Raw genomic sequence first — 112,621 nt, 5'->3', positions numbered from 1 at the left:
GGTGGCTCTGTTCGACCGGAACGGTGGCTCCGCATTTTCCGGAAGGGTGGCTCTCTAGCACCGGACTCGTGGCTCAAAGTACGCCGGAATAATCATACTTGGCTCTTACAAAACAAACCGGGTTTGAACAATATTGAAAAAGTTGAATCTATAGATTCAATACATAATGTAAAGTTAATCTCACCTTGTTATATTGGCAAGAATGTAATAATTGCAAATAGCGTTATTGGCCCTAATGTTACCATAGGTGATAATTGTACAGTATGGAATTCCGTGTTAAAGGATTGTATTGTATGGAATGACGAATCAGTTTGTGACGCGAATATTGAAAAACGGATTGTCGCGAAGTGCTGATTGTTTTACATTTCGTCAATAAACGCTCTGTATTTTTTAGCGACATTCATCCACGAATACTTGGCCTCAAGGCTTTCTATCGCGTCTAGTTGTTTGTTTTCATCAACCAAGTTGTCTGCATACTTTACAATCAACTTTGACAGGCTTGCTGCGTTCCCATTTTCAAAGAAAGTGTTTTCGCCCAAACCCATAAGAGTTTCCTTGAAACTGGGAATGTCCGAAGTTATAATCAATCGTTTCGTGCTCAGCGCAAGTAAAAGGACTCCGCTTTGCGAAATTTCGCGATAGGGTAAGACGATTATATCAGAATGGGCTATGTATTTGTATAGATCCTCGTCGGATACATACTCGGGAATGAATTCGATATTCTCGTTATTTTTCTTTTCTTCCAGTTTGTTCAAGTAGTCAGAATACATTTTCCCGACAATCAGGGCGTGAACCTTTTTTTTGTATCCCTGTGGGAGCATGGTCAGTGCGTCAACAAAGACATCGGTTCCCTTATAAGTACTTTGGTTGCCGAACATAATAAGTTTTAGTACTTTGCTTCGTTGGCGTCGTATCGTATCGTGCCCCTTGGGTGCTAAAACTCCGTGATGGAGAACCTTGACTCGCTCTGCCGAAATCCCGAAAGCGGAACAGAACTCCTTCTTTGTCGTTTCTAGGTGAACTATAAACTTGTCAAAGTATGGCTCGACCTTGGAAAAACGTTCTCTGTAAATTTGCCTACTTGTTTCGCTGCTATTGTGTGGGTAGACATTGTGGATTGTCAATAACAGTTGGGTTTTTGGTACGATGAATCGTAGAATTTTAAGAAAATACTTTTCGATGGTGGAGACCTCGATAAGCGGCAACCACTGCAAATGTAAAATGTCCGGCTTTCTTAAGGCAACATGTGTTATAAGGCCGATATAGTTCACGATGATCATTAGGGCCTTTATTGCTCGGAATGGAATTCTATTGCTGTTTTGTAGTCTGTGGGGGATTATGTTGAGTAGTCTACCACAATCAAAATCAACATCTTTTGGATCGATGTTTGGTGCTAGCAGTTTTAGATGGTGCTCCGGAGACAATACCTTATGTAATGCCTCGCACAAGGGAATATCGTAAACTGGACTTCGTCCAGAAATGTCAACCATCAAGTAGAGCATGATGTGCAATTTTCATTTCTTTGTGCTCAAAGGTAGCATTTTTGATGACTTATGATTTCAGACGAAATAGTTGTTTCTTGGGTATTTCCCTTTGTGTTATGCGTTAGGGATCGAAGCCCGGAGGGCCGGGAGGGCCGCTAGTATTCTGCGCTCGGCCCTTTAGGCGGAAAAATTGCGGAGTGATGCCGCAATTTTATGCCGCGAGAGCCCGGCCCTGCGTAGCAGGGAACGCCCGTAAAGATTCCCGCGTGGGAATTTGCATTTTGACACTTTGTGCTAAAAAGTTTTTTATTTTTGTCGTGAATAAGTGAGAAATTTTTAAAGAAATTGAAGGAGAGAATATGAATATTGCCATTGTTGGTACGGGTTATGTAGGCCTTGTGAGCGGCACATGCTTTGCCGAGATGGGCGTCAACGTCACTTGCGTCGATGTGAACCAGGCCAAGATTGAATCCCTCCAGAAGGGCGAAATCCCTATATACGAACCGGGCCTCGACGAGATGGTGCTCCGCAACCAGCGCGAAGGCCGCCTGAAGTTCACGACGGATTTGGCGAGCGTCCTTGACGATGTCGAGATGGTCTTTAGTGCCGTGGGCACGCCCCCTGACGAAGACGGCTCCGCCGACTTGCAGCACGTTCTCGCTGTCGCGCGCACCTTCGGCCAGAACATTAAGAAATACACGGTTCTCGTGACAAAATCGACTGTTCCGGTCGGCACTGCCAAGAAGGTCAAGGCCGCCATCCAACAAGAACTCGACAAGCGCGGCGTCAAGATCCCGTTTGACGTGGCCAGCAATCCGGAATTTCTTAAGGAAGGAAGCGCCATCACGGACTTCATGAAACCCGACCGCGTCGTGGTTGGCGTCGAAAGTGAACAGGCCAAGGAACTCATGATCCGCCTCTACCGTCCGATGATGCTCAACAACTTCCGCGTGATTTTCACCGACATCCCGAGCGCCGAGATGATCAAGTATGCCGCGAACTCCATGCTCGCGACCCGCATCAGCTTCATGAACGACATCGCGAACCTCTGCGAACTCGTGGGCGCCGACGTGAACATGGTCCGTAAGGGCATCGGCAGCGATACCCGTATTGGCTCCAAGTTCCTTTACCCCGGCTGCGGTTACGGCGGAAGCTGCTTCCCGAAGGATGTGAAGGCCCTCATCAAGACCGCCGAGAAGAACGGCTACAAGATGGGCGTTCTCAAGGCTGTTGAAGAGGTGAATGAATACCAGAAAACAGTGCTTTTCAAAAAATTGGCGGCCCGTTTCGGTGGGGTGGAAAATTTGAAGGGCAAGACCATCGCCATGTGGGGCCTCGCTTTCAAGCCCGAGACCGACGACATGCGCGAAGCCACTGCACTCGTGTTGATTGATTTGCTGGTAAAGGCCGGCGCAGTCGTGCGCGTGTATGACCCGGTCGCCATGAACGAATGCAAGCGCAGAATGGCTGGGCGCCCCGATGCCGCGGCAATCGTAAAGCAGATCGTTTATTGCAACGACATGTACGAAGCCTTGCTCGACGCAGACGCTTTGCTGCTCGTCACCGAATGGAAACAGTTCCGCATGCCGAGCTTCGGCGTGATGAAAAAGTCCATGAAGAACGCCCTCATCATCGACGGCCGCAATATCTACGACCCCAAGGAACTCGCCGAAGCTGGATTCGAGTATAGCGCCATTGGGTGCTAAAAAGAGTTTAATCTCTTTTTAGCATTTTGCTATGACTTGATCGCTAATTTGCGAGGAATGAACTTCCTCGTTTTTTGGACTATGCAGGAGTTTAATAAGAGGGTAGCATAAGCTACTATATTCATTGCGCAACCCCAAAAAGGTAAAACAATGGCAAAAGTCAACTACAACTCCGAGACAAGGGAACAAGTCATCAAACTGGTCCTGAAAGGCGAAAAGTCCGCAAATCAGATAGCCAAGGAACTCGGAATAGGGCCAAATACGGTCGGTAGGTGGGTAAACGAGTACCGCAAGGAACACAACCTGCCGAGCTATCGCGAGGAACGGCGCATCCGCAAGGTGTCCGTCGAGGAACTCGCCACCAAGAATAGGGAACTGGAGAAGCTCCTGAAGAAACGCGAAAAGGAACTCGCGGACGAGAAGGAGACGGTAGAGATCCTAAAAAAATCCCTGCACATCTTTATGCGACCACACGACTGAAATGCGAGGCGATACACGTGAACCGCAAGAAATACTCAGTCAGGAAGATGTGCAGAGCCCTAGGAATACCGCAGTGTTCCTACTACCAGTGGTCAAAACAGGAAACGGCAAGGTCCGAACGCAAGGCCCGCGAAGAACGGCTTGTCCAGAAGGTCCGCGACACCTTCGAAGAAAACCACCGCGTGTACGGTTGCCCGAAGATGCTGGCGGCACTCCAAGACAAGGGTGTCGAGGTAAAGGTGTGGAAACTGCGCCGCATCATGCGCGAGAACGGGCTCTATCCAGTCACACTCAGGAAGTGGAAACCCTACCGCAAGGGCAAATGCGACGCCATGTACAGCGAGAACCTGGTGCAGCGTAAGTTCGATCCCGACAGCCTGAACGCCGTCTGGGCCGGCGACATCACCTACGTCAAGACTACGCTTGGCTGGGTGTACCTTGCCGTGGTGTTGGACCTGTGTAACAAGGAGGCGGTGGGCTACGCCGTAAGCAAGAACATCGACACGGAACTTGTCAAGCGCGCGTTGTCCAATGCCATCATGCAACGCGGCCATCACGACGGGCTCATCTTCCATTCCGACCGCGGCGTGCAGTACAGTAGCATGGGTTACCGCACGATGCTCTCGGAGAACGGGATAACGCCCTCGATGAGCGCACCGGGCTGCCCCTACGACAACGCCTGCATGGAAAGCTTCTTCGCAAGCTTCAAGAAGGAGATGGCCTACAGGCGTGACTTCAAGGACATCGAAGACGTGCGGGAGGCCGCTTTCAGGTATATCGAGCTGTTCTACAACCGGAAACGGCTCCATAGTTCGCTGGGATACGTGACTCCGGTTGAATATAGGCTGTCAAAACAGGCTGCCTAGACCACAAGGGTATACCACTTAACAAGAAAAAAGGATATATTTAACTTAACCGGTAATGAATATGGTCGTTCATGAACCCACTATTAAAAAACCTACAAATCCAATTCCGGAGCATTTTTTCTCGGATAATATTGAAGATATAAAGCTCTATTTAGGAAAAAATGGTGCTGGTAAGACGACCTTACTAAAAGATTTACTTTATCGTATAGTTGGAAACGGATTGAATATTGAGAATGAATTAGATTTTGTTCTTATTTTTGCTGATGATTTTTGTGGTAAAAATGAAAAAAGTGTGAAAAAATTATATTGCTACAAATCATCTGCCTTTGATGAGGACGGCTTTACTGTTCTTGAAAGTCGAGATTATCAAATTCTTAACGATGTAACTGATAATAGCGTGTTTAAGTCTGAACAAACAGTATTCTACACAAGTGCATTGAAAAATGAGCCTGTAAAAGAATCTAGATATAGCGGTTGCTTGGATTTGTCCACAAATGGGCTCCTGTATTCTGATGACATTGAATTGAATAATTTGTCGTTGTCAATTCGTAGTAAGATGCATTTAAAACCGGATTATTTTTCATCTCACATAACTATGGAATATATCCGTAATGTGTCTTTTGGCGTTGACTTATATGAGGAAATAAATCGCCGTCCTAATCTAAAATTTCGATTACCCAATGCTGTTTGGATTTCTCCTAGTAACATTGATATTGAGAATGCTATTGCGGAAATTACTGAATGGACTATGCAGGAGTTTAATAAGAGGGTAGCATAAGCTACTATATTCATTGCGCAACCCCAAAAAGGTAAAACAATGGCAAAAGTCAACTACAACTCCGAGACAAGGGAACAAGTCATCAAACTGGTCCTGAAAGGCGAAAAGTCCGCAAATCAGATAGCCAAGGAACTCGGAATAGGGCCAAATACGGTCGGTAGGTGGGTAAACGAGTACCGCAAGGAACACAACCTGCCGAGCTATCGCGAGGAACGGCGCATCCGCAAGGTGTCCGTCGAGGAACTCGCCACCAAGAATAGGGAACTGGAGAAGCTCCTGAAGAAACGCGAAAAGGAACTCGCGGACGAGAAGGAGACGGTAGAGATCCTAAAAAAATCCCTGCACATCTTTATGCGACCACACGACTGAAATGCGAGGCGATACACGTGAACCGCAAGAAATACTCAGTCAGGAAGATGTGCAGAGCCCTAGGAATACCGCAGTGTTCCTACTACCAGTGGTCAAAACAGGAAACGGCAAGGTCCGAACGCAAGGCCCGCGAAGAACGGCTTGTCCAGAAGGTCCGCGACACCTTCGAAGAAAACCACCGCGTGTACGGTTGCCCGAAGATGCTGGCGGCACTCCAAGACAAGGGTGTCGAGGTAAAGGTGTGGAAACTGCGCCGCATCATGCGCGAGAACGGGCTCTATCCAGTCACACTCAGGAAGTGGAAACCCTACCGCAAGGGCAAATGCGACGCCATGTACAGCGAGAACCTGGTGCAGCGTAAGTTCGATCCCGACAGCCTGAACGCCGTCTGGGCCGGCGACATCACCTACGTCAAGACTACGCTTGGCTGGGTGTACCTTGCCGTGGTGTTGGACCTGTGTAACAAGGAGGCGGTGGGCTACGCCGTAAGCAAGAACATCGACACGGAACTTGTCAAGCGCGCGTTGTCCAATGCCATCATGCAACGCGGCCATCACGACGGGCTCATCTTCCATTCCGACCGCGGCGTGCAGTACAGTAGCATGGGTTACCGCACGATGCTCTCGGAGAACGGGATAACGCCCTCGATGAGCGCACCGGGCTGCCCCTACGACAACGCCTGCATGGAAAGCTTCTTCGCAAGCTTCAAGAAGGAGATGGCCTACAGGCGTGACTTCAAGGACATCGAAGACGTGCGGGAGGCCGCTTTCAGGTATATCGAGCTGTTCTACAACCGGAAACGGCTCCATAGTTCGCTGGGATACGTGACTCCGGTTGAATATAGGCTGTCAAAACAGGCTGCCTAGACCACAAGGGTATACCACTTAACAAGAAAAAAGGATATATTTAACTTAACCGGTAATGAATATGGTCGTTCATGAACCCACTATTAAAAAACCTACAAATCCAGAAGGAAATGAAAGTGAAAGAAATAAATGGAATAAAATCATTCCGACGGATTTTTTTAATAAATTTAAACTTTCTGTATTGCTGAATCATGTAAGAGCAATTTATTCAAATGCTTCCATGCGTTCTAATCTTTTAAGTAGATTATCTTTTCTATATGATGTTGATGAATTGCAGAAAATGGGGTGGGATGAAGCTTTAAAAAGATATAGCGCTAATAATCAAGATTTTCCGGTGGAGAACGATTTGTATCGTAAGGTGATTGAATCTTTATTGTTGCTTGATGACCTTCAAGATTTTCAAAAGTTTCTATTGGATAAATATCCAAATATGAATAGAGATGTATTCTATTTTGACTTGTCTTTGGAAATGCATAGGAAAATATTGGAAGAGTTTGTTGATAAATGTGTTGCTATGAGCGTGTTGACTCCGTTCTTTACATTGCTATGGCGTCCGCAAAGCAGTGGTGAAGAAAATTTTATTAAGTTGTTTTCGCGTATATATTATTCGCTAAGATCAGAAAAAAGGCGAAATGCGGCTGGAAAGAATAAGAATATTCACTTATTTATAGATGAAGCAGATTTGTATCTTCATCCAGAATGGCAACGGTGCTGGCTTGATGAGTTTGTGAATATAATGGATGTTGTTTTGAAAAGAATCTATGGATCATCTGTCCCTAAAATTCAGTTGTTCATGTCAACACATTCTCCCTATATTATTAGTGATTTTCCGAAGGAAAACATCACTCTTTTAAAGCAGTCAATAGAAACGAAACAGGTCGAAATAGAAAATTCTCATTCGCTATCACCATTTGGTGGAAATTTGTACGATTTGCTGTCGGCTAATTTTTTTGTTGATAATTCTATTGGCTCCTTTTCTGAAGAATTAATTGGAAAGGCTGTTGAATATAGTTATAATCCTAATTCAATGACGGATATAGAAAAACAAAAAATGGAGTATGTGATAAAATCTATCGGTGATCCTATTATAGGGAGTATGATTGAAGAAGTAAAATAGTTTTTTGGGAAAAGGTTTTTATTTATGATCCAAATTGAGTTGAAACAACAACTAAAAGATGATATGATAAAAGTTCATTGGTCGTGGTTTTGGAAGCGAATGAATCGAAAAATTATTCATCTTAAAAACAAAGATGTTTCAGTGTACCAATTTTTTCACGATGAACTTGGATGGGATGAAAATACGTGCCGACAAATTGTATTGGGCGATTATTCTTTTTTAAGAAAATCAATTGAACCAACTGATTCTATATTCAAAGCCTATAATCAGAAAAAAAATTGTAAATATGAACTAAAGAAATATGATTCAAAAAAGGGTGCTTGGGTATGCCCTAAAAGAGGTAAGATAAGAATTAATTTAAAAGATTTGATGCTGAAATATTGGGGATATGGCGATTTTACGAATGGCTTTAATGATTTTGATGATAAAACTGAAAAAGAAGAAAAAGAATGGAATGCTTACACTTTTGTAAAGAAATTGGCAGTAGATGTTTGCCCGTATTGCAATAGAGAATATGTCTTTGTTATAGGCGATATCAACAATCGTAAAATACGTCCAGAAATAGACCATTTTTTCCCAAAAGCTGATTATCCGTTTTTGTCTTGTTCATTATTTAATTTTATTCCTTCCTGTTCTATATGTAATGGACGAAAAAGTTCTGTCTATAACAAATTTAAAGACGCTTCAGATATAGATTTGCTTTTATATCCTTACAATGAAGGATTTGAATTAAGAGCTGCAAATGGTAAAATGGAGTCTCATGGCTGGTTTCGAGCCGTTGTTGGACGCGGAGGCATTTATAAATCAGATTGTGTTGAGCTCAGACTTGATGGGTCAAATCCTTTTTTATATAATAAAATGAATATGTCTAAAGAGGCTTTTCTTTTGGAGGAATTTTATAATTGTCATAAAATTGAATTAAAAGATTTATTGGCAAGATATAAAAAATATTCTACGTGTAAAGTTTGTGACATTCTAAAAACGGTTAACCCCAATGTTAAAAAGAAAATGACTTTGATAAATGCTCATTTGGGAAAATCTAAATTACTAAATGAATTTCTAGAAGAATGTTTTCAAGGATATACCAAATCGTTAAGAAACTATATTCTTGGAATCCCTATGAAAATTAATGGAGATGAACAAAAAAAGAATTACCCATTACTGAAGTTTAAACGAGATATTGTTCAGCAATTAGATGATTATGCGAAACGAAAAAAATAATCTTGTGAATTGTCAAAGCGATTTTGAATAAAGAGATGATAGATGAAAAATGAATTGCATGGTGAACAAGGGCGTTTTTTTAGTGAATGCATTTTTTGAGCGGGATGAGCGGACTTAGAACTGTTTTCCTACAGAACCATGGCATTTTTCAATTTCTTCATGGATTCTGTAAATAGAAGATTGTCCTTAAATATCAGAATTTCTTTGCCAATTCGATTGGATGCACTTTGCTGCAGAGAATAAAGGATACTATTCCTGTCAGAATATAGATTCTGAATGAAAGCATGGTTGTCGTAAGATACAATCCAATTTTTTTTCATTGTTTGGACGTATTTTGCAAGATTGGCGTGATCGTTGCCTCGATAAAAGTTCATATACAAGTTAGGAGCTTTTTGGTAGTATGGAGGATCGAGGTATAAAAAAATGTCGCTTTGCATCCGTTCGCGTTTTTTTATGAATGTTAGCGCATCCTCGTTTGAAAGAACAATACTATCTTTATAATCGTTTAGCCGCTGAATTTTTTTTATTAGCGACTTTCGATTAAATCTTGCGTCTATTTTATATGCCCCAGTCTGGTCTAATCCTCCAATTACTCCGCCCTTTATGACCCCAGAAACATTTGTCCTGTTTAAAAAGAAAGTTGCTTTAGCGAGATCTTCTGTTGATAGTTTGGTTGAGTTCAAATAGGCGTTGTGGAATTTTTTCCATGACGAAACCGTTAATGGTACTTTTGCGATCCATTTGCACATTTCGTCAGAATGTTCTAATGCGTATTTCCAGAAGGAATAGATTGCCTTGTCAAGATCGTTGATGTAAATTTTCTTTACAAGCCCTTTGTACAATAGCGCAAGAGCCAGGCCGGCTCCACCAGCAAATGGTTCGGCATATGTTGCTCCAATCATTCCGTTCTCTTCTAGGAATGATTCCAAAAAGGGGTAAATGAGGGATTTCCCTCCAGGATATCGGAGTGGCGAAACGGCTCGTTCCATTATGCGTCTCCTAATCCGTGTGAAATTTTCAGCATTTTTGCAACCAATATGGAAAGAATCATTGTTTGCTCCATGTTGCATGCTGCTTGATAGTTGTGCGCCCCTGTATGTAACAACTGGATGATTTTTTGCGTTTCTCCTGGTATAAGATTAGATAGAGTCGTCTTTTGATCCTTTGACAAAGATTTTTTCGCCTGTTCGAAGTAAGCGCTAATATAATCGCCTATTTCCCATTTTAAATCAACATCCTTTGCTGCCGTTTCTGCCAGCAGCCTTAATGACATTCGAATTAGTGCAGGGAACGAGTTTGATAGGCGAGTTTGGCTCTCTTGCCGACCCTTCCAAAATAAAAATAATTCAACAATATCCCGGTATAGGTCGTTTACGGGGCCCGTTTTTAGAGATAGTTTCTGCCCAAAAATTATTTCATCATTTTTTGGGGATGTTCTTTTAGTGAACCGAGGAATTGATTTACTTGGTAAGACAGGCTTGGACGTCTCGGCTGGTTCAATCAGGTGCGGTTGTTTGTTTTTATCGTCTTCAATTAACTGTTTGATGCTTGGATCAAGGACATCAAATACTTGTCCGCGACTATTTCTGGTAGATAGATCTTTGTTTCTGATCTTTTCTGCAATATTATTGAATATCTTTAGATTGTCTTCATTGGAGTGCTTTGAATGCAACATCCCGTTATCAACTGAAAAACCGAGGGCTTTCAGATTTGTTTCCGTGAAGATTTCTTTTTTGACAAAATTTTGGTTGAGTTCATCATTAGCGGATATTACGCCAAGTGCATCTTCTACAAGCAGGAATGGTGACTTGGGCGTCTGAGGGAAATACTTGCGTTCGAATTTTTCTCGCTCTAGTTCATCCCAAGAGCCTGCTAAACTGTGCTTTCTTAATATCCTCTGTATTGCTGTTTCTTCGGAGCAGACTGCGCAAGGCATGGTTTCCGGGAAATCAGGGATATCCAAATCCATTGTTTGGAGGTGGTTCACATATCCGAGTTTTATCTTGGCCAAAGCAATACGTCTATTGCCATCATACACAACAGGTTTCCCGTTCTTGTATACGACGGTCGGTAATTCGCTGTAATCGTAGAAATCTCCCATAGTCGATACGAACTTATGCAGATTCCATTTCCCACGGGGGTCTGCATATGCTCGCTCCACAACTTCTTGGTCAGTTGCAGATTCGTCAATAGGATCACGAGGGTTCTCGGTCCAGAGGACCAAGTCCTTTACCGGAATATCAACGATTGTTTGGGTATGGAATTCGTCCACTTGCTATTTTTCCCATTTTTTTATTAACGCTTCAAATTTAACAATAAAATCTTCTTTGGCTCCTGGATTTGCTTCACACCATGCAGTAATGGCCCTTGTTGCGTTTTTCCCCCAATGATGCAACTGAGAATTGAACCATTCTTTTGCTTTTTCACGATTCTCCATTATTTCATCGTATTGGTAATCTCTAAACACAACCTGCTTGGTATAGTTGTTTCCGCATTTTTCCCAGAATGGATTGTCGTCCGGTAAATCCTTCAAATATTTTGCAAGAAGTCGTTCTGGCGAAATGTCCCCAGGCAATACCAAATAGTTTTTTAAGGTCTTTGATTGTTTCTCAACATCGTGTTTAGCATCTCCATCCAAAATTATGATAGAGTTTGGGAATACGAAAGGAGGTATTTTTTGTTTCGTAAGTTGAATTAGGGATGCGCAACCTATGTTACAGTCTACGATTTTTAATTTCTTTGTTCTTGTTTGTCCCAATAGAACTTTTAACCAGCATCTTCCTTCGCCATCTTCAGAAAAGGTCATTATACGGGATTCCGTTTTCTTCGTTGACATAGCAAATAATTTGTCCATAATATTCTCGTAAGAAATATTTTCTATACATTTTATGGTTTGGTTTATTTTTTCAAGGTAAACAAGCTTAATGTCTTTTGCTACTTTATTTTCTTCAATTGTAGAGCATATATGCTTCAGCATTGAAAGAGAATGTGTGGTGAAAAAAATTTGAATGTCATATTTGCTGGCGTATGTACGCAACACTTCGATTAACTTTTCCTGTGAAGCGGGATACAAAGTTGCGTCTAATTCGTCAACAGCAAGTATTCCTCCGGTATATGCCGTCCCATATTTTTCTTTTAATCTTTTAAAAGAAATAAGTGCCAAAATTATTTTTCCAATGTCGTCTTGACCTGCAGAATTCATCTTCCAGTCATAGAATTCTGTGTTTGCACTTAAAGTATTTTTATTTTGACTTTCTAGATGTGATATCTTTGTTATGGGCACATCAGGAATTATGAGAATTTTGTTGTGCAATTTTTGATATAGTTTTTCTTCGCTTTCGGTTAGCTTTACCGAGTTGGACGAATCGGAAATTGATTCGTCTTCACCTATTGGTAACAAGCGGGAGAGACTTAAATATATAACTGGCTTCGGAATGTATCCAGATCCTTTTTTTCGAGAGCTTTTCTCTTTTTTCCAAAAACGGATGTGGTTTTTTCTGTCATCATTCGATTTTATGCTCTCTACGGTGAATGTCTTCCCTCCGTCATATGTTAAAGTCCATTCATGTTCTTTGGGCTTGTCAAATTTCTCAGAAAGTTTGAATTTTTCCGAGAACGAGGATTTGTAGTTCCCACCACATAAGGGTTTTTCGTTAGATAAAGGATTTTTCTTGTCTGTTATGGCGAATGGTTGGGTGAGCATACCCAAAAGAGTCGTTTTTTGAGTTCCATTTTGGCCTGCGATGACTGTCAAATTTTCACCCAGTTCAAAACCGACTTGATGAAATCCACGAAATTTTGCTATATCAATCCTCTCAATGGACATGCTGTACTCCTATTTTTATTCTGAAACTAACTAAATTGTCTTTATTTTGCAATAGCTAGAAATGTCCGAAGATAAATTAATAATTCTTGAATGTCAAAAGGTGACATTTTTGAAAAAAAAGTTGATTTTGCAAACAATAGTTACCTGCTTTAGTCATTCAACCACTTACGAACATATAGCTTACTTCCCGCTTTCTGCGTTAGTGGACCGAAGCCCGAAGGGCCGGGAGGGCCGCTCGTATCCCGCGCTCGGCCCTCTAGGTGGAAAAATTGCGGCGTGAGGCCGCAATTTTATGCCACGAGAGCCCGCCCCTGCGCAGCAGGGAACGCCCGTAAGTTCAGTCTACCGCCCGATGATGCTCAACAACTTCCGCGTGATTTTCACCGACATCCCGAGCGCCGAGATGATCAAGTATGCCGCGAACTCCATGCTCGCGACCCGCATCAGTCTAAAAGGCCCGAGGATGTGAAAGCCCTCATCAAGACCGCCGAGAAGAACGGCTACAAGATGGGGTTGTTTTTGCAAGCCGTCACCGAATGGAAACAGTTCCGCATGCCGAGCTTCGGCGTGATGAAAAGGTCCATGAAGAACGCCCTCATCATCGACGGCCGCAACATCTACGACCCCAAGAACTCGCTGAAGCTGGATTCGAGTACAGCGCTATCGGGTGCTAGTGGGAAAAGGTGTTTTTTATTACAAAATCGGAGCCTGACGGCCCCGATTTTTGTATAACGCGCCATTACCCCTTCATTGCCTCGCTCAAATCGAAACCGTCGCTGACCTCCGGCAGGGCTCCGTATTTCTTGTCGAAGTAGTCTTTTTCGAAAATCCTGTCCCTGCGGACCTTGCGGAATTCGCCCTCGTCGCTCATCTCGATTTCGCTAAGCCGCTTTGGCACCGTCGCTTCGTGGTGCTTGCCTTTCTCGGCGAACCAAATTTGGTCACGCGATTGGACGTTTTTTTTTGTAAAATTATTCTTACAAGGTTGATGACTTTAATTGGTGAAATTCGCTCAAAAAAGCAAAAAGTCGGCTCTTTTGTAAACTTTTTCGCGCCGGCGGAGTAGTGCTTTTTGCGGTAATTTGATATTTCCCTGCTATATACATAATAGGAGCTTTTCTCCAATGCAGGAGGGAGGTCTAAACCTCGCTAAGGTTTGTGTAATCCTGGCGGGAAACCGTAAACATTTAACCAAGGATGGTATGTCATGGGGTAGGCGAGAATTCCCTGCCGCTTGAAAACGGGATAAATAACGCTGGATTTATAAGAATTTCATAAAAATGACTTTTTTGATGAAAAAAAGGTTGTTTATTCATGTAAAAAATGCTCGACAATGGTGTCGGCATAACAAAGGAGTCAATATGGCAAGAAATCTACCATATGGCGATAATCACAGAATCGGGGCGGTGCGTTCGCGTTCGCAAACGTTAAACCCTAAGACCAATCTGTTTACAAAGCGTAATGCCGAAACGGGCCGCTTTATGGATGTCAAGCAAAATGGTGCGCCATTTAAGGGGGTAAGAAAAGAAAAATAGATAATCTAGACGCTATCATCCTAATTTCGTGCGAGGTGACTCTGTCGCCTCTCACGGATGGGGATGATTTTCTTGAAAAAGGGTCTATTTTGTCATTTTTTGACAAAATGGGAATGTATATTTAGGATGTGGCAAAATTTAATAGAATTTGGTGGCAGGGGGTTGACTTTAATGTCTGATTTGTATATATTGATGGTGAAAATATGTGCAAGGCACAAATGAGTAAATCCATGAACCGGCTCCCGAAAGGAAAAAATTGAATCTGTAAAAAAGGAATATGACGGTGGAAAAGCTTGATACATACTATGATCACTACAAAGAAAGCATTTCTCTTTGTCAGACAACGCAGTCGCATCGGAATAAGTCCTTCGTCTATTTGTGTGTTCTTGAGGCAATTTCTTTTTTACTTGCCAAGAATCCAGATTTTATCTGTGTTCTCTTCAATGATGTGGTAAAAAAACAACTAGAGACAAAGATTCTATTTAGCAATTGCGTTCTTCAAACACTAGTTTGGGTTTTAATCGCTTATGTTTTGGTGCGGTATGTGCAGGATGTTCTCTATGTTGAAAGGCAATATAAATATTTGAACACATTGGAAAAGAAAATCTCGCTGCTTCTTGAAGAAACTGATGATAAGAATATCTTTACTCGTGAGGGGGACAATTATCTAAATAACTATCCCATGGTTCTGAATTTTATAGACCTATTCTATAAAATTCTGGCTCCAATTCTTTTCTCTGCAATTAATGGTGTTCATATTGTGCAAGAATGGAATTGCGGTATAACTCGTGCATTGTTGATTTTCGATACAGTTGTATGCTTGGCAATTTTTGTTATAACATGGTTCTATTTCTTCGAAGTTCACGGCAATATGGCGGAATGGTTTAAGAAATGTAAGCCCATCGGATGGATGGCAAAAAAGTTAAGAAATTTACTCAAGGAGGTATGATAATATGGCTAGCAAAAAAACGGTATGCTCATTCGATTACGAGAATGACCGCATATACTATAATTTATTGGAGGCTTGGAATAAGAATCCAAACATTGATTTTCACATTAGTGATTGTACTCCAGATGAAATCCAGACTGCGTCTGTAGCGATAATCAAAAATGTTCTTAGCCGTAAAATAGGTGAAGCGAATTATATGATAGCCATCATTGGGAAACATTCCAATGATTTGCATAAAAATCATGAAGAAATAGGTTATAGAAATTGGCAGTCATATGAAATTGAAAAGAACTATGAAAAGAGAAACGGATTGGTTGTGGTAACGCTGGATTCTTCATGCAGTATTCCTCTTGCTTGTTACGGTAAAGGGGCTAAATGGGTTCATGGTTTTGATGGAAGTGAAATAAAAAAAGCTTTAGATGAATTGGCTTATTGATTCGAAAGATCCTTTGGACCGTGACTAACTCGGCGGACATCTTGTCTCCCGCATCCTGCGTTAGGGATCGAAGCCCGAAGGGCCGGGAGGGCCGCTGGTGTCCCGCGCTCGGCCCTCTAGGCGGAAAAATTGCGGAGTAATGCCGCAATTTTATGCCGCGAGAGCCCGACCCTGCGCAGCAGGGAACGCCCGTAAGTTCAGTCTACCGCCCGATGATGCTCAACAACTTCCGCGTGATTTTCACCGACATCCCGAGCGCCGAGATGATCAAGTATGCCGCGAACTCCATGCTCGCGACCCGCATCAGTCTAAATGGCCCGAGAATGTGAAGGCCCTCATCATCGACGGTCGCAACATCTACGACCCCCAAGAACTCGCCGAAGCTGGATTTGAATATAGTGCGATTGGGTGCTAGTGGGCGGTTTTTGCCCCGAGAGCGGGGGAGGAGGGGCAAAAAGTTCAAAAGAGGGGCGAAGACCCTGTTTTTGTGGTTTTTAGGTGAAGATCGACTGTAAGTTTCCCCATAATTAGGATTGTTCATAACTAGACAAAAGGACCACCTTTCGGTGGTCCTTTCGTTGGTTTGAAGTTGCTTGGTTATTTGCGTCTTGGCTCTCTTTGCGAAAGGGCACTACCAGCTATGCTTTTCGTAGTTTTGCTGGTTCGGCCATCTTGAAGTGCAGGTCTAGTGGACCGAAAAAGGTGTGTTAAAGAGACTAGAATGGATTGTCTCTGGACAAATTGGAGGATTTCGGCTATATTTGGGTTCCTAATACTCAAATGGAGCCGAACCATTCGGTCCTTTGAATCGGGCTTCGCCTTGCCGGGCGGAGCCCTTTTCTCTTACAAAGATAGTAAAAAAATGTAGAAATTCTACGATTTGTTGTAAAATATTTTTGTTTTAGGTGGATTTTTTGTATATTTTTGTAGCATAACTACAAATTTTATACAGAAAGGTTCGTCCATGATAAGAAATTTTTGGGTAAAGAATTACCTTTCCATTCGCGACAAGCAAGAATTAAGTTTCTTAGCTAAGGGGCCCTCGTCGGAGCTTGTTACAGAAGTTGTCGATGGTGTTTTCTTGTATAAATTGGGTATCCTTTATGGTTCGAATGCTTCTGGAAAATCGAATATGCTTGTTGCATTGAATGAAGTGTTTCGCATATTGGTTTTGCCGAAATCAGATGCAAGCAAGAATATTTACGGAAGCATTCCATTTGCTCTCACAAAAAATGAACCCATAGAGATGCATGTGTCATTCTATGCTAATGGTATTAGATATGATTATGATGTAAAGTTCAATGAGAAATACATTTTGACTGAGGCTTTATATTATTACCCCAACAAGTCAAAATCATTATTCTATGAACGTTCATTTGTTGGCGAAAACATTCAGGCGGATGTAAAGTTTGGCACAAGCCTTAAACTACAGATTAAGACCCAAGAAAGTATTCGCGAGAACACGTTGAACAACCATAGTGTCTTATCTGTTTGTAGAAAAGCGGCGCTGAAAGAGGATATAGCCCCCTTCAATGCGCTCCATCGTTGGATTATGGACAACTATCATGATGTCGATGGTGATGGTGAAAAGGGTGTTGTTGAAATCCTAACCGAGGCTTATAATAATCCAAGGAAACGTAAGTTCTATAACACTATGCTACAAAAGGCAGATTTAAACATAGTGGAGTATCGGCCTGTTGTGGAAGATAATTTAATGCCTGCAGAATATCGAGAATACTTTCAAAGGGAAAACTTTCCCCAAAAAATGAAGGATGAATTGCTTAAGCCAACAGTCGATTCTGTGGCATTTGTCAATCATTCTGACGATGGCGATTTTGATATTTCTCTCGATAGGCAGTCAAAAGGAACCCAAAAATACATACGCATTCTAGATGCTCTATATGATATGATTACCGCTTCTCATGTGTACTACCTTGATGAATTAGGAGAGGATCTACACAATGACTTGTTGTATTATTATCTTAATGTTTTCATTTTTAATTCGGATAAATCGCAATTGATTATCACGAGTCAGGAAACGACGCTCTTGTCTCAAGATTTGATTAATGAAAACAGAGGCGTTGTCTGGTTTGTTGATAAAAACAAAGAGACAGCCTCGTCGGTGTATTCTCGCGGAGATTCTTTTGGATTGCATAAGAACCTATCCCTTTACAATTCATATCGCATTGGTCGATTGGGAGCGAAGCCCGAACTTGGTAGTATCTTTATAAATCTGGATGATTGATATGGGCAAACTGCGTCAAACGGCACTTGTTTTGGGCGAAGGGCCTACTGAATTCTATTACTTCAAATCCTTGTGCGATGTGTTCAAACGTTTGACCATCAAACCCGACTCTCCCAAGCATACGAACTTGACGGAACTTGACTCGAAGATAAAAGAGGGCGTTGATTCAGGCTACAATCGTATCTTCTGCATTATTGACATGGATACGAAGGACAAAGAACCGGAACTTTCTCAATATCAAAAGTTAAAGAAAAAATATGCCGAACCAATCAGCAAACCGAAGAAAGGTATTTATTGTAAGGTCGAGTTTTTCGAAACACATCGCTGTACAGAGTTGTTCTTCCTTTACTATTTCCGATACACATCGCGTCCTTATGATAATCAAGAACAACTTTTAAATGATTTGAATCAGTGTGTGGTTTACAAGAAGGCAAATGAGTTCTTCAGAAAGGGTTTGCACAGCTACTTTGAACGGAACAAAGGAAGTCTTGATAATGCAGTAGCCAATGCTGAAAGATCAATGGCGGAAAAGCAGAAGGATGGAAGAGAATATACTTACTCAGAGTTGGGTCGATTGATGACTTTATTGAAGGAATTATAATGGTAAGAGGGGCTTATGGGGAAGCTTACATGCGCATGTCAAAGAAACTGGCCGATGCCCTAGGAACATCTTATTTGATGTTTTATTGTGAAAATAAAAAACGGTAGGAATTCCCCTTTCTGCACCTTTTTCGTACCCTCCCCGTAAGTTTTAAATAATTTTACTATATTTTGTCCCAAATTTCGATTTTGCTAAAATTTTGGAGACTTACATGGCCGATAGCGAACAGCAGACGATTGTGGTTGGTGCACAGGCCCAAACGCCAAACAACACCATTACCTTGCTCGAGGCTTTGTTTATCCTTTGGAAAAGGCGTTACCTTTTGTGCCTGTTCCTTTTGGTGGGGGCTGCTATTGGTGTGGTGGTGGGGCAGTGGATTCGTCCGCAGTACACCAGCGATGCCCTGTTCCAGATAGACATTAAGGGTAACAAGTCGGCCCGCGCCTTGGGCGAGATGGGCTCTTTGCTAGAGGTGGCGAGCCCGGCCGATGCCGAAATCGAACTCATCAAGAGTCGCCTGGTTTTGAACTATGTGGTAGATCAAGAACACCTGATGTATTCGGCGACCCCCCAGGGGGCGCTTAACCGTTTGCTCCACCGCGAAGGCCGTATGGATATCGACTTCTTGAATATCCCTGAACTGGCCCGTGCCGACCGCTGGGAGGCGGTGGTAACAGGGGATAACTCTTACGCCATTTACACTCCCGAAGAGACTAAGTTGGTAGAAGGCATGGTGGGCGATTTGCTCTCGGCCCCTTATGCGGGCGATACTTTGCGCATACGAGTCAAGTTGATGCGTGCTACTTTGGGCGAAAAATTTGTGATAAAGCAGGGGAATCCTCTACTGGCGGTCCGGGGTCTTGCGGGGTCGTTGAAGGTTGCCGAGAAGGGCAAGCAGACCGGCGTAATCGGTATCTCTTACTCGCACCGTTATGCAGACCGTGCCGCCTCGATCCTCAATACCATTGCGAACACTTACGTGCGCCAGAATGTAGAGATGCGTAGCGCCGAGGCCGAAAAGACCTTGGAATTTTTGGAAACCCAGTTGCCGGGCATTAAGGCTAAACTCGACAGTTCCGAGAAGGTCCTGTCGGACTATCGTCACAGTGTTGGCTCGGTCGACATGACGGGTGAAACTCGCGCCCATCTCGATAAAGAGGTAGACTTGCAACGTCAGTTGCTGCAGTTGGAACAGCAGCGCCAGCAGGCGACGCGCCTGTTTAAAGAAGAGCACCCCTCGGTGCAGACCATTGTAAAGCAGCAAGACAGGTTGCGCGGGGAACTGGCCCGCCTCAAGAAGAGTGCAGAATCTATGCCGGTTACGCAGCAAGAAATGATCCGCTTGCAAGAAGATGTGGCGCTCAATAATGCCCAGTACACGGCCATGCTCAACAATATCCAGCAGCTGCGCGTGGTGCGCGCGGGCGAGGTGGGTAACGTGCGCGTGGTGGACTTTGCGCAGATTGAACCTATCCAGAGCAAGCCGAAAAAGCTGAACATTCTTGTATGCTGCATGGCCGCAAGCTTTATGGTGGGCGTGCTGCTGGTGTTTATGCTGCGCATGATGCGTAACGGTATCCGCAGTTCCCAGGAACTGGAGCATGCGACCAACGTGAGCGTGTTTGCCAAAATTCCGGAATCCAAGAACCGCCTTGTCAAGGACAAGCGCCGTAAACTCACTCTGGTGGAATCTTCGCCCAACGACCAGGCGAGCGAGGCGTTCCATACGCTGCAGACCGCTTTGGATTTCTCTTTGGAGGCTGGCCAGAAGGTGGTCATGACTTGCGGCTTGGTGCCGGGCGTGGGTAAGTCTTTTGTGGCCAAGAACCTGGCCGCCGTGTATGCCATGAACGGCAAGCGCGTATTGCTGATTGATGCCGATATGCGCAAGGGCGTTATCCGCAGTTCCAAGTACATAGGACTCACCGAGGTGCTTTCGGGCAAGGTGGAGTGGCGCGAGGCCGTGGCCGATGCCCGTTGCCAGAACCTGTTCGTGATGGGGTGCGGCAAGCGCCTGATGTCGCCCAGCGAACTGCTACGCCACGATAAGTTCAAGGCCTTGCTCGAAGATTTGAAGCAGGAATACGACATGATTATCGTAGATACCCCGCCGGTAAGCATGGTGACCGATGCCGAACTAATTTACCCCTTGGTAGACTTTACCCTGATGGTGGTGCATTACGGGGTCGATTCTTTGGAACAAATCAAGGAAAATTTGGCCAATTTGCGCCGTTATGCCGATAAACCTTGCGCCTTTGTGTTGAACCATTGCGAATATGAACCGGGCCACTATTATGGCTATGGTTACTACGGCAAGGGATATTATGGTAAGGGTTATTTCAGTAAATCGTAACATTTAAATAATTTATACTATATTTGTGTTTATAATCACAGTTACCGAAGAAGGAAACAAAACATGAAAAAAATACTTGGGACAGCACTACTGGCGGCTGGAATCAGCTTTGCCCAGATAGGCATGGAGGGCGGCACTGACGGTCTCCATCAGACTAACGCCAAGACCCTTGGCCAATGGAACTTTGCCGTTGGTACCGGTGGTAACATTGCCATTGACGGCTGGGCCCTTGCCCGAGGTGGTAAGTACAGCCAGGGTGGCAAGGACTATACCTTTAACTGGTGGGACTACACCCAGGCCGGTAACTTCTTCGTGAACGCCGGTTTGACCAACTGGATGGACGTGGGCGTGAGCCTCCCGGTTTACTACGAACACGCTAACTCCAATGGCCCTTCTGGTTCCAACAACATGTGGGGCACCAGCCGCGGCGACTTGAACGTGTGGTCCAAGATCCGCCTCCCGCTCGACACCAACAAGTGGTACGGCTTTGCCGCCATGCTCAACATGTACATTCCGACGGGTGAAGCCCAGGCCGGTGTGCGCCCCCGCCACGCCTGGTACCTGAACAGTAACGGCTACACCCAGCCTTACACCGCCGACGATTGGGTCTTTGGTCTTGGCCTAGTGGGTACCGCTGACCTCACCAAGCTGAACAACCCCAAGCCCTGGCGCTTTAACTTGTTTGCCCAGTACGTTTACCCGCTCGACCTGGACGAAACCCAGGTGCTCGTTTACAGCGCTGGCGTGAACTGGCTCCCCAAGAGCTGGATGGACGTGTTCTTGGAATACTCCGGCGAAGCTCGCCTGCAGACCAAGGGCATGTATAAGTTTGAACCCAGCGAAGATCCTATGATTATCACCCCGGGTCTCCGCTTCCACTTGCCGTACAACATCGACTTTGCGATGGGTCTCGAAGTGGCTGTCCGCGCCTTCAAGAATCCGTTCTACCATGGCTCGGAAGAAATGGAAGGCTGCAACGATCGCGTCATCAAGTACCAGGGCGAAGATGGCAAGAGCTACGAATACTGCTATGCTCCGACCCCGCTCGTTGCCGGTGCCGCACTCCTCACTTGGTACTTCGGTGCCGACATGTGGCGTGATACCGATGGCGATGGCGTGAAGAACAATGCAGACAAGTGCCCGCACACCAAGAAGGGTATTAAGGTCGATGCCGAAGGCTGCCCGATGGATAGCGACAAGGACGGCGTCGTAGATTCTTACGACAAGTGCCCGAACACTCCGGAAGGTGTCGCTGTGAATACCGACGGCTGCGCCGACAAGGATTCCGTGATTATGAACGGTGACAACGACCAGGTTGATTCTGCTGCTTTGAACGCTGCTGAACGCGCTCGTCTTGATTCCTTGAACCGTGTCGATACCGACAAGGACGGCATTGCCGATATTAACGACAAGTGCCCGAACACTCCGGATGGCATTGTGGTTGACTCTGTGGGTTGCATGCTCGACTTCGACGTCGACGGCGTGCCCGACAACAAGGACAAGTGCCCGAATACTCCGGAAGGCATCAGTGTCGATAGCACCGGTTGCCCGATGGACTTCGACCACGACGGCGTACCTGACAACAAGGACAAGTGCCCGAATACTGCCATGGGCGTGACGGTTGATTCTACCGGTTGCGCTGCCGATAGCGACCAGGATGGCGTTGCCGACGGTCAGGACAAGTGCCCGGGTACCGTTGCCGGCATGCCGGTTGATTCTGTGGGTTGCGTGCTCGATGGCGACAAGGACGGCGTTCCTGACCCCAAGGACAAGTGCCCGAACACCCTCGAAGGCATTGCTGTTGACACTGTGGGTTGCGCCGTGAACAAGAAGGAAAACCTGGACGAACTCAAGAAGGGTATCCAGTTCCAGACCGGTTCTGCCAAACTCACCAAGAAGAGCTACACCACCTTGAACGACATCGCTAACCTGATGCGCAAGGTGAAGTCTGCCAACCTCGAAGTGCAGGGTCACACCGACAATACCGGTTCCGAAGCCACCAACCAGAAGCTCTCTGAAAAGCGAGCCAAGGCTGTGGTGGACCACTTGAAGAAGAAGGGTATCGAAGCTGACCGCCTGCGTGCTATCGGTTACGGTTCTGAAATGCCGATCGCCGATAACGAAACGAAGGAAGGCCGCGAACAGAACCGCCGTGTGGAACTCGTTCCGTTCGAAAAGTAATTCGTTGAATTATACAGGGGTCGGCTCCGCCGACCCCTTTTTTTTACTACTAACGTCACCCTGAACTTGTTCCCTTACGTCACCCTGACGTAGGTCAGGGTCAGCTTCCTGAACTTATGTAATGAAAAAAATATTCGTCATCCTTCTGATTTTTGCAACGGTCGCTTCCGCCCAGTCCGTCCTCGGCACAGAGCATAACCGCAACCTCCGCACGCTCGACTACCTCCCGATGCTCATGGACTACCACCGCCAGACGGTGGGCGAATCACGTCAGTTCTTTACTTACCCTCGCCGCAATTACAACTTTGTTAAAGATTTTGCAGATAAAGAAAGTAATGCGCTTGTGTACTATGCCGATTCTATAGGCGCAGGTGAAAGCGCACACCGCTTTGCGATTGCAGCCTCGCCTGTGCTAGGGATCGATTACCGCGGGGGAGAATCGCTAGGCGATACCATTTGGCCGGGCATTGATGGCGGCCTTTACTTGCGAGGCTACGCCGATTCGCTGGACTTTGATTTGGATGCCCGCATTTATTCCGAAAAGCATGCGGCCAAAAAGCCCAAGAGCTTTGACGGCGAAGTGTTTGATGTACAAACGGAAGACGGTAACGCCGGTGCCGATTACGTGAGCTATGCCCGTTACCGTGCGCACCTGGGGCTAAACTACGCCTGGGCGCGAATCTCCTTGGCTCGCGATGTTTTGCACTGGGGCCCTGGCTATTACAACAACCTGGCCTTTAACCAGTTCGCGCTTCCGTACAATATGCTCAATCTGGACTTTACCTTTGGGCCGTTGCGTGTGTTTAGCGTGTATGCCGACTTGCGCGTGAACAGCTGGAGCTACAGCAAGGACAATTTGAACGATCGTAATTTGTATGCACATCGCTATGAACTTGCCTTGGGGAACTTGACCGTGGGCATGAGCGAACTGCAGGTGCTGTACAACGAAAACAAGCCTTGGTTGTTTGTGCCGGTGGTTCCGCTGTTTATCGAAAAGGGTAATTATACCGAACGCGTGAATAACGGGGCACTCGCTTTTGATATAAATTACCGATTGTTTAATGCGGTGCGCGTGTACGGTGAATTCTTCTTGGACGACATGGAATCGCCTATGGCCGTGTACGAAAACAAGTACAGCAACAACCGCTGGGCGGGTATGCTCGGTATGCAGGCGGGGTACGATATGGTTGTGAGGGGTAAACCCCTGCAGTTGGGAACCATTGCCGAAATCGCTCGCGTGGAACCTTACACCTATTGCCATTACGACACAGCCATGGCGCAGATGGCGCACCTGGGCAAGCCTCTCGGCAACCCCAATGGCCCGAACAGCTTGGCCATTGACTGGACTTTGTACGGCGATTTGGGCTTGGGCGGATTTTCTAACTTGTTCGTAGGCGTCCACCACAAGTGGTTGTGGAAGGGTGTTGACGCCGGTAGCGATATCGATGACCCCTACAAGACTCGCCGTAAGCGCTTTATTCATAGCGCCCCCCTGCATTATTCGCTCGCCCCCGCCTTGAGCTACCGCGGGGCTCATGTGGCCTTTATGGGGGAATACGGATTTTTTGATGATAAATTCGTAAACTTGCGATTGGTGTTTATGCTGTAAGGTAAGATTATTTTATATTTGGCGTATCAGAAGGGGCATTAAATGTTTAACGAGAAAGTCAAGAATTTGTTCAATAGCTTTAGACTGCGTAAGCGTGTGCTGGCGGCGGTCGACGCCTTTATCGTGGTGGCGGCTGCGCTTTTTGCCAACTGGCCGTTGCCCGCGGTTGCTGAACGAATTGACCGCCCCGAGCTTTTGATTATTGCGGTGACCTGCGTCTTTTGTTGCTTTGCGAGCCTGCTCTTTTTTGGTGCGTACAATAAGCTGTGGCGTTACTTTAGCAAGCGCGACTACCTGAGCTGCATTAAGGGTGTTGTCGGCGGCATGTTGGTCGCTTACGGTCTGGTGTATTTGTTCCAGCGTCAGGTTTTTGTGGAATTCGCCGTGTTGCATACCTTGGTAGCCATTGTGGGCGTGTGCGCCTTCCGTTATATGTTCCGTGGCACTTTTGTGTCCCTGGTGCGTACGGGTTACAAAGAGGCGAGCCTGGCCAACAAGACCCGCACCATGATTGTGGGGGCTGGTTCTGCCGCCCAGATGTTGATCAAGGAAATCCGCAACAACCAGGCCGACGAAGAAGAAGGCCTTAAGTCTAGCGTGGCGACTCACTTGAACCCGGTTTGCCTGGTTGATGATGACCGCTACAAGATTGGCAAGATGTTCGAAGGAGTGCTGGTGGCCGGTTCTACCTCCGACATTCCGAAGATCGTGAGGGAAGAACGCATCGAGCAGATTATCTTGGCGATTCCCAGTTGCCCGCCCAAGGACCGCCAGACCATTCTGGATATTTGCGGCAAGACGGGCGTGCCCGTGAAGGTGTTGCCCTTTATCGGTAGCCTGTTGGATACCTCGAACATTGGCGATGGCACCACCAGTTACGTGAACCAGATTCGCGACATTAACGTAGAAGACTTGCTGGGCCGCGACCCTATTCGCTTTGACAATAAGGATATCCGCGACTTTATCGAGGGCAAGGTCTGCTTGGTGTCGGGTGGCGGCGGCAGTATCGGTAGCGAACTGGTGCGCCAGATTGCGAAGTATAACCCCAAGCAGGTGATTATCGTGGACATTTACGAAAACAATGCCTACGATATTCAGCAGGAATTGCGCATGGAATACGGCGACAAGCTGAACCTGGTGACTTTGATCGCCTCGGTGCGCGACTACTTCCGCATGAACCAGATCTTTAAGAAGTATAAGCCCCAGGTGGTGTTCCACGCGGCGGCCCACAAGCATGTGCCGCTCATGGAAAACAACCCCATGGAAGCAATCAAGAACAACGTGATTGGTACGTTTAATATGGGAACGCTCGCGGTTCTGAACGGCGTCAAGAAGTTCGTGATGATCAGTACCGACAAGGCGGTGAACCCCACTAACGTGATGGGTGCCTCTAAGCGCTGCTGCGAAATGATTGTGCAGTTTCTGGCCCAGCAGAAGAGCGGCGATACCGAATTCGTGACGACTCGCTTTGGCAATGTGCTGGGTTCGAACGGTTCCGTGATTCCGCTGTTCAAGCGCCAGATTGAACAGGGCAAGCCTGTGACGGTGACTCACCCCGACATTATCCGCTACTTCATGACGATTCCGGAGGCGGTGAGCCTGGTGCTAGAGGCTGCCTCGATTGCTCACGGTGGCGAAATCTTTGTGCTCGATATGGGCCACCCGGTAAAGATCGTGACTTTGGCCGAAAACTTGATCCGCATGTACGGCAAGGTGCCTTACAAGGATGTTCCAATCAAGTTTACGGGGTTGCGCCCGGGCGAAAAGCTGCTCGAAGAGCTGCTCATGAGCGAAGAAGGCCTGCAAAAGACCAAGAATAAGTTGATTTACATCGGTAAGCAGATCGAAATTGACATGGACAAGTTCATTAACCAGCTGTGGAACTTGAAGAACGCCGCTAGTGCCAACGATGACCAGAAGGCCATCAAGGCGCTCCATGAGATTGTGCCCACCTTCACCACCCCCGAAGAATTCAACCGCACCGTCAAGATGCCCGCGGTGTAGCCTTAAGTGGCCCACCTCCGGTGCCCCCACCAACCCGACCCTATTCTACTTATGTCACCCTGACGTTACCACTAACGTCACCCTGACGAAGGTCAGGGTCAGCATGACTTCAGTGTGACAATTATTGTCAGGAGAAATAATGTATTTTCTGTAGCATGAAATCGAATGCTACTTATTACACATACATTTTAAGCAACTACAGTGCAAATGTCTTATACATCGGCATAACCAATAACCTTACGAAGCGTTTTCTAGAACACAAATATAAGGTTCATCCCAAAAGTTTCACTGCAAAGTATACGGTCGATAGACTGGTGCATTTTGAATGCTTTCCTTCTCCACAAGATGCTATTGCCCGCGAAAAGCAGTTGAAAAACTGGCATCGCGATTGGAAAATCAACTTGATAAAGAAAGATAATCCCCTGTGGGAGGATTTATCGAGTAAGATTATGGATTAAAGGCCTACAATAGCTCGGCCTCTTTCAAAATCAAATCAGCCTTACGAATCTGCTCGGAAAAATCCTGCTTTTTGCGCACCTTTGTAGTGCGTTCGGCCGCGAGGGCGAACGCCAAGGCTTCTCGCCCTTTCAAGGTCGGTATAGGTCTGATCTCAAGTGCCATAGTTTAAATATAGAATTAACTCAACCAAAATGCAACAATACACGTAATAGAACACACCAAATCTAGATACTGAAAATGCAAATCGTGCAATCAGTAGATTGCAAGGATTGTAAAAAAAAGGCGGGGGTTTATACTTAAGTGAGAAAGCAGATGCTGACCTACGTCAGCATGACACGTTGGTGGGAATGCCGATGCTGACATGCGTCAGCATGACACCTTAAGTTAGAACTGGAAGTAGATGAAGGGGCAGGAGTCGGCGCTCATGAACTGGTAGATCACGAAGATGATGAACGCGGAGCTTGCCACCATAAGCGGGATAGGCTGCGAGGCAAACGCGATGCGGTAGCGGCTCTTGACCTTCTTGGGAATCCAGTGGATGAGCATGCCTGCGACAAATACCAGAATAATGTTGATGTGTTCCCAGGCGATTGTGCCAAGGGTTCCCCATTTCCAGGCGGTGCCCATTTGCTGCACCATGTTCTTGGCGGTGTTCCAGGCGACTTCGTTGGCTTCGGCGGGGTCGAGGTTCGAACCCGCACGGAAGAACAAGCGTGTGAACGTAATGAAGATGAACGTGAGCGACACGTTCCAGGCCACGTAAATGCCGTGGATGTATTTGTCGCTGAACAGGCGGAAAATCAGCACCGAGTAAATGCCGGTAAACAAGATGCCAAAATAGGCCGCGGTGATCGCGAAAATGGCGATGTGGGTCTGCTTGAATATGATGGCGCTCGAGGCGAACAAAATGAATGAGGCGGCGGCGCGGAAGTTGTGGCTACGTTTGACCCAGATTTTGTTGAACACTTGGCCAAAGCCGTTCAGGCCGCCCCAAATGATAAAGTTCCAGCTGGCACCGTGCCACCAACCGCCCACAATCTGCGTAGACATGGCGTTCATGTTGGTAGTAATGAACTTGCGTGAATCGGGCTTGAGGTAGGCGTAAATGCCGATGTAGATAAAGAATACGCCGAGTGCGATACCCACCCAGACGCTGCCCGAAAGCATAATGGCCACGAGGCTGAGGAATCCCATCCAGAAGAAGGTGCCCACGGAGGCGCCGCGGTTACCGCCCAGCGGAATGTACAGGTAGTCGCGCCACCAGCTCGAAAGCGATATGTGCCAACGACGCCAGAATTCGGTGGGGCTGAGCGCCTTGTAGGGGCTGTTGAAGTTTTGCGGCAGGCGGAAACCCATGAGTAGCGCCACGCCAATGGCGATGTCGGTGTAGCCCGAGAAGTCGGCGTACACCTGCAGCGAGTAGGCAAAGAGTGCAATCAGGTTTTCGAGGCCGGTAAACAGCAGGGGAGTGTCAAAGACTCGGTCCACGAAGTTGGTGGCCAGGTAGTCGCTCAAGATGATTTTTTTGGCGAGGCCGTTCAAAATCCAGAATACGGCGATGCCGAAGGTGCGGCGCGGCAAGAAGAAGTTCTTGTACAGCTGCGGCACGAATTTATCGGCGCGAACGATGGGGCCCGCCACCAGCTGCGGGAAGAACGAAAGGTAAAAGCCGAAATCCAGAATGTTCTTGACCGCAGAAATCTTGCCACGGTAAATGTCGATGCAGTAGCTCATGGCCTGGAAGGTGAAGAATGAGATACCCACCGGCAGAATAATGGTGTCGACCAGCGAATGGGTGCCGAACATCTTGTTGCTAGCCGCCGCGAAGAAGTTGTATACGTGCAACTCGATACCGGTAAAGTCGTAGAGGGCGTCCAGGAAGAAGTAGGAATACTTATAGTAGCAGAGCACCAGCAGGTCGATGATGACCACGATAATCATCAGGAATTTCTTTTTCCACTGGGCTTCGGCGCGTTCGATCCACTTGCCAATGAAGAAGTTCGCTACGACGCAGAATATAAGAATGCAAACGTAGCTGCCGCTCGTTTTGTAGTAGAAGAACAAGCTTGTGGCAAACAAGAAGGCGTTACGCAGCGCAATGCGGTTCTTGATTAAGGTGAGGAACGCGAAGACAACGGCGAAGAATCCCCAGAAGTAGAACTGCGTAAACAGCAGCGGGCTGTTAGCGTCAAATGCGAAAGTGCGCGTGAGGAAAGGTATTAAATAGTCGAGCATAGGAGTAGGAAGTAGACAGTAGGCAGTAGACAGTGGTTAGGTTAGTCTTTCCTCTTTTCGGCGGGGAGGTTTGCGATGTGTTCCTGGTAGCTGTTGATGATCGCTTTGTAGAACAGGTCGCCGAGCAGGTTGTAGCCTGCCAGCTTGAAGTGGACTTTGTCCGCCTTGGCGAGATCAGCCTTTTCCCACTTGGCCATGGAACCCAGCCCCCCCATAATTCCGAATTTGTCCCATACGCCGGCTTTGTACTTTTCGGCCAGGGCGAAGAACGCCTTGCGGGCGACGTCGCCGTTGGGGTGTTGCACAAAACGTTTCTTTTTGATCTTGCGGTACATGTCGTTGTTGGTCTCAAAGATAATGGCTGCGTTGGGGTTCACCTTTTTGATGCGGGCGATAAGCTTGTCGTAATCGTCGCGGAATTGCTTGTCGTTGAACTTTTCGACGTTCGCGTCGTTGATGCCGATGGCGAAAATCACCAGGTCGGGCTTGTAGTAGGCGAGCTGCTTTTCGAACAGCGGGCAGATTTCTTCAAAGTAGTCGTGAACCTTGGCGCCGTTGATGCCTACACCGGTGTAGGTGATGCCCGGGTTGTTTGTTTCGGTGAGAATGCCGGTGAGCGTAAAGCGCGGGCGGGCGTTTTTCTTAGCCGAATCGGGCGTGGCTGCTTCGGGGGCGGCCACGGCGGCGTTTGTGGAATCGAGCTTGGCAAGGCAGGCGGTGTCGAGTACATCGCATTCACCCTGGAACATAGAATCGCGCGCCACTTCGGGGAGCGCTACGTTGTTTGGAATCTTGGCGGGAGGTGCCTCGGGTTCTTTTTTGTTCTGGGCGGTGTCGCCGTTTGCCTTTTTCAGGGAATCTTCTTTGGCGCGGGCAATGGAATCTTGAATCAGCGAGTCGGTAATGAACTGCGCGATAGTCGCCTGCTGTAGGGAATCCATCCAGCGGAAGAAAATCTGTATGGTATCAATAGGGCGCGGGCTTTCGAACACGTAGCTTTGACTTGTGGTGTCCAGCTTGCCGTAAATTTCCATGGTGTCTACACGGAGCACGGGTACCACGTCGTTGTTGTCGCTGTAGCCGAACAGGCGGAACTTGGTTTCGCCCCACAGTGGTTCGGAATTGTACCTGTCCAAAAGCAACGTGATTTCGGCGCGGGGGTCGCTGGTGCTTACGGCAATGCCGAGAAGACCGAGAGGCTTTTTGATTTCGCTTTGCACGTTCTTGTTCATGTCCCAGATGCCCTTGTAGGCGCTGGAATAGCTTGCCGGCGTGTTGGTGCGGGCGGCGGAGTAGGGGAACACGAATCCGCGACCGGCAGAAGCCCCTGGGTATTCCTTAATGAAGTGCTCGCGGATACGGCCAGAGATCACGTCGGCTTGCAGGTGCGAACCGCCAATATGCAGAATGCGCACTTGACCGCGGTTTTCGAACACTAGGGTATCCATCTTGTTAAAGAACGGCGTAAACGAGTTGTTGCCCTTGGGGAACTGAATACGGTTTTGCGTGGTGTCGATAAAGTCGTAACGGGACAAGTCCAGGTTATAGGCGCCGGGGGCATGCTTCCCCTTGTCGGCGGCGAGTACACTTGTGGTGAGCGCTGCAATTAAGGCTACGGTCAGAAATCTCACTTCTTAGCTCCTCCTTTGGCCTTCTTAGTTCTTCTCTTGACGTTCAGGAACGTACGTTCCGGCAGAGCGTTCTTTTCTTTTTCGATTTGTTCTTCGGTGCTCCACTTGTGAATGTCTTTCAGTTTTTCGTCGCTAATGTTGTGGCGATCGCGGAACTTGAAGTAGTCGTAGTGCATGCGCAGTGCCGAGCAGAACAGGTCGCCCATATAGGCTGCACCGCGGCGCGTAAAGTGAATATGGTCGGTAAAGCCGAGTGCAGGTTCCTTGTTCACCCACTTGATCATGGCGCCGTTGCCACCCATCACGCGGTGCATATCCCAGTAGGCGGCTCCGTTGTCCAGGGCTACTTCGCGCAGCGCCTTGATGGTCATGTTGAGTGCAGCGTAGGTCTGCCACTGGCCGTCTTTTTGGCGTGCCATGTCGGCGGGGCCAATAAACAGAATATCGGCATCGGGGTTCGCTTTTTGCACGGCCTGAATCTGGCGGGTAATAAGCTTTTTGGTCCACTCGATGTTGCTGGAACTGGTGCTGGGCACAAGGTTACCGCCGTATTCCATAATCACGAGGCGGGCGTTCATGGCCTTGTAAGATTCAGCCAAAAGTTCGGTGTCGATGCGGTGGAATATGGTTCCCGAAGAACCGCGCATGGCTACGTTGTCGACGGCTACACCATAAGCACCGTCGGCGGCGATAGCGTAAATTTCGGCGTTGCCCGAAAGGTACATCTTGGCGATCGAGGTGGTGTCCTTTAACTTCCAGGTGTACACTTTGAGTTTGTTGTAAGTGTCGACAGTCGGTTCGCCAGCGTCGACCACCTTGGTGGAGTGCTTTTCTTTGGGCGTTCCGTCGTCGTTTTGACCTACGGTGTCTACAACGGTCTGGTTCACGTTGAGCCTTACCTTGAGGCGGCCGCTCTTGTTGGTCAGGAGCCTAATCGTCTTGTAGGCACCCACGTGCGGGAATTGGCCCTTGCGTTCTTTGCGGCGCTGAATCGTAATGGTGGCATCGCCATTGAGTTTGGCGAGCTGTGCCAAAGGCCCATAGCGGCTGTGGTCCGCTTCTTCGTCTTTGGGACCAAACAGAATGTAGCGTGAAAGCGCACCCGAACTGGCGTGACTGGTGGTCTGCGACGGAACCGTCATAATGGCGGGCATCATGCCGGGGCCTGCACCGCCGAATTCATCTTGCAAGTCTTCGCGAATAGTGGCCGAGATTCGGTCTTCTTCAAGCTGCGAGTCGCCGTAGTGAACAATGTGCACCACGGTGCTTTCGAGTGCTGCAAGTTCCAGGTGCAAGAAGAATCGGTCGAACCACGTAGGGTCGTTGTTGGGTAAATCGAATCGTGTCCTGCCCTTTTCGAAAAAGTCCTCGTAGAACTTGAGGGAATCGCTGAAGGCGGCGAATTGCTGCCGCTTGGTCGCTTCCATCATTTCGCGGATTGCTTCTTCGGGGTCGGCCGCCGCGGTAGAATCGCTGAGCGAATCGGCTTCGGACTGCTTCTCGAAGATTTCGGTGAGCTTCGGGTAGCGGAGCGTTTTGTCGCCCACATGAATACCGTCGTTCGGGTAGATGAGGGCAATAATGCCCAGCACCGCGAACAGGCTGATGATAGAAAGGAGGACTTTTAGGGGGGACATCATAGGGGAGTAGACAGTAGACGGTAGGAAGTAGACAGTGTGTCATCCTGAGCGAAGTCGAAGGATCTATGCTTTCAGCCTCTCGATGATAGAGGTTACGTTTCCTACGAACATTTCGCCGGTGCGCATGTCCTTGTATTCGAATTCACCTTCGGCGGCCTTGGAACCGTCGACATACACGACGATTTTGGCGCCTTGATAGTTGGCCTGGTCAAGCTGCTTACCCATCTTCATGGCGGCGAGCGGGTGAGCGACCGAGAACGGCTTGGCGTTCGTGTTACCTGCGGCGTTGCGGAATACCTGGGCGGTTTCGAACACCTTCTTCATGTCGTTTGTAAAGCTTGCGATGTAGAAGTCTACGCTTTGCTTCGGGCTCGGGAGCAACTTGTGTTCGGCGAGCAAGTCTGCGAGCACCACGTCGCCCATGCCAAAGCCAACGCCCGGGATGCGTTCGCCGCCGAGCTTTTCGGTGAGGCTGTCGTAGCGGCCACCGCCAGCGATAGCACGCATGGATTTACCCTTGTCGAATACTTCGAATACGATGCCTGTGTAGTAGGCGAGGCCGCGAACAATGGAGAGGTCCAGGTTCACGCATTCGCCGTAGCCTGCTGCGGTAAGCGTTGCGAACAGGTCTTCAATTTCGGCGAGGGCGGCAGTCGCGTTTTCGCTATGCACCTTAGTCTTGACTTCTTCGATGCTCTTGCAACTCATGAAGTCGTCGAGCTTTTTCACCTGGTCTTCGCTGAGACCTGCATCGGCCAGAGCCTTGGCAAATGCTTCGGGGCCGATTTTCAGGCGACGATCAAGCACCGGGTAAACGAGCGCCGGATTCGGGGCGCCGATTTCTTCGAGGTAAGTGGCCAAAAGCTTTCGGCTAGAGACGCCAATCGCAAATTCGCCGTCCTTGAGGCCGAACTTGCGGAGCATGGTAGCAATGGCTGCCATCAGGTCGGCTTCGGCGTAGATGCTTTCGGTACCGATAATATCCATGTTCAGCTGGAAGAATTCGCGGAGGCGGCCCTTCTGAGCCTTTTCGTAACGGAACAGGCGCGGCATGCTGAACCACTTGAAAGGCTTCTTGAGTTCGCGGGCCTTCTGAATCACGAGGCGAGCGAGCGTCGGGGTCATTTCGGGGCGGAGTGCGATTTCGCGGTCGCCCTTGTCTTTAAAGTTGTAAAGCTGGCTTACGATTTCTTCGCCGGACTTGCCTGTATAAAGCTCCAGATGTTCAAACATCGGGCCTTCGTATTCTTCGTAGGCAAAAGATTCGGCGACGCTACGCCAGGTGTCAAAAATGTAATTCTGGATGCGCTCGGCTTCCGGGTAAAAATCGCGTGTGCCCTTAGGCAACTGAGGAATAGAAATGCTCATAGTGAGCGTAAATATAGTTATTTCACCTCAATCATCGGGCTGGTTTCGCTGAGCAAGTAGGTCCATTCCTCGCGAATCTTGTTGTATTCAGCCGGGTCGGCGTAGAGTGCGAAGGTGGTCCACTTGATGCTGTTCTTGCCGTCGAAATTCTTCTCGTAGCTCACGTAATCCGGGTCGCGGTTAAGCGGCTTCGGGCCAGTAATCTTGATTGTCTTGCCGCTTGCTGCCGTGACACTTAATTTGTATGCAAACTGCGTTTCGTGCGGCATGCGAATCGGGTGGTGGCGCTTGGAAACCTTCGGGAGCTTGAACAGGCTGCGTTCCCACACGTTCGGGAATCGTCCCTTGAGTTCAGAACCGTTCTGGCCGAAGTATCCCTTGGAGGCGTAAGTCACAATCAGGGCGAGCGGCTTGTTGAATTCGGCGAGGTTTTCGATGCGGATGTTTCCGATGCTTACGTCGGGGATGCCCGAAGCGAGGAAGTCTTCCATCAGCTTTTCCTGTTCTTTGGCGTCGCGGCCAAAGAAGCGGTTACGCATGACGCTTGCAAACTTGCCCTGCAGCGAAATCGAGTCGCGGAATTCGCAGGCGCCGTCGTTTCCGATAAACAGGCGGTGCTCGATGCCAATCTGGTGCTCCTGATTGTCTTCCAAAATCGGCGTGGTGACCACGTGGCTGCTGTCGTCGTTGATCACGAGTGCGACTTTGCCTTCCATGTCGAGCGGTACGGGGCGATCGTTGCCGGTCTTGTCGGTGGCGTCGACCCATCGCTCGGTGACTTGACCTTGCGCCGGAATGTAGAGGATCATGTGGTTGAACTGCTGGATAGTCGGGAGACCGGCAAAGCCTTCTTCGGTCAGGTGAATGGCGGTGAGATAGCTCTTGACGCCGATGGATTCGAGCATTTCCTTGAGCAAGAGCGCCATGTCCTTGCAGTCGCCCTGATGCTTTTTCAGCGTGACTTCGGCGGTTTGCGGAATCAGGCTGTGGCCACCGAATCGAATGTCGCGGTAGCGGATATCGTGGCGTACAAAGTTCACGATGGCCTTGACGGCGTTGTCGTTTGCCTTGCTACCGCGGACTTCGCGGGCCTTTTCACGCACGCTCACGGCCTGCTTGAACTGGTGCTTGATTAGGTTCTGGTAATCTTCGCCCACGTTCTTCCATTCCTGCTTGCCGGTAAGCATCAGGCCTGCGCCAAAGTCGCGGTACACGGGCATGTAAAGTTCCTTGCGGATAATGACCGGATTGTCGATCTTCCATTCGATGCCGCCCTTGATGGCCTTCTTTTCGAGCGGGCCGTATTCTTCGGTCACAAAACGGGCGGTGTCGGCGTAAATGCGGAAGCTGGACTGGCCTACAGGGACGTCCTTGCTGCTTATGAAGTCGGTGTAGGGAATCATGCCCTTGTTTTCGATATTCGTGCGGCTGAACTGCAGGTAAATAAAGTCGCCCGGCTCCAGTTCCTGCAGCGGGAAATGCGCCGTCTGCGATTCATTCTGGCCGCCGATTTCGGTGGCGTAGGTAATGTAGGCACCGTTCAGGTTCGCCTTCTGCTTCAGGTTCCAGTTGCTGTCGTAGACTTCGAGGGCGTTCAGGTAAATGCGGTCGAATCCCGGCAAGAAGTCGAAGGTGAATTCGCGATAAATGGCGGCGCCGCGAATGTCGAGGATTTCCATGAGCATTTCGTCGGTGCGGACCCAGTTCGCGCCCTTTTCGGCTTTCAAGGTCTGCTTATTGTAGTGAACAACCGCGGGGAAGTCGCCTTCGGTGCCCTGTTTCTTGGCGCTTTCGCTGAGGAGGCCCTTCAGGTTCTTGGTGCGTTCTTCCACCGGCGTAATTGGCTTTTGCAGCGTGCGGTTGTCTGCCTTGCCGAGGAATGCCTTCGTGGCGGAGAGGAAACTCTTGGCGTCTTCGTTATCGGGCTTTAAGGCGAGTGCCTTGGTGAGCGACTTTTCGGCGTCGCGGTAGTTGCGGCTGTAAAAGAGAATTTTGCCCTGCGTGGTCCAAATCTTGTAGTCGTTACGGTCCTTGGCCAAGGTTTCTTCGCTAATGGCGCGGGCTTCTTCGTAGCGGCCAAGGAACATGAGGGCATCCATCAAGGTGCTTCCGAGTTCCACGCTCATGCCAAAGCGGCGGCGCACCTGGTAAAGAATGTCGACGGCTTCGGCGTACTGGTCAAGGCCCATGTAAGTTTTCGCGAGGTAGACGCCCAGGCGGCTGCTCGGCTGCGTGTCGTAAAGGCGTTGCACCACCACCAGCGACTGGTTTCGCTGACCGAGTCCCCAGAGGGCGTCGCTCAAGTTGATTACGTATTCCGGATTGTTCGGCGTGTAGCGGAGGGCTGCTTCGGCACATTCGCGGGCGCGGCCGTAGTCGAACAGGGCTTCGTACATTTCGCCCAAAATCGAGAGCAGTTTGCCGTTCTTTTGCACCAGTTCGCGCTGGCTTTCAAAGTGGCTGATGCCCGGGCCGTAAAGTTCCTTCATCTGGTACACGAATCCGCAGTTGATCAGGTAGAGAGGCTCTTCGGGGTCCATGCGGTTCGCGCGTTCAAAGTAGCTGAGCGCCACCAGCGGCTGGTTTTCGAGCAGGCGCAGAATGCCCACCTGGCTCATGATGGCGGCGTTGAACTTGGCGAGCTTTTTGGCGGATTCGGGGTCGGCGGCCGCGTTCTTGGCGGCCGGATTTTCGCCCACGGTCAGGCCATCGATACCATGTTGCATGACCTTGGCGTATTTTTTCTTGTTCACGCCCTGGGTCCAGCTCACAATCAAGATTCCGCGGCCGTCGTCATAGAAATAGCGGCCTGTATAGTAGAAGTCGAACTTGTTGACCACGTGAGTCAGGGTAAAGTCTTGCGCGTAGCGGTCGCCGACCTTTTGGCGGTGCATTTCAAGTGTGGGATTGTTGGGGTCGACACCCAGGCGCACGAGCAGAACCTTGAACAAATCCTGCTGCGAGACGGCGTCGCTTTCAACGGTTGCCCCGTAAACGAACAGCGAAACGTCTTCGGCCTTGTTGCTGAGCACCAGGTCGGGGTCGTCGTTCTGACGGGCGATACCTGTCCAGTGATGCCAGAGGGTGTCTTTGACTGCCCAGGTGTAGCCGAGCGTGGGGGAGTCAAAGCTTTGCACGTTGTTCGGCGAAAGTTCGGGGCCCTCGCTTGCCGCAGTTTCGCGCATGCTGAAGTTCGCGAAGAATTCCTTCCATTCGTTCTTGAGTTCGCCGACGGCCGGGGTGACATCAGTTGCGGAAAGGGTGAGCGTGTACACGCGGCTCCCAGCGCCTGTTACAAAGCCGACGGCCTCGTAGGGGCTGTCGTAGCGCTTGCCGGCGACATCGAAGAATACGCCGGTACCGCCAAAGTTTTCTTCGGGGTAGGTCTCGGCGAGAGTCGCCTTCTTGCCGCTGCTTTCAAAAGCCTGCATTTCCATCTGGGCGCGGTCCATGAGTCGCATGGGTTCGCCCTTCGGGAGTTCGATTTCGACCAGGACCGCGCGGCGTCCCGTGCTCGCGTTGTAAAATTCGTAGGGGACGCCGCTCTCGTGGGCGCTCCCATCGTCATCGCCCACGAGCGCCCAGTCACCTGCGGGCAGCGTAAAGCTGAATCCGTCGCTCCCGATAGCGCCGGGTGCGTTCTTGCGGGTGGAATTCGAGGCGCTGCCAGAAGGAGCGGACGAGCTTTCGTTAAAATAATCGTCGGTGTAGCTCCCGGAATTAGCAGCCTGTGAACCTTCGGACTGCGGGTCCGATTCGGTGAGCGGCTGGCCGTTGCCGGCACAAGAAACTAAAGAAACAACAAATAACAGCCCAAACAGCGGGGCGCAAAAACTGGGTATACGACCAATTTTTTTAAACAAAGGGTTGCTCATGACGACAAAAATAAAAAAACGGGGCTCGCGAGCCCCACCTTTTCGTAGTCCAAAGTGGAATAACGATTGTATTGTACATTTGGTATCATACAAAAGCAAAAATCTTTTTACGTTGTTCGGCTGCTAAAAAAGGGGTGCAAAATTCCCAATTTTTCTGAATCTGGCGTGTTATATAGAGGAGCCTTTCGACGTTTTTGGGTTCCAGGTAGATGATAACAATGAAAATAGGAAAACTATGACTGAAAAGAAAAATAATGCACGCCGTGCACATCCGTAATGAAGATTCATCAGGAAAACCGCGTGTTTGATGGACTCCCGACAATGGCAATCATCTTTTATAACGGACGTGAAAATTGGAATCCTTTGAAAAACCTTGAAGACGGGTACCCGGAATTTTTCCATGGTCGCGTGCTTCCGTTTGCATGTTCGTTTGTGAACATGGCCGACATTCCTGACAGCGATTGTCTCGCTTGCGAAGACATCGCGACAGGCATGGGAATTACCGCGATGAAGTACGCTTTTAACAAGGACAATCTTCGTTCAAAGTTGTTACAGTTTAAGGAATCATTCCAGAAATTGCCCGCAAACGAAGGTTCTACTCTTCTGGGTAAAATTAATGTATATTTAAAGGAGTATATTGATGAAGACTATCTGAAGGAGTTGGAAATGGCATTCAAAAGTGTAGGACAGAAGTACGGCTTTGTGAGCGCCGGCGACGTGTTCCGCAAGCGCCTTGCGGATGCACATGCTGAAACTCAAAAGAAAGTTGCACAGGCTCGCGCAGAGGCACATCAAGAGATAGAAGATAAACTTGCGCAGAACAAAGCTGATACAGAAGCGGTTCTTCGCGAAATTGGACTTTCTGAAGATAAAATTGTGGAAGTTCAAACTCGACTAGAGGCTCTTCAGCAAAGTCGTCTTGCAAAATAGTTTAGTTGTTTTTTTTCTAGAACGAAAGCCAGCTTGTAAGGCTGGCTTTTTAGTTGCTATATTTTGCAAAAAATCAGTGGGATTTTACAAATGGAGGTTTTGTGAAGATTTTTAAAAGCGCCCTTGCCCTGTCTGTTCTCCTGACGATGCTTGTTGCATGCGGAGACGATTCTTCCTCTTCAGTGTCCCCTGATTCGGGTGCTTCTATAAGCGACGGCAACGAATCTAGTTCGTCGAACAAAGACGGTTCCTCGTCATCTCAAAAAAATTCGAAAAATTCCAGTTCCTCGGTGGACAAGAAATCCTCAAGCTCTGAACAGGGAAATAGCTCTGTAGGTGGTAAGAGCAGTAGCTCGTCGGCGGTGAAGTCGAGTAGTAGTTTCAAACTCGAACCAGTTTGCGAAGATGGCGAAACTACCATTGATGAAGCTTTTGGTATGTATATTTATGAGACATGTAGGGACGGCTTTTGGGACGCTGATTCATCGAAAAGTAAAAGTGTTGTAGATTCCCTTGCCGCAATCGAGAAAAACAAGGAACATCCGAATATGGATAGCTTGTTTGCCGGTTACGATGGTGAATACTTCGAATTTGAAGATTCGCGTGATGGCCATAAGTACAAGTACATAGAATTTCATGGCTATACGGACGATATCGGTAGCCATGCGACGTTTTACGTGATGGCAGAAAACCTGAATTATGGCAAGATGGTCCCTAGCGGTACGACAAAATTTGACGACAATGTGACAGAAAAATTGTGCTATGTAGACGATGAGTGGTTCTGTGATAACCATTTTGGTGGACTTTACTCCTGGGCAGAGGCTATGAATTTGCCAAAGGTTTGCGATTCCGTTGATATTGAAAGTAATGACGCTTGCAAAGCTTTATCGGAAGAAAATAAAAGAACTTTGGGTAGTGATTACTTGAATATTCGTTGGCAGGGAATTTGTCCTGAGGGTTGGCATATTATGAACCGCAGAGAATGGTTGTATACTCGGGGTGATATACGTTCTCAAATTCTATGGGAAAAGAATGCGGGGCGCAATGCTGGTGGCTTGGCGATTATTCCAACTGGTAATGGATATACCGGTATACATGAGTATACGTATATGTGGCTTCCTGCGGTAGAAGATAAATATACTTATACTTCTAGTTTTACAAAAAGTTCATCTGAAACATCTGTTATTAAATGGGGAAGGGACTCGTTCCAGTCAGTCCGTTGTGTAATGGACGCTAATAACTCTTTGTCTGAAAACTAATTAAATCACCAAAAATTTTAACAATAAAATTAGGGCGTGAGGGGCATGCCCTAAGGCGTAAGAAAATGTGTCGTTGAGCGAACATTAGAGGCCGAAGGCCGAATCCATGTGAGCTTAAAGCCCCATGCGTTAAGCTGGGGCTGTAGCGAGAGTGAGACGAGCACATTTCTGGAGCCGTGGGCTGCTTGGAAACAGGAGCGTTTTCTCTCGGATGGGAGAGGAGGTCCCCGCCTTCGCGGGGAAGACAAATCAGGCGGCCGGGGCGTTGCGGGGCGGCGAGCGCCCGCAGAGGGGGTGCTGGAAGACCCGGCGGAGCCGGGGCTGCAAGTAGGGGGAGGCGTCCCCCTTCCGACCACTAGCGGCGGTTTGACCCCAAAAATTCAAAAAAATGCTGAAAAGACCTAGTCCGTTTAGGTAAATTTTTGTATCTTTCCGCCCAAGAACGCACCACCTTATGGTGGGTAGCAATTTCACAATAAAACAAAAGGATCCAATAATGGCTCTCAAACTCGGTATCAATGGTTTCGGTCGTATCGGCCGTATGGTGTTCCGCGCTGCTGTGGAAAACTTCTCTAACGACATCAAGGTTGTCGGTATCAACGACCTTCTCGACGCTGACTACCTCGCTTACATGCTGAAGTATGACTCCGTCCACGGCGCTTTCAACCACGACATCAAGGTGGAAGGCAACTTCCTCATCGTCGATGGCAACAAGATTCAGATCTTCGCCGAAAAGGATCCGTCCGCAATCACTTGGGGTGCCCTCGATGTTGACGTCGTTGTGGAATCCACCGGCTTCTTCCTGACCGAAGAACTCGCTTCTGCTCACCTCAAGGCTGGTGCTAAGAAGGTGATCATGTCTGCTCCGTCCAAGGACGCAACTCCGATGTTCGTCTATGGTGTTAACCACAAGACCTACGCTGGCCAGAAGATCATCTCCAACGCTTCCTGCACCACCAACTGCCTTGCCCCGATTTCCAAGGTTCTCGATGAAAAGTTCGGCATCGTCCGTGGCCTCATGACCACCGTTCACGCTGCAACTGCTACTCAGAAGACCGTTGACGGCCCGTCCAAGAAGGACTGGCGCGGTGGCCGTGGCATCCTCGAAAACATCATCCCGTCTTCTACGGGTGCTGCTAAGGCCGTGGGTAAGGTTCTCCCGCAGCTCAACGGCAAGCTCACCGGTATGTCTATGCGCGTTCCGACTTCCGACGTGTCCGTTGTTGACCTGACTGTCGAACTCAAGAAGGCTTGCACTTACGAAGAAATCTGCGCTGCCATGAAGGAAGCTTCTGAAGGCGAACTCAAGGGCATCCTCGGTTACACCGACGAAGCCGTTGTTTCTACCGACTTCCGCAACTGCCCGAAGACCTCCATCTTCGACGCCAAGGCCGGTATCCAGCTCGACCCGACTTTCGTTAAGGTTGTGTCCTGGTACGATAACGAATGGGGCTACAGCAACAAGGTTTGCGAAATGGCCCGCGTGATCGCCAAGTAAGATTTCTAGATAGCGTTAGTCGTGCGGACGCCACTTAGTTTTCCGCACTTCCGCTAAGAAACCTTTTAGGAACCCTGCCCAAGCGGCGGGGTTTCTTTTTTTTGTCCTGACGGAACCCCCGGCGGGGAGTTTTTTTATATTTTGCACAAACTTTTTTGGGGGCTATAAATGCCGTATTCTTTGTTTTTCGCTTTATTTTTTGCATTAATCCTTGCTGCTTGCGGGGGCGATGGTGCTAGTGGGAGTAATCCTGCTGACAATACGGGACTATCCGAAGTGTCTGAAATGGTTGATTGTGTGGTTTCTTCCTTCGATGATTTGACTGCCGATACCGATGTGTCAGAGGGTGCCTCGGCCTACGTGAAAGACGAAAATAAGGCCTACGTTTATGATGGTGATGAATGGGTTGTAGATGCTGAATTGACGGATTCTATTCAGAAAATACAGAAGAAAAACCAGTCTAACGATGGTTCTGGTAAGAATGAGTCTGGTAAAGGGAAGGGCGCTTCTGCAGGCAGCGTTTACGATGCCGAAAAGAACACCTTGACCGACCTTCGCGATGGGCATGTTTATAGAACCGTGAAAATCGGTGCCGAAATTTGGATGGCCGAAAACTTGAACTATGCGTATCCTGGAAAAACAAAGGATTTGGATTCCAGCAGTTTCTGTTACAATGATTCTCTAGAGTATTGCGATAAATATGGGCGACTCTATTTGTGGAGTGCCGCAATGGATTCGGCTGGCTTAATTCTTGGCAATACGGCGATCAATTGTGGCTATGGTAAGGTCTGTGAACATAATTATTATGGCGAGATTTTCCGTGGAGTGTGTCCAGAAGGCTGGTATATGCCTAGTTCTGCAGAATGGCGAGCTTTGAAACATGCTGTTGATTCCAATTGGTCTGTGCTTAGGGCCACCAGTGGCTGGACTTGGGACGGGCCAAGCAATTCTACGGATGTTTTTCGTTGTAGGGGCAATGGTACGGATGACTATGGTTTTACTGAACTGCCTGCGGGTAAAAGAGTAGCTGGTAATTATAATGGGTTGGGGGTGTATGCGGATTACTGGACTTCTGATGGGGAATCACTTGACAAAATGTGGAGTAGTGGGGGTGGTGTTCATTTTAATGATGGACTTTCGGTTCGTTGCGTAAAGGATCCGCGCGTTATGCCTTGCAAGACAGAAGCCGGAGACCATTGTGAATATGGTTCGCTGACGGATGAACGCGATGGTCATACATACAAGACTGTGAAAATTGGAGACCAGTGGTGGATGGCTGAGAATTTGAATTATGCTTATCCTGGAGGAACATCGTCGTTGGATTCCAGCAGCTTTTGCTACAATAATGATTTGGCTAATTGCGACATATATGGTCGTTTTTATTTGCGGAGTGCGGCAATGGATTCTGCGGGCATTATCCCTGGTAATACAGCCAACGGCTGCGGTAATGTGGCGTATTGTTCAATAACAGGTGTTCGTGGCGTTTGTCCCGCTGGTTGGCATGTGCCTGATTCAACAGAATGGGAAATATTGCACAAGGCAACTCAGTTGAGCAATGATGACTTATTTGGGCGAGACTCGGCTTCTCTCGCTCTCAAATCAACAAGTGGTTGGGAAGATGATGAAAATGGCAATAATGGTAATGGCTTGGATTCCTATGGTTTTTCGGCACTGGGTACGGGTTATCATCATGTTAACTCTTTTACTTGGATGACTGATATAGTGTATGCAGACAACGCATATAACCACATGAGGGAGGCTGCTTTTTGGAGTTCCAGTGGTGTCACCGGTAATACAAATTATTTCGCAGCGGCGTTCTTCATTTTGGTGGATGGTCGGGCGGGAATTTATTCTATAGACGCCCACCACTACGATGAAGTCACCAATGTCCGTTGCATCAAGGATTAATTTACTAGTCTTTAAATTCCAAACTTGTAACAAAAAAGGCTCGTTCATTGAACGAGTCTTTTTTGTTTGCTTTTTTCTCTAAAATGCGCCGTAAATACGCCGTGGATTTGTTGTGGTACAGGCTAAATAGCGTATAATGCCAAAAATAGCCTGTACAGATCAAAAAAACACTTGTTGTTGAGCCAATTTCGCTGTTTTACGCGTTTTATATAAACTATATTTGTGGCATGAAAAATAAATTTTTAGCTCTTTTGATTTCGTCGGCATTCCTGTTCACGGCATGCGGCGACGATTCCTCTTCCGCTTCTGCGGACCCTTCTACCGAAGAATCCTCTTCTTCTGTTGAAGAAGGCGATGACTCTTCTTCTTCCGAAAAGGGCGACGCCAAGTCATCGTCGTCCAAGGATGGCGACAAGTCCTTGTCCAGTGAAAAATCTTCGGAGAAGTCTTCTTCTTCCGAAAAGGACGACAATTCCTCGTCTTCTGTTAAGGAAGATTCCAAGTCGTCTTCTAGCGTAAGCGAAGATAAGTCTTCTTCGAGCGAATCCCCGAAGTCCTCGTCTAGCGAAACGCCGGAATCTTCATCCACTGAAGTTTCGTCTTCTTCTGTAGTAACTCCGGAAGGGGCTCGCGCCGCGAAACTCACCGATTTACAGAAGAACTACGAACTCAAGCTGTTTGACCAGACCGTCTACCTGTCGACCGGCAGCAAGCAGGGCGTTCTGGCCCTCCGCATTCCGGACGAATTGTGGGTGGTCACCTATACGGATTTTGCAGGTGGCGTGGTGAGCTTTAAAAAAGACAAAGCCGGCTTGCAGTATAGTGAAACCGATGCCGTCAAAAAGATTATAGGAAAAATGGACGCCGGCTTCAAGATTTCGTTTGTCGTCAAAGAAGCCGACAATGCCGATGAAGACGACACAATTCTGTACTCTGTAGACGGTGGCGATTACAGCGAAGCGATTAAGGCTAGCGTCGCTGTCCAGAAGGGCAAAGTTTCCAAGACTGAGGCGATTCAGAAGAAAATCTATGAATGTGCCGATGGCGATTCTACGAGGACCTTCAAGTTCTTCGACAGTTCGTATATTTATGAAACGTCGGTCGATGGCCAAGTAGTGAACTGGAATGCCGGTCGCTATGATATCCAGCGCAGCACGCTGTTGATGATCCCGCTCTACTATGTGGGGTCTTCGCGTACGATGTTCACCTATTCCGTGGGCACCGACGATGCGATTACGGCGTACAATGGCGAAAAGTTGAATTGTACAGTTGAAGATGTCGAGTACGCTTATGAAAATGCCGAGGATTTTGTCGGCGAATGGGTGGCGACTAGAGACGATATCAATTGGACATTTACCTTGAATGCTGATGGAACCTCCAAGTTGGAAGCAGTCGAGGGTACCAAGAAAGTGGAATACAAGGCGGGTACCTGGGAAGTTTACGGCTACTATATGGTGATAGACTTCAATAAGTTATTGAATCCGGGCAGTACGACAAGCATGTATGGCCAGTTGCAGAGCGGAACGGTTGACCGTGAAACGGGCAAGATTAGCGGATTCTCGTTCGTTCATCATGATAAGGGTACGCCGCGCATTCCGACTTCGTTCGAAGCGCCGGAATACGACGAGTAAGAATACGACAAGTGACTTAGGGTGAATCCCTGGAAATAAAATGAAGGCCCGCATCTGCGGGCCTCTTTCATTTGAGATCCTTCGGCTTCGCTCAGGATGACAATTTTGATTACAGCTTCATATCGCTCAGGCGCGTGTGTTCCACAGCATCGAATTCCTCCTGAATCTCCTTACTGGGGGCCTTGGTGCAGAGGCTTACGATCACGATGGTCGCGAAGCTGAGCACGAAGCCGGGCACGAGCTCGTAAATCTGGAAGATTTCGGCGGAGAATCCGGAGAGGTAGAACTTCCACACGAAGGTGGTGATGCCGCCCACGAGCATGCCCGCGATGGCGCCCGGAAGCGTGGTACGCTTCCAGAACAGGGCGAGGAGCATAATCGGGCCGAAGGTGGCGCCGAAACCGCCCCAGGCAAAGCTCACGAGGCTCATCACGACATCCAGGAAGCTCTTGCCCTGTTTAGCGCCGTCGGCGCTGGGCGCCCCCTGCATGGCCACGATGACCGCGATAACCGTAATGAGTACGACCACGCCGCGGCTCACCCACATGACTTCCTTGTTGCTTGCATTCTTGCGGAACAGGTGCTTGTAGAGGTCGTTACTGAAGGCAGAAGCAGAAACCAGCAACTGCGAGTCGGCGGTACTCATGATAGCGGCAAGGATAGCGGCCATGAGAATGGCGGCGACAGCCGGGTGGCAGAGCGTCTGGCAGAGAACCATGAAGATGCGTTCCGGGTCGGCGACGGTAATACCGTTCGCTTCTACGTAGTAGCGTCCGAGGATGGCGATCATGATGGCGGCACCGAGGCAGATGGTGACCCAGATCATGGCGACACGGCGGGAGAACTTGATGTCTTCGGCGTTCTTGATGCTCATGAAACGCACTAGAATGTGCGGCATGCCAAAATAGCCGAGGCCCCACGCGAGGCTAGAAATCAAGGCGATAAGACCGATGGACTTGCCGGTGGTGGCGTTGGTGAACAGGCTCAACAGGTAGGGGTTCTGCGCGTTCACGGCGTCCATGGTCGCGGCAAAACCGCCCGAACCGGCCATGATAATCGAGGGAATTGCGATGACGGCGATAAGCATCATAGTCGCCTGAACAAAGTCTGTCCAGCAAACGGCGAAAAATCCGCCCATGAAGGTGTAGCTCACCACGACGACCGCACCGATGATAAGGCCCGTGGTGTAGTCCATGCCGAAGATGGTGCCGAAGAGTTTTGCGCTAGCCACAAAGCCCGAAACCGTGTAGAACAGGAAGAACGCGAGAATGAAAATCGAGGCGATGACGCGGATGATTCCCTTGTTGTCGCGGAAGCGGTTCGCAAAGAAGTCGGGGAGCGTGATGGAGTCGCCGCAGAAGTGGCTGTACTTGCGGAGCCTGCGACCCACGATTTTCCAGTTGAGGTACGTACCGATGACGAGGCCGATGCCGATCCACGCTTCGGAAAAACCGCTCACGAAGATGGCGCCCGGGAGGCCCATCAAGAGCCAGCCGCTCATGTCGGAGGCCTGTGCGGACATCGCCACGACCCACTTGTTCATGCCGCGGTTGCCCAGGTAGTAGGCATTCAGGCTGTTCGCCTTCTTGGAGAAGTAAAAGCCGATGCCAAGCATCATCAACAGGTATAAAATGAAAACGGTTAAGACCATTTGTCGTCTCCTTTATGTATGCTTTTAAAGATAGAAAATTCTATATATTGTCCTGTGCAATCGTTCGACGAGATAACTTTCAAGGTCATTGCCCGCATCAGGAGCGATTTTCCGGACAAGTTCGGGATTCCGCGGCAGAGCGGGCTCTTGAAGAATTTGCGTTCGACGATTGTCTTTGAGCCGGAATTCAAAAATGCCGACGCGTTGCGTGGGCTGGAAGGCTTTAGTCACTTGTGGCTGCTGTGGATTTTTTCGGAGAACGTGCGCGATACCTGGAAGCCGACGGTTCGCCCGCCCCGTCTTGGTGGCAATACGCGGCTGGGTGTGTTTGCGACGCGCAGCAGCTTTAGGCCGAATCCCTTGGCCATGAGCTGCGTCAAAATCGAAAAAATCAACCTGACGGGGGAGAATGCACCCTCCATTACGGTCAGCGGCGCCGACCTCATGGACGGCACGCCTATCGTAGATATCAAGCCCTACTTGCCGTACGCCGATTCCGTGCCCGAGGCCACTGGCGGCTTTGCCGAGGCCGTGCGCTTTAAAAAGCTTGAAGTCGAATTTGCCGCCGAGGCGCAAGCGGTTCTTGAATGCACGGGATTTGCGCCCGATGCCGCCGATATCCCTGAAGTATCTGGTGCCGCCGGCGTAAAATTCCCTGCAGAAAAAAAGGCAGCTCTTGTGGAGCTGCTTTCCGAAGACCCGCGGCCCGCGTACCAGAGGTCCGCCGACCGCATTTACGGCATCAGGTTCGCCGGCTTCGAAATCAAGTTTCAAGTGCAGGGCGACCACCTGACGGTCGTCGCTATTTTACCATTACAGGCTTAGTGGCCTTGAACCCCTCGCCCTGGGCACTGACTACGTAGCGCCCGGCCGGGAGTCTGTTTGCAAGCACCAGAGTGTTTGTTCCGGCGTAGTTGCCGCTCAAGTCCAGCACTTCCTTGCCGAGGCTAGAGTAAATCTTGACGGTCAGCTGCGTTGCCTTGGCAAGGCTCAACTGCACATTGCCGGCTTTGTTCACCGTAAGCGCCCCGCCCGCAAAGTGGTTTGCCTGCGCAATGCCCGTACCTGCCTCTGACGAAGAAGAAACTCCGTGATGGCTATGGCTAGAGCTGGAGGCGACTTCGCTACTGCTGGATTCAGCCGCGCTACTGCTCGATTCGGCCACGCTGCTGCTGGATTCGGCGGTTGCGGCGGGCTTGAGTTTGTCGCCCAGGACCTCGATCATCTTTTCGGCGTAGCGCTTGCCAAAATCGCGGTATTCCTGCGAGGTGAAGTGCACGTTCTGGCCGTCGCCCAAAGCCTGGTTGAATCCTTCGGAAGACACCACGTAGAAGTTCTTGGACTGCTGCGGAAGCTTTGCGATGTTGTTGTTCGCGCCCTTGCTCACGCCGCTGCGCAGCACTTCGCCCGCAAGGAACGGAATGTCGTTTTCGAGGCCCAAGTCCTTGATGATGTTGTCGTAGACCTTCTTGACCGCAGAAGGCCAATTGCCGTCACCGGCATCCGTTTCGCCCTGGTGGAAAATAATACCCTTGATAACGCCTTCTTCCTGGGCCTTCTTGGCCATTTCGATCAGGCGTCCATAGGGGTTTCCTCCATAATCGTTAATGCGCTGGGTCATCCAGCTCTGCTGACCCTGGGCGTAGCTTCTGTATTGGTCCTTGTCGAACAGCTTGATGCTGCATCCTGCAACAGCCACCACGATAACCCCCACCTTGATTTGTGAATCCGTCTTTTCGACCATCGTGCGGCCGAAATAGTCCGTGGGGCCAAGCTTTGCACCCTGGCAGTGCGCCAGCGGAGGCACGGCAGTAGACCATTTGCCCTTAGTCTTCCCGGAACAGGAGCCGTTATCGGCCGCCCAGAGAACCTGGAATCGGTCGTCGACAGACTTGTCCTGTTGCTCGATAGCACCCTGGCCTTCCATGTTGGACTGGCCAAAGGCCAAGTAAATATGGAAATTCGGGTCCGGGGCTGCGTTTACTTGAGAAAGAGCCATTACGAAGGCTGCTCCTAAAAGAATTTTTTTCATAATATACTCCAAACAACAGGGAATAATTTCCCTTAAAATAAAAATAATCCATTATTATGGAGAAAATATAATTGTAAACTTTATTATGTTGTTGATTTTTACAACAAGAATTACTTATATTCAAAGGAAAACGAGGAAATTCTATGAAAAAGATGTTATTGGTTCCGTTCGCAGCTGCTCTTTGCTCGATTGGTTTGCTTGCCGCCTGTGGCGATTCTTCTACTGACCCTAAGCCCACAAAGGCCGAAGAATGTGCTTCTGCCTTGACGACTGGAGTTCCGACTGCCGAATGTCTGGTGGGTACCTGGAACATGATCGGTCTTGCCAATGCAAACCTCAATAACGAAATTCTCCCGGGCTTCAGCTATTCCGCCGCTCCGGGCAAGATGATCTTTACTGAAGACGGCAAGTTCGAATTTGACCTGCCCACGGCAGGCATCACCAAGTTGGACCCCCTGGATTACCCGGTATATGGCGACTGGAAAATCGAGGGCAAGGTGATTAAGCTTCATTCCATGAGTACGGCTTTGCACAAGACCCGTACGGAACTCACCCCGTCTTTCACAACTGACGGTTCAGTCATCAAGATGACCTTCGGCCCAAGCAGCCTCTGGCTGATGGAAAACGAAACGGACGAAGTCAGCATCAAGGCTAACGCTACCGAAGTCTATACCATTAGCGTTCAGTAATCGGCTAGTTCCATTAGCTCAATTCGCCTAATAAAGCATTGCAAAAACCCCCGGCCGAAGCCGGGGATTTTTTGTGTGTATTTGGAAGTTAAGGAAATCTTACAAGGTAAGCTTTATCGGATTACAAGTGCCTTCTGGTTAAGTGTCTTGCCGCGGGAATCCTTGAGGAGAGCCATGTACTTGCCCACGGGGAGCTTGGCGAGGCTTACGACATTTTCGCTTTCGAGGGTAGAGCACAAGGCGATTTTTCCGTTGGCAGCGAAGATTTCGACCTTGCTGCCAGCAGGAGCGCTCACAAGGAGGTTCCGCTTTTCGAGCTGCATGAAGGTGCTGGCCGTAACGTTTACGCGGTTCAGCTTGGTAATGAATTCCGTGCCTTCGGGTGCGCCTACGATGGTGCCGCGGCCGACGGTGCTCATGTATACGACGCCGAAGGTGTTCATGTCGCCCTGTACGAAGTTGCCGTTGCCCGGGCCACCGAACTGGTGCATGTCGTCGTTCACGCGTTCAAAGGTCTTGCACTTGTCGGTGCTGCGGTAAATGCCGATTGGATCACCCGACTTTGCCGCACCCCAGATAAAGATGGTTTCGTAGTCGCTGCCTTCCTTGGCCTTGCCGATGCCCACGGCGATGGCGGTCGAGGCGCCTTCGCAGCGGTTCCAGCTCTTGCCGCCGTTTTCGGAATAGGCGAGGCCGTATTCAGTAAAGCCCTTGGGTTGCCAAACTTGCGACTGGTCCATGGGGACCCACAGGTGTCCTTCTCTCTTGGGAACGGTACGGATGAGTCCGCCGCCGTTGTAGTATTCACCAGCTTGCTCGTTCTGCAAGCGGGCTTCTGCTTCGGCAAAAGTCTTGCCGCCGTCGGTCGACTTATAAAGCGAACCCATGCCGCCCATTACGTAGAACACGTCGGGATTCACGGGGTCTGCGACAATGCGGGAATAGTTGGTCTGGGTACCGGTTTCAACGGCGGTCCAGGTGGCGCCATTGTCGGCAGAACGGTAAACGGTTGCGCCCTGGTCAGGGCGGTGTAACATGACCTTGCCGTCGGCAGAGAGCACGACCAAGCCTTTGGGGCCCTTGAGGGTGGTTTTAACGCTGTCCCAGGTGGCGCCCATATCGTCGCTACGGTACATCACGTTAAAATTCTGGGAATCGTACTGGCCATACACGGTAATCACGCCGGTACGCAATAGGCTTCCGGTGAGCGGGGCGTAACCCATGCTTTCGGTGGTGCCGATAATCGGGGTGTGGCGCTTGGTGCTTTCATTGATGTTGGCGTAGGCGGCGCCGTCGTAGTCGCCGATGGCAGTCACGAGTGGTCCACCCGGAATGCTCACGATGTCGAGCGGAACCGTTTCTTCGATACCCTTCGACATGAACTTCCACAAGGGAACCTTGGCCGAAATGTCTTCGGTCATAAAGATGCCGTTACCGCTGGTGACCCAAGCCTGCTTATTGTTGAACGGGTTGATTTCCAAGGAACCTGCCCAGTGGATGGCGTTGCCCGGAATCCAGGCGGTGCCGTTGGCGTCAATGTTTGGAATATCGTTGTAATGCTGGCCGTGATTCCAGGTCTTGCCACCGTCAGTGGTGGAGTAAATGCGGTCGCCGTAGTTTTCTTTTTCGTCGACCGTGACGTGGCGTCCGGTGTACTTGCCTAGCGTCGAAATCACGATGTGATTCTTGTCGGTCGGGTCGATTGCCACGCCGCCGTAGGAGCTCTTGTCTTTTTCGTAGCTCTTGGTGGTGCTGCCTTGGTGTTCCACGGAATCGCTCGGAGTCAGGTCGGTCCAGGTGCCACCTGCAATATTGTACTTATAGAAACCGCCGCTTGCAATATTGTACGGGCCTGGGCCGTCGGCAAAGGTCACGTACATGTCGCCGTCTACGATTTTGGCGCGGTGGGGCATCAGGCCCGTGGGAACCCCCTTGATGGTTTCCCAGGTGGCGCCGCCGTCGTGGCTCACCTGCAGGTTGTCCTTGGTTTCAGAAGTGCCGATGTAGATTGTCGCGGTGCTGCCGTCGGCGAGCTTGCCCTGAGCCGGGTCGAACATCACGAAGCTCACGCCGTTCACTCCGTTCAGGCTAGATTCGGTGGCGCTCGAAAGAGCGACCTTGTAAAGGCTGGTCCAGGTTTTACCGTAGTCGGTACTCTTGTACACGCCCTTGGTGCGGCTGCCGCAAAGAACGATGTTGCCCTTGTTCGGGTCTACGGCCAGCTTTTCGCCGGTTTGGCGGCCCATGCCGTTGCCGTGGGCGAGCATTTCCACATAGGTCGTGTCCCAGGTGGCGCCGTAATCTTCGCTCCTTAGCACGGCGGTGCGGCCCTTGCTAAAGTAACCCGTGCCGGCCAGCACATAAATGCGCTTGGGGTCGTTCGGGTCGAGAGCGAAGGCTTCGGTACCGTAAAGGCCCTTGTCGTTTTCCGAGATGAAGTCCATCAGCGGAATCCAGGTCTTTCTTTCGAAATCAAAACGGTAAATGCCACCCACGTCGGTGCGGGCATACAGTAAATTTTCGGCCTTGGGGTGGAAAATCACGGCAGAAACGAATCCGCCGCCGTCAAAACGGACGTTGCCCCAGTTGTATTTTTCGGCATTTGCCGCGGTTGCGAGCATTCCCATGCCCAAAGCGACTGTCAAAACCTTCATTTTACCAAACATGCCATCTCCATTGCATAGTTCCGGATACAATCCGGGCTTTTTTTTTGAAAATACCTAAAAAAAAGAAAAAGCGGCTAAAAAAGCCGCTTTGCATCCATATTTATGTTTATGGTTTCTCAACAGGATTATTCAACGCCTGTCGCACCGCCCTTAATCGGCGCATAACGGAGTTCGCCCTTGTCGTTCACGATAATGGCAACGCCAGCGAGGAAGGTGAGCCAGTTACGCGGCGGCGTGGGGCTGTGGAGTTTCAAATCGATCTGCTTGTTGGTGAGGTAGACCAACAGGGGCATCAGCAACTGGTCGTGAGAGGCGATCAGCGTGTACTTGGGGAGGCTTGCCACGTCTTTGAGCACGTAGGTGTTCAACAGTTCCTTGCTGCGTTCTTCCAAGTCGTAAAACACGTCGGTGTACAGGCCTTCGTAAGCCCAGTAGGCGTACATCACGTTCACGTTCTTGAGGGTGGAGTCGGCGGCCTGGTATTCGTCGCGCTTTTCCTTGTCCTTCATGAACCAGCCGTCCGTAAGTTGGGTAACCGTGTCGGCGACAAAGTTCACGGCGGTGCCGTCTTCCAGAACTTGAGCCTGTCCACGGCCTACTGCGGCGTAAAGGGCTGTCTGATAGGTACGGACAAAGCCGGTATGAATGAACTTGAATTCGCCAGGGCCAGTGAGCTTTGCGCCCATGGCAATTGCTTCTTCGATTCCGTCATCGGTCAGGGGAGCTTCTTTGCCGGAATAGTTGCGGGAACGTTCACCGTGGCGGATCATGAACACCACTTTTTCGTTACACTGGATGTTCTTGTAAACGTCACCGATGTCGGTAAATTCGTTCTGCGGGAAATCCACGGGAGTGGGGACTTCGCCTTCGGCGCAGGCGACAACGACAGGTTCGGGCGGCGTCACCGTAGAGGTGTCCGGATTTTCGGGCTGCTGCTGGGCGCTCGTATCTTCGGGCGTCGGAAGTACCGTTACTGTAGAATCTCCTGAAATCGGGTCAACCACGGGGTTGGTAATCGGCGCGGGTTCGGTGGCCTCGGTAGAATCCTTCGGGGAAACTTGCGGCTGGTCGGGCTGCTGCGGGTTCACCTGGGTAGAATCGGTTTCGCTTGTAATCGGGGACACGGGAGTGCTGCTGGACGAGCTTGACTCAGAACATGCCGAGAAAAGGGCCATGACCGTGAACGCGGTAAGAGCTGCGGTAATGAATTTCTTTTTCATATTCATAATATACAATAATTGCAAACTTCTAGATGTAAAATTGCTTTTGCTATACACTTAACCCACACCTACCGCCATAGCCCACTGCCCATAGCCCACAGCCCACAGCCAACTGTCTACAGTCTACTGTCTACTGTCTACTGCCAACTGTCTACTTCCTACTCCTATAAGTTTTCTCCGCCTGCTCATTGCGGCGTTTGAGTTCCTTGTTCAGCGGCCAATAAATGGCTGCAAACAGGATGTATCCGCACAAGAGCACAATCCAGTGGTTCAGCCCGAGACCGATTTCAATGTAGCGCATCTCGATGAACATGAGCGGCCCTGCTATCAGGAACAGCGGCAATTGCCTGCACTGGTCGCCCAGGGAATAGCGGCTCTCGTAGCTCACGATGGAATTCATCATCGGAAAACTGGTGCAGAATCCGCCCATCAGGCGCTTAATGAGCATGAGTCCGCCTACGACGCCTGCGATGGCGGGCGCCTTGATGTAAATGGGGAGCGGAGTCTTGTAGCGCACACCCGATTTGTAGCTTTGTGTCTGGAACATGACAATGCCTACGACAAAGTCGAAGGCGCAGGCGCCCAGGAACCAGGCCTCGGTATCGGGAATGCGCGGCATGAGGAACGTGCCTAGCGCCACAAAGAAGGCGAGCCCCGCGATAATGCTCGGAACAATCGGAACCTTGACTTTGTAATGCAGAATGCGCACGATATGCACGTACAGAAAGCACATGAAACCCGAAATTGCATTAGCGGTCCCCATCGGGAGCCCGACGGCAATGTAGGCAAAACCGCAAGGGATGGGAATGGTGGCTGTCACCGCTTTCAGCTGGGGATCTTTCAAATAGGCGCTGAGTGTACCCAACGCCGTCACCATGAAAATCAGGAGCCAGTCGTAAAAGGAGAAATGTAGGTTCAATACATCAAGCACAAGCGCAAATATAGAAATATAGAATGCGGTTCGCTGCACTGCAGAACTTAGTACTATAAACACTAACTAAACTCTGCTAATTGCGTTCTGCCAACTAAGTTCTGTTTTTCTTCATTTTCTGCTTGTTCAGGTACATTGCCTGGTCCGCACGCTTGAATACGGCGTCCGTGGTTTCGCCTTCTCTGTATTCGGCCATGCCGATCGCCACCGAGTAGCGTTCCCAGGGTTCCCTTGCACTGTCGTTTTCCGTTTCGAAGAACTTTAGGTTAGCCCTTTCGATCAGTTTGTGGCGTTGTTCGTAGTCGTCGTTCTTGAGTATCACGATAAATTCGTCGCCGCCGATGCGGAATACCGGTGAATGTCTGAAGATGGTACATACGATATGGCATGCCCCGGCAATGTAAGAGTTGCCATTGGCGTGACCGTAGCTGTCGTTGATGACCTTCAGGTTGTTCAAGTCGATCATGGCGATGCCGAATTCTGTTACCAATTTTTCGGCAACATCCTTGTCTAATGTCCTCGCCGCATTATCATAGGCAATCTTGGATCCCACATGGGTCAAGGCGTCCTTGTAAGCTAGCATGGTCATGTTGGCCGCTTCTTTCTGCGCGAATTTTGCCGTTTCTTCGGCTTCCAGGATGTCTTCCACGTAGTTCCTCATGTCCTTAGACATTTGGGTTATAGCGGAGGAAAGGGATTCCACTTCGTTTTGAGTGTTGATTTCAGGAGCATCGAAGATGAGGTTCTTCGGATCTTTCTTCTTGTCGCGGCTTTTTTCGGCGAATTTGATGACGCTCTTTTCGAGAGCGATGATTGGTCCCGTCACGTTTCTGCGCAGCCAGAAGATAAGGATTGAGGCAAATAGAATGCCTGTGCCAAGGGTCAAAAGGATACTGTAGAGAACCGATTTGTGTAGCGTATTGTGGAGCGCTTCGATAGAAATGTCTGCACACAATAGACCGTAGTGGACGCCCGTAGAACTGATCAATGGCTTGCAGCCGGTATAGGCGGCGCCCCATTCGGAGGTTTCTTCGAAGAATGTAATTTTGTCTTCTGCAATCGCAGCGGAGAATTTATTCAGTTCTTCTTCAGGATAGGTGTCACTTGTTTCGAGAAGTTCCATATCCTGTTCACCTCGGGCGCGTTCTGCTTCGCTTGTTGCCGAACAGATGTTCACCATCAGTTTGTCGCGGACAAAGGCGGAGTATAGGTAGAACAGGTTGAACTCGTCAACGAGATTGTTGAGCGTTTCCTGGACTTGGTGGTATTTTTCGCTCTTTTCTCCCGTAATGACACACTGATACAGATCGTCCAGGTCGATATGCTTTGTGATGTGGTTTAAAAGAGAACCCAGTTTTTCATCGTAGCGGGAATAGAGAGTCTTTGAGTAGGTATAATAAGCCTGTGCCGAAAACAGAAAACACATGAATGCGATGAATGCAGCGCATCCTATAAATAGGCTTCGGTGAATTGGCTTCTTGTTGACCGTCATAGTGCTTTCTATATAAGAAAATAACTTTTTTAGAAAAAAAGAGATTTAGTTCACCATAATTTCGGTCTTTAGCGGAATCGTCGCGGCAAATGTTTGCCTTCGGCGACCCATTCGCTGTATTCGGCTGCGGCCGTATACATCACGTCGGTCGAAGAGTTGAGGGCTGTTTCTAAGCTATCCTGAATGGCTCCGATAATGAATCCTACTGCGACCACCTGCATGGCGACATCGTTCGAAATACCGAGGAAGGAGCAGGCCATGGGAATCAGGAACAGTGAACCGCCTGCAATACCGCTTGCACCGCAGGCGCCGATGGTGGCTATGACGCAAAGGGTAAGCGCTGTCGGAAAATCTACCGAAATGCCGAGCGTGTGGGCGGCGGCAAGAGTCATCACGGCAATCGTAATGGCAGCGCCGTTCATGTTGATGGTTGCACCCAGCGGAATCGAGACGGAATAGAATTCGCGGTCGAGCTTGAGCTTTTCGCAGGCGTCCATGTTCACGGGAATGTTTGCGGCAGAGCTTCTGGTAAAGAGTGCCGTAATAGCGCTTTGCTTGAGACAATAAATGACCAGCGGGTAAGGATCCTGCTTGATAGCGAAACTTACTACCAGCGGGGCGATAATGAATGTGGTGAATATCATGGCGCCTGCAAGGACTGCCACGAGCATGCCGTAGGTCTTGAAAATGCCGATGCCGTTAGTGGCGATGGACGAATGGATCAGACCCAAGATACCGAAGGGGGCGAAGTTGATCAGCCAGTGGACAATCGCCGTAATGGACTTGGTAATGTCTTGCAGGAGTTCCTTGGTGGAATCGCTGGCGTGCAGCTTGATGGCGATACCGAATATGATTGCCCATACGAGAATGCCGATGTAGTTCGCTTCGGTTATGGCTTCGAAGGGATTCGAAACGGCGCGGATAAGCAAGTTGTTCAAGATTTCGCCGATGCCCTTGGGCAGTATGGCGGTGGTGGTTGCACTCTGGGCCAGCTGCAGGTTCTGCGGGAACAGGAAACTTGCTGCCACGGCGATGACCGATGCAAGAATGGTGCTTGCCATGTAAAAGGCGAATACTTTTCCGAACCGTCGGTCAAGCGAAGTCTTGCCTGTAGAAAGGGAGTTCACGATCAAGACAAACACCAGGATGGGGGCGATGCCTTTCATGGCACCGACGAATAGGACGCCTAGTTCGCCGATCCAACGTTGTCCGGGGAGAAATATGCCAAGGAGTGTGCCGAGTACGATGGCAATTGCAATACGGTAGTTCAGTTTTATGCCGTTGTATTTATCAAGAATCTTTTTGAACATTTCATATTCCTTTGATTCAAACAGATAAACTAACCCTATGGTACAAATATAAAGAAAAAAAACGGATTTGTGATAAAATTAACAGAAAAAAACCGTGTAATAAATGTATTTTATCCCTAGTAGGAAGGGTGTTTTGTATGGAACCGCTGCAGTATACATCGCTTGCGCATGCGTTTTTCGCAAACTGCGATCGTGAAAACTTCGCAGGCTGGTTCCACCGTACTCCCGAAGGCTGGGTCCATTTTTCGGGAACGAGACTGCGCCAAGAAACCCAGTGCCTGGCTCTTGCCTTTAGGGCACGTGGCCTTAACGCAGGCAAGAGTATTGGTGTCGTGGTCAATAGCTGCCCCGAATGGATCATGGCCGATGTGGCGACCCAGCTGAACCAGGCCCGCGTGGTTCCCCTTTTCCCGAATATTTCGGCTGAAAATTTCAAATACCAGTGCGATGACGCCTCGGTACAGGTGTTGCTCCTGAACAAGCTGTCGGACTTGTCGCCGTCTATCGGTGCCTTGATGCCAAACTTCAAGGCGGTGATTTGCCTCGACCGCAATTCGGAGTTGCCGCCTAACGGTGTGTACTGGGACGACTTGGTGAAAGAAGGTGTGGAGTTGTCCAAGCTGCCGGAATCTTCGCTGTGGCTGAACCAGCAGATGCATTCCCTGAACCCCGACGATGTGTTCTCCATTATTTATACCAGCGGTTCTACCGGTGTGCCCAAGGGCGTCGAGCTGACGCACCGCAACATGCTTTCGCAGATCCAGGTGATCAAGCGAGATTTTTTGCGGCTGAACGTTTCGACCGATGTATGCCTCGTGGTTTTGCCGGTGGCGCATGCCTTTGAACGTATGTCGGTCTACTTTTACACCCTTAGCGGTACCAAGGTTTACTTTGCGGATTCGCCGCGGCATATTGCTGACATCATTCGTGAAATCAGCCCCACGGTCATGACGGTGGTACCCAGAATCCTGGAACGTCTGTACGAAACCATGACGGCTGCGGGCGAAAAGATTTGCGGAATCCAGAAGCTTGTCTTTGATCATGCCATCGCCTTGGCCAAGAGGCGCAACCCTCTGGAACGTCGCGGGGTGCTTTGCAAAATTTACGACAAACTGGTTTACAGCAAAATGCGCGAAGCCATGGGCGGGCGGTTCCGCCTGGTGATTTCGGGCGGGGGAGCCTTGAACAAGACGATTTGCCGGTTCCTCTTGAACGTGGGCTTTGATGTCTGCGAGGGCTATGGTCTTACGGAATGTTCGCCAGTGGTCAGCGTGAACAGGCCCGGTTCTGCTAGGCCAGGAAGCGTCGGTCAGCCGCTGACCCACCTGCAAGTAAAAATCGGGGATCACAGCGAAGTGCTCGTCAAGGGCGACAGCGTTTTCAAGGGGTATCGCAACAGGCCCGACTTGAATGCGGAAATCTTTACGGAAGACGGATTCTTTAAAACCGGCGACCAAGGGTATTTTGACCGCGACGGATTCCTTTACCTGACCGGCCGCCTCAAGGAACTGCTGAAGACAAGTACGGGCAAGTACGTGAGTCCAAACCCCATCGAACTGGAACTGGGGCGGCACCTGCTGATTGAACAGGCGCTGGTCATTGCCAATGACCGCAAGTTCGCCTCGGCCTTGATTTTCTTGAATCCGGTGAATGCCAAGCGATTTTTGAAACGTACGGGGAACGATTTTAATCTTGAGAAGGCCTTGAAGTCAAGGCGTATTCGCGAATCGATCAGTCGCCATGTGGAACGCGTCAACAGTAAGCTGAATCACTGGGAACAGATTCGCCGGTGGACTTTGATTGGCGTTGAACTGACTGTGGAATCGGGGCTTTTGACGCCCACCTTAAAAATCCGGCGATCCGTAGCTGAAGCGCGGTTCGCCGAAGAAATCGAAAAAATGTACGAAGATGCGCCTAATTGAGCGGTGCCTGTTTAGACGTACAGGTAATCGTTCAATACTGGCTGCAGGCCTTCGCCCGAGATGTCGCTGTACATGGCGTTGAAGCTACGGCCATCGTTGATTTCGAACTGTTCGTCGCCACCTTCCCCGTCATCGTGACCGCTGTACTTGCTTTCGTGGTCGCCGATGCCCGTAGAAACGCCGGCGGAAACTTTCGTCGCACAGATTTTCACGATGCCGTTGCGGAATTCCTTGCTTTCGCGGCTCGAAACGGTGATGCCCACGTACGGCAAGAAGATGCGGTAAGCGCAAAGCACCTGGCAGAGTTCCTTCTCATGAACATCAAGCGGGTCAATCTTGTCGTTATTGATAATCGGGCGCAGTCTCGGACAGCTTAAGCTCATTTCGGCATGCGGATATTTCTTTTGTAAGAAATACACATGCAGTGCCGATGCGAGCGCGTCGCGGCGGAAGTCCGAAAGGCCGAGGAGTGCGGAAAATGCCACCCCGCGCATGCCGGCCATCAGGGCCCGTTCCTGGGAATCAAAACGGTACGGGAATACGCGCTTGTGACCGAGCAGGTGAAGTTGTTCGAAACGAACCTTGTCGTAAGTTTCCTGGAAAACCGTCACGTAGTCCACGCCGCATTCGTGCAGGTAGCGGTATTCGTCCGTATTCACCGGATAAACTTCAATGCCTACCATGCGGAAATACTTGCGGGCCAGCTTGCAGGCTTCACCGATGTATTCCACGCTGCTTTTGGCGCGGCTTTCGCCCGTGAGAATCAAGATTTCTTCCATGCCGCTGTCAGCAATCACCTTCATCTCGTGCTCGATCTGCTCCATCGTGAGCTGCATGCGCTTGATATGGTTGTAGCAGTTGAACCCGCAGTAGACGCAGTAGTTTTCGCAATAGTTCGCGATGTAGAGCGGCGTAAAGAAGTACACGTTGTTGCCGAAGTGCTTGCTGGTCTCGATTTTCGCCTTCGCGGCCATCTGTTCCAGATACGGAGCGGCCGCCGGAGAAAGAAGCGCCTTAAAGTCCTCGAGCGTGCAGCGTTCGTGTTCCAGGGCGCGCTTCACGTCCTTGCCTGTGTATTTGGAATAATCGAAATTTTCGGATTCTGCGAGCACCTTGTCGGCGATGTCCGACTGGATGACTTCCATGCCGGGCAGATAATCCATTATATTAGTACGGGAACTCGGATCGTTTTCAAGGCGGTGCTTCTTGGCAAGCGCCCCTTCCGAGAGATTCCCGGAATCAAACAGGTAATTATTGTCTTTTCTTTCCACGGCCCCCAAATATAGAAAAGAAGCCCAAATCTTGCTAGAAGTAGCTTTTTATCAATTTTTTGCCATTTTTACCCCATTTTTGCCCCAAATTTCCTTCCTACTTCCTACTTCCTACTTCCTACTTTTTCTATATATACCCCCAAATTGCATTTTTGCCTGGGTCCTGTGACCAGATTCGCCAATTCCACTGGTGCAAGAGCAGGGAAACTCGGACAAAAACATGTAATGAAACAGGTCGCCATGGTGGTGACCGCAAAAACAACAAAAAAAAGGAATGGCTATAATGGCTACTATCACTAAAGAAAAGGCTGCAGAAATCACCGCTAAGTTCGGAGCAAACGAAAAGGACACCGGTAACGTCCGCGTTCAGATCGCTCTCCTCACCGAGAAGATCAAGAACCTCACCGAACATGCTAAGACCCACAAGAAGGACTTCCACTCCCTGCGCGGTCTGTCCATGATGGTTTCTAAGCGCAAGAACCTCCTCAAGTACTACGGCGAAAAGGACATTATCGCCCAGCGTGCCTTGATCAAGGAACTCGGTCTGCGCGGCTAATTCTTCAGACTGGAGAAATTTATGTCTATTGACGCATACCATCAAAAATACGGCAAGATGCTCGACCCGAAGGAAGTGTCTGTTACGCTCCCTGACGGCCGTGTGATCACGTTTGAAACGGGCCGTATCGCCAAGCAGGCTCGCGGTGCTGCAGTCGCCAAGATGGGCGATGCATTCGTGCTCTCTACTGTCTGCTACGGCGAAGAAAAAGAAGGCGACTTCTTCCCCCTCACTGTGGAATACCGCGAAAAGGCTTACGCCGCTGGTCGCCTCCCGGGCGGCTACAGCAAGCGCGAAGCCGGTCGTCCCTCTGACGAAGAAACGCTTTCTGCACGTATTATTGACCGCCCGATTCGCCCGATGTTCCCCGAGAACTTCACGCGCGAAGTCCAGGTGATCGTGCAGGTTCTGTCTGCTGACCGCAAGTTTGCACCGGACGTGCTCGGCGTGTCTGCAGCATCCCTTTCTATCGGTCTTTCTGAACTGCCCTTCGAACAGCAGGTTGCCGCCGTACGCGTGGCCGTGGTCGATGGTCAGAACATCGTGATGCCCACCTACGAACAGATGGCCTGCGCCGATCTGGACCTGGTGGTCGCCGGTACCGAAGATTCCGTCTGCATGGTGGAAGGCGGTGCCTACGAAGTGTCCGAAGACACGATGATCAACGCAATTCTCGCCGGTCACGAAGCCATCAAGCTCATGTGCAAGGCCCAACAGGAACTGGTGGACCGCTGCGCTAAGCCCAAGATGGAACTCAAGCCGCAGCACGTTGGCGAAGCCCACGAAAAGCTTCTCGCCACGGTGAAGGAAGTCGTGTGGGACGAACTGAACAAGGACGTCCACTCCAACATGGTGAAGACCGACTTCTATCCGGCTATGGCAGACCTCTGCGCGAAGATGCTCGAAGACGAACGCATTCTCGCCATCATCGGCAAGGACGAAGAACAGGATCCTGCTCTCGTTGCAGACGCTAAGGCAATCTTTAGCGACTACGAACGCACTGCCATGCGCGAAATGATCTTGAACGAAGACGTGCGCCTCGACGGCCGTACGACGACCGAAGTCCGCCCGATCGAAATCGAACTCGGCGTTCTCCCGAGCGCTCACGGTTCTGCGATCTTCCAGCGCGGTGAAACCCAGGGTCTCGTGGTCTGCACGCTCGGCTCCAAGGCCGACGAACAGCGCTACGAAAGCCTGCAGGGCGAAGGCTCCAAGAGCTACATGCTGCATTACAACTTCCCGCCGTACTGCGTGGGTGAATGCAAGCGCCTCGGCATGAGCCGCCGCGAAATCGGTCACGGCCACCTCGCCGAACGTTCTCTCGCTGCCGTTCTTCCGCTGCCGGAAGACTTCCCGTACACCATCCGCGTGGTTTCCGAAATTCAGGAATCCAACGGTTCTTCTTCCATGGCCTCTGTTTGCGGTGGCTGCCTCAGCTTGATGGATGCTGGCGTTCCTATCAAGGCTCCGGTCGCAGGTGTCGCTATGGGCCTCATCTCCGAAAAGGGTTCCGTCAAGGAAGGCGGCAAGATCAAGATCTTGACCGACATCACCGGTACGGAAGACCACCTCGGCGATATGGACTTCAAGGTGACGGGTACTGCCGAAGGTATCACTGCCTTCCAGATGGATATCAAGATCCGCGGCATTACGCCGGAACTCATGCGTGAAGCTCTGGAACAGGCTCGTCAGGGCCGTCTCCACATCTTGGGCAAGATGGCTGAACTCGGCCTCGCCGCTCCGCGTCCGAAGGTTTCCGAGAAGGCTCCGACCATGATCAAGATGCGCATCCCCACCAACAAGATCCGCGACGTCATCGGTTCCGGTGGCTCCGTGATCAAGGGCATGCAGTCTCAGACGGGTTGCACGATCAACATCGACGACGATGGCAACATCGACATTGCTGCTCCCAGTGGCAAGGCCGCTGCAGTCTGCCGCCGCATGATCGAAGAACTCACTGCCGAACCCGAACCGGGCCGCAAGTACAAGGGCAAGGTCAAGACGATCCAGCCGTTTGGCGCTTTCGTCGAAATCCTCCCGGGTCGTGACGGTCTCGTGCACATCTCCGAACTTGCCGACCACCGCGTCGATAAGGTCGAAGACGTCGTTCACGTCGGTGACGAAGTCGAAGTTCTCTGCCTCGGTGTCGACCCGAAGGGCAAGGTGAAGCTTTCCATGAAGGCTTTGCTCCCTCCGAAGCCCGCTGCAGAAGCTCCGGCCGCTGAAGCACCTGCTGCAGAAGCTCCGGCTGCACCTGAAGCACCGGCTGAAGCCTAATTCAGAACAAATTCTGAAAAATTAAATACAGCCGTCAATCCATAAAGATTGACGGCTGTATTTTTTACACGGATTTTAGACAGAAATCAGTCTTATTGTCTTGAACAACCTTTTAAAGCCGTAAATTTTAATTTATATTTAAACTGGGTTGCGGAGATGTTGGCACTGATGGGATTATTTTATGGTATTACTATTTTTGGCAGCATTAACTGTTGTTGCAGCGTTCAATTTTTTTCTGCACTATCACGTTAATCCAAGACAGAACGGTCCGTATGCGCTACTATTCTTCTTTTCGTTTGTAGCTTGCCTAGGACACCTATTTCTTGCTCTTTCCACCAACCTAGATCAAGCCATTATTTCGAATAAAGTCATTTATCTGGGCTCCATTTTTTTGCCGGTATTGACTTTTAACGCCTGCCTTTCGATATGCAAAATAAAGTGCCCCACTTGGAGTCACGACTTCTTGATGTTATTGGCGTTTATTGTGCTTGCAATGTCGTTTACGGTAGGGCACAACGGGCTTTATTACAAATCCATCAAGTATATACAGACATACGGCGTCGGCAATTTTACTGCAGAATACGGAATCGGCCACGACATCTTTAACTGTTCGATGGTTGGCTTTGTCATTATCAATGTAAGCTTGATTGTTTACGCGTTCATCAAAAAGAAAAACGTGTCTTTCAAGAGCCTGGTAGCTCTTTCTGCAATTGAAGCTGTCTCTATTTTATCGTTCTTTATTTCAAGATTCGTCGAAAGCGATACTCTTGTAATGCCGGCGGTCTATGTGTTTGACCAGTTTGCGCTCTTGTATATCTGCTATCGAGTCAAACGCTACGACGTAGAACAAATCGTTTCGCAGGTGCTCGAAACTCAGAACGTCGACAGCTATGTGCTGATCGATTCGGACAATAGTTTTCTCGGTAGCAATGCGTTGGGTTACGAGACATTTCCGAACCTAAAAAATTGCCGTATCGACCATACCACTCCCGACAATCACGAACTGAACCATTTGCTTCTTTCCTGGATCAAGGAAGAGGCCGAAGGCAAGGTGACAGCCGAAAAGAATTTCGAGCAGGATGGCAAGTATTACAAGATCAAACTTCGCCAGCTTCCTCTTTCCGGTTCCGAAAAAATCAATATGTTCAAGATCGAAGACGAAACCAGCATACACAACTATATCAACATGCTGGGTACCAACAACGTCCGTCTGGAACTGATGCTCAAGGAAAACGATTCCCAGATTCGTTCGATTCAGGAACAAATGGTGGTGGGCATGGCCCATATGGTGGAAAAGCGCGACAGCAACACTGGAAGCCATATCAAGCGCACCAGCAGGGTCGTGCAGATTCTGGTGGATTACTTGCGTAAGGACCACACGTTGGGACAGTCCGAATTCTTCTACGATTGCCTGGTGTCAGCAGCACCGATGCACGATATCGGTAAGATCGCTATCGATGACCGCATCTTAAGAAAACCGGGCCGCTTTACGCCGCAGGAATACGAAGAAATGAAGGAACACCCCGAAAAGGGCGCCATGATCGTGGAAAACCTTTTGACGGTGGTCGAGTCCCCGGATTTTGTGAAGATTGCAAAGAATGTGGCCCGTTACCATCACGAACGTTACGACGGATTCGGTTACCCCAAGAAACTCAAAGGAACCGAGATTCCCTTCGAGGCTCGCGTCATGGCGATTGCCGACGTGTACGATGCCTTGGTTTCGAAGCGTTGCTACAAGGCCGAAATGTCTTTCGAAGAGGCTTACAATATTATTATCGATGGAATGGGCACGCAGTTTGACCCCTCCCTTAAGGATTGCTTTATCGCTTGCCGTAAAAAGCTCGAGGAATATTACAGCAACTTGAGCGAAGACGAAGCGTAAAACGATAAAATTTGCTATCTTTGGGCACATGACAAAGTTTAGCGAATTCCCGTATGTAGCCGACCGCTTTAATGCAGTCCGCAGGGAAACTGTACAAGTCCGCGTTGGCGAGGCTTTGATAGGGGGCAACGCCCCCATTTTAGTTCAGTCCATGACCACCACCAAGCCGAAGGACGTCGAGAAGACGGTGGCCGAGACTCTGGCGCTCGCCAAGGTGGGCTGTGGCCTGGTTCGCATTACCGCCCCGACATTTGCAGATGCTGCCGCACTCGAGGAAGTGATGAAGCAGGTGCGAGCAGCCGGCTGCACGGTGCCGGTTTCCGCCGACATCCACTTCCAGCCGAAGGCTGCGTTCGAGGCGCTCAAGTGGGTCGAGAAGGTCCGCATCAATCCGGGTAACTTTGTCGATACAGGCATTTTGACGCTCGACCAGCAGACGGACAAGTCTTTTGAAGAAGGCAAGGAAAAGGTGGCCGAAGCCTTTACGCCGTTCGTGCAAGAAGCCAAGCGCCTCGGTCGCGCCATCCGCATCGGCGTGAACCACGGTTCGCTCTCGGCCCGCATGATTTACCGCTACGGCGATACGGTCGAAGGCATGGTGGAAAGCGCCATGGAATACTTGGCCGTGTGCGAAGCCGAACATTTTGACCAGGTGGTCTTGAGCCTCAAGAGCAGCAATCCGCGTGTGGCGATTGCCGCCTACCGCATGCTCGCCGCTCGAATTAAGCAGGAAGGCTTTAAGCCGTACCCGTTCCACGTGGGCGTGACTGAAGCGGGCGCAGGTGCCGACGGACGCTTGAAGTCTGCGGCCGGCATCGGCGCACTGTTGCTTGACGGTCTGGCAGATACGATACGCGTTTCTTTGACTGAAGATCCGGTGGCCGAAGTCCCGGTAGCACAGGAACTCATTAAGGCCTGCGCATTGCCTGCTGCACCGACTGCCTACAACGTGCCGCAGCTTGAAAAAGACCCGTACCACTACGAACGCCGCGAGACCGAAGTCGTGAAGGTTTCGGGCGTAGAAATCGGTGGTTCTAATCCGGTGAAGGTCGGCGTGAAGGCCGATGCGATTGCACTCACCGGCGAACGCCGCAATGCTGAATTCGCCCTGCCGAGCTTGGATGCCGCCCCCGTGGTGCAGTTCAAGGATGCCATGGACATCGCGGGCTTCGCTGCGAATCCGGCGAGCGTGCCCGCAGGTTCCGTGTTCTGCTATACCGGCGCCGAGATGGTTTCGGGCGTGCGCGCTCTTGTTGCAGCTCTCGAAGCTGCAGGTCGCAAAGACCCGATTTTGCTTTACGCCAAGATTAACGACAACGAACGTGAAACGCTCCGCGTGTCCGCTGATATCGGAAGCCTCGTGACCGACGGTCTTGGCGACGCCGTCGTGATCGACGGCTACAAGGGTGCTAAGGAAAGCGTGCTCCTTGCATTTGATATTCTGCAGGCCGCCTACTGCCGCCGCAGCAAGACGAACTTTATCAGTTGCCCCAGCTGCGGCCGCACCCTCTACGATATTCAGCAGGTCATGGGCAAGATCAAGGCCCGCTTCGGACACCTCTCCGACATTTCGATTGGCATCATGGGCTGCATCGTGAACGGCCCGGGCGAAATGGCCGATGCCGACTTCGGCTACGTAGGTGGAGGCCCCGGCCGCATTACGCTGTTCGAAGGCAAGACCGCGGTCAAGAAGAACATCCCCGAAGAAGACGCCATCGAGGAACTCGTGAATTTGATAAAAGAGAGAGGCAGGTGGCAAGAACCTTGATTTAGTAGACGGTAGACAGTAGGAAGTAGACAGAATAAATTTGGCGGCGAAGCCGCGATTATTCAACTTCCTACTTCTAACTTCCTACTTCCAACTAAGTTTTAACTTAAACAAAGGACAAAAAAATGGCAACTATTAAGACGATGAACAACATTTCCAAGAAAGGCTTGAGCCTGTTTGGCTCGTTCTACCAGGTTTCCGACTCCGTCGAAAATCCGGATGCCATCTTGGTGCGTTCCGCCCAGGTTGATACCGACAACTTTGATGGCCTGCTGGCTGTCGCCCGCGCCGGCGCTGGCGTGAACAACATCACTATCGACAAGGCTTCTGCAAAGGGTATTTGCGTGTTCAATACTCCGGGTGCAAACGCCAACGCCGTTGCCGAGCTCGTGATGACCGTGCTCGGCATGGCCGTCCGTAACGTGGACAAGGCTGCCGCATGGGTCAAGGGCCTCGACGTGAATGATCCGGACCTCGCCAAGACCGTTGAAAGCGGTAAGAAGAAGTTTGCCGGCATGGAACTCGCCGGTAAGACTCTCGGCGTGATTGGCCTCGGCAAGATTGGCGTGCTCGTTGCCAACTATGCTCGTTGGAAGAACATGCGCGTCATCGCTTACGAACCGTATCCGAACGCCGCCAACATGCACGAACTTTCCAACAAGGTTGAAATTGCCGACCTCGACACCGTGATTGCAAATTCCGACTTCCTCACCGTGCACGTTCCGTTCATCAAGGGCGTGACCGAAAACTTGCTCAACCGTAAGAACCTCGCCGGCTTCAAGGGCAGCTACATCATGAACTTCGCCCGCGGCGGCATCGTGGAAATGGCTCCGGTGAACGAAATGCTCGCTTCCGGTTCTCTCCAGGGCTACCTCTGCGACTTCCCGGATGCAGACCTCATCAAGAACGACAAGGTGACTTGCTTCCCGCACCTCGGTGCCTCTACCGAAGAAGCCGAAGAAAATTGCGCCGTGATGGCCGTTGAAGAATTGAAGGACTACATCGAATACGGCTGCGTCCGCAATTCCGTGAACTTCCCGGCCCTCGTCGATCACCCGCATTCCGGCGTCAAGAGCCGCGTCGTGGTCATCAACCAGGACGTTCCGAACATGATTTCTGAAATCACGAAGGTGTTCGGCGCCGAAGGCATCAACATTGCTTCTTTCAGCAACAAGAGCAACGGCAAGATCGGCTACAACCTCGTTGACGTGGAAAGCAAGGTCGATGATTCTATCGTCGAAAAGCTTTCTAAGCTCGACAAGGTCATCAAGGTCCGCGTGATTCATTTCTAAGAGACCGCTCGCGCCCAATTGTACTAAGTACGTCCCCCGAGCGCTCGCTCTCGCAACCACGCCCCGTTAATACGGGGCGTTTGTTGCTCACGGAAGACCGCTCGCGCCCAATTAGACCGTTCGGCTCTATCGCATCAACAAGAATGTGATATCGCCTCACTCTCGCCTTCACGACTCGTTAATACGAGTCGCTTAAGGCTCACAGAGACCATTTTGGCTAAATACAAAAACGACTCGCTAACGGCGGGTCGTTTTTATTTTCAACAATTAGTATTCATAGTCGGCGCAACCGATGTCACCGTATGTCGAGTGGTCTTTTCGGTGTATCCAATTAATTTAGGAACAGCGATTCCAGAGAGAACGCCGAGTACAACAATGACCACCAAAATTTCGATTAGTGTAAATCCGCGTTTCGTTTTGTATTTTCCCTTCATATGCCAAAATATAGTTGAATTTCTATCTTTGGCACCGAAAATTGCATTATGTTGACTTCTCTGGCACTCATTTTCTTGTTGGGGTTACTTTTAGGCTCGATTTTCGTCAAGCTTAAGCTCCCGAGCATTCTCGGGATGATTCTGACGGGGATTATTCTCGGTCCCCATGCACTGAACCTGCTTCGGCCGGCATTTTTGGATATTTCGGCTGACTTGAGGCAGCTGGCGCTGGTGATTATCCTGACGCGTGCGGGGTTGACCCTCGATATGCGGGAATTCAAGCGGATAGGTCGCGCAGCCCTCTTGATGTGCTTTGTGCCCGCTTCGATTGAAATTGTGGGAGTCGTTTTGCTTGCGCCGCCACTGATGGGGGTGACTTATTGGGAGGCGGCCCTCATGGGGTCTACCATTGCGGCGGTGTCGCCTGCGGTGGTGGTGCCGCGCATGCTCAAGATGCGTGAAGAGAATCGCGGCGTCAAACGGGGGATCCCCCAGATGCTTCTGGCGGGTGCTTCGCTAGATGATGTGTATGTGCTGGTGACTTTTGCTGCTTTCCTAGCTTTGCTAAAGGGCGAGAGCGTTTCGGCAACGAGCTTTCTTTCGGTGCCGGTGTCCATAACCCTTGGGGCTGCGGTGGGAGTGGCCTGCGGGTATGCCTTGGTGTGGTTCTTTAAGCACAAGCACATGCGCGATACGGTGAAAGTGCTGATTATCTTGAGTTTTGCCTTTTTGCTAAACGAACTGGAACATGATATTAGCGATGTGGTGCCGTTCAGCGGCATGATTGCGGTGGTCGCCATTGCGGCCTGCATTTACGGCAAGCATCCGGAACTTGCGAAACGCATCAGCGGCAAGTTCACCAAGTTCTGGGTCGCGGCCGAAATCATCTTGTTTGTGCTAGTGGGTAGCACCTTGGATGTGGCTTATGCGTTTACGGCGGGAATCGGCGCGATTTTCGTGGTGCTCGGGGCCATGTTCTTTCGAATGGCGGGCGTGGCCATTTGCATGTGGCGCACTCCGCTGAATTACAAGGAACGCCTGTTCTGCATGCTGGCCTATGTTCCAAAGGCGACGGTGCAGGCGGCCATCGGCGGCGTGCCCTTGAGTTTTGGGCTTGCCTGCGGCAACAACGTGCTCACGCTCGCGGCCGTGGCGATTATGGTGACGGCGCCGCTCGGAGCTATCTTTATAGATAAAACCTATAGGCGGCTGGTGCCGGTGGATTCGGCAGACGCCGAGAACGGCTAAGCGAGTTCGTTGACGGCTGCGAGGTATTCCTCGAGGGTCTTGGCTTTCTCGATTTTCTTGCGGTTTTTCTTCGGAAGGTCCGCGTACGTCCAGAAGGGGCGGATTTTGTCTAGAATTTGGGCGTTGCCTTGTAAGCGGCGGGCGTAGTCGGCCGCGATGTCGGCGTGGATTTTCAGAAGCGTTTCGGTGGTGGTTCCGCAGGGGAGTCCGGCGTACTGGGTGGCGAGAACCGGGTTCGCGAGGAGGCCCCTGCCAATCATGATTCCCGCAAGTTTCGGGTAGCGTGTCTCGATGTACTGGATCTGCTTGAGGTCGGTGATGTCGCCGTTAAAAATCAGCTTTTGTTTACAATTTCTGTAGAATTTATCGAAAGCCTCGAAGTCGAGCGCGCCCTTGTACTGCTGGATTCCAACCCGCGGATGAAGCGTAATGTGGGCGAGGGGAGCCTCGTTCAGGAGCGGTAGCAGTTGCAGGCTTTCCTCCGGGGAGGTGAGGCCGAGACGCATCTTGATGCTGAACTTTGGGCTTTTGTCTGTGGCAGGTTCGGCTGCGGGTTGGCTTAATTTGTTTATGGCGTCAAGAATTTCGCGGACTTTTTCGGGGTGGGGGAGTATTCCGGAGCCGCGGCCCGACTTGGTCTGCATGGGGTAGGGGCAACCCATGTTGATGTCGATTTCCTGGAAACCGAGCTCTGTAACGGCCTTGGTCAAGGTGTTGAATTCCTCGACATCGCGTACGATGATTTGCGGGACCAGGTGGTAAGGATGCTCTGTCTGCAGATCGCGGAGGTCCCTGGCGCGGACTTCGCCTTTTTCCAACCTAAGAAACGGTGTGTAATAGGTATGGATTCCAGGGGCGAACTTGCTGTGGGCTAGTCGGTAAGCCGATTCGGTAAATCCCTGGAGCGGGGCAAAGTGAATGGGGAGCATGGTTACGAAGCGCACGACTTACGAGCAGCGGAGCACTTGACCCGGGCGAATGGTGTTGCCCTTGATGCCGTTCAGCTGCTTGAGTCGCGTTACAGAAATGCCGTATTTGCGGGCGATTTTGCCGAGACAGTCGCCGCGACGCACCTTGTAGTAGCGGTGCTTGGAAAGTTCCTTCTGGTAGCCTTCTTCAACCGCGAGCATTTCTTGCGGTTCGATCGTAATGAGGGCACTCTGGAAAGTGCCTTCTTCGAAGTTGAAAATCGTGGACGGGTCGATGTAGTTGCCGTGGTACTTCATCTCGAAGTGTAGATGGGCGCCGAAGGAACGGCCCGTGTTGCCGCCTACGCCGATCGTATCGCCGGCTTGCAGGGTGTCGCCGACATGTACTTGCCAGCTGGCGAGATGGGCGTAGAGCGTTGTGAGGCCGTTGCCGTGGTCCAGAATCACGTACTTGCCGTAGCCTTTGCGGCGGCCTTGGTTGCGGACCTTGGTGACGACTCCTGTAAAGGCTGCCACAATGGTGCGGTCTTCGCCGTGGCAGAGTCCCATGTCGACACCGCGGTGCATACGGTAGGTGCGGATGCCATAGGGGGCAGAAATGCGGCGGCTTGCCGTGGGCACAAAGGCGGTGGTCATGTCAAGCGTCAGTTTGGGGAGCGTTTCAAGCGATGCGGAATCGCCTTCGGCCATATCGGCGGCGAGTTCGGCGTCTGCTTCTTCTTGGCTCATTTCGGATTCACCGTCGGAATCTTCGATATCGGAGTCTGCTGCGGTGACATCGTTGGCGGCGATTTCGGAATTGCCGGCGTCGGCTTCGTCAAGAATCGGGTTGCCGGTAAATTCACTTTCCGTTTCGGAGGGAGCTAAAATCTGTGTTTCTGGCTCGGTTGTGGGCTGAGTATCTTGAGCCGTATTTTTGTTCGAAGCACAGGCTGTAAAAAACAATACAATAGACAGTAGAAAACCAAACATTCGCATAGATTTCAGCAATATAATATTTTTCTATAGGTTCTAAAACTTTTATTTTCCTTGCGTTGCCCTAAGTGTAATTAGTTGTATACATATGGCGCTTTTTGGGCGAATTAGGCTTTATTGGTGGTGTATATTTTTCTAAATTGTGGCGCGTCAGGGCCTATCATCCAGGTAGGTTCCTAGTCCGGCTAGATTAGCCGATAAAGGATTATATAATGGCAAAGAAAGTTCAGGATGCCCTCAAGGACATCATCTCCCTCTGCAAGCGCCGCGGTTTCATTTTCCCCGGCTCCGAAATTTACGACGGCCTCGCCAACACTTGGGACTACGGTCCGTATGGCGTGGAACTGAAGCGCAACATCAAGAACCTCTGGTGGAAGAAGTTTGTGACCAGCCGCCAGGATGTGCTCGGTCTCGACAGCTCTATTCTCTTGAACCCCCGCGTTTGGAAGGCTTCTGGCCACGTGGGTAACTTCTCTGACCCGCTGGTCGACTGCCTCGCTTGCCACGAACGTTTCCGTGCCGACCAACTTTTGGAAGACAAGCTCGGCGAAGGCTGCTGCGCCGGCAAGAATTTTGACGAAGTCCACCAGATGATGATGGACAACAAGATCGAATGCCCGACCTGCGGCAAGACCGACTGGACCAAGCCCCGCGCATTCAACCTGATGTTCCAGACCGAAATCGGCGTGATTGAAGGTGAAGGCAACAAGGTGTACCTCCGTCCGGAAACCGCTCAGGGTATCTTCGTTGACTTCAAGAACATTGTCGATAACGTCCGCCCGCGCATCCCGTTCGGTGTAGGCCAGATCGGTAAGTCTTTCCGTAACGAAATTACTCCGGGTAACTTCATCTTCCGTACTCGCGAATTCGAACAGATGGAACTTGAATTCTTCTGCGAACCGGGTACCGAACTTGATTGGTACAACTTCTGGCGTAAGTACTGCTTCGACTGGCTCGTGAACGATCTCGGCGTGAAGAAGGAAAAGCTCCGCCTCCGCGAACATGCCAAGGAAGAACTTTCTCACTACTCCAACGGCACCACCGACGTCGAATACGAATTCCCGTTCGGCTGGGGCGAACTCTGGGGTATCGCCAGCCGTACGAACTACGACTTGACGCAGCACCAGAACGAATCCAAGGTCAAGCAGGAATACATTGACCCGGTGCAGAACAAGCGCTACATCCCGTACGTGGTGGAACCGTCCCTCGGTGTGGAACGCCTGCTCCTCGTGCTCCTCTGCGACGCCTACGACGTGGAAAAGCTCGAAAACGACGAACGTACCGTTCTCCACTTCGATCCGAAGATTGCTCCGGTGAAGGTCGCCGTGCTCCCGCTCGTGAAGAAGGGCCAGGTGAAGGCCAAGGCCGAAGAACTCTACCAGAAGCTTCTCAACCGCTGGAACGTGGAATACGACGAAACGCAGTCCATCGGTAAGCGCTACCGCCGTCAGGACGAACTCGGCACGCCGTTCTGCGTGACCGTCGACTTCGACACGGTGGGCGAGGGTGAATCTGATCCGGCAAAGCTCGGCTACGTGACCGTTCGCGAACGCGACTCCATGAAGCAGGAACTGGTCAAGATCGACGAACTCGAAGCTTACCTGTCCGCTAAACTCGGCTGCTAGTTGAGATGCAAAGGGAACCTCATGGTTCCCTTTGGAATCCTTCCTAGAAGTAGGTAAAAGGGCCCGGAAACGGGTTCTTTTTTTATTATATTCTTTGTTATGAAATGTTCATATAAAATATTGTTTTCGGCCTTATTTTTGTGGGGCTGTTATAGCGATAAGGGCTATGAGCCAAAAATTGACTATACGGGGGCTGTTCCGACATACAAAGCTGGAGGGCCCAGTAAATTGTCAACTTGTAACAAGAAACTTGAAGGCACGACCGTTTATGTAGAAGGCTATCAAATGTCTGGCATATACACATGCTCCGATGGTGCGTGGACTAAAATAGCGGATGTCGCTGCCTATGAAACGAAATACGAAAATCTTCCCGAATTTGATGCGGAATCTGAACGCAAGTATAATGCCTTGAATGGCAATGATGTTGCTCCTCCGGTTTTCGACCAAATTACAGATTCCAGGGATCAGCATGTCTATAAGATTGTTCGAATTGATGGTGAATGGTGGTTTGCCGAGAACCTGGATTTTGAGGTGGGCGAATCTGAACACTACGAAGACAACGTATGCAAAGACAAGTGCGGTGTCGGCTATTATTATGACGATGCCGTTCATGCTTGCCCCAGAGGATTCCATTTGTCTACAAGGAAGGAATGGAAAAACTTAATCGAGTATGTCGGTGGCGAAGATTATGCGGCTATCGCCCTTAAGGCCGAAGGAGATTACTGGTATGGCGAAGCTCGTAATACGGTCGGTTTTTCGGCGTTGCCTGTAGAGATTGACTTTTATAGCGAGAATTGCTTCTGGACTGCTACGGACAATGTGCTTTTTGACATTAGTGGCTACGAAGTGCAAGAGGGCTCCAATGTTGCTAGTCAAAGAAAATGTTCTGTGCGTTGTGTGGGGGATTAAGTGAAATATTGTTCTGTTTTATTATTGGCTCTGTTCGTGAGCGCTTGCAGTTTTAAGGCTAAGGTGTTGAATGCGGACAATTCTGATGTCACTCCGCTAGATTCCCGCACGCCTGTGGCTTTTGTTTTGGCTAAAGAAGTTCCCGTGGTTCCAGAAAACGGCATTTATCGTGGAACGTTCGAAACCACGTCGAACGACGCTTGTACTTTAGATAGAATGATCGATGTCACGGTAGAAAAGGCGCGTCATGCGGGTGCAAACTTCATTTATGCTAAACGTATCAAGGATGTTTATGTTCCCGGCACAAGTACCTATGTAGGTGGGGCTTTCGTTACTACGGCAGGTAGAAATTGCGTGACGATTTTGGCAGATTTCTATTATGCCGAAACGCCCGCCCAGGCGAAGTTTGTTCGTGAACAGAAGGGGGACGCATGGAAAAAATAGTCTTTGTTCTGTGCCTGGGTCTAATGTCGCTTGCTTGGGCAGGCGAGTTTGATGATTTTGAAAAATCGTTGATAGATGGTTCGTCTGAAAGCGTCGAAGCTTCTTCTACGGAGTCGGGAGATGCTTCTACAGATGCATTCGAGCAGAGCCTGATGACGAATGCTGACTATGCCGGTATGGAACCGGTATACAAGTTGCGTGAATCTTTGCTTGAATATGTCAAGAATAAAGATACCGCCAAGGTCAGCGAAAGTATCCGCGAACTGGAGAGCATGAAAACCAGGGAATGCTTGCCTATTCAAGATGTCGAAAAGACGCTTATTTATCTTGAACTAAAAATGTACCGCCCCTTGATTCCGCACATGGTGCATGAATTCAAGTCGTCGTACGACACGCTTGAAGTAGATGCGGGCTATAGAATTGCCAAAGATGATGGCTTGAATCTTTACCTGAAAAAGGCGGCTCTGGATCTGGATTCGGCAAAAGTGAATCTTTTCGAAAATCACGCTTCGAGTATAAAGAAGTCAAATGGTTTGAGTGCCGAAGAAAAAGCTGAACTTGAACTGTTGATGCAGCTCGATGGTGCATATTGGAGCGAATCGAAACTGAATGATGAACGTGCCCTTGTGGAACATTTCGTGAATGAATATCCGAATAACCCTGATGTACCTTGGCTTAAAAAGGCGGTTCTTTTGCCTATGCAGCGCATGGATACTTTTGGCATGTATATGGAAGATCGTGTGAAAAACAAGGATCGTTTAATCGAGAGTAAGTACTATACGGGTGGCTTGGGCTTTAACTTGTACCTTCTGGGCATGGGTACCGTTGTTAGCGGTTACGATGATTTATACCGCAGCGACCTTTTGGATCCCGAAGATAATCTGGTGCAAATGGAATTTTATTTGCAGTTCAGCAGAATAGCGTTGTCTCTTGGCTTTTATAATTCCGGAATAGCCGGTATCGAAACGGTCGATTTGACTGCGGGTTATGTCTTATATGATAGTCGCCATTTGAAAATTCGACCCTTTGTCGGAATCAGCACGGCCTTTAGTAATTTCACGATTAAAGAAGATTTCTTTTTAGGTGCCGAATCGTATTACGGAAGCGGCAGTTATTATGAAAAGGGCAGTGAACTGGACGAGAATTTTTCGGAGTCGGTTGCAGGATGGGTCTTTGGAACGAATATAGACTTGAAGTTTGCAACAACCTATTTCTTGTTGTCAGATACCAAGTTGACTTCGTTTGCCTTGGTCGGTCGTTTTGGAATATCGACGATCGACTTGCAGGGAGAGGTCGTGAAGGGTGATGGTTATATGGCCTTTGTTGCTGCCGGTATCGGTGTTTATTTCTGGTAAATTATGAAAAAGTTCTTGATGTTGTTTGCCGCCTTGTGGGTAGGATTTGCTTTTGCAGAGGCTCCTTCGGAAGATCCCGTTTCTGAATCGACGGCTTCCGAGAGCGTGGTTACAGCCAATTCGATTTCCAAGAAGGAACTGTTTTCCAGGGCCCGTGATGCCTTGAAGACTTCTCTAGAAACGGGGAACAAGGAACGGGCTTCGCAGGCGCTTGCCTACCTGCAAAAGAATTTGAGCGAAGGCGCTCCGTTAATCCGTTTTGAAGAATACCTGATTAATATGGAACTCGGTGATTTCGAGAACGGTATTGCGATTTACACGGACTTGCGTCGCGAAGTACTTGACCGAGACTACAAGCCGAAACGCGATGTGCGAATCCAGGTGGATGACCCGTTGGCGGTGTATTTGCGCCGCAATCTTTCGGATTATTCTCGAGTGAAGGCGGATTCTCTGTATGCTCGGGTTGAAAATTCCGATATCAAGGAAGAAACGAAGAAACTTTATAAGGCGATGCTTTATTCCGAAATCGTCTTTGAAGATACCGCTACGGCGGAAGCGTTTATCCGGGCTGCAAAGGATTACGCGATGTACCATCCGACTTCTCCTTATGCAGAGGTTTTCACCAAACAGACGATTCCGTATGTCGAGTCTTTTTTGAAACCTTTGCGCGCATTTAGGGAAGATCCGCTTGCTCATAAGTATTATACGGGCGGTTTGGGAACGCATGTCTATACCTGGACCGGCTTCATGAGTGGCGATATCATGGACGTTGCAGAAGACAAAATGGGCTCCGCCTTTATGGCTGATGTCACGATGCGTATTTGGCGTCTCAGCTTGAATGCTTTCTTGGCGTGGGGCTTGATTACGGAACCCAAGTTATATGATGAAGATGCCTATTGGAGTGAATCGGAAGATGAATCGATTGGTTTGACAATCGGATTCACGGCCTTTGATTCCAGGTATTTGCGTGTAGAGCCGTTTTTGGGCTTTGGCGCCTCTTACTTTATGGGAGATGAATTAGCTTCAGATGATTTTGTTCTGGGGTGCAATGCGGATTTCCGTTTCTGGGCGTCAAAGCCGGCGCGAATGGGAGAGATTTCTGTTGCGTTTGACTTACGATTGAAATATATGTTCCAGCTAGGAACATTTTCTGATTATAATCTGACTGACGAAAGCGATTGGTCGGCAAACCGCCACACCTTCGCTATCGGCCTCGGTGTAGAACTCTGGTAATTTGAATTCGCGTGTTTATAAAAGCCTCTCGAACGGTTCCTTTTTTTGTATAAAGTCTTACTGTGGTAATATTGAGGTTGCCCTAAGTATCCATCTTTTTTGAAGTTTAAGAAAAAGGAACATACATAGTCTGTTTTGTGTTTTGTTTTTTTTACGCTCTAAAGTTGTGTTTCGAAATTATATTTATTAAAATGAAAAAAGTATATGCCAATTCACATAGTGATAATGTGGTTCTTGGTTTTACAATGAGGTGCGATAATGAATAAAAAAATCATGGGTCTCGCCATAATGGCTGTTTTGATTCTCGCATGCGATGATTCGTCGAATGCAGATAATACTGCTTCCGAGTCTGGATTGGTTGATACCGATATTTCAAAAACGCACGGTGCTGGTACTGTGGTTGATACTGCATTACCGGCATGTGAAAATAAATCGCAAGATTCATTGAACGATGTGTCTTCTGAATCCTGGATACCTCTTGATACAGTTGCATGGCAATCATCGGATACCGTGTGCTTTTATAATGAATTCCCATATAAGGATACCATTTGCTGCTTTGGAGAACGTGGAACGTGGCTACAACGTGATGAAAATGGGAAATATATAAATGTGAGTGGGGACTATTCCGTTGGTTTTGATTCCGACACTCTTGCAGCCATGGTGGAGCCATCTTCGGTTAAGAAATGTCTGGCGAGCATTGGCAATGAGCAATATAAAGGTCTTGAAATAGGTCCGCAAATTTGGCTTTCGGAAAATGCTAAGGGTGAGGGGCGTTGCCTGAATGACGATGAGGAAAATTGCAAGTTGTTCGGAACGCTGATGCCTTACGATAAGGCAAAGGAAGCTTGCTCTGGGGAGTATCGTTTGCCCTCCTCGAATGATGTCAGTCGGCTGCTTTTCTCTGTGGGAATGGTAAGGGAAAGAGCGTTCACCAAGGATGTGTGCGGAGAACTTCCTAGTGAAACGAGCTATGTCAATGTTCCTTTGTTCGCGGAGTCGCGAGATTCCTTGAATGGTACAAATGCATACGGATTCACCTTCTTGGTGGATGGTGGAATATATGAAAAAAAATTTGATGGAAAGGGACTAGCCTATTCTATGGATAGAACATGTTTCTTTTTGCTATCCGATGAAAGTTCTGATTACCGAAAAGCTTTTTGCTATGATGTCTATAAGAAAAAGGCGAGTGTTACATCCCTTGAAAAGGATGCCGAGGTGTATGCACGATGCATCATGAAGTAATGAGCGAAGTTAGTTGATATATGAAAATGAAAAGGAACCCGAAACGGGTTCCTTTTTAAAATTGTTAGAGTTTCCCCGAATTTGTCTGGGAATTTTTTTACTTCTTGAAGGCCTTAAGGATTATGGCAGCCTTGCTGAACTGCTGCTTCACGGATTTGGGACCGGTACCGCCTTCGATGTTACGGCGGGACACGCTGTATTCAAATGTGAGCGTCTTTTTCATCTGCTTCACGTTCGGAACACCGGCGCTGGCCCAGGCCTCGTCGCTAAGGTCTGTGAATTCGAGGCCCTGGCGGGCGGCTTCGCCGACTAGGCTACCGACCACGTGGTGGGCATCGCGGAACGGCACGCCGGATTCGACGAGAAGATCGGCGAGATCGGTAGCCAGCAGCGCCGGCAGCATCTTCGCGTGCATCTTGTCGAAATTGAAGCGTGCACTTTCCAAAGCCTCTTTCATCACGCGGAGAATCACCTTCACGTTATGGACGGAGTCGAAAACCGGTTCCTTGTCTTCTTGCAGGTCGCGGCTGTAGCTGAGCGGGGCACCCTTCACCAGCGTGTAGAGGGCGCTGAAGTTACCGAGCATGCGGCCGGACTTTCCGCGGATGAGTTCCATGGAGTCCGGGTTCTTCTTCTGCGGCATCATGGAAGACCCGCTGGAGAAGGCATCGTGCAAAGTGAGGTAGCCGAATTCGCTGGTGCTCCAGTTCACAAAGTCTTCGGCGTAGCGGCTCATGGTGTTCGCGATAATCGCGAGGTCGGCTTCGAATTCGAGCATCATGTCGCGATGGCTCACGGCGTCAATGCTGTTCGGGCTTACGCCGTTAAATCCGAGTTCCTTTGCCACTAAAGCGCGGTGATACGGGAACGCGGAACCGGCCATGGCGCCGCTACCGAGCGGGAGTTCGCTGTGCAGTTCCAAGAAGTTGTCGAGGCGCTTCACGTCGCGGCTCACGGCAAAGAACATGCTCATCAGGTAATGGCTGAAGTAGATGGGCTGTGCCTGCTGCAGGTGCGTGTAGCCCGGCATCATCTTGCCGAAATATTTTTTGGCGAGGTCGAGGACCGTTTCCATTAAAGAAACTTCGAGGGCGCGGATTTCGGCGGCGCGGTGACGCATGTAAAGCTTGAAGTCGGTGCAAACCTGGTCGTTACGGCTGCGGCCCGTGTGAATCTTTTTGCCGAGCGCGCCGATGCGTTCGGTGAGTACGCGTTCCACGGCCATGTGGATGTCTTCGTCAGATTCCTGCCAAAGGTTCTTGCCGGCCTTGTAATCCTTGAGGATGCTGGCGAGTCCGTCGCAAATTTTCTTGTAGTCGGCCTTGCTTAACACGCCGGATTCCACCAGGCCCTTGCCGTGGCCGATGCTGCCTTCGATGTCTTCTTCGATGAGTTCAGCGTCAAACTGCAAGCTAAAGCTCAGGTCCACCATGCTCTGTGCCATGCCGCTAGCAAAACGGCCGGTCCACATGTTGGTCTGGGTGCCCTTCTTAGCTTTGTTTTCAGTTTTCTTTGCGGTTGTCTTTGCCATAATTCAAGTCCTCAAAAAATTTTCTGCCCAAATATAGATATTTAAAATTTTGCTAGAAATTCGGAAAACAAAATTCCGAACTCCGAATTAGTCCTACATCAAAGCGTACTTGAGCAAGAATATCACGGTGAGCACAATCATGACCCAGTGTACATTCTTGATCATGCCGGTGAGAGCGTTTATTAAGGTGTAAGAAATCACGCCGAACATGATGCCGTCCGAAATGGAATAGGTCAGCGGCATGGCAATCATGCAGATAAAGGCGGGTATCGATTCTTTCGGATTGGTCCAGTCAATTTTGGTGATGGAGGTCATCATGAAATAGGCGACCATGATGAGCGCGGGGGCTGTTGCAAAACCCGGAATCGCCATGAAGACTGGCGCAAAAAGGAGCGAAAGCAAGAAGAATAATGCGACCGAGACGGCGGTAAGGCCCGTCTTTCCACCGTAGGTGACGCCGGCGGCGCTTTCCACGTAAGTGGTCGTAGTCGATGTTCCGCAAATGGCTCCGATCGAGGTGGCGATTGCGTCGCAGCTAAGCGCCTGAGAAATGCGGGGGAGCTTGCCGTCTTCTTTCAGGAACCCGCCACGGAACGAAACTCCAATCAGAGTGCCCAGCGTATCGAACAGGTCTACAAAGAAGAAAGCGAAAATCACGACAAAGAAATCGAGCGACTTGATGAGCGAAAATCCTTGGCCGACAATAGCATCGCCTCGGGTGAGTGTCCAGGATTCCGGATGGAAAAGCGCTCCGCAGGTGATTCCGAATTCGCGGAAGGAACGGTCCAAAGTCTGCAGGTAATCGCCGAACTGCGGAATTACGGAATGAAATCCGGCTTCGGGATTCGGAACGTAGATGCCTGCAAATTCGGTGACAATGCCTAGCAACCATGTCGCAAAAATTCCAAGCAGAATGGCACCGCGAATTTCTTTGATCAAGAAGGCCGAAGTAATGATAATGCCCACCAGGGTAAGAATCGCCCAGATGCCGCTCGTGTGCATGTCGACCATGTGGAAGTTGATGAGGCTTACGATGGTGGAATTGTTGGCGACGACGATTTTACCGCCCTGCAAGGCGATAAAGGCGATGAATATGCCGATGCCGACAGCAACGCCCGATTTGAGCGAAAGGGGAATGCTGTTAAAGATTTTTTCGCGGACAGAAACGATTGAAAGGATTAAGAACAAAATGCCTTCGATAAAGACGGCGAGCAAGGCGAATTGCCAGCTGTAGCCCATGCTTAGCACCACGGTGTAGGCAAAGAAGGCGTTTATGCCAAGGCCAGGGGCAAGTGCAAAGGGGTATTTCGCGACAAAGCCCATGAGGGCAGAACCGACGGCGGCCGCGATGACGGTGGCGATGAAGACGCCGCCCTTGGGCATTCCTGCGGCCGAAAGAATTTCGGGGTTCACCGCCAGAATGTAGGCCATGGTCATGAAGGTTATGAGACCAGCGAAAAATTCGGTGTGGATGTTGGTCAGGTTGTCACTCAACTTGAAGAATTTGTCGAGAAAGAAAAATTCTTTCTTGAGTTCACGATCGGCCTTGTACATGAATGTCTTTTTCTTGTTCTCTTGCATTTTCCCTTCCGTCATTCCCGCAAAAGAGGAAATCTGTTTTTTAATTAATAATCCACAGTCTACTTCCTACTGTCTACTTCCTACTGTCTACTGCCTACTCAAAATTCCTTCTACAGTCGTGATAATTTTGTCCCTTTCGCCACACCAGTCGGGGGCGATGAGCATGTCGCTCGGGCTTTCGCCGCTAAATCGCTCGATGGCGGTTTCGAAGCCGATAATCTTGATCATCTCGGCGACCGCTTCGCAGTATTCTTCAAAATTCAGGAGTTTGATTTCGCCGTTGGCGTAATCCTGCGCCATGACGGTGCCCGCCACGATGTGCAGCGGGTGAATCTTGACCGCGGCGAGTTTCAAGTCGCGCACCACTTGGGCGGTGTGCTTGAAATCTTCCATGGTTTCGCCGGGGAGCCCTACGATCACGTGCGTGGTAACGGTGAGTTCCGCCGCCTGGCAGCGCTTGACGGCATCGGTAAATTCGGCGAGGGTATGCCTGCGATTGATGGCGGCGAGCGTCAAGTCGTTTGCGGTTTGCAGGCCGATTTCTACGATAATCGGTTTCTTGCGATTGAGTTCCGCGAGGTATTCGACCTTTTCGTCTTCGAGGCAGTCCGGGCGCGTGCCGATGGCTAGGCCTGCAATTTCTTTATGCTTGATAATCGGGTCGATGATTCCGCGTAGGTGCTCCAGCGGCGCATGCGTATTCGTGTACGGCTGCAAGTAAGCCAAAATGCCTGCGTTCGGGTACTTTTCACGGAGGCGCGGCACGAACTTGTCGAGCTGTTCCTGAATCGATACCTTCGCCTGGTCGAATACCGGACTGAAACTCCTGTTATTGCAGTAGCTGCAACCCGAAAAACTCTTGGTGCCATCCAGGTTCGGGCAACTCATGCCGCCATTCAGCGGAAGTTTGCGCACCTTCAGGTAATTCGGGAAAATTTTCAGCAGTAAGTCTCGGTATGGAGTGTAATGCATGCGAAATAATATAGTATTTAGTGGATAACAAACATAAGACGGTCGGCTGTAGACTGTGATTGTAAGTGTTAAAAAGTAAACCGAATGTAAACTTTAATTATATTTAGTCACTATGATGTATAGGTTTCTTTTTGTCTTTTTGATGTCGCTTTTTGTGTCGCAGGTTTTTGCGGCAAATTTAAACGATTCGACTGGTACAACTCTGACGAAATCTTCGCATGCAGAAAAGGGTGGGCTCCTGGCAAACCTTCATGCCGTCCGCGAAGACGAAGCGATTCATCGCGGAAACTTTTTGACGGGTGCCACCCTGTTTTTGCTGCAAGGTGAATCTGACGAAGATGCCCTGAATATCATTTTTGGCGATATTTACAAGGCCGAGGGGTACACTTTTACGGCCGAAGGTTTTGGCGGTTATTTTATTCGTGATGCAATCGCGATCGGTGCCCGAGTGGGGTATAGCCGGACCTTTGTGGATATCGATTTTTCCATTCTCGAAGATATTGCCGATGTCAAGGAACATCGCAAGTACGTGAGCAATGGATTCTTTGTACAGCCCTTCTTGAAAAATTACTTGAAAGTTTTTGATTCCAGAACGGTCTATTTCTTTAACGAGACCTCACTCAAGGTGGAATATTCTTATGGCATTTCGCAAACCGACGATGGCGAAGAAATGTCAAAGACGAAAAATCATGGCTGGACATTCAATTTCGGTATCAATCCGGGCTTGAGCATTATGGTGCTGGACCGCTTGGCTTTTGAAACCTCGGTGGGCCTTTTGGGGCTCAGTTCTTCGTTCATGGAAATCGAAGAAAACGGGGAATCCCGTAGCGAGGTGCTGTACAATATCGTGAATTTCAAGATCAACTTGCTGGCCTTGGACTTTTCGTTGGTCTATTTCTTTTAACAAGTGGGGAGTGCTAATATGAAAAAGTGGAATTTCCTTGCTTTGATGATGCTTCTTGGCGCATGTACCGCCGATTACGATACGTTTAACACTTCGGATTATCGCGAACTCAAAGAAATTGTCGTCGCCGAACAAGACGGCTCGCCGGCGATTTATTCGGAGCAACACCGCATCGAATTTGACTTGGTCGAAGTTCCCGACTCGCTTGATACATGGGAATCGGTGACACTTGAAGAACTTGATTTGAGTCATTTTGCAACGCTTCATTTGGTGGATGGCGATATCGATGATTTCCCGACGGATTCTGCGGGGCTCGATTCGCTTGCCAATAAGGTGAAGTATTCCAAGAATGCCATTGAACAAGGCGAAACACTTCAGATACCTTCTAGCCATGTACTTTATGTGGTTGTGGTTTCTGAAAGCGGTAAAAAATCTGTTTGGCAGTTAAAATTCAATATCCCGAATGTGGAACCTGAAAGTGGTTCTGAATCTAGCAGTTCTTCGGCCAAGTCCAGTAGCTCTGCAGAACGTAAATCGAGCAGTTCCGAAAAGAGCGACAAGTCCAGCAGCTCGGAGTCCAAGGAAACTTCTAGCAGCTCCCAAAAATCTGCGGATAGTTCTGCGGCCACATCAAGTTCTTCGGAATCTGACGAGCCGACTAGCTCTTCTGAAGGTAGCGCCGAAGCCCCGAAGATTTTGTCCCTTTCGATTGCCGGAAAAGCCGCTGTTATCGATGAAGAAAACAAGTCTATCCATGTGGACGATCTTGAATTCCGCACGGATTTAACCGCTCTTGAACTTTCGGCGATGGAACTTTCAGAAGGTGCTACGGCCAATGTGACGGTAGGCGAGTCTTACGATTTTGGCGCGGGTATTCAGGTCAAGGTGACGAATGAAGACGAAAGTGTCACTTATTCGGTGAAGGCGGGCTACCAGTTACCAGGCGAAAATTTCAACTCCTGGAATAAGAATGATGTCACGCCGGATTCTATTTGGGGCAACGCCAATACGATTTTGACAACCACCGAAAAGAAAACTTCGGGTTCTATGATTGGCGCAATGATTAAAACTGGTTCCGCTCTTACTAAGATTGCAAGCGGGAGCCTCTATACGGCCGACTTTAACCCCAATGGCGTGGGCACGCTTTCGATGGCCAGTTCCTCGACTTGGCCCGATGGCAATGAACTTCTGGACTTTGGCAAGCCCTTTGCGGCAAGGCCCGAATACATGGAAGTCAAGTTCAGCTATGAAGGCAAGGGCGATAGCTGCGATATCTACATTCTGCTCGAAAACCGCACCGGCAACAAGAATGTGAACCGCAAGTCCACCGATGTCAACACGCTGGTGGCTTCGGCTTGGTTCCGCTCCACTAAAGCGGATAACTCTGGCCGCGAAAATCCGGACGTCGTAAGCGTTTCGGAACCTGACGAAAATGGCATGCGCACGCTCCGCTTGAAGCTCAAGTATGGCGAACCTCTTGAAGGATCTCCCATCGAAAATTCTTCGACATTCGATACCAAGTTGAAATCTTCGAATAAGGCCGCTATCAATAACGGCCTCGTGCAGGGAACGGGCGAAGAACCCGTGACTCACATTCGCGTGGTATTCGCCTCCAGCGCCGACGGAAATCACTACAAGGGTGTATCAGGTGCTACGCTCATTGTAGATGATTTGAAATTGATTTATTAAGCCGTCGCTTTATTTTACGATGACGCTCTGGTTTTGCGCCTTGATTCGGACAATATAGCGTCCGGAGCGAGGTGCGGCAAGCGTTGCACCGTTAGATTCTGTCAGCTTCCAGTCTACAAGCGTTCCATTCATGTCGAACAAGGCGACATAAGTGTTGGCGGGAATGCCTGTAATCGAGATGATTCTGTGGTCGATGGACAGATTGTAGTGGAAGTCCAATACAAGACTCTCGACAATGGAGTTCTTGCCGGACGAGCTAGATTTCGGTTCTTTAGAGGAACTGGATTTCGCTCCTTCGGACGAACTGGACGTTTCCTTGACAGAAGAACTTGACGATTTGGCGTCGCTGCTAGAAGACGTAACGCTGGAGGAAGACTTTGCCTCGCTGCTGCTCGAAGACGTTTCGCTCGAAGAACTGATGGCGATGATGGTCATCCCCTTAAGAACAGGGTGCGCGTCTTTTCCGATATTCTGAATCCAGCATTTTCCGTCAATGACGCTGTCTGTATAATCTTGCAAAGCTTTCAGCACGGTGCCGTCTGCAAAATCTTCTGCGGTCACCTGAATCTGCTGGAAATTGTTGTCGGGGTCGGCGTTGATAAAGAAGGAGTTTGTAACGTTCTGTACAAGGTAGCCTTCGTAATCGCCGATAACTCCGCCATTGTTATAATTGCCGGAGGGGATTTCTTGCGTGTTAAACGAATTGGTAATGTTGACGGAGTTCGCGTGTCCGACGAGTCCGCCAATTTCGGTTTCGGCCTTGATTTTACCAGCGTTATACGAGTTGTAGATGTCTCCCGTCAATTCTGCGGACAGGCCTCCTAATCCGTATTCGGCAATAACGGTGCCTTCGTTTGCGGTCTGGATAAGTTTACATGGCTTGCATGTGCTGAAAAGGCCTCCGACATTGGTCTCGCCGCTAATTAGGCCTGAATTGTATGAAAATTCAATCAGGGAATAGCCGTTGTCGTCATCCATCAGGTCGCCTGCAATGTAGCCGCCTAGGCCGCCTGAGCCTCCGCCATAAATATTTCCTGCGTTGTAGGAGTTCCTGATGCGGGTTCCCGTTAAGCTATAGCCGACAAGGCCGGCGACTGTGCCCGAAACGGCATGAATGTTTCCCTTGTTGCTCGAATTCAAAACGACGGGATACCCATTGTATTCCGTACGGCCAACTAGACCGCCTGCATATTGACCCGCCTTGACGAGTGCCTCGTTGTGGACGTTTTCAAATACGGTGACCAATCTTGTGATTTGTCCGGCAATACCCGCCACGTTTTCCATCGCTTCAAAGTAAGAATCCTTGAGTGTCAAGTCCTTGATTGTGGTGGTGTCTGTGCCTTTCCACACATCGAAATCGTAAGAATTGATTGATCCGAACAGACCTACATTCTTGTAGTATTGCATATCGTAAAAGTAAAGTCCCGATATGGAATGTCCTTGACCGTCAAATGTTCCGCCGAAGTATTGAATCGGTTCCCATCTGATAAAGTTGGAGGCGTCTTCGTTCAGCGTTTCAGAAGAGGCGAGGACATTCTTGTTGACGACAATGTCGGCCGTGAGCTTGGCACAAAGAGGATCTTTTATGTTTGTGCGGGTGGTGTCGTTTACATAGTAGGCGAACTGGTAAAGTTCTTCGGCGGTTCCGATTTCAAAGCAGCCGTCAACCAGTTTAGGAGTCTTTAATTCGAACCATTTTGCGTACAAGTTGATATCGCCGCTGTCCTTGGTGTTAATCGCAAGAATAGCGTCGCCTTCCCGTTTTTCATTGTCATACCAGCCTGCAAACAGATATCCGTCGCGTTCAGGCTTGGGCGGATAAATCTTGTGCCCTTCTACATAGTAGTCGACGTATTCGACCGTATCGCCTTCGAAAGTGTGCAGGACCAGTTTGGAAATCGTGGGGGAGTATCCCTTGATTGTCCCGCTTAAAGTGGGAATGGGGTCTGTGCCCACATTTTGTCCCCAAACAGAGCCGTCGACGCCGTTCTTTTTATAGTTGTGCAGTTCGGCGGCAATAGTTCCGTTTTCGAATTCCTCTAGGGTTGCGGGGGAGCCTGCGTTATTGCTAATGCTATCGGTACGGTAGAAACAATGATCAATCGTGAGGAAGTCTTCGTTAACTTCGTTGTAGAGGAGTCCCTTGAATAAAAATTTCTTGGACAGGTCGCCCACATCGTACGAGTTTCTGATGGCAATCGTTTCGCCGTTGTAGTGGCCCACAAAAAATCCGACGAATCCGTTGTAGTAGGTGGGGTCGATTACAGAACTTGCGTTGTACGAGTTGACAATAGAAACATTGCTCCTGCTGAAATACGCGATAAGTCCATACGTAGTGGGGATTCTTTTGGATAGGAGCTTACTTGTGTTGGAACAGTTCTCGATACGAACTTCCTTGTAGTTGTCGACGTTTTGTACAAGACCTGCGGCAGTGAATAGAGTGTTAAAGATTGCTCTGTTGTGGCAATTCTTGATAGATAAAAGGGCCTTTTGCTTGCTGGACGAGTTAAATTCGCTCGCATGTCCAATAAATCCAGAAGTATAATCGCCTTCGATAATCCCTTCGAAGAAGGAATTGGAAATTTCGATCGAAGAGTGTGCCCTACCTACAAAGCCTCCGACGGTGATGCCTTTAACGTAGGAGTCCTTGAATCCGAGGTTCTTGATTTCGACCTTGTTCGTGATAGACTGTTTGCCGGTGTGGTTAAAGAATCCGACCGAATCTCCTTTGGGCTGGTAGTTGTAGAGACCCGAGATAATGTGGTTCTGACCGTCGAAAATACCTTCAAAATCGTTGATAGGTGTCCATTCGGCTAGGCGGCGACCGCGTTCGTTAATGTAGTTGCCGTCAATAATCAAACGTTCGTTTACAACGATGTCTGCCGTAAGCTTGCCGCAGGCGCTCGGCTTGGCCGGGGTAGAGTCGGTGCCGTTCACGACTGCGGCAAAACCGTAGAGTTCGTCGGCGTTACCGATTTCGTAGCAACCGTCGACCAGGGCGGGAATCGTGGGGGTGATGTGCGCTTCGACCGTGTTGAATTCGACTACGCCCGTATACAGCGGATGGACGTCTTTGCCGACATTTTGCCCCCAGATGGAACCATCTATGCCGATGCTGTCGTTCTTGTAATTGTGGAGCTTTAAGGCGATAGAGCCGTCTTCGAGTTCCTTACTGGTGACAGAATAATCGTACTTGTAGCCCGATTCAGAAAGCGCGTAGGAGTTGATAATGTTGCAGGTGGAATTGGTGTCGCACTGATAATACGGTTTAAGATTTTTTGTTGAGTCAATCGTCTGTTGCGTATATAAGCTGTTGATGAGATTTAATTCGCTGGACTTGATCTTTACGACAAGTCCGTCGTAGCCGTATTGGAAGTCTATGTATTTATCCGAAAAGTCGCCTTCGCTGTATGAGTTGATGATGTTCAGTTCGGTGCCGTTGACGGTAGTGACTAATCCGCCGATATCTCCGGTTGCGGAATAAAGTTTGCCGGTATTATAGGATTGGATGATGTTTGAGTATTCGGGGATTCTAGGGTAACGGTCTATTCCTTGAATTGAGCCGATTAAACCGGCAACACTGGATTCATCGCTAGATAGGCTGCCGGAGTTGTAGCTGTTTTTCACTTGTAAAACTCTCGTCGTTGAGGCAAGGCCTGCAGCAGAACCTCCGCCCTTGATGTTGGCTGAGTTGTAGCTGTTTATGATAAACAACGTGTCGTTACCGGAATTGCCGACTAGTCCTCCTGCGGAGGCTGAAATTTTGGTGCGGATTTTTCCGGAATTATGGGAGTTTTCGATAATCATTTTACTGCCGTTCCAGCCCACAAGTCCACCGATTACACCCCAGCCTTCAATTGTCGCATTGGTGTAGCAATTGGAAATCTTTATATAGGCAGCAGTGGTGGTGGTGGTAGCGAAGATACTTCCTATATTGGGATCCCGATTTCCTTGATATTTACCGTAAAAATAGGAGTCCTCGATGCCGAGGTCTTTAACAACGGCGCTATCGCCATTGGCGGCGAAACCAACCCCCGAGAATAGCCCCACCATCATTAAAGTCGTGTCGTTCACATAAAGACCCGAAATGGTCTTGCCGTTTCCGTCAAAGAGTCCTGCAAAGCTAACGGGAGTCCAGGCGACAAGATCTTGCGCTTTAGGATTCAAATCACCGTAAGAATCCAAGACGTTCTTGTTGATGACGATGTTGTCGGTGAGCTTTGCACAAACGAGGGCCGGATTGTCGTAAGAGCGCTGATTCAAAATTTCGGCAAAACCGAACAGTTCCCGGGCGGTGCCAATCTGGTAGCATCCGTCTTTCAGGGAGGGCTCTTTAGGTGTAATTGTTGCGGCTGCTGCAAAGCCTGCACAGATCAGTAAATACCCAAAACACTTTTTTATACCCATGTTTTTCTCCTCAAAACAAGTTTTTTTAATAAACCCGTATGCGTTAAATATAACAAGAATTATTGACATGCGCTTTGGCGATGGCTAAATTTTGGGTTAAGGTGAAAATGATGCGAAAAATCCTCCTCCCCATTTTTTTAGCGTTTTATGCGCTCGTCCTGGTTTCTTGCGAAAGCAAGCAGGCGGTAATCCCCAATAAAGTCCACAGCATTAACGATCTCGGCCACAAAAAAGTGGGCGTGCAGATTGGCAACACCGCCGATATTTACGCGTCCGATTTCGGCGGCGATACGGCAAAAATCGACGTGGATCGCTACACGAAACTGGCCGATGCCGTGCAGGCGCTGTTGCAGGGGAAAATCGATGCGGTCATGAGTGATGACCAGCCGGCCAAGGCCTTTGTGCGGCAGAATCCGTCGCTCCGCATTCTCGAAGAAGTCTTTGTCGAAGAAATGTACGCGGGCGTGGTCGCGAAGGGCAACGAAGCGTTGCTCGATACGGTGAACCAGGCACTCGCCCAGATGAAACTGGACGGAACCTACGATTCCCTCTTTAACACCTACATCAATCGCAGCGGCAATTACCATTACCAGAAGAAGGTGACCGAAGGCCCGAAGCTGGTGCTTTCAACGAACGCCCAGTTCCCGCCGTACGAATACTACGAAAACGCCAAAATTACCGGTTTCGATATCGAAGTTGTCAACTATATTGCCGACTTCATGAACCGCACGGTTGAAATCCAGGATATCGAATTCGATGCGATTATCAATGCGGTTTCTTCGGGCAAGGCCGATGTGGGTTTTGCAGGCTTTACCGTGACCGAAGAACGCAAGAAGTCCATCAATTTCACGACTCCGTATACACTATCGAAGATTGTGGTGATTGTCCGCGGCGACGAGGCTGTCCAAAGTGAAGAATCCTTCGCCGATCACCTTCACAAGAACTTTGTGAAAGATTCTCGTTGGAAGTTTATTGCCACAGGTCTTTGCAATACGCTGATTATTTCGTTCTTTGCAGCGCTACTAGGCATTCTGATTGGCTTTGTGATTGCGCAAATCCACACCAGCAATGAATTCAATGGCCGCCATAAGGTTCTGAATGGAATTGCCAGGGTGTACCTGGCGGTGATTCGCGGAACGCCGATGATGATTCAGCTGCTCATCATCTATTACATCGTATTCTCGTCGGTGAACGTGAACAAGATTTTGGTGGCGATCGTGGCCTTCGGCGTGAATTCGGGTGCATACGTCTCCGAAATTATCCGTAGCGGCATCAAGGGCGTAGACCCTGGCCAAATTGAGGCGGGGCGCAGCCTCGGACTCAAGTTCCGCACGATTCTTTACAGCATCGTTTACCCGCAGGCTTTCAAGAATTCGCTCCCGGCACTCACGAACGAATTTATCTCGCTCATCAAGGAAACGTCCATTTGCGGCTACATCGGCCTGACCGATTTGACCCGCGGTGGTGACATTATCCGCAGCATGACCTACGAGGCCATGCTCCCGCTCCTTGCTGTAGCGGCTATCTACTTTATCCTGGTGGCAGGACTTTCGTCTTGCGTTGCAAAGCTTGAAAAGAGGTTGAAGAAAAATGAACGCTAATGCAGAAACTTTAATCCAGGTCAAGGACCTTTGCAAAGCCTACGGCGATAAGCAGATTCTCAAGGGAATTTCTTTAGACATCCACCGCGGCGACGTGATTGCGGTTATCGGGCCTTCGGGCTGCGGCAAGTCCACTTTCCTCCGCCAGTTGAACCTGCTTGAAACTCCGACTAGCGGCGACATTTTGTTGGACGGCAAGAGCATCTTGGTGAAGGGCTTTTCGAAGCCTGACGTTCGCAAGCGCGTGGGCATGGTGTTCCAGCAGTTTAACTTGTTCAAGAACATGACTGCCCTCAAGAATATCATGTTCGCTCCTGTGAAATTGGGGCTCATGACTAAGGCCGAGGCGGAAAAGCGTGCGAAGGAACTCCTGAAACGTATCGGGCTCCTGGAACGTGCGGATCATTACCCGGCACAACTCTCCGGCGGCCAACAGCAGCGTGTGGCGATTGCCCGCGCCATGGCCATGCAGCCCGAGGTAATTCTTTTTGACGAACCCACCAGCGCCCTGGACCCCGAAATGGTCGGCGAAGTCCTCAAGATGATGAAGGACTTGGCCAAATCTGGCATGACGATGATTGTGGTGACGCACGAAATGAGCTTTGCCCGCGAAGTCGCCAACCGCGTGCTGTTCTTTGCCGACGGCTACGTCAAGGAAGACGGCTCCCCCGAAGAAATTTTCGACAACCCGAAAGATTCCCGCCTCAAGGAATTCCTCTCGGCACTGAAGAAGTGACACCCTGTGTCATCCTGAGCGAAGAACCGTAGGTTCGGAGTCGAAGGATCTAGCCCTCGTTTGTCATCCCCGCGCAGGCGGGCGGACAGCACTTAGCACTTTGGTGCTTAGTGCGCATGGCCACCAAGGTGGGGATCTCCATTTCTACTTATTTAACAACAATTTCCACGCTCGCCAGTTCCTTGCCGGTTTCTAGGTGGTGTACACTGAATCGCGGGGGAGTGGAGGAGCCTTCGCCGAAGGTCTCGTAAATTCCGAAGGTCGGCGGGTTTCCGCCCTTGGGTAGGCTCGTGGAGCCCGGGTTCAGGCAGTAGACGCCGTCAGCGTTTTTTTCGGCAGTAAAGATGTGCGTGTGCCCCGAAAAGTAGATGTCGGCCTTGTAGTGGCTGAACAGGTACGGGTCGTACAGATGACCGTGGCTCAAAAACAGGCGCAGTCCGTTTTCCTCGAATTCGGCATAGTCGGCAAGGCAGGGGAATCCCAGCACCATCTGATCCACTTCGGCGTCGCAGTTACCGCGCACCGCGGTAATTTTCTCCTTGAGCGGGCTCAGGAGTTCGACAACTCCTTGCGGGTCGTGTCCGCCCGGCAGCGGGTTCCGCGGCCCGTGATAAAGAAGGTCGCCCAATAAGAAAATGCGGTCGCATTTGAGCTTGTCGAGGTAAGAAAGTGCCATCTTGCAGGCGAACGCAGAACCGTGAATATCAGAAAGAACTAAAGTGCGCATAGGATAATTCAGAATTCGAATTTCGGAGTTCGGAGATGATTGTAATATAGTTAAAATAGGGTAGGTGGGCGAAATAGAAATAGGTATATTTGACGCAATGAGCGTTTACTACCACCTTCCCGGACTGTTCGAATTTTATGACCTGTACAAGGCGTTTTTGCCTCTGTTCCGCGAGCATCGGGAATACTTTTACGAGTGGTGCGAAATCGGTTCTATTTACGGTGCGCCCAGCGATTGCCTGTGGGGTGGAGGCCGCGTCGGATTTGGCGATGCAGACCCCGAGTCCGTTGCTGCGCTCACCAAGGAATACGGCATCTCGGCGCGCCTGACCTTCAGCAATTCCTTGCTTTGCAAAGAACATCTTGCCGACAAAAAATGCAACGCCTTGTGCGCCCTGTTCGAGAAAAATGGGGCAGCCCCGAGCGGCGTCATCATTCATTCGGATTTGTTGCTCGATTACATCAAGGCGAAGTATCCGGGATTCTATTTCGTTTCTTCGACCACGAAGGTGCTGACAGATTTCGCCCAATTCGAGGGTGAACTGAACCGCGACGAATTTAGTTACGTGGTGCCGGATTTCAGGCTCAACAAGCAATTTGCCAAGCTGAACGCCCTGTCAGCTGCGCAAAAGCAAAAAGTCGAATTCCTGTGCAATGAATGCTGCTGGTTCGGCTGCCCCGACCGCAAAAAGTGCTACGAGAACGTGAGCCAGAAAAACCTCGGCGAAACTCATGAAGACCACGTTTGTGCCTCGCCGAACGCAGGGCGCGGCTACCGCTTCTCCGACGCCATGAAAAATCCCGGCTTTATCGGAATCAATGACATTCAAAACATGTACGCCCCGCAAGGATTCCGCCACTTTAAAATCGAAGGCCGCAGCCTTGGCAGCGCCGTCATCCTGGAATTCTTGCTCTACTACATGACCAAACTCGAATACCAGCTCCAAGTCCGCGAAGAAATCTACCTCGACAGCTCGCTGGACTTGTTTTGAGTTTTTTAGTGTGCCGATTCTATTGCTCTTATGTGAGGAATAATGTATATTATGTATGATACGGCATCAAGGAGCTCTTTATGACAACGACAAAAAGCATTGATTCTTACAGATTGACGGACTTGGAAGAACCGACCGATGAAATGCTTGCACAAATCATGAGGGAAGCTGCCGAAGATGCTCGCAAAGCAAACGCCGATGCCACCAAACGTTTTTTCGATGAAATCGAAAAGGCTGCCGCAACCATCCGTTAACAGGCGTGTCATGACAGAAGAACATCGCCCAGTACTTATTGTTGTTGCCGGCCCTAATGGTTCGGGAAAAACGACCATTACATCAAAGATTCTTAGACATGAATGGTTGGAAAACGCTGTCTATATCAACCCAGACAATATCGCCCAGGAACGTTTTGGGGACTGGAATTCCCCTGAAGCGGTTCTTGATGCTGCCCGCTATTGCAAGTCCTGGCGCGAAGAATCTTTGAAGAACCGACAAAGCCTTATTTTTGAGTCCGTTTTTTCTTCGGACGAAAAAGTCGACTTTGTTTGCCGTGCGAAACAGCAAGGTTATTTCATTCGTTTGTTTTTTGTCGCGACCTCACACCCATCTATCAATGCCGCTAGAATTGCAAAGCGAGTGATACAGGGCGGTCATGATGTCCCGATTTCTAAGATTATTTCTAGATACCAGAAATCAATTTTCAACTGCAAGAAGATAATCCCATCGGTGGATCGTCTTTATGTTTATGACAATTCGGTTGAAGACCAGGACGCTTCGCTTTTGTTCAGAATGTCTGATGGGAAACTGGTAAAAAAATATACCGACGATATTCCTCAGTGGGCTAAGACAATTATGCATATTTGATGCAAAGAGAGAAGCTTATGAGATTTATTGCCCCCCCCCGTGTAGCCTTTAGGCGTTTTCTAGTCGCGAGCCTTGCCGTGTGCGGCATGGCACTGGTCGTTTCTTGTGGCGACGATTCGAGCGACAAGTCGCCAGTGCAGGCTGTCGAAGAATCCTCGTCGAGCGAATTCGAAAGGTCCAGCAGTTCTATTCAAAATGTCACCCCCGTCTCGAGCGAAGCAATCCGCTCTTCATCGAGCATTTGCGAAGATTGCGACGAGTCTTCGTCCAGCGTTACACCGCAGTCGAGCAGTAGCGAGACAAGTGTATCCAGCAGCAGTGCGAAGTCAAGTAGCAGTTCGGCGAAGGTTGAAGATTCTTCAAGTTCTGCCAAGGTGGATGAATCATCGAGTTCGATGAAAGCTGCAGAATCCTCCAGTTCCGTAAAGGTCGAGGAATCTTCAAGTTCCGAAAAGAACGAAGTATCCTCCAGTTCCGAGAAACCTGTAGAATCCAGCAGCAGCGAAAAAGTAGAGGAAAGTTCGTCGAGTGAAAAGCCTGTTGAATCGTCTTCGTCGGCAATGAGCATTTATGACGCAGAAAACAATACCTTGACGGATTTGCGTGACAACCAAATATATAAAACAGTAACCATTGGTGAACAGATTTGGATGGCCGAAAACTTAAATTATATGCCAGAAGATACTGTAGGAACAATTTATAGTGGAGGAACAGTTTGTGGTGGTGGAGCGCAAAATTCAAAAGAGGATAGCGAAAAATGTGACATTTTTGGAAGGCTATATCTTAGAAAAGTAGCTCTAAACAAAACCACTGCGTCTAATCGTCAAGGGATATGTCCTGATGGATGGAGTATTCCTAAAAAAGAAGATTGGGAAAAATTAATATCCCATTTGGGTGAAAATGTTGTTTTAAAAATAAAAGGAGATTCTTGGGAATCAACCCCTGGTACAAATGAAAGTGGCTTTTCTGCGATTCCCGCAGGAAATTATAACAATAGTGTAATTGGATATGATAATTTGTCAAGGGCTTATTTTTTCTATTGGAATAGCAAATCAGATCCATATTTTTTGAGAATACGTGATGAAGAAAATGATTTGTATTACTCTTATGGAGCGACTTACATGATGTATTCTGTTCGTTGTATAAAGGAATAAAAAGGAGTTTTTAACTATGTCTAAATCTATCCTCTTTTGGCCTGATGTTTATAAAGAACAGGGCCTCTAGTTGCTTGTAACATAAAAGACAACTAAACCCACTAGGAGTGAATTTCGATAAATCGCTCCTTTTTTATGTCTAGACAGTGACGAAAGCGGAGGCGAGAGCCTGACCGCAAAGCGAACATTCGTCGGCCAAAGGCCGAGGCCATGTGAGCGTGCGGTGCAGGCGGAGCCAGAGCGCTCTCTATTAGGGTGGATTGCTTCCCCCACAGGGGCCAGCGCGTTAAATGGTTATAGTTAGGCGCTAGTGCTATGCTGGCAATGACGTTTTTGTTTCTCGGATTAAAAGGGAGATCCCGGCTCGGGGGCCGGGAAGACAATTCAGCGGCGAGAATGCAGCCCTAAGGCGGAAGAAGATAAGTCGTCGAGCGAACATTCCGGAACGGCCTTGTGAGCGAGGAGAGCTTACACTCTGGAGCCGTGGGCTGTTTGAAGACGGGTTTTTAAGGGCAGGGCCCTTAGGCGAGGGGGGAGCGGAAGACCCGGCGTGGATTGCTTCGTCCCTATTCGGGGTTCGCAATGACGTGTCGTATGCCGGGGCTGAAGCGAGGGGGAGGCTTCCCCCCGTGGACTTAGCTTATTTTTTGCGTTTTTCGGCTTTATGGCGTGTTTTTCATTGTCTGAAACACGAAAAAGTGCTATATTTGATGCGTAAAAATCTAATTACCTTAAAAGGAAGGTTAAATCATGGCTAGAAAGAAGATTGCACTCGTTGGTGCTGGTCAAATCGGTGGTACAATGGCTCTCGTGCTCGCCCAGAAGAATCTTGGCGACGTGGTCCTTATCGATATTCCGCAGACTCAGGGCATGCCGAAGGGCAAGGCTCTTGACATTATGGAAGGCCGCTCTGTCATCAACTCTTCTGTGGATCTTCAGGGTTCTACCGACTACTCCGCCATCAAGGGCGCAGACGTTGTGATCGTGACCGCCGGTTTCCCGCGTATGCCGGGCATGAGCCGTGACGACCTCCTGGACAAGAACTGCGGCGTCATCAAGACGGTTGCCGAAGCCATCAAGGAAAACGCTCCGGATGCATTCGTCATCGTGATTACCAACCCGCTTGACGCTATGGTTTACAACATGCAGAAGCAGTCCGGTCTCCCGGCCAACAAGGTCATCGGTATGGCTGGTGTGCTTGATTCTGCCCGTCTCGCTTGCTTCGTTGCCGACGAACTGGGCGTGTCTGTCGAAGACGTGAAGGCCCTCGTGATGGGCGGCCATGGCGACACCATGGTTTCCATCATGGAATGCGTGTCCGTGGGCGGTATCCCGGTTTCTCAGCTCATGAGCAAGGAAAAGTTCGCCGAACTCGCCAAGCGCACCGCCGGTGCCGGTGGCGAAATCGTGAACCTCCTCGGCCGCGGCTCTGCATTCTACAGCCCGGCAACTTCTGCCATCCACATGGCCGAAGCCTACCTCCTCGACAAGAAGAGCGTGTTCTCTTGCGCTGCCAAGCTGAACGGCGAATACGGCGTGAAGGGCCTCTACTGCGGCGTGCCGGTCGTGGTCGGTGCAAACGGTGTCGAGAAGATTCTCGAAGTCAAGATGAGCGACGAAGAAAAGGCCGCCTTCGCGAAGTCTGTTGAGGCTTGCAAGAAGAACGCCGAATGGGTCGACGCTCACACGTAATCTTCAGTAGCGCTCGCGCCCAATTGTATTGGACTTGAAGAGCCTGCCCTGAACTTGTTTCAGGGTGGGCTTTTTTGTAGTCGCGCAAAGTGTGGACTTTTTATTTTGAAATTTTGATAAAACCTACATAATTCTGTTTTAACTTGCTAAAAGTGTGGACTTTTTAATATAAAATCTATTGACTTTTGAAGGATTTAAAGATATATTTAGATTAGACGTGTCGTCAGGGAGTTTATAATGGTTATGGGCCTGGGAAAATCTTTTGGTTTCGTGGCGCTATTGGGAGCGTCGCTTGGTGTTGCAACGTCCTCCGCTGCCGACTGGTATGCGAAGGATAATTTGCAACCCGGTCACGACCCGAGCATGGTACGGTTCGAGGACGGCTACGCCCTCATGAGCACCAACAACAATCTGCAGCTCTGGACATCCGAAGACGCATACACCTGGCGCGACCACAAGTCGACCGTGAGCGCCATTCCGCAGTGGGCCTACACCTATGCTCCGGGCACCGAGGGCATCTGGGCTCCCGACGTTTTCTACATGAACGGCGAGTACCGCGTTTACTACTGCGTGTCCGTCTTTGGCAAGCGTTCTTCGGCAATCGGCTACCAGTCCACAAAGTCCATTATGCCGGGCTCATCGGGCTACGGCTGGACCGACCACGGCCACGTTTTCCACACGACGACTAGCGACAAGTACAATGCCATCGACGCCGACGTTGTGCGTGACACCGAGGGCAATTACTGGATGGCTTTCGGTTCGTTCGGGTTGGGCATTCAGCTGATTAAGTTAGATGCAACGACAGGCTACCAGGCGAGCGACGACAAGACGGTCTACAACATTGCGCGCCGTACCAGCAGCGCGAGCGGCGGCGCCGAAGAAGGCCCGAGCCTGATTGAGCATGGCGGGCAGTATTTCCTGTTCACCGCATGGGACAAGTGCTGCCAGCAGGGCGCAAACATCGAGCAGACCACCTACAAGACGGCTTACGGTCGTGCAGATAAAGTAACCGGACCGTACAAGGACCGCGCGGGTTACAATATGGCGAACGGCGGCGGCACGATTCTGTTGGAACGCTACGGGCGCTACGTGGGCCCGGGCGGCGGCGAAGCCTTCCAGGACCTGAACCGCGTGCGATTTGTGCACCACTACTACGACTTGAACGGAGACAAGTACAATCACATTCATATACGTGATGTCGTCTTCACCGAGGATAACTGGGCTGAGATGGGACAGCCCTTCCTCGGGCGTTATTTGAGCGCCGAAGTCGAGCACGGCGCGCTGACCCGCGCTGTTTCGGGCGACCTCGCGATTACGCGGAGCAATACGGCCTCGAACGGGGAATACCTCGCGTACGTGAATACCGAGGGCTCCAAGATTCGCCTGCCGATGAACATCATGCAGGCGGGCGATTACCTGCTACGTTACCGCTACGCGAACGGTGGCGATGCGGCCGCGACGCACAAGGTGACAGTGAATGGCAAGTCGCAGACGGTGACGCTTCCGCCGACGGGTTCCTGGGGCACTTTCCCCGAAAATTCTGTGGTGATGGTGCCTGCGAAACTCAAGCGCGGTGGCAACTTCATCGAACTGGAACCTTCGCCGAACGGAAATTTTGCGGAACTCGACCGCATTGACTTCTTGCGCATTATCCGCGATACGATTCCCGCGAACGGCTTTGACAACGGCATCCGCGTGCGTCTCACGAAGGACGACGAGTTCGCCATCAAGGACGGCGGCTATGCGATTTTCGAGAACGTGGTGCTTGATTCGCTCAAGGATATCGGAGACGTTTTCCTTCAGGTGAAAAATGCTTCGTCGGGTAAGATCGTGATTCGCGACGGCAAGAAGGACGGGACTGCGGTCTTCACATGTGACCTGTCAAATAGATCTCTCATGGGTGGCGGCTGGTCTGCGGCGAAATGCTCGGGCGATATGGGCCTGCGCGGCATCAAGGACCTGTACCTGACGGCATCGGGAATTTCCGGCGAGGCGATTCTCGGGAATCTCATCTTTGAGCCGATGCAGGTTGTCTGTAACCAAGCACCGTGTGGCGACCCAGTTTCCAGCTCCAGCGACCCTTCGACCAGCTCAGGAACCGCTGAACCGCAGTCTAGTTCCAGCAGCGGAACGACCGCGATTGCCCCGCGTGCTGTCCGCCACGATTTGCAGGTGCCCGCCCGCAAGGCCTACCGCGACCTCAAGGGCCGTAGCTTTGAAAAGCAGATCCCGTACCGGGTGATGTTCTAAGGGGTGATTTTTGGCAACCGCAACTCCATGGAGATAGACTTCTTGCTTTCCAATGAGAGTAAGGTCAATTTCAAGAAGCGGGTGGGCGAGTCTTCGGAGGTTTAACCTTCGCTCATAAAGAGCCCCTATAAGATTTAAAACCTAATTTAGTTAGGTTTTGTATTTTTTTGCTTAAAAAAGAGGTAGTTCCACAGATACTTCTTTTTGAACGTTGTTGATACAGTAAGTGATTGTGATATGCACTGTTATCGAAATTTTAGCCTCTATATAAATCTCCTTTATTGTCATGTCGGCTTTATCTAAAGGAATTACGTAGTGTTCTTCCGGTGCGACAGAGATATTTTTTACCGAATCGATTATGTCGCACATTTTCTTGATTTTTTCAGACTCATTTTTGTTGTATGATTCAACATAATCTATTGACAATGATACGTTATCGAAAGAATAAAATTTGTTTTGATTCTCTATAACAAGATTTAGAATTTTCATGCCATCGGCTGTAAAATAAGCGCGCACCTGTTCTGGAGATATTTGCTCTTTTAAGTAGGAAACAATGTTTCTTTGCGCTTTAACCATTTCTTCTTGATATTTCTTCGTTTCTTCCTGGTTGGAGTCACATTCAATTTGGTCGATAAGTTCTTTCACTTCTTCAACATCTTCTCTGAGAGAACGAACGACTCCTATTAGAGAATTGAAACTTTCATTTTGACTATTTTTAATTTCTTCAAGTTTGTCTGCTTGCTCTCTATTGCTACGATATATCCAACTGATTTCAGTTACGCAAAGTGCAACAAAGGCGATTAATAGCGTTAGAAGTAATAGTAGCACAATTACTATTACAACTCCGTTAGCCGTTATAAAAGAGATTATGCCTGATTGTTCCATTTTTTACTCCTCGAATCCGCAGATTCCGAAATACTTGTCAAAGAAACTTTTTACGTTTTCCTCGGCTCATAAAGAGCCACTATAAGACTTGCTTTCTGAATATACCTTATTTTATGCGGGTTCGCAAACGGTTTGACGCTGAAAAAATCAGAAAAATTGGATGATTACCTAGATGCAAAGGCGCTTTCCATAAAGGATTGTTCGTTACGGGAAATCCCGTTCCTTGTTGCGGTTTTACGCCAATTTGCTTTGACGATTTTTTGCATTTCGGTAATGGTCGCCTTTGCTTTTGCCGCAGGTATTCCGTAAAGTTCGCAAACATCCTGGGCGAGTTCCAATGATAGTGTGGAATCGTTGTCAGAAATATTCAGCGAGAGGAATTCCCCGTACGGATTCGGGTTTACATCGAACAGGGGCGAAAGCGTCCACCCTTTTTCGGACAAGAGAAAACCGTGGTTACGCAAGTGGTCGTCGGTGTTGGATACGAGAATGTTGAATACAATCCGTTTCCAGAGTTCAAGAAGGTCCTTTTTGGGCGCTGCTCCGGCAGACTTGATGAAGGAGGCGATTTCGGTGTATCCGCAGTCATCGTCCCCGTCAGTGTGGCCGAGCAGGGCCATAGCCGACGTGAAGTGGATTCTCCGACCGGACTCTCGGTCAAATCTTTTTACGAGAAAAGTGGAACCGTATCGCGAAAATTTTTCAAGGCGACTTTCCGAAACGTTCAATCCGCACATTTCCGCAAGTTCATAGACCGTTTTTTCCCAAGCGCCGCAGTTTATCTTGTCGTTCTTGGAAGGAAACTTTGCTATCCAAAGGCTGCCATCCGGTGCAATGACGTTTGCTTTAGGGCGTGCGCCCCCTAACGAGGAACCCGGCGCAATTAGCATCTGTAGCCATTTGTCCGAGTGCGTGGTGTCGCTTTCGAATGCGGCTACGGCGTCGTTTAGTTTGCGGAGGGCGACCCACGGAGGGGCTGCCATGTCGGAATCGTCCGAAAGGAAGGGGCCGTCCTCGTTCGCTTTGAACCGCAAAGCTCCCATGCGGGACATGTCGTGAACGCCGAGCAGGTAGTCGCTTTCCGTGAGTTTTCGGGGCTTTCTCGATTCGGACCGGGCGATTATGGATTCCCGCCGGTCCATGAGCGTGCGTCCCCACCGGTCGGGGCACGAATCTTCGAATATGCCGAAAAGTTCCTTGCCGACAGGAACGAACTGCCGACCCTTGAAAAGGGACAGGTCCGGGTCCAGCATAAAGCTACCGGAGTGCTTTAGCCATTCGTTGTCGTACTCGAATGAACAGACTTCTTTGCCTCTTGCACCTTCCACAAAGAGCGTGCCGATGCGCGTGGGGGCTGCGCGCAGCCAGTTCTCGTAAACCAAAATCTGCTTCACTTGCCCTCCGGGTGATATTTCTTCAGGAGTTCGATGTCGTGGAGTTTTTGTCCGAGTTCGTCGTCTGCGGCGACCTTGAGAAGGTCGGTGTCCATGCCGCTTATGGCGTGGAGTACTGCTGCGTAAATGCCGATGGCCACTGCCGCGGAACCTTTTTCCACCGCCCATACCGATGCTCGGCTGACGCCCGCCCTTTCGGCAGCAAGCGCGACAGAAATTTTACGACGCATGCGAGCCAGACGGATTTGCTCTCCCATCTGTTCAAGAATTTTACCTGTTTTCGGTAGTAGAGTTACGCTTTTCTTACCCATAATGTCAATAAATATATATTGTTTTGCTTGAATTGTCAATAAATATTGACGGATTGGCCGAATTTGCAGAATGGAAAGGCTGAAATTTGAGTTTTGAACGAGTTTCTACCTCGGCTCATAAAGAGCCCCTATAAGACGAAAAAAAGCATTTCCCGTTCATAGGATTAGAAAAAAGGATATTTTGGGGGTATAACAAATTAAAAGATTCCGTTTGGAGGCCCTATGAACATTCGCAAGCAAATCAACAATTGCCTGGACTAGAATTGAATTTTATCAATCTTTTATGCAGCGGACACTTCGCGGATAGCATCGTCCGTTGCCATTTGTCCACTTTGCAGAATAATCTTTAATATACAACGATCCGTCCACGGACCAAAAATCGGTTATCTCGTCAAGCGACGAGAAAGATTCATCCTCCCCACATATATAGGCATGACCGGTTGGCGCCGCCGAAAAACCATAATCATCCAATCCCAACATCCAGGCTTTGGAACGCAGGCCAACAGACCTCGTAGAATCATCAATACCGACCGTGGAAAGCAATGTGTCAAATTCCGTTCTCGTAGGTATGTGCCAGCCATCTGGGCAGATTCCACGATGAGGAATGTTTGGCGTACAATCAACACCGCGTCCGCAACCACCTTGATTCACGGAATCCATAGCCGCAGCAAAAGAATAAAGGCGACCATACACATCACAGTATCTAGCGGTATTATTATAACACGCGCTCCACCCGTCGCGTGGCTCATAATTCAAATTTTCCGCCATCCAAATTTGGGAACCGATGGATACAGTCGCATATACCTGACCATCTCGATTATCGGTCATACAACCGTAATCTATGTTCGGATTCAAATAAACCCAACTGTCTTTTTTTACACCGCAAAGGGACATACTTTCTGGCAGATTTACCTCATCCCTCATGCATCTAACGTAACGTCCATAGAACTTCAAAGAATTAGTCGCTTTCATAAGGTCATTACTCTTAGAAAGTTTCCATGAAATACCATAGACATAACCATTGGCATCAGACGACCAAAAGTATACATTTTGGCCCAAATCATGAAAGTAACCTGTTGTGGCAGAACCAGCGGGATTAGCGGAAAAACCAAAATCATCCGTCCCATTACCGTCCTCGTCCCATCCGCATGACGATTTTAATTTAGACCCGATATTGTACGCCATAGGAAGACCGCCAACAATCTTAGGCCTCGATCCTACAGCAACTAAAAGTCGGTTCCATTCCTCAGCAGAGGGTAAGTGCCAACCAGAGGGACATATTCCACGAACAAATCCACTTGTCGTGCACATGTTTCCACCGTCATAGCCGCAGCCCTTTCCTGTTGTAGAGTACCGCGCAGCACTATCCATTGCGACACCCCAAGTGAACAATCGACCATATTTTTCGCAATCTACCGGATCATTGTCATAGCACCAACTCGATGAATCAGACTTATAAGGTCCTTCATCATTCAAGGAAATAGGAACATCAACGTAAGCAGCATAATTCAAATTCTCGGCCATCCAGGTCTGAGTCCCAATGGTTACAGTTCTATAGACCTGCCCATCTCGGGAGTCAGTCACTTTCCCATAGCTAACACTCGTGTTCAAACAGGGGGAATAGGTGCCCTTTGAATTTGAACTGGAACTTTTGGCTGCGTTATTTGATTTCTCTGAAGAAGAGGAGGAACCTCCGGCCTTCGTGCTGCTCGAAGACTTTGTAGATTCGGAGCCTGTCTTTGCCTGGTCGACCTCCGTCGACAACTGTTCCGCCGGGCTAGAGGTAGAACCGTCGTCGTCACACGCATTCAGCGCTATAGTGAGTGGGAAGACGCATCCCAACGCAAAGGCTTTTAACAAACCATACTTCATAAAATTTCCCTCACTCTTCTACAGTTAAATAGTAGAAAAAAACATGAAAAGCCCTGTTTCTCCTAGCCCATTTTTGCCGGTTTTACCTCAGCTCATAAAGAGCCCCTATAAGACTGCATACACCAAAAGGTTACCGAAAAGTGTTGCACTTTCGGGAATTTTTGTGTATATTTATTGATGAAGGAATATTGGAGCGGAGGGTAAAATCATGACAGAATCATTGACTAATTTCTTTATGTCTGACGGATGGAGATTTGTTTCTCTTGCGGTATTTCTTATTGGTTTGCCTCTAATCCCTTTCTTGTATTATGATCTTGACGGCATAATGAGCAAGAGAACGTTCTTTAAATTGTGCCTTGTAGAAGCGGTAATTTGTTCAACAATGGGATTTGGTGATATTTTAAAGACTATTGGATATGGTTTATTTACGTTATGGGGTATTTTCCTATTTTCACTAATTATAGAAGATGTTGTAAAAAACTGGAAATAATGAAAGCCTCTTTCGAGGCTTTTGTTTTCCCTCGGCTCATAAAGAGCCCCTATAAAACCTGCTTTCTGAATATACCTTTATTTATGCGGGTTCGCAAGCGGTTTGACGCTGAAAAACGCTGTTTCTTGTTGTGAAAAAATCAATGGTATTGGACCGCTGGGTGGTTGACGAATGTCTTAGGGGAGTATAAATTTAGAGAGTGGTGTATGGGTAAAGCGAGGAAAAATGAAATTCGGGATTGGCAAGGCGTCTGTCGTAACGACTGCGGCGATACTTACTTTAGCTTGTTCGGCCTTTGCGGCCGATTGGTACGCGAAGGAGACGCGCTGGTCGGGGCATGACCCGGACATCATCCGTTACGAAGATGGCTATGCGCTTGCCACGACGGACAACCACATGCTCATGCAGTTTTCCGAGGATGCACTGAACTGGAAGAACGGCGAGCCCGCCATGCCGAAGTTCTCGCAATGGCTTTACAAGTACGCGCCGAACATGATTGACATTTGGGCGCCGGACATTCATTACATTGGCGGGGAATACCGCATGTACTATTGCGGTTCCGAGATGGGCATTCGCTCGTCGGGCATGGGCTTTATGGCGAGCAAGGAAATCGACCCGACAAAGCCCGGCTACGGCTGGACGGACCAGGGCGAGGTGATTCACACGGTCAAGAGCGACGCCTACAACGCGATTGACGCAGCTGTGCTGAAGGACCTGAATGGCAAGGTCTGGATGGCGTTCGGTTCGTGGGGCACGGGCATCCACATTCTGGAACTGAACGAAGAAACAGGCAAGGTGAAAGACGGTGCGAAGATGATCAACATCGCGAACCGCGGCGGTTCGGGCATCGAGGGCGCAAGCCTCATCGAGCACGACGGTTACTACTACCTGTTTACGGCGTGGGACAATTGCTGCAAGAAGGGCGCCGACCTCGAGAACAATTCCTACAAGACGACGGTCGGGCGCTCCAACCGCATCGACGGCGGGTACGTGGATCGCAGCGGCAAGGCGCTCTTGAATGGCGGCGGCACGATTCTGCTGAGCCGTTACGGGCGCTACTACGGGCCTGCGGGCGGCGAGGCGTTCCAAGACGTGAACCGCCAGCGTTTCGTGAACCATTACTACGACAAGAACGACGGCGGTAACTCTTACATACAAGTTCGCGATATCGTCTATACCGACGACGGTTGGCCGGAACTGGGGCAGCCGTTCCTCGGGCGTTACCTGAGTGCCGAGGCGGAACATGGCATCCTTACGCACGTGGATATCTCGAGCAGCTCCGATGCATCGAACGGCGAATTCTGCGCCTACATCAATTATGAAGACAGCAAGATTCGCCTGCCGATGATTATCCCGCAGGCAGGCGAGTACCTGATTCGCTACCGCTACGACAACAACTGGACCGAAGACGGCGCGAACGGAAGTTCGCACTTCGTGAGCATCAACGGCAAGAACCAGGAAGTGGCGCTGCCGCTGACGGGCGCGTGGAGCGCATTCCCCGAGAAGTCGGTGGTGTACATCCCCGCGAAACTCAAGCGCGGCTCGAACTTTATCGAGATTACGAAGGGCAAGCACTATGCGGAACTTGACCGCCTCGACTTCTTGCGCATTATCCGCGACACGATTCCGGCGAACGGCTTTGACAACGGCATCCGCGTGCGTTTGACGGATAAGGACGAATTTGCCATCAAGGACGGCGGCTACGCGATTTTCGAGAACGTGATTACGGATTCCATCGTGGGCCCGGGCGTGCTTGTGCAGGTGAAGAACGGCGCGGGCGGTACGCTGAACATCCGCAAGGATAGCAAGAAGGGCGACGTGATTTCGAAATGCGAATTGCCCTCGGCGGGTGACGCTAGCAAGTGGATTGACGTGCGGTGCAGCAACCTGCCGGAACTCAAGGGCGTGCAGGACTTCTACCTGACGGCGGAAGGCCTCGGCGGCGAAACGCTCCTCGGCAACATCAAGTTTGACGAAGGCGTGAAGGATTCGACGACTGCAATCCGTAAATTCGCGCGTCCGGCCGTATCCCGCGACGATATGCGGCTGCCTGCTCAAAACAAAAAATACCGCGACCTCAAGGGGCGGCGGTATGATAAGCAAATCCCGTACAGGGTGATGTTCTAGGGTTACTTCAGCCAGTCTTTGTACTTGATCCAGATGTGCAGCCAGATTCGGGCGACGGAATCAATGGCATCGTTAAAAATCATGGTGCTGTACATCTCGAAATATTTGCCCCATTCGGTTTCCGTTTCGAATTCCTTCATGGATTTCGTGTTTTCGAAATCTTCGGGAATCAAGAAATACGAGAACAGGTAGGAATACTGCGAAACGATGCTCATGTAGTCCCATACGTTATTGTTCTTGCCTCCCCAGCCGTGCATGTACTTGCGGGATGCAATGTCGTTTTCCACGTTCGTGGTAAACGAAGATGCTGTCAGCGGTAGCGGGTATCCGTCAGGGTCGTAGAAGAATCGGTTGTTGTCTTTGTCGATTTTGTATGCCTTGCTGATTGCGTCTTCCCATTTCTTTTCGATTCCGCCGTGAATGCCCTTGCCGTCGGAATAGGGGCGGCAGTCGCAGTGCAGGGGCATGTGGCAGTCGGCAATGTAATGGCTCAAGATAAAGAATCGCATGGCGATGTGGTTGCCGGAGGTGGCGATGGGGCAACCCTTTTCTTCGCGGTTGAGCATCTTGAAGTTGTCGATGATGCTGTGCGAAATAGCTTCGCAGCGGTCTGCGCAGTTGCCGCCTTCAATTGTGTAGGGTTTGCCCTTGAGCGGCGATTCCTTGGACATCTTGGTGTAAATGCTATGGGTCGAGGGCAAACTGCCGAAGGTGTTGTAGGTGCCGTCTTCGGCGGGGCGGTATTTGACGATGTGGCTCGTTGCCATGTCCTTGAAAACATCGTCGGGGTACCAGGCTCCCTTGATAACGAAGTCGCGGTAGTTCTTGAACCATTTGACCAGGGCTTTTGCCTCTGTACGTACTTTTTCGCTAACACCGCTAATGACTTTTTCGTCGGTTGTGGTGGCGATAACTTCCAAACGCTTAATCGCCATAAAGGCAATCCATGCATGGGAATATTTTTTCACGTTTGAGTCTCCTTGTTTGTCTGCAAATATAAGTTTTAATAGCAAAAGTATGACAGAATATGTTGTGTAAATTACAAAACAAATATATTGTCTACAAACGGGCGTGTGATGCCGGTTTTTTGTTTTTTTATATTTGTTCTATGCTTACGATTAATGGACAGAGTGTCGATGCGGCGGGCAAGACCGTTGCCGAATACCTTGCGGAAGCGGGGTACAATACCGTGCGCATCGCTGTGGAACGGAACGAGGAAATTGTTCCGAAGGCAAAGTATGCCGAGACGGTGCTTGCCGACGGCGATGTCGTCGAGGTCGTGAATTTTGTAGGCGGCGGGTGATGCAAGCCGATTTTTCGCAGATGCGCGATTCCCGCGAGCCTACTCGCGAAGAAATGCTTACTGCGCTTGAAAAGCGGCAGGGTGCAGAGGCTGTGCGAAAGTTGCAGGCGGCAACGGTTGCTGTTTGCGGTTTGGGCGGCCTCGGTTCGAATATCGCGATTTCTTTGGCTCGTGCCGGTGTCGGTAAACTCATTCTGATTGATTTCGATTGCGTTGATGTGACGAATTTGCATCGCCAGCAGTATAAGGCGTGCCAGGTAGGCATGCCGAAGCCTGATGCCTTGCTTGCGAATTTGAATGAGATTGCGCCGTATACGGAATATGAGACGCATTTCGAAAAGGTGACTGCCGAAAATGCGGTCCCGCTCCTGGCCAAGGCCGACGTGGTTTGCGAGGCGTTTGACAATGCCGAAGCGAAGGCGATGCTTGTGAACACGGTGCTCGAAAACATGCCCGAAAAGTTCTTGGTCGCGGGTTCCGGCATGGCGGGCTTCGATAGCGGTAATTCGATTACGACCCGCAAGGTGACAAAGCGCTTTTATGTTTGCGGTGACGGCAAAAGTGACGTGAATGACGGAATCGGCCTGGTTGCCCCGCGTGTAATGCTTTGCGCCGCCCACCAGGCTTTGGCTGTTATCCGCTTGATTCTTGGGTTAGAGTAGCATCTCGTTTCCGATGTCATCCTGACGAATGTCAGGATCGGATTTGTTTTGTTGAACTTTGCTATATTTTGCCTTGCAAAAAAGAAGGCTTTATGGACGACAAACTCGTTATTGGTGGTCACGAATTCAATTCCCGCTTTATTCTAGGTTCCGGAAAGTATTCCCTCAAGCTGATTGAGGCTGCTGTGCGCGATGCTGGCGCAGAGATTGTCACTCTCGCCGTGCGCCGTGCAAACACTAAAGATCACGAAAATATTCTGGATTACATTCCGAAGGGCGTAACGTTGTTGCCGAATACGTCCGGCGCACGCAACGCCCAAGAGGCGGTGCGCATTGCGCGACTTTCCCGCGAACTCGGCTGCGGTGATTTCGTCAAGATCGAAATCATGCGCGACACGAAGTACCTTTTGCCCGACAACTACGAAACCATCAAGGCGACAGAAACCTTGGCGAAAGAAGGTTTCGTCGTGATGCCGTATATGTACCCGGATTTGAACGTGGCGCGCGACCTCGCGAACGCGGGTGCCGCAGCCGTGATGCCGCTTGCCGCTCCGATTGGGTCTAACAAGGGACTTTCGACTCGCGAATTCATCCAGATTCTCATCGATGAAATAGACCTCCCGATTATCGTAGATGCAGGTATCGGTAAGCCCTCTGAAGCATGCGCTGCCATGGAAATGGGCGCTGCCGCGATTATGGCGAATACCGCACTTGCAACCGCCGGCGATTTGCCGCTCATGGCGCAGAGCTTTAAACAGGCAATTGAAGCGGGCCGCAAGGCGTACCTCGCTGGCCTTGGCCGCGTGCTGACCCGCGGCGCTTCTGCCTCTGATCCGCTTACCGGATTTCTCCGCGACTAAATTTGGGTTTTAGGGGCTACGCCCCTAGGCGAAGGGGTAACGAAAAAAAGAGCGCTTAAAGGCGCTCTTTTTGCAGTGAGGGGAAACCCTTCCCCTTCCTACTGTACATCAATCTGCACTTTGTACATGGCCTTCTTCTGCGTGAGTGAACCGCGCGGGGCCGTAGTCACGGTGACGTTTTTCTTGGTCACGCCGGGTTGCTGCTGCAAGGTCTTGAGCAGTTCCTGGTTGCGGGCTTCGGCCATGGCGAGGATTTCTTTTTCCATGGTCTTGCGGTCCAGTTCCTTGGCGTGTTCTGCGGCATAGGCGGCGTAGGCGCTGTCCTTGTCTTCGATGGCGACAATGGCCTTTTCGTCGAGTTCGTTGAGCGTCGTCTTGTTCTGAGTGGCCTTGTAGAAGTCGGTCTTGAGCTTGTGCGTCTTGTAGGCTTCGACGGTCTTTTTCATGTTGAAGTTCTGCACGAAGTTCATCTTGAGTTTCTTGTCCTTGGCGAGGGCTTCGACCATCTTTTGGGCCTTGGCGAACTGTTCGCTGGTGAACGAGCTTGCAAGCGGATCGATGTAGATTTCGTCGTTCTTGCCGAGGTCAATGCCCACAACGCCTGCGCCCGTGGCGGCCACGTTACCCACCACCTTGAGCGGCGAGAGCGCCACCTTGATGAGCAAATTCATCACGGTCTGCCATACGATCTTCAGGTAAGAGAATTCCGGATCCTTCACGTTGCCCTTTACGGGAACGTCGAACTGGATCTTGTCATCCTTGTCTTTAAGAATGTAGAGGCCGACCTTCATCGGGACCATGTATTCCGGGTCGGTGGAGCCGTCCTTGTCAGCGACGTCGATGTTGTAGATGTCGATGGTGTTCTTGCTTTCAATGTTCCAGTCGTTCATCTTGTTTTCGCTGGCGAATGCCATGGTGCCCGAACTGATGGGGTAGCCGGTGTAGTGGTGGCTATACGGCGAGAAGTGCTTGAGGGCGAGGTTCTTCACGCTGATGTAGGCGTCCATGGTGCCGATGTCGGAGAGTGCGCCTTTGTACTTGAGCGTGAGTGCACCGCCTTCGGGGAAGGCTGCAGAAACGTTGATGGTGCAGGGGGTGTTGAAGTTGATGTTGGAACCGTTGACGGCGATGTTGCTGACTTTATAGTTGAAGGTCTGCTTGGGCGTGTGGTCCGATGCAGAAACGTTGGTGTTGACCACTTGCAGCTTGTTGATCACGGCCTTGAGTGGCTTGGACTTTTCGGCGGTCTTGGGTTCATCCTTTGCTGTCGTGTCGACCGGGGCGGCCTTTGCGGGCTTGTTCAGCGGTTCGAGCAAAATGTCGATATTGGTCTTGCCGTTCTTTAAGAGGTCGAGGTGTGCGTATGCTCCGTCTACAATCACGGAATCCACGCGGAAATCCATTTCGTTTACGTTTGCCTTGGCAATGCCTACGCCGACGTGTGCAACGCCGATTGCCTTGCCGCTTGTTTCGGTGAGCTTGATGTCGTCGACAGAGACTGTACCACTCACGTTCGAAGACAAGACGTTGTTCACGTTGCCCGCGACGTTCAGGTCCACGCCGAGTGTGCCTTCGAAATCCTTGTAATTGATGAAGTCCTTGAGGTAGGGCTTTGCGACGGCAAGCGCAAGCTTGTTGAGCGTGACGTTCACACCGAAGTCCTGCGTCTTCATGTTGAACTGGACTTTGACTCCCAGGTCGCCGCCGTTTGCGAACTTGAGGTTCACGCCGATGTCGGTGTTCTTGTTGCTGAAGTAGACGGCGGGAATGGCGACGGAGAAGTCCTGGATGTGGATCTTGGAGCCCACCTTGAGGTCTTCGTAAATGATGTTGCCTTTTTCAAGAGTGATGTTTTCGATGGCGACGCTGAATCCGCCCAAGGCTTCGGTCGGGTCGAGGTTCAGGGCCTGGGCGGAGTCCGCTGCGGTGGCGTCGACCTTGGGTTCTTCCTTTGCGGCGGTGGTGTCGGCTGTCGAGTCGGCGGCAAACTTGTTGAGAATGTCGCTGAAGTTGAACAGGTCGCCTCTCTGTGCTACGCGGGTGTAGAGGCCTTTCAGGTAGATTTCGCTCACGCTGATTTCTTTAGCGAGGAGTCGCGTGGGGTTCACGTTGATGCGGAACTTTTCGAATGCCACGAAGGGAGTGGAGCCGTCGGGTTCAAAGATGGCGAAGTCGTCGACGGTGACGGTAAACGTAAACGGGCTGAATTCCACGTTTTCGATTTTCATCTTTCGGCCGATGAGTTCTTCGGAGTGTTCGACTACGTAGTTCTTGGCTACGCCGGGGGCGATTTTGAGGGCGGCGATGACAACGACAATCAGGGCCGCGAGAACGATAAGGGCAATGTAACGTTTCTTCATGGTGCCTTAAAAATAGAATTCTTGCTTTGCGGATGTGTGTTATTTTTTTTTAGAACGCCTTTTTCTATCTTTATACATATAATGGAAAATTCCCTTGTGAATAACGATTCCCTGAATGTTTTGATTCTGGCGGCAGGCCTTGGAACCCGTCTGCGTCCGCTCACGAACGACGTGCCGAAGCCCCTTGTTCCCGTGGTTGATGCCTCGATTCTCGACTTGCAGGCCCGTAAGGCGCGTGCTATCGGAAACGTTCGTTTGCACGCAAATGCCCATTACCTGGCCGAACAGGTCGTTTCGGCGGGTGGAACTTTAGGTTTCGAAAAAGTCTGGGTGGAGCTGCCTGACATTTTGGGGACGGCAGGGCCGCTCAAGCGTATTTATAATGAGGGCTACCGCGGTGGGCTCTTGATTATGAATGGCGACGCCTATTGCGATTTTGACTTGAAGGCTTTTGTTGAAAATGCGCAGGCGTTGGCCGCTCAGCCGAATGGGCCGCAGGTGGCATTGCTCGCGGTGGATTTTCCGAAGGTGAATACTTTCCGCGTCGGTGTAGACGGACGCTTGGCCGGCGTGGTCGGCCGTTTCGGCGCTACAGAAGGTGCGCCCGCGACGTTCTCTGGCGTTTCTTGGTATAGCGACGAGGCTCTTTCGCGAATCCGCGACGGTGAATTCGATATCCGCGAATTCTGGAAGCAAGAAATTGCGGCGGGGCGTGCACCTTTTATTGATATGACGCAGTTGCATGCGACTTGGATTGACATGGGCTCGCCCGAAGGTCTCATGGCTGCGGTGGAAGCTCGCCTCAAGGAACTAGGCCGCGACGCGAACGAAGCTGTCGTTGAACC

Annotated in this window: 92 protein-coding genes and 1 pseudogene (1 of these 93 cut by a window edge); 58 read left to right on the top strand and 35 right to left on the bottom strand. The window is 49.9% G+C overall.

Features of this window, described 5'->3' with window-relative positions; all coding sequences use genetic code 11:
- The first annotated feature begins 123 nt into the window (after nucleotides 1-123).
- Nucleotides 124-354 (top strand): hypothetical protein, encoded by a 231-nt coding sequence (locus B9Y58_RS15135; RefSeq protein ID WP_199220945.1) that lies wholly within the window; start codon nucleotides 124-126, stop codon nucleotides 352-354.
- Between the two features lie 5 nt (nucleotides 355-359).
- On the opposite strand, the gene B9Y58_RS04745 is transcribed toward B9Y58_RS15135, so the two are convergent.
- On the bottom strand, nucleotides 360-1,490 hold the full coding sequence (locus B9Y58_RS04745; RefSeq protein ID WP_233247847.1) for a glycosyltransferase: 1,131 nt from the start codon (nucleotides 1,488-1,490) through the stop codon (nucleotides 360-362).
- Between the two features lie 353 nt (nucleotides 1,491-1,843).
- On the opposite strand from B9Y58_RS04745, the gene B9Y58_RS04740 reads away from it, so the two are divergent.
- From B9Y58_RS04740 to B9Y58_RS04705, 8 genes are all read left to right on the top strand, one after another.
- Complete coding sequence (locus B9Y58_RS04740) at nucleotides 1,844-3,190, top strand: UDP-glucose dehydrogenase family protein (protein WP_073054655.1); 1,347 nt, start codon at nucleotides 1,844-1,846, stop codon at nucleotides 3,188-3,190.
- 150 nt (nucleotides 3,191-3,340) lie between these two features.
- A complete protein-coding gene (locus B9Y58_RS04735; protein ID WP_073054652.1) occupies nucleotides 3,341-3,670 on the top strand; it encodes a transposase in 330 nt (109 codons plus the stop codon).
- Between the two features lie 17 nt (nucleotides 3,671-3,687).
- A complete protein-coding gene (locus B9Y58_RS04730; RefSeq protein ID WP_085534771.1) occupies nucleotides 3,688-4,536 on the top strand; it encodes an IS3 family transposase in 849 nt (282 codons plus the stop codon).
- 55 nt (nucleotides 4,537-4,591) lie between these two features.
- Nucleotides 4,592-5,314 carry an ATP-binding protein gene (locus B9Y58_RS04725; protein ID WP_073054653.1) on the top strand — a complete coding sequence of 241 codons (723 nt, stop codon included), beginning with the start codon at nucleotides 4,592-4,594 and terminating at the stop codon, nucleotides 5,312-5,314.
- A gap of 39 nt (nucleotides 5,315-5,353) precedes the next feature.
- The gene (locus B9Y58_RS04720) at nucleotides 5,354-5,683 is read left to right on the top strand and encodes a transposase (RefSeq protein ID WP_073054652.1); all 330 of its coding nucleotides are present in this window, start codon (nucleotides 5,354-5,356) and stop codon (nucleotides 5,681-5,683) included.
- Between the two features lie 17 nt (nucleotides 5,684-5,700).
- Nucleotides 5,701-6,549, top strand: a complete 849-nt coding sequence (locus B9Y58_RS04715) for an IS3 family transposase (RefSeq protein WP_085534771.1) — start codon at nucleotides 5,701-5,703, stop codon at nucleotides 6,547-6,549.
- Between the two features lie 55 nt (nucleotides 6,550-6,604).
- Complete coding sequence (locus B9Y58_RS04710) at nucleotides 6,605-7,666, top strand: AAA family ATPase (protein ID WP_073054649.1); 1,062 nt, start codon at nucleotides 6,605-6,607, stop codon at nucleotides 7,664-7,666.
- Nucleotides 7,667-7,690: 24 nt separating this feature from the next.
- Nucleotides 7,691-8,887, top strand: a complete 1,197-nt coding sequence (locus tag B9Y58_RS04705) for a hypothetical protein (RefSeq protein WP_073054647.1) — start codon at nucleotides 7,691-7,693, stop codon at nucleotides 8,885-8,887.
- A 128-nt stretch (nucleotides 8,888-9,015) separates the two neighbouring features.
- On the opposite strand, the gene B9Y58_RS04700 is transcribed toward B9Y58_RS04705, so the two are convergent.
- The 3 genes from B9Y58_RS04700 to B9Y58_RS04690 are packed head-to-tail and all read right to left on the bottom strand — an operon-like array spanning nucleotide 9,016 to nucleotide 12,713.
- Entirely contained in the window at nucleotides 9,016-9,876 is an 861-nt protein-coding gene (locus B9Y58_RS04700; protein WP_073054645.1) for a DNA adenine methylase, read from the bottom strand.
- A complete protein-coding gene (locus B9Y58_RS04695; protein WP_073054643.1) occupies nucleotides 9,876-11,159 on the bottom strand; it encodes a hypothetical protein in 1,284 nt (427 codons plus the stop codon). The genes B9Y58_RS04700 and B9Y58_RS04695 overlap by 1 nt, the downstream gene beginning before the upstream one ends.
- A 3-nt stretch (nucleotides 11,160-11,162) precedes the next feature.
- Complete coding sequence (locus tag B9Y58_RS04690; RefSeq protein ID WP_073054641.1) at nucleotides 11,163-12,713, bottom strand: AAA family ATPase; 1,551 nt, start codon at nucleotides 12,711-12,713, stop codon at nucleotides 11,163-11,165.
- A 331-nt stretch (nucleotides 12,714-13,044) separates the two neighbouring features.
- Here B9Y58_RS04690 and B9Y58_RS15130 point away from each other — a divergent pair.
- Nucleotides 13,045-13,387, top strand: a pseudogene (locus B9Y58_RS15130) (hypothetical protein); the annotation flags it as partial.
- Between the two features lie 65 nt (nucleotides 13,388-13,452).
- Here the strand turns inward: B9Y58_RS15130 and B9Y58_RS14570 are convergent.
- The gene (locus B9Y58_RS14570) at nucleotides 13,453-13,611 is read right to left on the bottom strand and encodes a hypothetical protein (protein ID WP_158278324.1); all 159 of its coding nucleotides are present in this window, start codon (nucleotides 13,609-13,611) and stop codon (nucleotides 13,453-13,455) included.
- 463 nt (nucleotides 13,612-14,074) lie between these two features.
- Here B9Y58_RS14570 and B9Y58_RS14735 point away from each other — a divergent pair, with 463 nt between their 5' ends.
- The 11 genes from B9Y58_RS14735 to B9Y58_RS04630 all read left to right on the top strand — a co-directional run bounded on the left by B9Y58_RS14735 (nucleotide 14,075) and on the right by B9Y58_RS04630 (nucleotide 27,084).
- Nucleotides 14,075-14,248, top strand: coding sequence for a hypothetical protein (locus B9Y58_RS14735; RefSeq protein ID WP_199220944.1), 174 nt, complete (start codon nucleotides 14,075-14,077; stop codon nucleotides 14,246-14,248).
- A gap of 283 nt (nucleotides 14,249-14,531) precedes the next feature.
- A complete protein-coding gene (locus B9Y58_RS04670) occupies nucleotides 14,532-15,197 on the top strand; it encodes a hypothetical protein (RefSeq protein WP_143154649.1) in 666 nt (221 codons plus the stop codon).
- Nucleotides 15,198-15,201: 4 nt separating this feature from the next.
- The gene (locus B9Y58_RS04665) at nucleotides 15,202-15,633 is read left to right on the top strand and encodes a TIR domain-containing protein (RefSeq protein ID WP_073054632.1); all 432 of its coding nucleotides are present in this window, start codon (nucleotides 15,202-15,204) and stop codon (nucleotides 15,631-15,633) included.
- Nucleotides 15,634-15,785: 152 nt separating this feature from the next.
- On the top strand, nucleotides 15,786-15,962 hold the full coding sequence (locus B9Y58_RS14565) for a hypothetical protein (protein ID WP_158278323.1): 177 nt from the start codon (nucleotides 15,786-15,788) through the stop codon (nucleotides 15,960-15,962).
- A gap of 635 nt (nucleotides 15,963-16,597) precedes the next feature.
- A complete protein-coding gene (locus tag B9Y58_RS04660) occupies nucleotides 16,598-17,878 on the top strand; it encodes an AAA family ATPase (RefSeq protein WP_073054630.1) in 1,281 nt (426 codons plus the stop codon).
- 1 nt (nucleotide 17,879) lies between these two features.
- On the top strand, nucleotides 17,880-18,479 hold the full coding sequence (locus tag B9Y58_RS04655) for an RloB family protein (RefSeq protein ID WP_073054790.1): 600 nt from the start codon (nucleotides 17,880-17,882) through the stop codon (nucleotides 18,477-18,479).
- A gap of 211 nt (nucleotides 18,480-18,690) precedes the next feature.
- The gene (locus B9Y58_RS04650; RefSeq protein WP_073054628.1) at nucleotides 18,691-20,832 is read left to right on the top strand and encodes a polysaccharide biosynthesis tyrosine autokinase; all 2,142 of its coding nucleotides are present in this window, start codon (nucleotides 18,691-18,693) and stop codon (nucleotides 20,830-20,832) included.
- 63 nt (nucleotides 20,833-20,895) lie between these two features.
- Nucleotides 20,896-23,013, top strand: coding sequence for an OmpA family protein (locus B9Y58_RS15075; protein WP_073054626.1), 2,118 nt, complete (start codon nucleotides 20,896-20,898; stop codon nucleotides 23,011-23,013).
- Nucleotides 23,014-23,134: 121 nt separating this feature from the next.
- Nucleotides 23,135-24,622, top strand: coding sequence for a hypothetical protein (locus B9Y58_RS04640; protein WP_073054624.1), 1,488 nt, complete (start codon nucleotides 23,135-23,137; stop codon nucleotides 24,620-24,622).
- Nucleotides 24,623-24,664: 42 nt separating this feature from the next.
- On the top strand, nucleotides 24,665-26,626 hold the full coding sequence (locus B9Y58_RS04635; RefSeq protein WP_073054622.1) for a polysaccharide biosynthesis protein: 1,962 nt from the start codon (nucleotides 24,665-24,667) through the stop codon (nucleotides 26,624-26,626).
- Nucleotides 26,627-26,781: 155 nt separating this feature from the next.
- On the top strand, nucleotides 26,782-27,084 hold the full coding sequence (locus tag B9Y58_RS04630; RefSeq protein ID WP_073054620.1) for a GIY-YIG nuclease family protein: 303 nt from the start codon (nucleotides 26,782-26,784) through the stop codon (nucleotides 27,082-27,084).
- Between the two features lie 4 nt (nucleotides 27,085-27,088).
- Here the strand turns inward: B9Y58_RS04630 and B9Y58_RS14730 are convergent, their stop codons facing one another.
- From B9Y58_RS14730 to B9Y58_RS04605, 6 genes are all read right to left on the bottom strand, one after another.
- Nucleotides 27,089-27,247, bottom strand: coding sequence for a hypothetical protein (locus B9Y58_RS14730; protein ID WP_199220942.1), 159 nt, complete (start codon nucleotides 27,245-27,247; stop codon nucleotides 27,089-27,091).
- 222 nt (nucleotides 27,248-27,469) lie between these two features.
- Entirely contained in the window at nucleotides 27,470-29,320 is a 1,851-nt protein-coding gene (locus B9Y58_RS04625; protein ID WP_085534769.1) for an MBOAT family O-acyltransferase, read from the bottom strand.
- Nucleotides 29,321-29,361: 41 nt separating this feature from the next.
- Nucleotides 29,362-30,951, bottom strand: coding sequence for a GDSL-type esterase/lipase family protein (locus B9Y58_RS04620; protein ID WP_085534768.1), 1,590 nt, complete (start codon nucleotides 30,949-30,951; stop codon nucleotides 29,362-29,364).
- Complete coding sequence (locus tag B9Y58_RS04615; RefSeq protein WP_233247840.1) at nucleotides 30,948-32,591, bottom strand: SGNH/GDSL hydrolase family protein; 1,644 nt, start codon at nucleotides 32,589-32,591, stop codon at nucleotides 30,948-30,950. Before B9Y58_RS04615 ends, B9Y58_RS04620 begins: the two co-directional genes overlap by 4 nt.
- A gap of 63 nt (nucleotides 32,592-32,654) precedes the next feature.
- Nucleotides 32,655-33,959, bottom strand: coding sequence for a histidine--tRNA ligase (gene hisS, locus B9Y58_RS04610; RefSeq protein WP_085534766.1), 1,305 nt, complete (start codon nucleotides 33,957-33,959; stop codon nucleotides 32,655-32,657).
- A gap of 17 nt (nucleotides 33,960-33,976) precedes the next feature.
- Nucleotides 33,977-37,834, bottom strand: a complete 3,858-nt coding sequence (locus B9Y58_RS04605) for a DUF3857 domain-containing protein (protein ID WP_085534765.1) — start codon at nucleotides 37,832-37,834, stop codon at nucleotides 33,977-33,979.
- Nucleotides 37,835-38,110: 276 nt separating this feature from the next.
- Between B9Y58_RS04605 and B9Y58_RS14360 the strand changes: the two genes are divergently transcribed.
- The 5 genes from B9Y58_RS14360 to B9Y58_RS04570 all read left to right on the top strand — a co-directional run bounded on the left by B9Y58_RS14360 (nucleotide 38,111) and on the right by B9Y58_RS04570 (nucleotide 45,060).
- Nucleotides 38,111-38,764: an ATP synthase subunit B family protein gene (locus B9Y58_RS14360; protein WP_109639665.1), complete on the top strand. Its 654-nt coding sequence runs from the start codon at nucleotides 38,111-38,113 to the stop codon at nucleotides 38,762-38,764.
- A gap of 101 nt (nucleotides 38,765-38,865) precedes the next feature.
- Nucleotides 38,866-40,023: an FISUMP domain-containing protein gene (locus B9Y58_RS04590; RefSeq protein WP_073054608.1), complete on the top strand. Its 1,158-nt coding sequence runs from the start codon at nucleotides 38,866-38,868 to the stop codon at nucleotides 40,021-40,023.
- Nucleotides 40,024-40,519: 496 nt separating this feature from the next.
- Nucleotides 40,520-41,521, top strand: coding sequence for a type I glyceraldehyde-3-phosphate dehydrogenase (gene gap / locus B9Y58_RS04580; protein ID WP_073054604.1), 1,002 nt, complete (start codon nucleotides 40,520-40,522; stop codon nucleotides 41,519-41,521).
- A gap of 285 nt (nucleotides 41,522-41,806) precedes the next feature.
- Nucleotides 41,807-43,429, top strand: a complete 1,623-nt coding sequence (locus tag B9Y58_RS04575; protein WP_158278321.1) for an FISUMP domain-containing protein — start codon at nucleotides 41,807-41,809, stop codon at nucleotides 43,427-43,429.
- 227 nt (nucleotides 43,430-43,656) lie between these two features.
- Nucleotides 43,657-45,060: a hypothetical protein gene (locus B9Y58_RS04570; RefSeq protein ID WP_073054600.1), complete on the top strand. Its 1,404-nt coding sequence runs from the start codon at nucleotides 43,657-43,659 to the stop codon at nucleotides 45,058-45,060.
- A 109-nt stretch (nucleotides 45,061-45,169) separates the two neighbouring features.
- Here the strand turns inward: B9Y58_RS04570 and putP are convergent, their stop codons facing one another.
- Nucleotides 45,170-46,711, bottom strand: coding sequence for a sodium/proline symporter PutP (gene putP, locus B9Y58_RS04565; protein WP_073054597.1), 1,542 nt, complete (start codon nucleotides 46,709-46,711; stop codon nucleotides 45,170-45,172).
- 54 nt (nucleotides 46,712-46,765) lie between these two features.
- Between putP and tsaA the strand changes: the two genes are divergently transcribed.
- A complete protein-coding gene (gene tsaA / locus B9Y58_RS04560) occupies nucleotides 46,766-47,536 on the top strand; it encodes a tRNA (N6-threonylcarbamoyladenosine(37)-N6)-methyltransferase TrmO (protein ID WP_233247839.1) in 771 nt (256 codons plus the stop codon).
- Here the strand turns inward: tsaA and B9Y58_RS04555 are convergent.
- A complete protein-coding gene (locus B9Y58_RS04555) occupies nucleotides 47,514-48,743 on the bottom strand; it encodes a sialate O-acetylesterase (protein ID WP_073054593.1) in 1,230 nt (409 codons plus the stop codon). The genes tsaA and B9Y58_RS04555 overlap by 23 nt on opposite strands.
- Before the next feature lie 143 nt (nucleotides 48,744-48,886).
- Between B9Y58_RS04555 and B9Y58_RS04550 the strand changes: the two genes are divergently transcribed.
- Nucleotides 48,887-49,432 (top strand): hypothetical protein, encoded by a 546-nt coding sequence (locus B9Y58_RS04550; RefSeq protein ID WP_073054591.1) that lies wholly within the window; start codon nucleotides 48,887-48,889, stop codon nucleotides 49,430-49,432.
- Between the two features lie 113 nt (nucleotides 49,433-49,545).
- Here B9Y58_RS04550 and B9Y58_RS04545 read toward each other — a convergent pair whose 3' ends face one another.
- The 5 genes from B9Y58_RS04545 to sstT form a co-directional block, all read right to left on the bottom strand.
- Nucleotides 49,546-52,098, bottom strand: coding sequence for a sialidase family protein (locus B9Y58_RS04545; protein ID WP_073054786.1), 2,553 nt, complete (start codon nucleotides 52,096-52,098; stop codon nucleotides 49,546-49,548).
- Nucleotides 52,099-52,223: 125 nt separating this feature from the next.
- Nucleotides 52,224-53,318 carry a histidine phosphatase family protein gene (locus B9Y58_RS04540; RefSeq protein ID WP_158278320.1) on the bottom strand — a complete coding sequence of 365 codons (1,095 nt, stop codon included), beginning with the start codon at nucleotides 53,316-53,318 and terminating at the stop codon, nucleotides 52,224-52,226.
- A 151-nt stretch (nucleotides 53,319-53,469) separates the two neighbouring features.
- Complete coding sequence (locus tag B9Y58_RS04535; protein ID WP_073054587.1) at nucleotides 53,470-54,249, bottom strand: hypothetical protein; 780 nt, start codon at nucleotides 54,247-54,249, stop codon at nucleotides 53,470-53,472.
- A gap of 94 nt (nucleotides 54,250-54,343) precedes the next feature.
- Nucleotides 54,344-55,675 (bottom strand): sensor domain-containing diguanylate cyclase, encoded by a 1,332-nt coding sequence (locus B9Y58_RS04530; RefSeq protein ID WP_233247838.1) that lies wholly within the window; start codon nucleotides 55,673-55,675, stop codon nucleotides 54,344-54,346.
- A gap of 134 nt (nucleotides 55,676-55,809) precedes the next feature.
- On the bottom strand, nucleotides 55,810-57,051 hold the full coding sequence (gene sstT, locus B9Y58_RS04525) for a serine/threonine transporter SstT (protein WP_073054583.1): 1,242 nt from the start codon (nucleotides 57,049-57,051) through the stop codon (nucleotides 55,810-55,812).
- Nucleotides 57,052-57,188: 137 nt separating this feature from the next.
- On the opposite strand from sstT, the gene B9Y58_RS04520 reads away from it, so the two are divergent.
- Entirely contained in the window at nucleotides 57,189-58,973 is a 1,785-nt protein-coding gene (locus B9Y58_RS04520; RefSeq protein ID WP_073054581.1) for an AMP-dependent synthetase/ligase, read from the top strand.
- A gap of 11 nt (nucleotides 58,974-58,984) precedes the next feature.
- Here B9Y58_RS04520 and thiH read toward each other — a convergent pair whose 3' ends face one another.
- The gene (gene thiH, locus B9Y58_RS04515; RefSeq protein WP_073054579.1) at nucleotides 58,985-60,244 is read right to left on the bottom strand and encodes a 2-iminoacetate synthase ThiH; all 1,260 of its coding nucleotides are present in this window, start codon (nucleotides 60,242-60,244) and stop codon (nucleotides 58,985-58,987) included.
- 283 nt (nucleotides 60,245-60,527) lie between these two features.
- On the opposite strand from thiH, the gene rpsO reads away from it, so the two are divergent.
- The 5 genes from rpsO (at nucleotide 60,528) to B9Y58_RS04490 (ending at nucleotide 68,019) form a co-directional block, all read left to right on the top strand.
- The gene (gene rpsO / locus B9Y58_RS04510) at nucleotides 60,528-60,800 is read left to right on the top strand and encodes a 30S ribosomal protein S15 (protein WP_072978575.1); all 273 of its coding nucleotides are present in this window, start codon (nucleotides 60,528-60,530) and stop codon (nucleotides 60,798-60,800) included.
- 57 nt (nucleotides 60,801-60,857) lie between these two features.
- Nucleotides 60,858-63,077: a polyribonucleotide nucleotidyltransferase gene (gene pnp / locus B9Y58_RS04505; protein ID WP_369827941.1), complete on the top strand. Its 2,220-nt coding sequence runs from the start codon at nucleotides 60,858-60,860 to the stop codon at nucleotides 63,075-63,077.
- Nucleotides 63,078-63,258: 181 nt separating this feature from the next.
- Complete coding sequence (locus B9Y58_RS04500) at nucleotides 63,259-64,959, top strand: HD domain-containing phosphohydrolase (protein WP_083532208.1); 1,701 nt, start codon at nucleotides 63,259-63,261, stop codon at nucleotides 64,957-64,959.
- Nucleotides 64,960-64,987: 28 nt separating this feature from the next.
- Nucleotides 64,988-66,727, top strand: coding sequence for a (E)-4-hydroxy-3-methylbut-2-enyl-diphosphate synthase (gene ispG, locus B9Y58_RS04495; RefSeq protein ID WP_073054574.1), 1,740 nt, complete (start codon nucleotides 64,988-64,990; stop codon nucleotides 66,725-66,727).
- A 125-nt stretch (nucleotides 66,728-66,852) separates the two neighbouring features.
- Entirely contained in the window at nucleotides 66,853-68,019 is a 1,167-nt protein-coding gene (locus B9Y58_RS04490; protein ID WP_073054572.1) for a phosphoglycerate dehydrogenase, read from the top strand.
- Between the two features lie 260 nt (nucleotides 68,020-68,279).
- Here the strand turns inward: B9Y58_RS04490 and B9Y58_RS15125 are convergent, their stop codons facing one another.
- The gene (locus B9Y58_RS15125; protein ID WP_083532207.1) at nucleotides 68,280-68,453 is read right to left on the bottom strand and encodes a prepilin-type N-terminal cleavage/methylation domain-containing protein; all 174 of its coding nucleotides are present in this window, start codon (nucleotides 68,451-68,453) and stop codon (nucleotides 68,280-68,282) included.
- Between the two features lie 48 nt (nucleotides 68,454-68,501).
- Between B9Y58_RS15125 and B9Y58_RS04480 the strand changes: the two genes are divergently transcribed.
- Nucleotides 68,502-69,701: a cation:proton antiporter gene (locus B9Y58_RS04480; protein ID WP_073054570.1), complete on the top strand. Its 1,200-nt coding sequence runs from the start codon at nucleotides 68,502-68,504 to the stop codon at nucleotides 69,699-69,701.
- Here B9Y58_RS04480 and B9Y58_RS04475 read toward each other — a convergent pair.
- On the bottom strand, nucleotides 69,698-70,645 hold the full coding sequence (locus B9Y58_RS04475) for a tRNA-dihydrouridine synthase family protein (RefSeq protein WP_199220941.1): 948 nt from the start codon (nucleotides 70,643-70,645) through the stop codon (nucleotides 69,698-69,700). The two genes, B9Y58_RS04480 and B9Y58_RS04475, sit on opposite strands and share 4 nt — an antisense overlap.
- Before the next feature lie 3 nt (nucleotides 70,646-70,648).
- Nucleotides 70,649-71,575 (bottom strand): peptidoglycan DD-metalloendopeptidase family protein, encoded by a 927-nt coding sequence (locus tag B9Y58_RS04470; protein ID WP_234989095.1) that lies wholly within the window; start codon nucleotides 71,573-71,575, stop codon nucleotides 70,649-70,651.
- A 242-nt stretch (nucleotides 71,576-71,817) separates the two neighbouring features.
- Between B9Y58_RS04470 and B9Y58_RS04465 the strand changes: the two genes are divergently transcribed.
- The 6 genes from B9Y58_RS04465 (at nucleotide 71,818) to B9Y58_RS04440 (ending at nucleotide 78,413) form a co-directional block, all read left to right on the top strand.
- Nucleotides 71,818-73,230, top strand: coding sequence for a glycine--tRNA ligase (locus tag B9Y58_RS04465; RefSeq protein ID WP_073054569.1), 1,413 nt, complete (start codon nucleotides 71,818-71,820; stop codon nucleotides 73,228-73,230).
- Nucleotides 73,231-73,458: 228 nt separating this feature from the next.
- Nucleotides 73,459-74,139 carry an FISUMP domain-containing protein gene (locus B9Y58_RS04460; protein WP_158278319.1) on the top strand — a complete coding sequence of 227 codons (681 nt, stop codon included), beginning with the start codon at nucleotides 73,459-73,461 and terminating at the stop codon, nucleotides 74,137-74,139.
- On the top strand, nucleotides 74,140-74,583 hold the full coding sequence (locus B9Y58_RS04455) for a hypothetical protein (RefSeq protein WP_143154648.1): 444 nt from the start codon (nucleotides 74,140-74,142) through the stop codon (nucleotides 74,581-74,583).
- Nucleotides 74,571-75,938, top strand: a complete 1,368-nt coding sequence (locus B9Y58_RS04450) for a hypothetical protein (RefSeq protein WP_143154647.1) — start codon at nucleotides 74,571-74,573, stop codon at nucleotides 75,936-75,938. The genes B9Y58_RS04455 and B9Y58_RS04450 overlap by 13 nt, the downstream gene beginning before the upstream one ends.
- A 3-nt stretch (nucleotides 75,939-75,941) precedes the next feature.
- Nucleotides 75,942-77,171, top strand: coding sequence for a hypothetical protein (locus B9Y58_RS04445; RefSeq protein WP_073054561.1), 1,230 nt, complete (start codon nucleotides 75,942-75,944; stop codon nucleotides 77,169-77,171).
- A gap of 258 nt (nucleotides 77,172-77,429) precedes the next feature.
- Entirely contained in the window at nucleotides 77,430-78,413 is a 984-nt protein-coding gene (locus tag B9Y58_RS04440; RefSeq protein WP_073054559.1) for an FISUMP domain-containing protein, read from the top strand.
- A 97-nt stretch (nucleotides 78,414-78,510) separates the two neighbouring features.
- Here the strand turns inward: B9Y58_RS04440 and argH are convergent, their stop codons facing one another.
- The 3 genes from argH to B9Y58_RS04425 all read right to left on the bottom strand — a co-directional run bounded on the left by argH (nucleotide 78,511) and on the right by B9Y58_RS04425 (nucleotide 82,497).
- A complete protein-coding gene (gene argH, locus B9Y58_RS04435) occupies nucleotides 78,511-79,944 on the bottom strand; it encodes an argininosuccinate lyase (RefSeq protein WP_073054557.1) in 1,434 nt (477 codons plus the stop codon).
- A 93-nt stretch (nucleotides 79,945-80,037) separates the two neighbouring features.
- Entirely contained in the window at nucleotides 80,038-81,525 is a 1,488-nt protein-coding gene (locus B9Y58_RS04430) for an NCS2 family permease (RefSeq protein ID WP_199220940.1), read from the bottom strand.
- An 87-nt stretch (nucleotides 81,526-81,612) separates the two neighbouring features.
- Entirely contained in the window at nucleotides 81,613-82,497 is an 885-nt protein-coding gene (locus B9Y58_RS04425; RefSeq protein ID WP_073054555.1) for a tRNA modification radical SAM protein MnmL/YtqA, read from the bottom strand.
- Nucleotides 82,498-82,609: 112 nt separating this feature from the next.
- Between B9Y58_RS04425 and B9Y58_RS04420 the strand changes: the two genes are divergently transcribed.
- Entirely contained in the window at nucleotides 82,610-83,401 is a 792-nt protein-coding gene (locus B9Y58_RS04420) for a hypothetical protein (RefSeq protein ID WP_073054554.1), read from the top strand.
- A gap of 18 nt (nucleotides 83,402-83,419) precedes the next feature.
- Nucleotides 83,420-85,090, top strand: coding sequence for a PCMD domain-containing protein (locus tag B9Y58_RS04415; RefSeq protein WP_073054552.1), 1,671 nt, complete (start codon nucleotides 83,420-83,422; stop codon nucleotides 85,088-85,090).
- A gap of 9 nt (nucleotides 85,091-85,099) precedes the next feature.
- On the opposite strand, the gene B9Y58_RS04410 is transcribed toward B9Y58_RS04415, so the two are convergent.
- Complete coding sequence (locus B9Y58_RS04410) at nucleotides 85,100-89,497, bottom strand: InlB B-repeat-containing protein (protein WP_073054550.1); 4,398 nt, start codon at nucleotides 89,495-89,497, stop codon at nucleotides 85,100-85,102.
- Nucleotides 89,498-89,604: 107 nt separating this feature from the next.
- Here B9Y58_RS04410 and B9Y58_RS04405 point away from each other — a divergent pair, with 107 nt between their 5' ends.
- Entirely contained in the window at nucleotides 89,605-91,098 is a 1,494-nt protein-coding gene (locus B9Y58_RS04405) for an ABC transporter substrate-binding protein/permease (protein ID WP_073054548.1), read from the top strand.
- A complete protein-coding gene (locus B9Y58_RS04400; protein ID WP_073054547.1) occupies nucleotides 91,088-91,834 on the top strand; it encodes an amino acid ABC transporter ATP-binding protein in 747 nt (248 codons plus the stop codon). The genes B9Y58_RS04405 and B9Y58_RS04400 overlap by 11 nt, the downstream gene beginning before the upstream one ends.
- 148 nt (nucleotides 91,835-91,982) lie before the next feature.
- Here the strand turns inward: B9Y58_RS04400 and yfcE are convergent, their stop codons facing one another.
- The gene (gene yfcE / locus B9Y58_RS04395; RefSeq protein WP_073054545.1) at nucleotides 91,983-92,561 is read right to left on the bottom strand and encodes a phosphodiesterase; all 579 of its coding nucleotides are present in this window, start codon (nucleotides 92,559-92,561) and stop codon (nucleotides 91,983-91,985) included.
- Nucleotides 92,562-92,658: 97 nt separating this feature from the next.
- Between yfcE and B9Y58_RS04390 the strand changes: the two genes are divergently transcribed.
- From B9Y58_RS04390 to B9Y58_RS04385, 3 genes are all read left to right on the top strand, one after another.
- Nucleotides 92,659-93,552: a hypothetical protein gene (locus tag B9Y58_RS04390; RefSeq protein WP_073054543.1), complete on the top strand. Its 894-nt coding sequence runs from the start codon at nucleotides 92,659-92,661 to the stop codon at nucleotides 93,550-93,552.
- 80 nt (nucleotides 93,553-93,632) lie between these two features.
- The gene (locus B9Y58_RS14725) at nucleotides 93,633-93,806 is read left to right on the top strand and encodes a hypothetical protein (protein ID WP_173357848.1); all 174 of its coding nucleotides are present in this window, start codon (nucleotides 93,633-93,635) and stop codon (nucleotides 93,804-93,806) included.
- A 10-nt stretch (nucleotides 93,807-93,816) separates the two neighbouring features.
- The gene (locus B9Y58_RS04385; protein WP_073054541.1) at nucleotides 93,817-94,416 is read left to right on the top strand and encodes a zeta toxin family protein; all 600 of its coding nucleotides are present in this window, start codon (nucleotides 93,817-93,819) and stop codon (nucleotides 94,414-94,416) included.
- Between the two features lie 59 nt (nucleotides 94,417-94,475).
- Here the strand turns inward: B9Y58_RS04385 and B9Y58_RS15025 are convergent, their stop codons facing one another.
- Nucleotides 94,476-94,610: a hypothetical protein gene (locus tag B9Y58_RS15025; protein ID WP_255370605.1), complete on the bottom strand. Its 135-nt coding sequence runs from the start codon at nucleotides 94,608-94,610 to the stop codon at nucleotides 94,476-94,478.
- Nucleotides 94,607-94,984 (bottom strand): hypothetical protein, encoded by a 378-nt coding sequence (locus B9Y58_RS14560; RefSeq protein ID WP_158278318.1) that lies wholly within the window; start codon nucleotides 94,982-94,984, stop codon nucleotides 94,607-94,609. Before B9Y58_RS14560 ends, B9Y58_RS15025 begins: the two co-directional genes overlap by 4 nt.
- On the opposite strand from B9Y58_RS14560, the gene B9Y58_RS14555 reads away from it, so the two are divergent.
- The 3 genes from B9Y58_RS14555 (at nucleotide 94,977) to B9Y58_RS04370 (ending at nucleotide 99,512) form a co-directional block, all read left to right on the top strand.
- The gene (locus tag B9Y58_RS14555; protein ID WP_158278317.1) at nucleotides 94,977-95,570 is read left to right on the top strand and encodes an FISUMP domain-containing protein; all 594 of its coding nucleotides are present in this window, start codon (nucleotides 94,977-94,979) and stop codon (nucleotides 95,568-95,570) included. The genes B9Y58_RS14560 and B9Y58_RS14555 overlap by 8 nt on opposite strands.
- Before the next feature lie 750 nt (nucleotides 95,571-96,320).
- A complete protein-coding gene (gene mdh, locus B9Y58_RS04375; RefSeq protein ID WP_073054537.1) occupies nucleotides 96,321-97,262 on the top strand; it encodes a malate dehydrogenase in 942 nt (313 codons plus the stop codon).
- Nucleotides 97,263-97,499: 237 nt separating this feature from the next.
- Nucleotides 97,500-99,512 (top strand): family 43 glycosylhydrolase, encoded by a 2,013-nt coding sequence (locus B9Y58_RS04370; RefSeq protein ID WP_083532204.1) that lies wholly within the window; start codon nucleotides 97,500-97,502, stop codon nucleotides 99,510-99,512.
- A gap of 171 nt (nucleotides 99,513-99,683) precedes the next feature.
- On the opposite strand, the gene B9Y58_RS04365 is transcribed toward B9Y58_RS04370, so the two are convergent.
- The 4 genes from B9Y58_RS04365 to B9Y58_RS04355 all read right to left on the bottom strand — a co-directional run bounded on the left by B9Y58_RS04365 (nucleotide 99,684) and on the right by B9Y58_RS04355 (nucleotide 103,686).
- Entirely contained in the window at nucleotides 99,684-100,397 is a 714-nt protein-coding gene (locus B9Y58_RS04365) for a hypothetical protein (protein ID WP_073054535.1), read from the bottom strand.
- A gap of 164 nt (nucleotides 100,398-100,561) precedes the next feature.
- On the bottom strand, nucleotides 100,562-101,791 hold the full coding sequence (locus B9Y58_RS04360; protein ID WP_073054533.1) for a type II toxin-antitoxin system HipA family toxin: 1,230 nt from the start codon (nucleotides 101,789-101,791) through the stop codon (nucleotides 100,562-100,564).
- On the bottom strand, nucleotides 101,788-102,048 hold the full coding sequence (locus B9Y58_RS14720) for a helix-turn-helix domain-containing protein (RefSeq protein ID WP_290918602.1): 261 nt from the start codon (nucleotides 102,046-102,048) through the stop codon (nucleotides 101,788-101,790). The genes B9Y58_RS04360 and B9Y58_RS14720 overlap by 4 nt, the downstream gene beginning before the upstream one ends.
- A 327-nt stretch (nucleotides 102,049-102,375) precedes the next feature.
- Nucleotides 102,376-103,686: an FISUMP domain-containing protein gene (locus tag B9Y58_RS04355; RefSeq protein WP_255370608.1), complete on the bottom strand. Its 1,311-nt coding sequence runs from the start codon at nucleotides 103,684-103,686 to the stop codon at nucleotides 102,376-102,378.
- A gap of 40 nt (nucleotides 103,687-103,726) precedes the next feature.
- On the opposite strand from B9Y58_RS04355, the gene B9Y58_RS14850 reads away from it, so the two are divergent.
- From B9Y58_RS14850 to B9Y58_RS04345, 3 genes are all read left to right on the top strand, one after another.
- Nucleotides 103,727-104,002: a hypothetical protein gene (locus B9Y58_RS14850; RefSeq protein WP_233247836.1), complete on the top strand. Its 276-nt coding sequence runs from the start codon at nucleotides 103,727-103,729 to the stop codon at nucleotides 104,000-104,002.
- Nucleotides 104,003-104,182: 180 nt separating this feature from the next.
- On the top strand, nucleotides 104,183-104,464 hold the full coding sequence (locus tag B9Y58_RS04350; protein ID WP_073054528.1) for a hypothetical protein: 282 nt from the start codon (nucleotides 104,183-104,185) through the stop codon (nucleotides 104,462-104,464).
- Nucleotides 104,465-104,689: 225 nt separating this feature from the next.
- Nucleotides 104,690-106,591, top strand: a complete 1,902-nt coding sequence (locus B9Y58_RS04345; RefSeq protein ID WP_233247835.1) for a family 43 glycosylhydrolase — start codon at nucleotides 104,690-104,692, stop codon at nucleotides 106,589-106,591.
- Nucleotides 106,592-106,593: 2 nt separating this feature from the next.
- Here B9Y58_RS04345 and B9Y58_RS04340 read toward each other — a convergent pair whose 3' ends face one another.
- Nucleotides 106,594-107,559 carry a phospholipase C/P1 nuclease family protein gene (locus B9Y58_RS04340; RefSeq protein ID WP_073054526.1) on the bottom strand — a complete coding sequence of 322 codons (966 nt, stop codon included), beginning with the start codon at nucleotides 107,557-107,559 and terminating at the stop codon, nucleotides 106,594-106,596.
- 140 nt (nucleotides 107,560-107,699) lie between these two features.
- Here B9Y58_RS04340 and thiS point away from each other — a divergent pair, with 140 nt between their 5' ends.
- The 3 genes from thiS (at nucleotide 107,700) to B9Y58_RS04325 (ending at nucleotide 109,416) form a co-directional block, all read left to right on the top strand.
- Entirely contained in the window at nucleotides 107,700-107,894 is a 195-nt protein-coding gene (gene thiS / locus B9Y58_RS04335; protein ID WP_072978161.1) for a sulfur carrier protein ThiS, read from the top strand.
- Nucleotides 107,894-108,556, top strand: a complete 663-nt coding sequence (thiF, locus tag B9Y58_RS04330) for a thiamine biosynthesis protein ThiF (protein WP_233247834.1) — start codon at nucleotides 107,894-107,896, stop codon at nucleotides 108,554-108,556. The genes thiS and thiF overlap by 1 nt, the downstream gene beginning before the upstream one ends.
- A 92-nt stretch (nucleotides 108,557-108,648) precedes the next feature.
- On the top strand, nucleotides 108,649-109,416 hold the full coding sequence (locus tag B9Y58_RS04325; protein ID WP_073054524.1) for a thiazole synthase: 768 nt from the start codon (nucleotides 108,649-108,651) through the stop codon (nucleotides 109,414-109,416).
- Between the two features lie 98 nt (nucleotides 109,417-109,514).
- Here the strand turns inward: B9Y58_RS04325 and B9Y58_RS04320 are convergent, their stop codons facing one another.
- Entirely contained in the window at nucleotides 109,515-111,776 is a 2,262-nt protein-coding gene (locus B9Y58_RS04320; RefSeq protein WP_073054522.1) for a DUF748 domain-containing protein, read from the bottom strand.
- A gap of 81 nt (nucleotides 111,777-111,857) precedes the next feature.
- On the opposite strand from B9Y58_RS04320, the gene B9Y58_RS04315 reads away from it, so the two are divergent.
- Nucleotides 111,858-112,621, top strand: partial view of a sugar phosphate nucleotidyltransferase gene (locus tag B9Y58_RS04315; protein WP_233247833.1) — the 5' portion only. 142 nt of this gene lie beyond the right edge of the window; 764 of the gene's 906 nt are visible here — the first part of the coding sequence; it begins with the start codon at nucleotides 111,858-111,860; the stop codon falls past the right edge of the window.

This window comes from Fibrobacter sp. UWB15, from assembly GCF_900177705.1.
GTDB lineage: Bacteria > Fibrobacterota > Fibrobacteria > Fibrobacterales > Fibrobacteraceae > Fibrobacter.
The sequence above is the reverse complement of the archived record's forward strand: the minus strand, read 5'-3'. Positions and strand labels throughout refer to the sequence as shown.

Bases quoted from the DNA above. Each gene is read 5' to 3' on its own strand.
- B9Y58_RS04465 (WP_073054569.1), top strand. From the start codon at position 71,818: ATGGCAAAGAAAGTTCAGGATGCCCTCAAGGACATCATCTCCCTCTGC.
- thiS (WP_072978161.1), top strand. From the start codon at position 107,700: ATGCTTACGATTAATGGACAGAGTGTCGATGCGGCGGGCAAGACCGTT.
- B9Y58_RS04615 (WP_233247840.1), bottom strand. From the start codon at position 32,591: ATGATGTCCCCCCTAAAAGTCCTCCTTTCTATCATCAGCCTGTTCGCG.
- B9Y58_RS04665 (WP_073054632.1), top strand. From the start codon at position 15,202: ATGGCTAGCAAAAAAACGGTATGCTCATTCGATTACGAGAATGACCGC.
- B9Y58_RS04530 (WP_233247838.1), bottom strand. From the start codon at position 55,675: ATGTGTTTTCTGTTTTCGGCACAGGCTTATTATACCTACTCAAAGACT.
- B9Y58_RS04625 (WP_085534769.1), bottom strand. From the start codon at position 29,320: ATGCTCGACTATTTAATACCTTTCCTCACGCGCACTTTCGCATTTGAC.
- B9Y58_RS04650 (WP_073054628.1), top strand. From the start codon at position 18,691: ATGGCCGATAGCGAACAGCAGACGATTGTGGTTGGTGCACAGGCCCAA.
- B9Y58_RS04440 (WP_073054559.1), top strand. From the start codon at position 77,430: ATGAATAAAAAAATCATGGGTCTCGCCATAATGGCTGTTTTGATTCTC.
- B9Y58_RS04400 (WP_073054547.1), top strand. From the start codon at position 91,088: ATGAACGCTAATGCAGAAACTTTAATCCAGGTCAAGGACCTTTGCAAA.
- pnp (WP_369827941.1), top strand. From the start codon at position 60,858: ATGCTCGACCCGAAGGAAGTGTCTGTTACGCTCCCTGACGGCCGTGTG.
- B9Y58_RS04735 (WP_073054652.1), top strand. From the start codon at position 3,341: ATGGCAAAAGTCAACTACAACTCCGAGACAAGGGAACAAGTCATCAAA.
- B9Y58_RS04575 (WP_158278321.1), top strand. From the start codon at position 41,807: ATGGTTGATTGTGTGGTTTCTTCCTTCGATGATTTGACTGCCGATACC.
- ispG (WP_073054574.1), top strand. From the start codon at position 64,988: ATGACAAAGTTTAGCGAATTCCCGTATGTAGCCGACCGCTTTAATGCA.
- B9Y58_RS04550 (WP_073054591.1), top strand. From the start codon at position 48,887: ATGAAAAAGATGTTATTGGTTCCGTTCGCAGCTGCTCTTTGCTCGATT.
- B9Y58_RS04345 (WP_233247835.1), top strand. From the start codon at position 104,690: ATGAAATTCGGGATTGGCAAGGCGTCTGTCGTAACGACTGCGGCGATA.
- B9Y58_RS04385 (WP_073054541.1), top strand. From the start codon at position 93,817: ATGACAGAAGAACATCGCCCAGTACTTATTGTTGTTGCCGGCCCTAAT.
- B9Y58_RS04410 (WP_073054550.1), bottom strand. From the start codon at position 89,497: ATGGGTATAAAAAAGTGTTTTGGGTATTTACTGATCTGTGCAGGCTTT.
- B9Y58_RS04660 (WP_073054630.1), top strand. From the start codon at position 16,598: ATGATAAGAAATTTTTGGGTAAAGAATTACCTTTCCATTCGCGACAAG.
- B9Y58_RS04630 (WP_073054620.1), top strand. From the start codon at position 26,782: ATGAAATCGAATGCTACTTATTACACATACATTTTAAGCAACTACAGT.
- mdh (WP_073054537.1), top strand. From the start codon at position 96,321: ATGGCTAGAAAGAAGATTGCACTCGTTGGTGCTGGTCAAATCGGTGGT.
- B9Y58_RS04640 (WP_073054624.1), top strand. From the start codon at position 23,135: ATGAAAAAAATATTCGTCATCCTTCTGATTTTTGCAACGGTCGCTTCC.
- putP (WP_073054597.1), bottom strand. From the start codon at position 46,711: ATGGTCTTAACCGTTTTCATTTTATACCTGTTGATGATGCTTGGCATC.
- B9Y58_RS04545 (WP_073054786.1), bottom strand. From the start codon at position 52,098: ATGTTTGGTAAAATGAAGGTTTTGACAGTCGCTTTGGGCATGGGAATG.
- B9Y58_RS04520 (WP_073054581.1), top strand. From the start codon at position 57,189: ATGGAACCGCTGCAGTATACATCGCTTGCGCATGCGTTTTTCGCAAAC.
- B9Y58_RS04420 (WP_073054554.1), top strand. From the start codon at position 82,610: ATGATGTATAGGTTTCTTTTTGTCTTTTTGATGTCGCTTTTTGTGTCG.
- B9Y58_RS04365 (WP_073054535.1), bottom strand. From the start codon at position 100,397: ATGGAACAATCAGGCATAATCTCTTTTATAACGGCTAACGGAGTTGTA.
- thiF (WP_233247834.1), top strand. From the start codon at position 107,894: ATGCAAGCCGATTTTTCGCAGATGCGCGATTCCCGCGAGCCTACTCGC.
- B9Y58_RS14555 (WP_158278317.1), top strand. From the start codon at position 94,977: ATGAGCATTTATGACGCAGAAAACAATACCTTGACGGATTTGCGTGAC.
- hisS (WP_085534766.1), bottom strand. From the start codon at position 33,959: ATGAGCATTTCTATTCCTCAGTTGCCTAAGGGCACACGCGATTTTTAC.
- B9Y58_RS04325 (WP_073054524.1), top strand. From the start codon at position 108,649: ATGGACGACAAACTCGTTATTGGTGGTCACGAATTCAATTCCCGCTTT.
- B9Y58_RS04500 (WP_083532208.1), top strand. From the start codon at position 63,259: ATGGTATTACTATTTTTGGCAGCATTAACTGTTGTTGCAGCGTTCAAT.
- B9Y58_RS14720 (WP_290918602.1), bottom strand. From the start codon at position 102,048: ATGGGAGAGCAAATCCGTCTGGCTCGCATGCGTCGTAAAATTTCTGTC.
- B9Y58_RS04445 (WP_073054561.1), top strand. From the start codon at position 75,942: ATGAAAAAGTTCTTGATGTTGTTTGCCGCCTTGTGGGTAGGATTTGCT.
- B9Y58_RS04480 (WP_073054570.1), top strand. From the start codon at position 68,502: ATGTTGACTTCTCTGGCACTCATTTTCTTGTTGGGGTTACTTTTAGGC.
- B9Y58_RS04320 (WP_073054522.1), bottom strand. From the start codon at position 111,776: ATGAAGAAACGTTACATTGCCCTTATCGTTCTCGCGGCCCTGATTGTC.
- B9Y58_RS04705 (WP_073054647.1), top strand. From the start codon at position 7,691: ATGATCCAAATTGAGTTGAAACAACAACTAAAAGATGATATGATAAAA.
- B9Y58_RS14560 (WP_158278318.1), bottom strand. From the start codon at position 94,984: ATGCTCATTGCCGACGAAGACGATTCAACAGGCTTTTCACTCGACGAA.
- B9Y58_RS04710 (WP_073054649.1), top strand. From the start codon at position 6,605: ATGAATATGGTCGTTCATGAACCCACTATTAAAAAACCTACAAATCCA.
- B9Y58_RS04700 (WP_073054645.1), bottom strand. From the start codon at position 9,876: ATGGAACGAGCCGTTTCGCCACTCCGATATCCTGGAGGGAAATCCCTC.
- argH (WP_073054557.1), bottom strand. From the start codon at position 79,944: ATGGCAAAGACAACCGCAAAGAAAACTGAAAACAAAGCTAAGAAGGGC.
- B9Y58_RS04425 (WP_073054555.1), bottom strand. From the start codon at position 82,497: ATGCATTACACTCCATACCGAGACTTACTGCTGAAAATTTTCCCGAAT.
- B9Y58_RS04415 (WP_073054552.1), top strand. From the start codon at position 83,420: ATGAAAAAGTGGAATTTCCTTGCTTTGATGATGCTTCTTGGCGCATGT.
- B9Y58_RS04540 (WP_158278320.1), bottom strand. From the start codon at position 53,318: ATGAAAAAGAAATTCATTACCGCAGCTCTTACCGCGTTCACGGTCATG.
- B9Y58_RS04720 (WP_073054652.1), top strand. From the start codon at position 5,354: ATGGCAAAAGTCAACTACAACTCCGAGACAAGGGAACAAGTCATCAAA.
- B9Y58_RS14565 (WP_158278323.1), top strand. From the start codon at position 15,786: ATGCCGCGAGAGCCCGACCCTGCGCAGCAGGGAACGCCCGTAAGTTCA.
- B9Y58_RS04450 (WP_143154647.1), top strand. From the start codon at position 74,571: ATGGAAAAAATAGTCTTTGTTCTGTGCCTGGGTCTAATGTCGCTTGCT.
- B9Y58_RS04745 (WP_233247847.1), bottom strand. From the start codon at position 1,490: ATGGTTGACATTTCTGGACGAAGTCCAGTTTACGATATTCCCTTGTGC.
- B9Y58_RS04690 (WP_073054641.1), bottom strand. From the start codon at position 12,713: ATGTCCATTGAGAGGATTGATATAGCAAAATTTCGTGGATTTCATCAA.
- rpsO (WP_072978575.1), top strand. From the start codon at position 60,528: ATGGCTACTATCACTAAAGAAAAGGCTGCAGAAATCACCGCTAAGTTC.
- B9Y58_RS15075 (WP_073054626.1), top strand. From the start codon at position 20,896: ATGAAAAAAATACTTGGGACAGCACTACTGGCGGCTGGAATCAGCTTT.
- sstT (WP_073054583.1), bottom strand. From the start codon at position 57,051: ATGTTCAAAAAGATTCTTGATAAATACAACGGCATAAAACTGAACTAC.
- B9Y58_RS04725 (WP_073054653.1), top strand. From the start codon at position 4,592: ATGAATATGGTCGTTCATGAACCCACTATTAAAAAACCTACAAATCCA.
- B9Y58_RS14360 (WP_109639665.1), top strand. From the start codon at position 38,111: ATGAAGATTCATCAGGAAAACCGCGTGTTTGATGGACTCCCGACAATG.
- B9Y58_RS04605 (WP_085534765.1), bottom strand. From the start codon at position 37,834: ATGAGCAACCCTTTGTTTAAAAAAATTGGTCGTATACCCAGTTTTTGC.
- B9Y58_RS04430 (WP_199220940.1), bottom strand. From the start codon at position 81,525: ATGCAAGAGAACAAGAAAAAGACATTCATGTACAAGGCCGATCGTGAA.
- B9Y58_RS04490 (WP_073054572.1), top strand. From the start codon at position 66,853: ATGGCAACTATTAAGACGATGAACAACATTTCCAAGAAAGGCTTGAGC.
- yfcE (WP_073054545.1), bottom strand. From the start codon at position 92,561: ATGCGCACTTTAGTTCTTTCTGATATTCACGGTTCTGCGTTCGCCTGC.
- B9Y58_RS14730 (WP_199220942.1), bottom strand. From the start codon at position 27,247: ATGGCACTTGAGATCAGACCTATACCGACCTTGAAAGGGCGAGAAGCC.
- B9Y58_RS04740 (WP_073054655.1), top strand. From the start codon at position 1,844: ATGAATATTGCCATTGTTGGTACGGGTTATGTAGGCCTTGTGAGCGGC.
- B9Y58_RS04370 (WP_083532204.1), top strand. From the start codon at position 97,500: ATGGTTATGGGCCTGGGAAAATCTTTTGGTTTCGTGGCGCTATTGGGA.
- B9Y58_RS04570 (WP_073054600.1), top strand. From the start codon at position 43,657: ATGAAAAATAAATTTTTAGCTCTTTTGATTTCGTCGGCATTCCTGTTC.
- B9Y58_RS04390 (WP_073054543.1), top strand. From the start codon at position 92,659: ATGAGCGTTTACTACCACCTTCCCGGACTGTTCGAATTTTATGACCTG.
- B9Y58_RS14735 (WP_199220944.1), top strand. From the start codon at position 14,075: ATGGCAAGAAATCTACCATATGGCGATAATCACAGAATCGGGGCGGTG.
- B9Y58_RS14725 (WP_173357848.1), top strand. From the start codon at position 93,633: ATGACAACGACAAAAAGCATTGATTCTTACAGATTGACGGACTTGGAA.
- B9Y58_RS04655 (WP_073054790.1), top strand. From the start codon at position 17,880: ATGGGCAAACTGCGTCAAACGGCACTTGTTTTGGGCGAAGGGCCTACT.
- B9Y58_RS04555 (WP_073054593.1), bottom strand. From the start codon at position 48,743: ATGAAAAAAATTCTTTTAGGAGCAGCCTTCGTAATGGCTCTTTCTCAA.
- gap (WP_073054604.1), top strand. From the start codon at position 40,520: ATGGCTCTCAAACTCGGTATCAATGGTTTCGGTCGTATCGGCCGTATG.
- B9Y58_RS04350 (WP_073054528.1), top strand. From the start codon at position 104,183: ATGACAGAATCATTGACTAATTTCTTTATGTCTGACGGATGGAGATTT.
- B9Y58_RS04635 (WP_073054622.1), top strand. From the start codon at position 24,665: ATGTTTAACGAGAAAGTCAAGAATTTGTTCAATAGCTTTAGACTGCGT.
- B9Y58_RS15125 (WP_083532207.1), bottom strand. From the start codon at position 68,453: ATGAAGGGAAAATACAAAACGAAACGCGGATTTACACTAATCGAAATT.
- B9Y58_RS04405 (WP_073054548.1), top strand. From the start codon at position 89,605: ATGATGCGAAAAATCCTCCTCCCCATTTTTTTAGCGTTTTATGCGCTC.